Annotated in this window: 103 protein-coding genes and 1 pseudogene (2 of these 104 cut by a window edge); 54 read left to right on the top strand and 50 right to left on the bottom strand. The window is 63.7% G+C overall.

Features of this window, described 5'->3' with window-relative positions; genetic code table 11:
- The 4 genes from KVO92_RS06930 to leuA all read right to left on the bottom strand — a co-directional run.
- On the bottom strand, window positions 1-585 hold the 5' portion of the coding sequence (locus KVO92_RS06930) for an endonuclease (protein WP_217474872.1). The gene continues 147 nt to the left of window position 1, outside the view; only the first 585 of its 732 coding nucleotides appear in the window; it begins with the start codon at window positions 583-585; the stop codon falls past the left edge of the window.
- Window positions 586-690: 105 nt separating this feature from the next.
- On the bottom strand, window positions 691-1,545 hold the full coding sequence (locus KVO92_RS06925) for a carboxylate/amino acid/amine transporter (RefSeq protein WP_217474871.1): 855 nt from the start codon (window positions 1,543-1,545) through the stop codon (window positions 691-693).
- Between the two features lie 92 nt (window positions 1,546-1,637).
- Entirely contained in the window at window positions 1,638-2,696 is a 1,059-nt protein-coding gene (locus tag KVO92_RS06920) for an NAD(P)-dependent alcohol dehydrogenase (protein WP_217474870.1), read from the bottom strand.
- A 213-nt stretch (window positions 2,697-2,909) separates the two neighbouring features.
- Window positions 2,910-4,580: a 2-isopropylmalate synthase gene (gene leuA, locus KVO92_RS06915; RefSeq protein WP_217474869.1), complete on the bottom strand. Its 1,671-nt coding sequence runs from the start codon at window positions 4,578-4,580 to the stop codon at window positions 2,910-2,912.
- Window positions 4,581-4,865: 285 nt separating this feature from the next.
- Between leuA and KVO92_RS06910 the strand changes: the two genes are divergently transcribed.
- Both KVO92_RS06910 and KVO92_RS06905 read left to right on the top strand, forming a co-directional pair.
- Complete coding sequence (locus KVO92_RS06910; RefSeq protein WP_336512609.1) at window positions 4,866-5,267, top strand: DUF2946 domain-containing protein; 402 nt, start codon at window positions 4,866-4,868, stop codon at window positions 5,265-5,267.
- 54 nt (window positions 5,268-5,321) lie between these two features.
- Window positions 5,322-7,442, top strand: a complete 2,121-nt coding sequence (locus KVO92_RS06905) for a TonB-dependent copper receptor (RefSeq protein WP_217474867.1) — start codon at window positions 5,322-5,324, stop codon at window positions 7,440-7,442.
- A gap of 94 nt (window positions 7,443-7,536) precedes the next feature.
- On the opposite strand, the gene KVO92_RS06900 is transcribed toward KVO92_RS06905, so the two are convergent.
- The 4 genes from KVO92_RS06900 to xseA all read right to left on the bottom strand — a co-directional run bounded on the left by KVO92_RS06900 (window position 7,537) and on the right by xseA (window position 11,821).
- Window positions 7,537-8,841, bottom strand: a complete 1,305-nt coding sequence (locus tag KVO92_RS06900; RefSeq protein WP_217474866.1) for a mechanosensitive ion channel family protein — start codon at window positions 8,839-8,841, stop codon at window positions 7,537-7,539.
- A gap of 41 nt (window positions 8,842-8,882) precedes the next feature.
- A complete protein-coding gene (locus KVO92_RS06895) occupies window positions 8,883-9,425 on the bottom strand; it encodes a hydrolase (protein WP_217474865.1) in 543 nt (180 codons plus the stop codon).
- A 21-nt stretch (window positions 9,426-9,446) separates the two neighbouring features.
- The gene (locus KVO92_RS06890; protein WP_217474864.1) at window positions 9,447-10,271 is read right to left on the bottom strand and encodes a M23 family metallopeptidase; all 825 of its coding nucleotides are present in this window, start codon (window positions 10,269-10,271) and stop codon (window positions 9,447-9,449) included.
- A 173-nt stretch (window positions 10,272-10,444) separates the two neighbouring features.
- Window positions 10,445-11,821: an exodeoxyribonuclease VII large subunit gene (gene xseA / locus KVO92_RS06885; protein WP_217474863.1), complete on the bottom strand. Its 1,377-nt coding sequence runs from the start codon at window positions 11,819-11,821 to the stop codon at window positions 10,445-10,447.
- Between the two features lie 126 nt (window positions 11,822-11,947).
- Here xseA and KVO92_RS06880 point away from each other — a divergent pair, with 126 nt between their 5' ends.
- The 3 genes from KVO92_RS06880 (at window position 11,948) to guaA (ending at window position 15,775) form a co-directional block, all read left to right on the top strand.
- Entirely contained in the window at window positions 11,948-12,499 is a 552-nt protein-coding gene (locus KVO92_RS06880; protein WP_217474862.1) for a sugar ABC transporter ATPase, read from the top strand.
- 124 nt (window positions 12,500-12,623) lie between these two features.
- Window positions 12,624-14,093, top strand: coding sequence for an IMP dehydrogenase (guaB, locus tag KVO92_RS06875; protein ID WP_102835932.1), 1,470 nt, complete (start codon window positions 12,624-12,626; stop codon window positions 14,091-14,093).
- A 101-nt stretch (window positions 14,094-14,194) separates the two neighbouring features.
- The gene (guaA, locus tag KVO92_RS06870) at window positions 14,195-15,775 is read left to right on the top strand and encodes a glutamine-hydrolyzing GMP synthase (protein ID WP_217474861.1); all 1,581 of its coding nucleotides are present in this window, start codon (window positions 14,195-14,197) and stop codon (window positions 15,773-15,775) included.
- Window positions 15,776-15,937: 162 nt separating this feature from the next.
- On the opposite strand, the gene KVO92_RS06865 is transcribed toward guaA, so the two are convergent.
- A complete protein-coding gene (locus tag KVO92_RS06865) occupies window positions 15,938-16,771 on the bottom strand; it encodes a DUF1206 domain-containing protein (protein ID WP_217474860.1) in 834 nt (277 codons plus the stop codon).
- 283 nt (window positions 16,772-17,054) lie between these two features.
- Here KVO92_RS06865 and KVO92_RS06860 point away from each other — a divergent pair, with 283 nt between their 5' ends.
- The 4 genes from KVO92_RS06860 (at window position 17,055) to tadA (ending at window position 20,516) form a co-directional block, all read left to right on the top strand.
- Window positions 17,055-17,693: a DUF1326 domain-containing protein gene (locus KVO92_RS06860; protein ID WP_217474859.1), complete on the top strand. Its 639-nt coding sequence runs from the start codon at window positions 17,055-17,057 to the stop codon at window positions 17,691-17,693.
- Window positions 17,674-18,435 (top strand): DUF2182 domain-containing protein, encoded by a 762-nt coding sequence (locus KVO92_RS06855; protein ID WP_217474858.1) that lies wholly within the window; start codon window positions 17,674-17,676, stop codon window positions 18,433-18,435. The genes KVO92_RS06860 and KVO92_RS06855 overlap by 20 nt, the downstream gene beginning before the upstream one ends.
- Window positions 18,436-18,574: 139 nt before the next feature.
- Window positions 18,575-19,945, top strand: a complete 1,371-nt coding sequence (locus tag KVO92_RS06850) for a multicopper oxidase family protein (protein WP_217474857.1) — start codon at window positions 18,575-18,577, stop codon at window positions 19,943-19,945.
- A gap of 55 nt (window positions 19,946-20,000) precedes the next feature.
- On the top strand, window positions 20,001-20,516 hold the full coding sequence (tadA, locus tag KVO92_RS06845; RefSeq protein ID WP_217474856.1) for a tRNA adenosine(34) deaminase TadA: 516 nt from the start codon (window positions 20,001-20,003) through the stop codon (window positions 20,514-20,516).
- Window positions 20,517-20,536: 20 nt separating this feature from the next.
- Here the strand turns inward: tadA and KVO92_RS06840 are convergent, their stop codons facing one another.
- Window positions 20,537-21,643, bottom strand: coding sequence for an ABC transporter ATP-binding protein (locus KVO92_RS06840; RefSeq protein WP_217474855.1), 1,107 nt, complete (start codon window positions 21,641-21,643; stop codon window positions 20,537-20,539).
- Complete coding sequence (argF, locus tag KVO92_RS06835; protein ID WP_217474854.1) at window positions 21,640-22,560, bottom strand: ornithine carbamoyltransferase; 921 nt, start codon at window positions 22,558-22,560, stop codon at window positions 21,640-21,642. The genes KVO92_RS06840 and argF overlap by 4 nt, the downstream gene beginning before the upstream one ends.
- A gap of 271 nt (window positions 22,561-22,831) precedes the next feature.
- On the opposite strand from argF, the gene grxD reads away from it, so the two are divergent.
- Complete coding sequence (grxD, locus tag KVO92_RS06830) at window positions 22,832-23,158, top strand: Grx4 family monothiol glutaredoxin (RefSeq protein WP_021209935.1); 327 nt, start codon at window positions 22,832-22,834, stop codon at window positions 23,156-23,158.
- Between the two features lie 159 nt (window positions 23,159-23,317).
- Here grxD and bfr read toward each other — a convergent pair whose 3' ends face one another.
- Together bfr and KVO92_RS06820 are read right to left on the bottom strand one after the other, a co-directional pair.
- Window positions 23,318-23,788, bottom strand: a complete 471-nt coding sequence (gene bfr / locus KVO92_RS06825; RefSeq protein ID WP_021209934.1) for a bacterioferritin — start codon at window positions 23,786-23,788, stop codon at window positions 23,318-23,320.
- A 195-nt stretch (window positions 23,789-23,983) separates the two neighbouring features.
- Window positions 23,984-24,202, bottom strand: a complete 219-nt coding sequence (locus KVO92_RS06820; RefSeq protein WP_217474853.1) for a bacterioferritin-associated ferredoxin — start codon at window positions 24,200-24,202, stop codon at window positions 23,984-23,986.
- A gap of 215 nt (window positions 24,203-24,417) precedes the next feature.
- Here KVO92_RS06820 and KVO92_RS06815 point away from each other — a divergent pair, with 215 nt between their 5' ends.
- Window positions 24,418-24,960 (top strand): YaeQ family protein, encoded by a 543-nt coding sequence (locus tag KVO92_RS06815; protein ID WP_217474852.1) that lies wholly within the window; start codon window positions 24,418-24,420, stop codon window positions 24,958-24,960.
- 105 nt (window positions 24,961-25,065) lie between these two features.
- Here the strand turns inward: KVO92_RS06815 and KVO92_RS06810 are convergent.
- Window positions 25,066-25,306 (bottom strand): annotated as a pseudogene (locus KVO92_RS06810) (LamB/YcsF family protein); the annotation flags it as partial.
- Between the two features lie 126 nt (window positions 25,307-25,432).
- Entirely contained in the window at window positions 25,433-25,660 is a 228-nt protein-coding gene (locus KVO92_RS06805; RefSeq protein ID WP_217474851.1) for a hypothetical protein, read from the bottom strand.
- On the opposite strand from KVO92_RS06805, the gene recJ reads away from it, so the two are divergent.
- The 7 genes from recJ to KVO92_RS06770 all read left to right on the top strand — a co-directional run bounded on the left by recJ (window position 25,653) and on the right by KVO92_RS06770 (window position 36,798).
- Window positions 25,653-27,368, top strand: a complete 1,716-nt coding sequence (recJ, locus tag KVO92_RS06800) for a single-stranded-DNA-specific exonuclease RecJ (RefSeq protein ID WP_217474850.1) — start codon at window positions 25,653-25,655, stop codon at window positions 27,366-27,368. The genes KVO92_RS06805 and recJ overlap by 8 nt on opposite strands.
- A gap of 301 nt (window positions 27,369-27,669) precedes the next feature.
- Entirely contained in the window at window positions 27,670-29,772 is a 2,103-nt protein-coding gene (locus KVO92_RS06795; RefSeq protein WP_217474849.1) for a molybdopterin oxidoreductase family protein, read from the top strand.
- A 683-nt stretch (window positions 29,773-30,455) separates the two neighbouring features.
- Window positions 30,456-31,565 carry an NADH:flavin oxidoreductase/NADH oxidase gene (locus KVO92_RS06790; RefSeq protein ID WP_217474848.1) on the top strand — a complete coding sequence of 370 codons (1,110 nt, stop codon included), beginning with the start codon at window positions 30,456-30,458 and terminating at the stop codon, window positions 31,563-31,565.
- A 31-nt stretch (window positions 31,566-31,596) separates the two neighbouring features.
- The gene (locus tag KVO92_RS06785) at window positions 31,597-32,358 is read left to right on the top strand and encodes a tellurite resistance TerB family protein (RefSeq protein ID WP_217474847.1); all 762 of its coding nucleotides are present in this window, start codon (window positions 31,597-31,599) and stop codon (window positions 32,356-32,358) included.
- Window positions 32,359-32,503: 145 nt separating this feature from the next.
- Window positions 32,504-33,599, top strand: a protein-coding gene (gene prfB / locus KVO92_RS06780) for a peptide chain release factor 2 (RefSeq protein ID WP_217474846.1) whose coding sequence is annotated in 2 segments (ribosomal slippage) — window positions 32,504-32,575 and window positions 32,577-33,599 — 1,095 coding nt in all. Because the reading frame shifts where the segments join, the coding sequence is not laid out codon by codon here.
- Between the two features lie 181 nt (window positions 33,600-33,780).
- On the top strand, window positions 33,781-35,283 hold the full coding sequence (gene lysS, locus KVO92_RS06775) for a lysine--tRNA ligase (protein ID WP_217474845.1): 1,503 nt from the start codon (window positions 33,781-33,783) through the stop codon (window positions 35,281-35,283).
- Window positions 35,284-35,502: 219 nt separating this feature from the next.
- Entirely contained in the window at window positions 35,503-36,798 is a 1,296-nt protein-coding gene (locus KVO92_RS06770) for a flavohemoglobin expression-modulating QEGLA motif protein (protein ID WP_217474844.1), read from the top strand.
- 57 nt (window positions 36,799-36,855) lie between these two features.
- Here KVO92_RS06770 and KVO92_RS06765 read toward each other — a convergent pair whose 3' ends face one another.
- From KVO92_RS06765 to dctP, 3 genes are all read right to left on the bottom strand, one after another.
- Window positions 36,856-38,166, bottom strand: a complete 1,311-nt coding sequence (locus KVO92_RS06765; RefSeq protein ID WP_217474843.1) for a TRAP transporter large permease — start codon at window positions 38,164-38,166, stop codon at window positions 36,856-36,858.
- The gene (locus tag KVO92_RS06760; RefSeq protein ID WP_217474842.1) at window positions 38,163-38,702 is read right to left on the bottom strand and encodes a TRAP transporter small permease subunit; all 540 of its coding nucleotides are present in this window, start codon (window positions 38,700-38,702) and stop codon (window positions 38,163-38,165) included. The genes KVO92_RS06765 and KVO92_RS06760 overlap by 4 nt, the downstream gene beginning before the upstream one ends.
- Before the next feature lie 70 nt (window positions 38,703-38,772).
- Complete coding sequence (gene dctP, locus KVO92_RS06755; RefSeq protein ID WP_217474841.1) at window positions 38,773-39,807, bottom strand: TRAP transporter substrate-binding protein DctP; 1,035 nt, start codon at window positions 39,805-39,807, stop codon at window positions 38,773-38,775.
- A gap of 412 nt (window positions 39,808-40,219) precedes the next feature.
- Between dctP and KVO92_RS06750 the strand changes: the two genes are divergently transcribed.
- From KVO92_RS06750 to KVO92_RS06715, 8 genes are all read left to right on the top strand, one after another.
- Window positions 40,220-40,735, top strand: coding sequence for a PaaI family thioesterase (locus KVO92_RS06750; protein ID WP_217474840.1), 516 nt, complete (start codon window positions 40,220-40,222; stop codon window positions 40,733-40,735).
- Window positions 40,728-41,939: an acyl-CoA dehydrogenase family protein gene (locus KVO92_RS06745; protein WP_217474839.1), complete on the top strand. Its 1,212-nt coding sequence runs from the start codon at window positions 40,728-40,730 to the stop codon at window positions 41,937-41,939. The genes KVO92_RS06750 and KVO92_RS06745 overlap by 8 nt, the downstream gene beginning before the upstream one ends.
- Before the next feature lie 35 nt (window positions 41,940-41,974).
- Window positions 41,975-42,742 (top strand): SDR family NAD(P)-dependent oxidoreductase, encoded by a 768-nt coding sequence (locus KVO92_RS06740; RefSeq protein WP_217474838.1) that lies wholly within the window; start codon window positions 41,975-41,977, stop codon window positions 42,740-42,742.
- A 10-nt stretch (window positions 42,743-42,752) separates the two neighbouring features.
- The gene (locus KVO92_RS06735) at window positions 42,753-43,823 is read left to right on the top strand and encodes a phosphotransferase (RefSeq protein WP_217474837.1); all 1,071 of its coding nucleotides are present in this window, start codon (window positions 42,753-42,755) and stop codon (window positions 43,821-43,823) included.
- On the top strand, window positions 43,820-44,602 hold the full coding sequence (surE, locus tag KVO92_RS06730; RefSeq protein ID WP_217474836.1) for a 5'/3'-nucleotidase SurE: 783 nt from the start codon (window positions 43,820-43,822) through the stop codon (window positions 44,600-44,602). The genes KVO92_RS06735 and surE overlap by 4 nt, the downstream gene beginning before the upstream one ends.
- Window positions 44,603-44,623: 21 nt before the next feature.
- Window positions 44,624-46,306, top strand: a complete 1,683-nt coding sequence (locus KVO92_RS06725) for a long-chain fatty acid--CoA ligase (protein WP_217474835.1) — start codon at window positions 44,624-44,626, stop codon at window positions 46,304-46,306.
- A 66-nt stretch (window positions 46,307-46,372) separates the two neighbouring features.
- Window positions 46,373-47,119 (top strand): class II aldolase/adducin family protein, encoded by a 747-nt coding sequence (locus KVO92_RS06720; protein ID WP_217474834.1) that lies wholly within the window; start codon window positions 46,373-46,375, stop codon window positions 47,117-47,119.
- Between the two features lie 51 nt (window positions 47,120-47,170).
- A complete protein-coding gene (locus tag KVO92_RS06715) occupies window positions 47,171-48,100 on the top strand; it encodes a 2-hydroxyacid dehydrogenase (RefSeq protein WP_217474833.1) in 930 nt (309 codons plus the stop codon).
- 1,127 nt (window positions 48,101-49,227) lie between these two features.
- On the opposite strand, the gene KVO92_RS06710 is transcribed toward KVO92_RS06715, so the two are convergent.
- Window positions 49,228-50,787 (bottom strand): class I adenylate-forming enzyme family protein, encoded by a 1,560-nt coding sequence (locus KVO92_RS06710; RefSeq protein ID WP_217474832.1) that lies wholly within the window; start codon window positions 50,785-50,787, stop codon window positions 49,228-49,230.
- Window positions 50,788-51,060: 273 nt separating this feature from the next.
- Here KVO92_RS06710 and KVO92_RS06705 point away from each other — a divergent pair, with 273 nt between their 5' ends.
- Window positions 51,061-51,399, top strand: coding sequence for a hypothetical protein (locus KVO92_RS06705; RefSeq protein WP_217474831.1), 339 nt, complete (start codon window positions 51,061-51,063; stop codon window positions 51,397-51,399).
- Between the two features lie 100 nt (window positions 51,400-51,499).
- Here KVO92_RS06705 and KVO92_RS06700 read toward each other — a convergent pair whose 3' ends face one another.
- The 3 genes from KVO92_RS06700 to KVO92_RS06690 form a co-directional block, all read right to left on the bottom strand.
- Window positions 51,500-52,303: an OmpA family protein gene (locus tag KVO92_RS06700; protein ID WP_217474830.1), complete on the bottom strand. Its 804-nt coding sequence runs from the start codon at window positions 52,301-52,303 to the stop codon at window positions 51,500-51,502.
- Window positions 52,304-52,348: 45 nt separating this feature from the next.
- Window positions 52,349-52,744 carry a DUF4398 domain-containing protein gene (locus tag KVO92_RS06695; RefSeq protein ID WP_217474829.1) on the bottom strand — a complete coding sequence of 132 codons (396 nt, stop codon included), beginning with the start codon at window positions 52,742-52,744 and terminating at the stop codon, window positions 52,349-52,351.
- A gap of 253 nt (window positions 52,745-52,997) precedes the next feature.
- The gene (locus KVO92_RS06690; RefSeq protein WP_217474828.1) at window positions 52,998-53,339 is read right to left on the bottom strand and encodes a pilin assembly protein; all 342 of its coding nucleotides are present in this window, start codon (window positions 53,337-53,339) and stop codon (window positions 52,998-53,000) included.
- A gap of 197 nt (window positions 53,340-53,536) precedes the next feature.
- Here KVO92_RS06690 and ppc point away from each other — a divergent pair, with 197 nt between their 5' ends.
- The 13 genes from ppc (at window position 53,537) to KVO92_RS06625 (ending at window position 66,340) form a co-directional block, all read left to right on the top strand.
- Entirely contained in the window at window positions 53,537-56,173 is a 2,637-nt protein-coding gene (gene ppc / locus KVO92_RS06685) for a phosphoenolpyruvate carboxylase (protein WP_217474827.1), read from the top strand.
- Window positions 56,174-56,430: 257 nt separating this feature from the next.
- Window positions 56,431-57,078, top strand: coding sequence for an adenylate kinase (gene adk / locus KVO92_RS06680; RefSeq protein ID WP_217474826.1), 648 nt, complete (start codon window positions 56,431-56,433; stop codon window positions 57,076-57,078).
- 191 nt (window positions 57,079-57,269) lie between these two features.
- Window positions 57,270-58,319 carry a haloacid dehalogenase-like hydrolase gene (locus KVO92_RS06675; RefSeq protein ID WP_217475445.1) on the top strand — a complete coding sequence of 350 codons (1,050 nt, stop codon included), beginning with the start codon at window positions 57,270-57,272 and terminating at the stop codon, window positions 58,317-58,319.
- A 179-nt stretch (window positions 58,320-58,498) separates the two neighbouring features.
- Window positions 58,499-59,176: a tRNA (adenosine(37)-N6)-threonylcarbamoyltransferase complex dimerization subunit type 1 TsaB gene (gene tsaB / locus KVO92_RS06670; RefSeq protein WP_217474825.1), complete on the top strand. Its 678-nt coding sequence runs from the start codon at window positions 58,499-58,501 to the stop codon at window positions 59,174-59,176.
- Between the two features lie 58 nt (window positions 59,177-59,234).
- On the top strand, window positions 59,235-59,597 hold the full coding sequence (locus KVO92_RS06665) for a hypothetical protein (RefSeq protein ID WP_254621303.1): 363 nt from the start codon (window positions 59,235-59,237) through the stop codon (window positions 59,595-59,597).
- 18 nt (window positions 59,598-59,615) lie between these two features.
- On the top strand, window positions 59,616-60,491 hold the full coding sequence (locus KVO92_RS06660) for a DUF72 domain-containing protein (RefSeq protein ID WP_254621302.1): 876 nt from the start codon (window positions 59,616-59,618) through the stop codon (window positions 60,489-60,491).
- Window positions 60,492-60,547: 56 nt separating this feature from the next.
- Window positions 60,548-61,240, top strand: coding sequence for an extensin family protein (locus KVO92_RS06655; RefSeq protein ID WP_217474824.1), 693 nt, complete (start codon window positions 60,548-60,550; stop codon window positions 61,238-61,240).
- A gap of 56 nt (window positions 61,241-61,296) precedes the next feature.
- The gene (locus KVO92_RS06650) at window positions 61,297-62,079 is read left to right on the top strand and encodes a class I SAM-dependent methyltransferase (RefSeq protein WP_217474823.1); all 783 of its coding nucleotides are present in this window, start codon (window positions 61,297-61,299) and stop codon (window positions 62,077-62,079) included.
- Window positions 62,080-62,224: 145 nt separating this feature from the next.
- On the top strand, window positions 62,225-62,644 hold the full coding sequence (locus tag KVO92_RS06645) for an HPF/RaiA family ribosome-associated protein (RefSeq protein ID WP_217474822.1): 420 nt from the start codon (window positions 62,225-62,227) through the stop codon (window positions 62,642-62,644).
- A 294-nt stretch (window positions 62,645-62,938) separates the two neighbouring features.
- On the top strand, window positions 62,939-63,199 hold the full coding sequence (locus tag KVO92_RS06640; RefSeq protein WP_021207567.1) for a hypothetical protein: 261 nt from the start codon (window positions 62,939-62,941) through the stop codon (window positions 63,197-63,199).
- 160 nt (window positions 63,200-63,359) lie between these two features.
- Window positions 63,360-63,608, top strand: coding sequence for a DUF2789 domain-containing protein (locus tag KVO92_RS06635; RefSeq protein ID WP_217474821.1), 249 nt, complete (start codon window positions 63,360-63,362; stop codon window positions 63,606-63,608).
- A gap of 127 nt (window positions 63,609-63,735) precedes the next feature.
- Window positions 63,736-65,322, top strand: coding sequence for a catalase (locus KVO92_RS06630; protein WP_217474820.1), 1,587 nt, complete (start codon window positions 63,736-63,738; stop codon window positions 65,320-65,322).
- A 196-nt stretch (window positions 65,323-65,518) separates the two neighbouring features.
- Entirely contained in the window at window positions 65,519-66,340 is an 822-nt protein-coding gene (locus tag KVO92_RS06625) for an inositol monophosphatase family protein (protein WP_217474819.1), read from the top strand.
- 119 nt (window positions 66,341-66,459) lie between these two features.
- On the opposite strand, the gene KVO92_RS06620 is transcribed toward KVO92_RS06625, so the two are convergent.
- From KVO92_RS06620 to KVO92_RS06605, 4 genes are all read right to left on the bottom strand, one after another.
- Window positions 66,460-66,927: a DUF3597 domain-containing protein gene (locus KVO92_RS06620; RefSeq protein ID WP_217474818.1), complete on the bottom strand. Its 468-nt coding sequence runs from the start codon at window positions 66,925-66,927 to the stop codon at window positions 66,460-66,462.
- Window positions 66,928-67,141: 214 nt separating this feature from the next.
- Window positions 67,142-67,891, bottom strand: coding sequence for a mechanosensitive ion channel family protein (locus KVO92_RS06615; protein WP_336512608.1), 750 nt, complete (start codon window positions 67,889-67,891; stop codon window positions 67,142-67,144).
- Window positions 67,803-69,233, bottom strand: a complete 1,431-nt coding sequence (locus tag KVO92_RS06610) for a mechanosensitive ion channel family protein (RefSeq protein WP_254621301.1) — start codon at window positions 69,231-69,233, stop codon at window positions 67,803-67,805. The genes KVO92_RS06615 and KVO92_RS06610 overlap by 89 nt, the downstream gene beginning before the upstream one ends.
- A 300-nt stretch (window positions 69,234-69,533) precedes the next feature.
- Window positions 69,534-70,268 carry a sulfite exporter TauE/SafE family protein gene (locus KVO92_RS06605; RefSeq protein WP_217474816.1) on the bottom strand — a complete coding sequence of 245 codons (735 nt, stop codon included), beginning with the start codon at window positions 70,266-70,268 and terminating at the stop codon, window positions 69,534-69,536.
- A gap of 227 nt (window positions 70,269-70,495) precedes the next feature.
- Between KVO92_RS06605 and KVO92_RS06600 the strand changes: the two genes are divergently transcribed.
- Complete coding sequence (locus KVO92_RS06600; RefSeq protein ID WP_254621300.1) at window positions 70,496-71,392, top strand: CAP domain-containing protein; 897 nt, start codon at window positions 70,496-70,498, stop codon at window positions 71,390-71,392.
- 10 nt (window positions 71,393-71,402) lie between these two features.
- On the opposite strand, the gene KVO92_RS06595 is transcribed toward KVO92_RS06600, so the two are convergent.
- Window positions 71,403-71,774, bottom strand: a complete 372-nt coding sequence (locus tag KVO92_RS06595; RefSeq protein ID WP_217474815.1) for an STAS/SEC14 domain-containing protein — start codon at window positions 71,772-71,774, stop codon at window positions 71,403-71,405.
- Between the two features lie 294 nt (window positions 71,775-72,068).
- On the opposite strand from KVO92_RS06595, the gene KVO92_RS06590 reads away from it, so the two are divergent.
- Window positions 72,069-73,664, top strand: a complete 1,596-nt coding sequence (locus KVO92_RS06590; protein WP_217474814.1) for a methyl-accepting chemotaxis protein — start codon at window positions 72,069-72,071, stop codon at window positions 73,662-73,664.
- Window positions 73,665-73,763: 99 nt separating this feature from the next.
- Here the strand turns inward: KVO92_RS06590 and KVO92_RS06585 are convergent, their stop codons facing one another.
- The 7 genes from KVO92_RS06585 to KVO92_RS06555 all read right to left on the bottom strand — a co-directional run bounded on the left by KVO92_RS06585 (window position 73,764) and on the right by KVO92_RS06555 (window position 84,467).
- Window positions 73,764-74,045, bottom strand: coding sequence for a peptidylprolyl isomerase (locus tag KVO92_RS06585; protein WP_217474813.1), 282 nt, complete (start codon window positions 74,043-74,045; stop codon window positions 73,764-73,766).
- Window positions 74,046-74,115: 70 nt separating this feature from the next.
- Complete coding sequence (gene glpD / locus KVO92_RS06580) at window positions 74,116-75,666, bottom strand: glycerol-3-phosphate dehydrogenase (RefSeq protein WP_217474812.1); 1,551 nt, start codon at window positions 75,664-75,666, stop codon at window positions 74,116-74,118.
- A 914-nt stretch (window positions 75,667-76,580) separates the two neighbouring features.
- A complete protein-coding gene (locus KVO92_RS06575) occupies window positions 76,581-77,339 on the bottom strand; it encodes a DeoR/GlpR family transcriptional regulator (RefSeq protein WP_217474811.1) in 759 nt (252 codons plus the stop codon).
- A gap of 142 nt (window positions 77,340-77,481) precedes the next feature.
- Window positions 77,482-78,993 (bottom strand): glycerol kinase GlpK, encoded by a 1,512-nt coding sequence (gene glpK, locus KVO92_RS06570; RefSeq protein ID WP_217474810.1) that lies wholly within the window; start codon window positions 78,991-78,993, stop codon window positions 77,482-77,484.
- 123 nt (window positions 78,994-79,116) lie between these two features.
- On the bottom strand, window positions 79,117-79,995 hold the full coding sequence (locus tag KVO92_RS06565; protein WP_217474809.1) for an MIP/aquaporin family protein: 879 nt from the start codon (window positions 79,993-79,995) through the stop codon (window positions 79,117-79,119).
- Window positions 79,996-80,531: 536 nt separating this feature from the next.
- Window positions 80,532-80,957: a DUF1810 domain-containing protein gene (locus KVO92_RS06560; RefSeq protein ID WP_217474808.1), complete on the bottom strand. Its 426-nt coding sequence runs from the start codon at window positions 80,955-80,957 to the stop codon at window positions 80,532-80,534.
- A 1,074-nt stretch (window positions 80,958-82,031) separates the two neighbouring features.
- Window positions 82,032-84,467: a helicase-related protein gene (locus tag KVO92_RS06555; RefSeq protein WP_217474807.1), complete on the bottom strand. Its 2,436-nt coding sequence runs from the start codon at window positions 84,465-84,467 to the stop codon at window positions 82,032-82,034.
- A 173-nt stretch (window positions 84,468-84,640) separates the two neighbouring features.
- Between KVO92_RS06555 and KVO92_RS06550 the strand changes: the two genes are divergently transcribed.
- A complete protein-coding gene (locus tag KVO92_RS06550; RefSeq protein WP_217474806.1) occupies window positions 84,641-85,366 on the top strand; it encodes a DUF72 domain-containing protein in 726 nt (241 codons plus the stop codon).
- 21 nt (window positions 85,367-85,387) lie between these two features.
- Here KVO92_RS06550 and KVO92_RS06545 read toward each other — a convergent pair whose 3' ends face one another.
- Window positions 85,388-85,984: a hypothetical protein gene (locus KVO92_RS06545; protein ID WP_217474805.1), complete on the bottom strand. Its 597-nt coding sequence runs from the start codon at window positions 85,982-85,984 to the stop codon at window positions 85,388-85,390.
- A gap of 184 nt (window positions 85,985-86,168) precedes the next feature.
- Entirely contained in the window at window positions 86,169-87,032 is an 864-nt protein-coding gene (locus tag KVO92_RS06540; protein WP_217474804.1) for an SDR family oxidoreductase, read from the bottom strand.
- Window positions 87,033-87,278: 246 nt separating this feature from the next.
- Here KVO92_RS06540 and KVO92_RS06535 point away from each other — a divergent pair, with 246 nt between their 5' ends.
- Window positions 87,279-87,710: a hypothetical protein gene (locus tag KVO92_RS06535; protein WP_237709844.1), complete on the top strand. Its 432-nt coding sequence runs from the start codon at window positions 87,279-87,281 to the stop codon at window positions 87,708-87,710.
- Window positions 87,711-88,124: 414 nt separating this feature from the next.
- Window positions 88,125-89,312 carry a sugar transporter gene (locus KVO92_RS06530; protein WP_217474803.1) on the top strand — a complete coding sequence of 396 codons (1,188 nt, stop codon included), beginning with the start codon at window positions 88,125-88,127 and terminating at the stop codon, window positions 89,310-89,312.
- Window positions 89,313-89,399: 87 nt separating this feature from the next.
- On the opposite strand, the gene KVO92_RS06525 is transcribed toward KVO92_RS06530, so the two are convergent.
- A complete protein-coding gene (locus KVO92_RS06525; RefSeq protein ID WP_217474802.1) occupies window positions 89,400-90,713 on the bottom strand; it encodes a methyl-accepting chemotaxis protein in 1,314 nt (437 codons plus the stop codon).
- Between the two features lie 83 nt (window positions 90,714-90,796).
- On the bottom strand, window positions 90,797-91,207 hold the full coding sequence (locus tag KVO92_RS06520) for a septal ring lytic transglycosylase RlpA family protein (RefSeq protein ID WP_217474801.1): 411 nt from the start codon (window positions 91,205-91,207) through the stop codon (window positions 90,797-90,799).
- Window positions 91,208-91,487: 280 nt separating this feature from the next.
- Between KVO92_RS06520 and KVO92_RS22625 the strand changes: the two genes are divergently transcribed.
- Together KVO92_RS22625 and KVO92_RS22620 are read left to right on the top strand one after the other, a co-directional pair.
- Window positions 91,488-92,480, top strand: a complete 993-nt coding sequence (locus tag KVO92_RS22625; RefSeq protein ID WP_254621299.1) for a HAMP domain-containing methyl-accepting chemotaxis protein — start codon at window positions 91,488-91,490, stop codon at window positions 92,478-92,480.
- Window positions 92,426-93,181, top strand: coding sequence for a methyl-accepting chemotaxis protein (locus KVO92_RS22620; protein WP_254621298.1), 756 nt, complete (start codon window positions 92,426-92,428; stop codon window positions 93,179-93,181). The genes KVO92_RS22625 and KVO92_RS22620 overlap by 55 nt, the downstream gene beginning before the upstream one ends.
- Window positions 93,182-93,188: 7 nt before the next feature.
- On the opposite strand, the gene KVO92_RS06510 is transcribed toward KVO92_RS22620, so the two are convergent.
- From KVO92_RS06510 to KVO92_RS06475, 8 genes are all read right to left on the bottom strand, one after another.
- A complete protein-coding gene (locus tag KVO92_RS06510; protein ID WP_019340214.1) occupies window positions 93,189-93,965 on the bottom strand; it encodes a transporter substrate-binding domain-containing protein in 777 nt (258 codons plus the stop codon).
- 1,366 nt (window positions 93,966-95,331) lie between these two features.
- Entirely contained in the window at window positions 95,332-97,332 is a 2,001-nt protein-coding gene (locus KVO92_RS06505) for a peptidase U32 family protein (RefSeq protein ID WP_217474800.1), read from the bottom strand.
- 240 nt (window positions 97,333-97,572) lie between these two features.
- The gene (locus KVO92_RS06500; protein WP_217474799.1) at window positions 97,573-97,905 is read right to left on the bottom strand and encodes a DUF3325 domain-containing protein; all 333 of its coding nucleotides are present in this window, start codon (window positions 97,903-97,905) and stop codon (window positions 97,573-97,575) included.
- Window positions 97,902-99,488 (bottom strand): PepSY-associated TM helix domain-containing protein, encoded by a 1,587-nt coding sequence (locus KVO92_RS06495; RefSeq protein WP_217474798.1) that lies wholly within the window; start codon window positions 99,486-99,488, stop codon window positions 97,902-97,904. The genes KVO92_RS06500 and KVO92_RS06495 overlap by 4 nt, the downstream gene beginning before the upstream one ends.
- Window positions 99,485-99,787, bottom strand: a complete 303-nt coding sequence (locus KVO92_RS06490) for an iron transporter (protein WP_217474797.1) — start codon at window positions 99,785-99,787, stop codon at window positions 99,485-99,487. Before KVO92_RS06490 ends, KVO92_RS06495 begins: the two co-directional genes overlap by 4 nt.
- Before the next feature lie 190 nt (window positions 99,788-99,977).
- A complete protein-coding gene (locus KVO92_RS06485) occupies window positions 99,978-101,951 on the bottom strand; it encodes a ligand-gated channel protein (protein WP_217474796.1) in 1,974 nt (657 codons plus the stop codon).
- Window positions 101,952-102,083: 132 nt separating this feature from the next.
- Entirely contained in the window at window positions 102,084-103,415 is a 1,332-nt protein-coding gene (locus KVO92_RS06480) for a HAMP domain-containing sensor histidine kinase (protein ID WP_217474795.1), read from the bottom strand.
- Entirely contained in the window at window positions 103,415-104,116 is a 702-nt protein-coding gene (locus KVO92_RS06475) for a response regulator transcription factor (protein ID WP_254621296.1), read from the bottom strand. The genes KVO92_RS06480 and KVO92_RS06475 overlap by 1 nt, the downstream gene beginning before the upstream one ends.
- 156 nt (window positions 104,117-104,272) lie before the next feature.
- Here KVO92_RS06475 and KVO92_RS06470 point away from each other — a divergent pair, with 156 nt between their 5' ends.
- From KVO92_RS06470 to KVO92_RS06445, 6 genes are all read left to right on the top strand, one after another.
- Complete coding sequence (locus KVO92_RS06470) at window positions 104,273-105,124, top strand: CAP domain-containing protein (protein ID WP_217474793.1); 852 nt, start codon at window positions 104,273-104,275, stop codon at window positions 105,122-105,124.
- Between the two features lie 797 nt (window positions 105,125-105,921).
- Window positions 105,922-106,356 (top strand): transcriptional regulator, encoded by a 435-nt coding sequence (locus KVO92_RS06465; protein WP_217474792.1) that lies wholly within the window; start codon window positions 105,922-105,924, stop codon window positions 106,354-106,356.
- A gap of 159 nt (window positions 106,357-106,515) precedes the next feature.
- On the top strand, window positions 106,516-106,668 hold the full coding sequence (locus KVO92_RS06460; RefSeq protein WP_217474791.1) for a hypothetical protein: 153 nt from the start codon (window positions 106,516-106,518) through the stop codon (window positions 106,666-106,668).
- A 404-nt stretch (window positions 106,669-107,072) separates the two neighbouring features.
- Window positions 107,073-107,675: a DJ-1/PfpI family protein gene (locus KVO92_RS06455; RefSeq protein ID WP_217474790.1), complete on the top strand. Its 603-nt coding sequence runs from the start codon at window positions 107,073-107,075 to the stop codon at window positions 107,673-107,675.
- Window positions 107,676-107,914: 239 nt separating this feature from the next.
- Window positions 107,915-108,373: an Rrf2 family transcriptional regulator gene (locus KVO92_RS06450; RefSeq protein ID WP_217474789.1), complete on the top strand. Its 459-nt coding sequence runs from the start codon at window positions 107,915-107,917 to the stop codon at window positions 108,371-108,373.
- Window positions 108,374-108,469: 96 nt separating this feature from the next.
- Entirely contained in the window at window positions 108,470-109,360 is an 891-nt protein-coding gene (locus KVO92_RS06445; protein ID WP_217474788.1) for an NAD(P)/FAD-dependent oxidoreductase, read from the top strand.
- A 131-nt stretch (window positions 109,361-109,491) separates the two neighbouring features.
- Here the strand turns inward: KVO92_RS06445 and KVO92_RS06440 are convergent, their stop codons facing one another.
- The 4 genes from KVO92_RS06440 to KVO92_RS06425 form a co-directional block, all read right to left on the bottom strand.
- Window positions 109,492-109,839 carry a cupin domain-containing protein gene (locus KVO92_RS06440; protein ID WP_217474787.1) on the bottom strand — a complete coding sequence of 116 codons (348 nt, stop codon included), beginning with the start codon at window positions 109,837-109,839 and terminating at the stop codon, window positions 109,492-109,494.
- A 185-nt stretch (window positions 109,840-110,024) separates the two neighbouring features.
- The gene (locus tag KVO92_RS06435) at window positions 110,025-111,947 is read right to left on the bottom strand and encodes a methyl-accepting chemotaxis protein (protein WP_217474786.1); all 1,923 of its coding nucleotides are present in this window, start codon (window positions 111,945-111,947) and stop codon (window positions 110,025-110,027) included.
- 111 nt (window positions 111,948-112,058) lie between these two features.
- Complete coding sequence (locus KVO92_RS06430; protein WP_254621295.1) at window positions 112,059-113,360, bottom strand: SLC13 family permease; 1,302 nt, start codon at window positions 113,358-113,360, stop codon at window positions 112,059-112,061.
- A 30-nt stretch (window positions 113,361-113,390) separates the two neighbouring features.
- Window positions 113,391-114,224: an amidohydrolase family protein gene (locus KVO92_RS06425; RefSeq protein ID WP_217474785.1), complete on the bottom strand. Its 834-nt coding sequence runs from the start codon at window positions 114,222-114,224 to the stop codon at window positions 113,391-113,393.
- 210 nt (window positions 114,225-114,434) lie between these two features.
- Between KVO92_RS06425 and KVO92_RS06420 the strand changes: the two genes are divergently transcribed.
- A protein-coding gene (locus tag KVO92_RS06420) for a GntR family transcriptional regulator (protein WP_217474784.1) crosses the window boundary here: on the top strand, window positions 114,435-114,480 show its start. The gene runs 692 nt beyond the window's last position; the window shows 46 of its 738 coding nt (coding positions 1-46); its start codon is at window positions 114,435-114,437; the stop codon falls past the right edge of the window.

Raw genomic sequence — 114,480 nt, 5'->3', positions numbered from 1 at the left:
CTGGCGATTCCAGATGTCGTAAAGGCGCTGGTCCTGCTTCGACAGGCGCAGGCCATAGCGTTCGCTCATGTACAGGTAGGTTCGCGCAATGGCGCCCCGGCTGTAGTCGGCCGGCATGGCGGTGCGTTGCTTGAAGTTCACCACGAAGGGGCAGGCTCCGTACTGGGTTGGCTTCTCGCTGAGCATGCCGAACCCGTAGTTGCTGCGGTCACCATTGACCTCGCCGACCACCGGGACGAGGTTGTGCAGGTCGGCCTCGGCCTTGCTGAACACCGGATCGCTCGCGGTGCAGTGCTTGCGCCCGCCTTTTTGCCAGCATTGACGCTGATGGCCAATCACCCAGGCCGGCACGATATGTTCCCATTCCACGCGTGCAGCCCGTTTGGGCTGCTTGCGTGGGACGTAGCCGCAGCTGCTCAGGTCGATCCGGTTGCCCTCGAAGCGGCAGCCGCAGTAGAAGTCGACAGGCCGCTCGGCATAGATCTGCCAGGCTAGCCGCTTCGCTTCGCGGAAGGTGCGTGGGGCATCGGCAAGAACGCCGGAGGTGAACAGCAGAACGAGCAGAAACAGGCTGGCGCGGCGCATGGAGATCTCGACGACGAACTGAGAAACGCATCCATGCGGGGCGCCGAGATCTTACCGATAAGAAGAAGATTAATCACTTGTAAAACAACGGCTTACGCCGTTTTTTCAAGCCGTTCGTCGGCCCAGTCGATTGATCTGCAATGAGGCGAGGATGATCAGCCCGCCGAAGGTCAGGCGCAGCAGATCGGCATAGGTGCCCCAGAACAGCAGATTGAGGATCAGTCCGACCGGCACGGCCATGTTGTTCATCACCGCCAGGGTTCCGGCATCGACCAGCGTGGCGCCCTTGTTCCAGCAGAATTGCCCCAGCGCAGTGGCCAGCACACCCATCCACACCAGTACGCCCCACTGGGTGGGCGTCGATGGTAGCTTCTCCGGATTGCCGAACAGCAACCAGGCCGGCAACACGATGACCAACGCGCCGAGGAAGAAGTAGCCGAAGCGGCGATGGAGCGGGATGTCCGATGGGTAGCGCTGCGCCAGGTGCTTGTAGCCGACCTGGCCGGCGGCGAAGGTGAAGTTGGCCAGCTGCATCAGCAGGAACCCGCCGAGAAAGTCCCCGGTGACCCCGTCATAGCGAATCAGTCCGGCGCCGAACACCGCGACGGCCGCGGCGACCAGCGCCCAGGGGTTGAAGCGCCGATTGAGTGCGTCGTCGATCAGCGTCACGTGCAGTGGCGTCAGCACGGTGAACAGCAGGACCTCGGCCACCGTCAGCACGTTGAAGCTCAGGTAGAGGCAGATATAGGTCACACCGAACTGCAGTGCACCGACCAGCGTGACGCCGCCGATGAAGCCCGGCGCCACGCCACGCCAGCGCGTCAGCGGCAAAAACACGAGGCCGGCCAGGACGACCCGGGTCAGCACGGCGAAATAGCTGTCGACCTGACCGGCGAGATAGGCACCGATCAGGTTGAAGGAATAGGCCCAGAGCAGGGTGACGAAGACCAGATAGCGCATGCCGGCTCCTCAGCAGAAGGCCGGCGACCATAGCCGCTTGATCGCAAAGAGGGAAGGCCTGCCCGCTACGGAGCGCAGGGGCAGGCAGCCGGTCAGGCGGACTTGAGCGAGGCCATGTCGATGACGAAACGGTACTTCACGTCGCTCTTGAGCATGCGTTCGTAGGCGTCGTTGATGGCCTGAATGTCGATCATCTCGATGTCCGACACGATGTTGTGTTCGGCGCAGAAGTCGAGCATTTCCTGGGTCTCGGCGATGCCGCCGATCAGCGATCCGGCGATGCGGCGACGCTTGAAGATCAGGCCGAACACGCTGGGGGAGGGGTGTGGCGATGCGGGTGCGCCGACCAGCGTCATGGTGGCGTCGCGCTTGAGTAGCGCAACGAAGGCGTCGAGGTTATGCGGCGCCGCCACCGTATTGAGGATGAAATCGAAGCTGTTCCCGTGCGCGGCCATCTCATCCCGGTCCTTCGACACCACCACTTCGCTGGCGCCGAGGCGCAGCGCGTCCTCCTTCTTGTCCGGCGAGGTGGTGAACAGGACCACGTGCGCGCCCATGGCGTTGGCGATCTTCACCGCCATGTGGCCAAGACCACCGAGGCCGACCACGCCGACCTTCTGGCCGGGCCCGACCTTCCACTGGCGCAGCGGCGAATAGGTGGTGATGCCGGCGCACAACAGCGGCGCAACGGCGGCCAGGCTGGCCTCGTCGTGGGAGATGCGCAGGACGAAATGCTGGTCCACCACGATGTTGTCCGAGTAGCCGCCGAGGGTGTTCTCGCCACCGCCGAAGGCTGGTCCGTTGTAGGTGCCGGTGAAGCCGTTCTCGCAGTATTGCTCCAGCCCTTCGCCGCAGGAGGGGCAGGTCCGGCAGCTGTCGACCAGGCAGCCGACGCCGGCGATGTCGCCGACCTTGAAGCGGCTGACCGCCTCACCAACGGCTGTCACCCGCCCGACGATCTCGTGGCCGGGGACCGCGGGGTAGAGCGTGTTGTTCCATTCGTTGCGTGCGGTATGCAGGTCGGAGTGGCAGACGCCGCAGTAAAGGATGTCGATCTTGACATCGTTTGGCCCGACATCGCGGCGAGTGAACGAGTAGGGTACGAGCGGTGTGCTCGGATCGTGCGCGGCATAACCGATGGCATTGCTCATGGCGGCTCCTGGATCTGACGGTCTGGAATAGACCCCAATCCTAGTGCCGAAGGTCTGTGAAGCGGTTGCACGATTCTGCTGATGAATGATGCGTTCCTGCTGCAGCTTGGGTGCAGGTTCGGCGACGGATGCGCGGGGTGGAACGGTCACGACCCACTGCGCCGGGGCCGGGACGTAGGAGCGGCGAGCCCTGGCCGGGCTCGCCGCCGCCCTTCAGGCGGCTTTGGTGGTCGCTTCGCGCAGGGCCCGGTTCAGCGCACTGAACAGGGCGCGGATGCTTGCGGTGGTGATGTTTTCATCGATGCCAATGCCGTGCAGGGGACGTTCGCCATCCAGACGCACCTCGATATAGGCGGCCGCGCGGGCGTTGCTGCCGGCGCCGATCGAATGCTCGTGGTAGTCCATGATCTCCAGCTTGACCGGCAAGCCCGCAACCAGCGCCTCCAGCGGGCCCTTGCCGATGCCGCGCCAGCGCATGATCTCACCCTCGCTGGCTACCTCCACATCGACGGCGCTGGTGCCGTTCTCCTCCTGCAAGCGATGGCTCTTCAGCGTGTAGGGGGCGGTAGCCTGCAAGTACTCGCTTTCCAGCAATGCATAGATTTGCTTGGCACTCATTTCCAGGCCGAGGCGATCGGTTTCGCGTTGTACCACCTGGCTGAACTCGATCTGCATGCGCCGTGGCAGGCTGATGCCATATTCCTGCTCGAGCAGATAGGTGATGCCACCCTTGCCGGACTGGCTGTTGACACGAATCACCGCTTCGTAGCTGCGGCCGATGTCGGCCGGGTCGATCGGCAGATAGGGCACTGCCCACACGCCGTTCGGGTCCTGCTGGCTGAAACCCTTGCGGATAGCGTCCTGGTGCGAGCCTGAGAAGGCGGTGTGGACTAGGTCGCCGACATAGGGATGGCGCGGATGCACCGGCAGCTGGTTGCATTCCTCGACCACCTTGCGCACGGCGTCGATATCGGAGAAGTCCAGTTGCGGATCGACACCCTGGGTGTAGAGGTTCAGTGCCACGGTCACCAGGTCGACGTTGCCGGTGCGTTCGCCGTTGCCGAACAGGCAGCCTTCGACGCGATCGGCACCCGCCATCAGGCCCAGCTCGGTGGCGGCGACACCGGTGCCGCGGTCGTTATGGGTGTGCAGGCTGATCAGCACGCTGTCGCGCTTGTTCACATGGCGACCGAAGTACTCGATCTGATCGGCGTAGATGTTCGGCGTCGCCGCTTCGATCGTCGCCGGCAGGTTAAGAATCAGCTTCTGCGCAGGCGTCGGCTGGAACACCTCGATCACGGCGTTGCACACCTCGACGGCAAAGTCGGTCTCGGTCGAGCTGAACACCTCGGGCGAATACTCGAAGCGCCAATCGGTTTCAGGCGCTACCTCGGCCAGACGCTTGATGACCTTCGCCGCGCTCACGGCGATGTTCACCACACCGGCCTTGTCCTGGTTGAAGACGATGCGGCGGAAGCTCGGCGCGGTCGCGTTGTAATAATGGACGATGGCCCGCTTGGCGCCCTTGAGCGATTCGAAGGTACGGGTGATCAGGTCCTCGCGGGCCTGGGTCAGTACCTGGATGGTCACGTCGTCGGGAATATGGCCGCCTTCGATCAGTTCACGGACGAAATCGAAGTCGGTCTGCGACGCCGACGGGAAGCCCACCTCGATCTCCTTGAGGCCGATCTGCACCAGCGTCTTGAAGAAACGCATCTTCTTGCCGGCATCCATCGGCTCGATCAGCGACTGGTTGCCGTCGCGCAGATCGGAGCTCAGCCAGATCGGTGCCTGCGTGATGGTTTTCGATGGCCAGGTCCGATCCGCAATGTCGATCGCCGGAAAAGCGCGATATTTCGTCGAGGGATTCTTGAGCATGGTCATGGTGTTTCTCCGTCGGTGGCGTGGGCGAGAGGGGGCGGCTCTCGCGTACAGCAATCGTTGATGGTGCAAACCTAGTTGGTCTCCGGGATCTATTGCAAGAACAGTTTTAAAATTGGAATAAATCACCAAATATTCAGTTTTGGAGCAATAAATGTTTGGAAGAGGTGGCTGGTTGGGCGTTCGCTTGCCGCCTGGCTTGCGGCCTCATGTCGCATCGATAGGTCGCACGGGCGTGCGATGATCCGGCCGCTCCGCTGGAGCTTGTCTGAAACAGGGAGTGCAGTCGTGACACGCAAAGGGCTTTCGACATCGAGCATCTGGCTTGGCCTGTTCGCCATGCTGATGATTCATGTCGGCCCCTTGTACTCCGCCCTGCAGGCCACCGCTGCGCAGACATCCAACGCCAGTGCGCATGTGCACCTGCATGATGAGCCAGGGCAGGCGGCTTCTACCGCCATGGACCACCACGGTGGCCGCGGGATCGGTGGCCCCGCATGGCTGAGCGCGCTGAAATTCTGCGGTTATTGCGAGCTGCTGACGCTCAATCCGCCGCTGACCCTGTCGTTGCAGCTAGCCTTGCCGCTGCTGCGTCCTGTCCCCGTCCATGCACTGCCTGCCAAGCCTCTGCCCCCGACCCGGCGCAGCAGCAGCGGATATCCGCGCGCCCCACCCGTACTGCCTGGCTGATGCTCCGGGCCGCCTGCACGCGGCCTTACAAGTCAACGCAGATATGGAAAACCTATGTCCAGGCACACTCGTGGTTGCACGGCGCGCTCGCGCCTGTCCTTTACGTTTACTCTTCGTCCTGGCTGCCGTCGCTGGCAGCTGGCCCATGGCGCCTTGCTGGCCGTGCTGGCCGGCACGGCGCTAGCGGCCGAGCCTGCCCATCCGCAGGACCACGCCGCGCATGCCGACGCTGGCGCGGCGTATGAGCTGGCGCCCATGGTCATCACTGGTGTCGCGCAGCAATCGCCGCTCACCGTGGTCACCGATCCTAAGGTTCCGCGCCAGCCGATGCCGGCCAGCGACGGTGCCGATTACCTGAAGACCATCCCCGGCTTCTCGGCGGTGCGTAACGGCGGCGTCAACGGCGATCCGGTGTTTCGCGGCATGTTCGGCTCGCGCCTGAAGTTGCTGTCCAACGGCGGCGAGATGCTTGGCGCGTGCCCGAGCCGCATGGACTCGCCCAGCTCGTACATCAGCCCGGACACCTACGACAAACTAACCGTCATCAAGGGGCCGCAGACGGTGCTCTGGGGCCCCGGCGCGTCGGCTGCCACGGTGCTCTTCGAGCGTGAGCCGGAGCAGTTCAGCGAGCCGGACTACCGCCTCAACGGCAGCGTGCTGACGGCTTCGAACGGTCGCTTCGACCGTAACCTCGATGCAGCTGTCGGCAATGCCCGAGGCTATGCGCGGTTGATGGCCAACAGTTCGCAGGCCGATGACTACGCCGATGGCAACGGCGATACCGTCCCGTCGCGCTATGCCAAGTGGAACAGCGACGTCGCCCTGGGCTGGACGCCCGACGACGACACGCTGCTCGAGCTGACCGTGGGCCGCGGTGACGGTGAAGCGCGTTATGCCGGACGCGGCATGGACGGCAGCCAGTTCAAGCGCGAGAGCGCGGCGCTGCGGTTCGAGCGGTCCAACCTCGGCGAGGTACTGCAGAAGATCGAGGCGCGCGTCTACTACAACTATGCCGACCACGTCATGGACAACTTCAGCCTGCGCACGCCGTCGGGTACCGGCATGATGGCCAACCCCATGGCGGCCAACGTTGACCGGCGCACCCTGGGCGGTCGGCTGGCGGCAACCTGGCAATGGGACGACTACACCCTGGTGTCCGGGGTCGATGCGCAGCGCAACGAGCACCGCAAGCGCAGTTCCCGCTACGACATGATGACCGGCGACTTCACGGCGCATGACCGTTTCGCCTGGGACAAGGACGCGGACTTCCACGATTACGGCGTGTTCGGCGAACTGACCCGTTCGCTGAACGATGACAGTCGCCTCATCGGTGGCGCGCGCCTGGGTCACGCGACCACGCAGGACTACCGCAGCAGCGGCCCCTCGGCGGGTGACAGCCGCAGCGACAACCTGCCAAGCGGCTTCATGCGTTACGAACACGACCTGCAGTCGCTTCCGGCAACCGCTTATGTGGGGCTGGGCCACGCCGAGCGCTTCCCCGACTACTGGGAACTGTTCACAGGCGGTGCCAATGCCTTTGCCAACGTGAAACCGGAAAAGACCACCCAACTCGATGTCGGCCTGCAGTACAGCCAGGGCCCGCTCGAAGCCTGGGCCTCGGCGTATGTGGGGCAGGTGCGGGACTTCATCCTGTTCAGCTACGGGACCAACATGATGGGCATGTCGACCTCCAGCGCCGGCAATGTCGACGCGCGCATCATGGGCGGCGAACTCGGCGCCACCTACCGCCTGAATTCGAACTGGAAAACCGATGCCAGCCTGGCCTATGCCTGGGGCAAGAACAGTTCCGATGGCCAAGCGCTGCCGCAGATGCCGCCGCTGGAAGGGCGCCTGGGGCTGGGTTACGAGCGCGGCGACTGGAGCGCGGCGGGCCTGTGGCGGCTGGTTGCGGCGCAGACCCGGGTGGCCGAAGGGAAGGGCAACGTGGTCAGTCGGGACTTCGATGAGAGTGCAGGTTTCGGGGTGTTCTCGCTCAACGGCGCCTATCGCCTGAACCGTCATCTCAAGCTGAGTACCGGCATCGACAACCTGCTCGACAAGGCCTACAGCGAGCATCTGAACCTTGCCGGCAATGCCGGAATCGGCATGGCGGCGGACGAGCGCATCAACGAGCCGGGCCGCACCTACTGGGCTCGTGTCGACATGAGTTTCTGAGCCGGGGCACAGGCAAACGGAGCAGGCGGCGTGCCTGCTCCGGCTTGCTTGCGCCGCCGCGCCAACGCGTGCTTCGGTGTCCGGTGTGTCGTCGCTATTGCAGGCTGGTGCTGGGCTCCGGGCCGGTTGGCTGCGGTTGCCGCTCCTGCATCGCCGCTTCGCCACGCTGCCCCAGCGAGGCGCGCCAATCGCGCATGTCGCTCCCGCTCGGGTGCTGGAACACACGCAGGCCGAACTCCGGAAGAATCGCCAGCAGGTGGTCGAAGATGTCCGATTGGATCGCTTCGTACTGGATCCAGGCCACCGTGTTGGTGAAGCAATAGATCTCCAGCGGCAGGCCGTCGGCGGTCGGGCTGAGCTGGCGGACCATCAGCGTCATGCCCTGATGAATGCCGCCGTGATTGCGCAGGTAATGTTCGACATAGGCACGAAAGCTGCCGACGTTGGTGATGCGCCGGGTGTTGACCGGCTCCTTGCCGCGTTCTTCGAGCTTGGCATTCCAGGCGTCGATCTCGCGGCGTTTCTCGGTGAGGTACTCGTCCAGCAGGTTGAAGCGATGCAGGTGCTCGCATTCATCGCTGCTGAGAAAGTGCACGCTCTGTTGATCCAGAAACAGGCTGCGCTTGATCCGCCGCCCGCCGCTTTCCTGCATGCCGCGCCAGTTCTTGAACGAGTCGCTGATAAAGCGCTTGGTCGGGATATTGGTGATGGTCTTGTCCCAGTTCTGCACCTTCACCGTATGCAACGCGATGTCGATCACGTCGCCGTCGGCGTTGAGTTGCGGCATCTCGATCCAGTCGCCGACGCGAATGATGTCGTTGGAGGAAATCTGCACGCTGGCCACCAGCGACAGCAGGGTGTCCTGGAAGATCAGCAGCAGCACAGCGGCCATGGCGCCGAGGCCGGACAGCAGAATCAGCGGGGAGCGGTCGATCAGCGTGGCGATGATGAGAATGGTCGCGATTGCGTAGATGGCGATCTTGACGACCTGCAGGTACCCCTTGATCGGGTGCACATGCGCATCGGCCCGGCGCTGGTACATCATGTTGATGATGTCCAGCAGCGCGCCCAGGGCGAGCGCGATGGTCAGCACGATGAACCCGCCGCAGACGTTGCGTACCACCGTGACAGCCGCTTCCGGCAATCCCGGAACGGTGTTCACGCCGATCGACAGAATCAGCGCCGGAACGATGTTGGACAGCCGGCGAATGATGCCGAAATCCTGCAGCTCGGTTTCCCTCGAGCTGCGCACGAGCTGGTAAAGGCCGCGCACCAGGATGCGTTTGACCACCCAGTTGGCGAGCCAGGCCGTGAAGATCAGCGCCGCGCTCGCCACCAGCGTTTGCAGCTCTGGATGCTCGCTGAGCCAGCCCAGCCAGATGCTCAGTTCGTCCTGCATGACAGTGCTCCGTCAGATTCCTGTTGCCGCCTCGGTGCTTGCTAGCGAATGAATTCGCGGCTGATCGAGCGGAACAGATCCGTCCCGGCCTGTTCCATCCACTCGAACGCAACCATTTCCCGCGACACGATGCTGGCGCCGGCCTGCTGCATGCGCGCCAGGCCAAGCGCCTTGTCGCTGGCACGGCGCGAGCCAACGGCTTCTTCGACAACGAATACCTGATTACCGCGAGCCAGCAGATCGAGCACCGTCTGCAGCACGCAGATGTGTGTCTCGATGCCGCTGACGATGAACTGCTTGCGCTCACCACCGGGACGTTTGAACAGCTCGCCGTCACGGGCTGCCGAAAAATGCAGCTTCTCGATGATCGCCTCGTCAGCCATGCCATCGCGCAGTGCGGCGATCGTCGGGCCGAGCCCCTTGCTGTACTGCTCGGTCAAGAGCACCGGCACGCCAATGCGCTGGGCCACTTGGATCAGCCAGGCGCTGTGCTCGGCCAATGACGTATTGGCTTCGATAGCGGGAAACAGCCGTTCCTGAATATCGATGATGAGGAGGGTCGATTCGTTCGCGTCAATCAGCATGTCAGGGTACCGGGAAGTTGATCAGCGCTTGAATGCACCGATGAAGATGGATGGATCGATGCGTGCATCGTTGAGGCTGACGTTCCAGTGCAGGTGGGGGCCGGTGGCTCGGCCTGTCGAGCCGACTCTGCCCAGCACGGCGCCACGGGAAAGCTCGTCGCCGACCTTCACGTCGATCTTCGACAGGTGGCAGAACATGCTGATCAGGCCCTGGCCGTGGTCGACGAACACCGTGTTGCCATTGAAGAAGTAGTTGCCCGTGAGGATCACCTTGCCGGCGGCCGGTGCCTTGACGGGCGTGCCCGCCGGGACGGCGAAGTCCAGGCCCGAGTGGGGATTGCGCTCTTCGCCATTGAAGAAACGGCGCAGGCCGAACGGCGAGGACAGCGGGCCGTTGACCGGCTTGTCGAACAACAGGTTGCTGGGTTGGCGCGGGCTGAACTGCCGGTAGGCCTGTGTCTGTTCGTCCAGTTCGCGCTCGATGCGCTTGAGGTCGGCCGGATTGGGATTCACCTGCCGCTGGTTTTTCAGCGTGATGCGTTGCTCGCGGTAGGTGCGTGGCTCGACACGGAAGCTCTGCGTCTGGCCGTCGACGACCAGCGATTGCTGGCCGGCTTTGACGGTCAGCGGGAGGCCGACGATGGCGATCCAGCGCTGCCCGTCTTCGCGCACCACCAGCACCGGTTTGCCGTCGTATCGCGCGCTGGGTGCGCTGGCGTCATTACCCAGATCGATCACTGCCACGCCACCCGGATACGGTTTGTTCAGCAGGCGGGTGAGGAAACCTTCGGCATGAGCGGGAAGGACCAGTGCCAAGGACAACAGCAGGGCGACGATGCGTAGCATGAGCGATTCCGCTTGAAAGGACGGGCACATCCTCGCGTAAACGCCGGGTGAGGGAAAGGGCCGAAGCCTAACCGGGCCCGGCGCTACGCATCGAAGATGTTCATTGAAGGGACATCCAGCTGGACGGCGTGCCCTGCTGAGATTTCGCGACGGGCCCGTCCTGCGGTGATGCGCTATAGCAGCGGCAGGGTCACCGGTTCGAGGTGGTTGTCTTCGACCCGGACTTCCAGCTCGCCTTCGCCCAGGCGCGCCTTCAATCGTTGGCCGGGTTGGGTCTGGTCGGCGCGACGAATCGCCTGGCCACGCTCGTCGAGCAGGATGCTGTAGCCACGTGACAGCGTGGCCAGCGGGCTGACCACGTTGAGTGTCTGTGCCAGCGCCTGCAACTGGTGCCGTTGGCCTTTCAGCCGATCCTGCATGGCGCGCGGCAGGCGTGTGGACAGATGCTCGAGGCGCTGTCGCAGCAGGTTCAGCTGGCGACCAGGATGCTGTCCGGAAAGCCGGGTCTCGAGGCGGGCGAGACGCTCCTGCCCGGCGCACAGCCGTCGGTCGATGCCACGTAGCAGCCGCTGCTCCAGGTCATCGATGCGCTGAGCCTGCTGTTGCAGCCGTTCGCCGGGGTGGCGCAGGCGACGTTGCAGGCTTTCGAGGCGTGAATTGTCCCGGTGCAGGCGATCGCGAATCCGCAGCAGCAGGCGCTGGCGCAGGCCGTCCAGGCGCTGGCGCATATCGGCGCTGCTGGGCGCGAGCAGTTCGGCAGCGGCGGAGGGGGTCGGGGCGCGCACGTCGGCGACGAAATCGGCGATGGAGACATCGGTCTCGTGCCCGACGGCGCAGACGATCGGCGTCTCGCAGGCGGCGACGGCCCTCGCCACGCGTTCCTCATTGAAACACCAGAGATCTTCCAGCGAGCCGCCGCCACGGGCCAGGATCAGCGCGTCGAAACCGCCGCGGTCGGCCAGCTCCAGCGCGCGGACGATCTGCGCGGTTGCTTCGCGGCCTTGTACGGGCGTCGGCACCAGTGTCAGGGATACCTGCGGTGCGCGTCGGCGGAACACCGAGATGATGTCGCGAATCACCGCGCCGGTCGGCGAGCTGACAATGCCGATGCGGCTGGGGTGAGCGGGCAGGGCGCGCTTGCCTGCGGCGTCGAACAGGCCTTCGGCACTGAGCTTTTCTTTCAGTGCTTCGAACGCCAGGCGCAGCGAGCCGTCGCCGGCCGGCTCGACATTGTCGAGAATCAGCTGGTAGTCGCCACGCCCCTCGAACAAGGAGACCCGTCCACGCACCTTCACTGCCAGTCCGTCGCGCAGCGCCTGGCGCACGCGAAGCGCGTTCTGCCGGAACAGTGCGCAACGGACCTGCGCATGCTTGTCCTTGAGGGTGAAATAGATGTGGCCGGAGGCGGGCTTGGCCAAATTGGATATCTCGCCCTCGACCCAGACTTGGGCGAATACGTCTTCCAGCAACAGCCGCGCACGGTTGTTGAGCTGGCTGACGGTCAGCACTTCGCGGTCGAGGTTCAGGCGTTGGAAGGGATCTGTGAGCATGGTGGCGATGATAAGCCGGCCCAGAGCTGGCGCAAACCGAAACTGCAGGGCGCTTGTCGCACAGGCTTGACCGGGCCGAGTGCAGCGCTAAGCTGCGCGGCCTCCTCACCAACCGTTCGAGCACCCATGAGCCAGAGCAATGCCATCGTCGTGCCGCGTATTTCAACGTTTCCAGGCCATGAAGCCAAGGCGCGAATGATCGTGCGCTGGCTGGCCGAGCGGCGTGTCATCGAAGCGTTGCCAACCACCTGCGGCCGCGGCGTCGGTGGCATGGGCTATGCCATTGCGTCGGGTGCGCGGCAGGTCGTGCAGCATCCTGATCGCCTGCCTTATGGCGATGGGATCAACGGACTGGAAGTGATCACCAAGCGCTGCATCTATACGCCGACACGACACTTCCACGAGGAGGCGGGTTGTCCGGAATGCCGCCGAGAGATCGGCGAAGCCCTGTTCGAAAGCCTGGATGAATGGATGCCCAGGCAGACCGATAATTTCACCTGCCCCGAGTGCGGCTTCGAAGACGACATCAACGGCTTTCTGTTCATACCCGCCTGCGGATTTTCCAACCTGGGTTTCATTTTCAACGGCTGGGGCGACGCCGCTTTTCAACCGGCATTTCTGGAGGAATTCGCTGCGCGCCTGGGGTATGCGGTCGCACTGGTGACGGATCACGCGTGACTGCTCGGTCATGGTATCGATGTCGCGCGAGCGGTTGCGCGTAGACTCGCACATCCGCATTGAGCGCAAGGGGTCCCGTGGGTATAATGCCGCGCTTCCTTTTTCCCGCCTGGGAGCCCCCGCCATGCTGCGTATCAGCCAAGAAGCCCTGACTTTCGACGATGTTCTCCTGATCCCGGGTTATTCCGAGGTCTTGCCAAAGGATGTCAGCCTCAAGACCCGTCTGACCCGCGAAATCGAGCTGAACATTCCACTCGTTTCAGCAGCAATGGACACCGTCACCGAAGCACGCCTGGCCATCGCCATGGCGCAGGAAGGCGGCATCGGCATCATCCACAAGAACATGAACGTCGAGCAGCAGGCCGCTGAAGTGCGCAAGGTCAAGCGCCACGAGACGGCCATCGTTCACGATCCGGCCACCGTGACGCCCGAAACCAAGATCAGCGAGCTGCTGCGCAAGGCGCGTGAACTGGGTTTCTCGGGCTTTCCTGTGGTGTCGGGCAAGGAGCTGGTGGGTATCGTCACCGGGCGCGACCTGCGCTTTACGCCGAACGTCGGTGATTCGGTCGCCGCGATCATGACGCCGAAGGAAAAGCTGATTACCGTTCAGGAAGGCACCGGCCTCGAGGAAATCAAAGCCAAGCTCCACGAGCACCGCATCGAGAAGATGCTGGTGGTCGACGGCAATTTCCACCTGCGTGGCCTGGTCACCTTCCGTGATATCGAAAAAGCCAAGACCTACCCGCTGGCGTCGAAGGACGACCAGGGTCGCCTGCGCGTCGGCGCTGCCGTGGGTACCGGCGCTGATACGGCCGAGCGCGTCGAAGCACTGGCCGCAGCCGGCGTCGACGTGATCGTTGTCGATACCGCTCACGGCCATTCGCGCGGCGTGCTCGATCGCGTGCGCTGGGTGAAGGACAACTTCCCGCAGGTACAGGTCATCGGCGGCAACATCGCCACCGCCGAGGCCGCGCTGGACCTGGTCAAGGCTGGCGCTGATGCCGTGAAAGTCGGTATCGGCCCGGGCTCGATCTGCACCACGCGCATCGTCGCCGGTGTCGGCGTACCGCAGATATCCGCCATCGCCAACGTCTCCGCTGCGCTGGAAGGCACCGGCGTGCCGATGATCGCCGACGGCGGCATTCGCTTCTCCGGTGACCTGTCCAAGGCCATCGTCGCCGGCGCCAACGCCGTAATGATGGGCTCCATGTTCGCCGGCACCGAAGAAGCCCCGGGTGAGATCGAACTGTTCCAGGGCCGCTCCTACAAGGCCTACCGCGGCATGGGCTCGCTGGGTGCCATGTCGCAGGCGCAGGGTTCCTCGGATCGCTACTTCCAGGATTCCTCGGCAGGCGCGGAGAAACTGGTGCCCGAGGGCATCGAAGGGCGTGTGCCGTACAAGGGTTCGCTGGCTGCGATCATCCATCAGCTGATGGGCGGCCTGCGTGCCTCCATGGGCTATACCGGCAGCGCGACCATCGATCACATGCGGACCCATCCGCAGTTCGTGCGCATCACCGGTGCTGGTATGGCCGAGTCCCACGTGCATGACGTGCAGATCACCAAGGAAGCGCCCAACTACCGGGTTGGTTGATATTTCTGTCGCTGGAGGCTGATCGCCAAGCGGCTGGATGAGCATAGGCCTCGTTCGGTCGCTGGCGTTCAGCCTTCAGCCGTTTTTCCCAGGGGAAAAAAATGGCCCATCAAGATATTCACGCTCACCGCATCCTGATCCTGGACTTCGGCTCGCAGTACACCCAGCTGATCGCCCGTCGCGTTCGCGAGATCGGCGTCTACTGCGAACTGCACCCGTTCGACATGAGCGACGAGGACATCCGCGCTTTCGCACCACGCGGCATCATTCTCGCCGGCGGCCCGGAATCGGTGCATGCCGAAGGCAGCCCGCGCGCACCTCAGGCCGTATTCGATCTGGGCGTGCCGCTGTTCGGCATCTGCTACGGCATGCAGACCATGTCCGAGCAGCTCGGCGGCAAGGTGCAGGGCTCGGATGAGCGCGAGTTCGGCTACGCCCGCGTCGATCTGGTTGGCAAGTCCGAGCTGTTCGACGGTATCGAAGACCACATGGACGACGACGGCGTGTTCGGCCTCGACGTCTGGATGAGCCACGGCGACAAGGTTACCGACCTGCCGGAAGGCTTCCATATCCTCGCCAGCACGCCGAGCTGCGCGATCGCCGCGATGGGTGACGATGCTCGCCGCTACTACGGCGTGCAGTTCCACCCGGAAGTGACCCACACCCGTCAGGGCGGGCGCATCCTGTCGCGCTTCCTGCTGGACATCTGCGGCTGCGAAGCGCTGTGGACACCGTCCAACATCGTCGACGACCTGGTCGAGCAGGTACGTACTCAGGTCGGTTCGGCCAACGTGCTGCTGGGCCTGTCCGGCGGCGTCGACTCCTCGGTGGTCGCGGCGCTGCTGCACAAGGCCATCGGTGATCAGCTGACCTGCGTATTCGTCGACAACGGCCTGCTGCGCCTGCACGAAGGCGATCAGGTGATGGCGATGTTCGCCGAGAACATGGGCGTCAAGGTGATTCGCGCGGACGCCGAGGCGCAGTTCCTCGAAAACCTCGCTGGCGAAGCCGATCCGGAAAAGAAGCGCAAGATCATCGGCCGTACCTTCATCGACGTGTTCGATGCCCAGGCTAGCAAGCTGGACAACATTCAGTTCCTCGCCCAAGGCACCATCTACCCGGACGTTATCGAGTCTGCCGGCGCCAAGAGTGGCAAGGCCCATGTGATCAAATCCCACCACAACGTCGGAGGCCTGCCGGAGGAAATGAACCTCAAGCTGGTCGAACCGCTGCGTGAGTTGTTCAAGGACGAGGTCCGCAAGATCGGCCTGGAGCTGGGCCTGCCGTACGACATGGTCTACCGCCACCCATTCCCGGGCCCGGGTCTGGGCGTGCGTATCCTCGGCGAAGTGAAGAAGGAATACGCCGACCTGCTGCGTCGCGCTGACCACATCTTCATTCAGGAACTGCGCAACTTCGACTGGTACCACAAGACCAGCCAGGCGTTCGTGGTGTTCCAGCCGGTCAAGTCGGTGGGTGTCGTCGGCGATGGCCGCCGCTACGCCTGGGTCGTCGCGTTGCGTGCAGTGGAAACCATCGATTTCATGACCGCACGCTGGGCGCACCTGCCGTACGAACTGCTGGAAAAGGTCTCCAACCGCATCATCAACGAGATCGAAGGCATCTCGCGCGTCACCTACGACGTCTCGAGCAAGCCGCCGGCGACGATCGAGTGGGAGTGATCACACGTCCGGTATAGAACCGGCGCCGAGTGGCAAGAAGCACCCCGAAAGCCCGCATGATTGCGGGCTTTCGGCTTTTGGGGTCTGGCAAATTCAACTAGCGTTCTGCATCGCCAAGCACGGTGTTATGGCGCAATGTCGGGCTTTGCTTTGCCGGTCCCCTCAGTGGAAAGCCGCAGGGACATCGATGCGCCGCCAGATCGCTTCGGAGAAGCTGTAGAGGGCGAAGGCGACCAGCCCGAGGCCGACCAGCGACAGCCAGAAGGTGCCGAAGGGAAGCGTCTGCAGCGCGTTCAACGCATCTTCCAAACCGGGTGGATCGGTCGGCTCGTAGCGGGCGCCTCCGGTGAAGAGCATGCCGGCGACCACGAAGAAGGCCACGCCGCGTGCGATCAGGCCCAGTCGGGATATTGGCCGCACCCAGCGCATGACGTGTTCGGAGGCGTTGAAGTATTTCTCGAACTTGGCTTTCCAGCCCTTGATGACGTGCGCGATGCCGACGCCGAGCGGCACCAGGGCGATGAGATAGACCAGATAGTTGGAGTGCTTCCAGCCGAGCAGGCCGGAGAGGAAGTCCTGTCCGCCCGAGCCGCCGCTGCCCCCGGCCTCGCCCAGCGGGCTACCGAGCAGGCCCAGCGTGAACAAGGTGAGCAGGGCGTAGGCGATGGCGCTGCCGACCAAGCCGGCCCGGATCGCGAGCCCCTTGGCGTCGGTGCCGTGTCCTTCGGGGTCGGTGATCGCCTGAGTCAGTCGCCATACGGAATAGGCCACCAGGCCTATCACCATGATCCATAGCAGGGTTTCGCCGAACGGCTGGCTCAACAACTGTTGAATGGCGCCTTTGGTGCCGACCGTTTCACCGCCGCCGATCCCGGCCGTAAAGGCGAAGGCGCCGATGATCAGGTAGACCACGCCTCGCGCGGCATACCCGCTGCGGGCAAGCCAGATCAGGCCCTTGCTGACGTCGTCGTGTGCACGAGCTGCTGTGGTGTGCATGGAGCATCCTCGGTGTATGTAAAGGTGTTCGGTAGACGCCTGATCGAGGGCAAGGGTTCGTGAAACATTCGGGAGGCCGCTGTCCATTCGGCCGGTTCGGAAGGGGAGGCAGGTCGGAACGGCCGAAGATGGCGGCTCCGGTAAGGGTGCCTGCTGGCGGCACTTCCCCTGCTTATTCGGGCCGCGGCGCAGCTGTTCGGGTTAAATGCCGACTCCGTCTAAGACTCGCCGCCGCGCAGCTTAAGCTGAGAGAAGAGCGTTTCCGCTCAGCGAGGAGAGAGTCATGAACACCTATACCGATTGGCGTCTGCGCGGCCCCGGTGTGGACCTGTGCAACTGCAATTTTGGCTGCCCCTGTCAGTTCAACGCTCTGCCAACGGATGGCAAGTGCGAGGCGGCGGTCGGGTTCCATATCGTCGAGGGGCATTTCGGCGAAACCTCACTGGATGATCTCAACGTCGCCTGTACCTTCGCTTGGCCGGGCGCGATCCACGAGGGTAACGGGCAGTGCCAGGCCTTCATCGACGAGCGTGCCAGTGAGCCTCAACGTCAGGCGCTGCTGACCATCCTCAGCGGCCAGGAGCAGGAGCCGACAGCGTTCTTCGCGATTTTTGCCAGTACGGTATCGACCATGCACGAGCCGCAGTTCGTGCCGGTCGAGGTGGTGACGGACCGGGATTCGCTGACCGCGAGCATCCGCGTGCCCGGTCTGATCGACGGCAGGGCTACGCCCATCCTCAATCCGATGGACGGTTCGCTGCATCGGGCGAAAGTCGTCCTGCCGGAGGGCTTCGAGTTTGGTGAGGCCGATTGTGCCAGTGCCGAGTTCACAACCTCGGGAGCCATCGCGCTGAATTATGCCGGTAGCAACGCCATGCTCTACGACCTGCATATGGGGCCAAATGGCATCATTCGCGGCTAGTCGCCTGGACTGCGGGGCGGCAGCCTCCGCCGGGGGCGTGCTCGGGCTCTGCGCGCTGGCCTGGTATTGGTCGGCGCGCGAGGCGTCGCTGATGGCGGCCATGGGCGACATGCAGATGCCGCCGACCGACTGGCTTTCGCCGCAGGGGCTGTTCGTTCTGGGCATGTGGCTGACGATGATGCAGGCGATGATGTTGCCGGCAGCATTGCCGATGATCCTGGTCTATCGACGCTGCCTGTCCCGCGACCCACAGCGCAGAGTCAGGCTCTGGCTGTTTTGCGCCGCCTATGTCCTCGTATGGTCCGGTTTTGCGATCTTGCTCACTGGCGTGCAGATGCTCGGTGAATATGCCGGTGTGCTCGATCCTATGCGCTTGCGGCTTCCGCCCGCGTTAGGCGGTCTGGTGCTGCTGGTGGCTGGCGCCTACCAGCTGAGCAGGGCCAAGGCGGCCTGTCTTCGGCATTGTCAAAACCCGTTGAGCTTCCTGCAGCATCACGCGCTCCCTGGGTTGCTCGGGTCCTGGCAGACCGGCGTGCGACACGCCCTGTATTGCCTGGGCTGCTGCTGGGCGTTGATGCTCGTGCTGCTGGTAGTCGGAGCGATGAGCCTGTGGGCGATGGCGCTGCTCAGCCTGCTGGTACTGGCGGAAAAAGTGCTGCCGCTGGGCAGGTGCTGGTATCGCTTCAGCGGCGCGCTGTTGATCGCGGCGGGGCTGCTGATGCTGCTGTTCGCGCGTGTCTGAGCGTGGCGCAATCGGCCGGCGCCGCTGCTGTTTCCCAAACTGCGGCCATCGGACACGGATTCAGGTGTCGTGACGGTCGCACAATCCCAAGCGTTAATGAGAAACTGTGTCGTCTTCAACGCAAGGGATTCCGGGCATCATGTCGTTTAGCCGTAGACAGATACTCACCGGGCTGGTCGGGTTGGGCGCCATTGGCGCAGGCGTAGGAGGCGTACGCTACTGGCTCGGGCGTCCCGCCAATGCAGCCACTCACGATTACGACCTGATCGCAGCGCCCGCCGATGTCGAGCTGATCCCCGGTACCCGGACGCCTGCCTGGTGTTACGGCGGGCAGGCCCCCGGCCGGGAACTGCGTGCACGACAGGGTGATTGGCTGCGGGTGCGCTTCACCAATCATCTGCCGGAGCCCACGACCATTCACTGGCACGGCATCCGTCTACCGTTGGACATGGACGGCGTCCCCTATGTGTCGCAGTTGCCGGTGCTGCCGGGCGAGTCGTTCGACTACCGTTTCCAGGTGCCTGACGCGGGCAGTTTCTGGTATCACCCGCACACCAGCAGCGCCGAGCAACTGGGCCGCGGTCTGGTCGGCCCGTTGATTGTCGAGGAGCGTGAACCGAGTGGTTTCCGCCATGAGCGAACCCTGAGCCTCAAGAGCTGGCACGTCGACAAGCAGGGTGCCTTCACGGCGTTTAGTGTTCCGCGCGAGGCGGCCCGCGGCGGCACACCGGGCGTGCTTTCCAGCGTCAATGGCGAACACGCGCCGACGCTGGAGCTGCCTGCTGGCCAAGTCGTGCGGCTGCGGATTCTCAATCTGGATAATACCCTGACGTACCGATTGAACCTTCCCGGCGGCGAGGCGCGCATCTATGCGATCGACGGCAATCCCGTGGCGCCTCGACCGCTCGGCAAAAGCTATTGGCTGGGCCCGGGGATGCGCATCGACCTGGCGCTGAAGGTTCCGCCGGCGGGCCAGGCGCTATCGCTGCGCAACGGGCCGTTGCGCCTGGCCAGCTTGCAGTCGGTGAGCACCAACGAGGTGGAGGGAGGCTGGCCTGCGCCGCTGCCGGCCAATCCGATCGCCGAACCGGACCTGGAGCGCGCCGAAACCCTGCGCTTCAACTTCGAATGGGCCGGCACGCTGTCGAGCGATGCGGGGCAGGGCGAAGCGTTTACGTTCTGGCAGGTGAATGGCCAGGCCTGGGACATCAACGACAAGACCTGCGCCGATCGGCCCATCGCTACCCTGAAGAAGAACGGGCATTACATTTTCGAGCTGCGTAACCTCAGTCAGTACCAGCACCCCATCCATCTACACGGCATGACCTTCAAGGTGATCGCATCCAACCGCAAGCGGATCGATCCCTGGTTTACCGATACCTACCTGCTGGGCAAGAACGAAACGGCCAGGATTGCCCTCGTCGCCGATAATCCTGGCGTGTGGATGTTCCACTGCCATGTGATCGATCACATGGAGACCGGACTGATGGCTGCGATCGAGGTGGTATGAGGCAGGCGACGGGACGAACTGTGCGGGTGATGACATGGGCGAGGCGCGTTCCCGTATGAAAAGGCCAATGGTCGTTGACCGTTCTCGTGACGAGGAATTCATGCGTGAGGCGCTGGCGCTGGCCGTCGAAGGCGCCCGGCTGGGCGAAGTGCCGGTGGGGGCGGTGGTGGTGCAGAACGGCGAGATCATCGGTCGCGGTTTCAACTGTCCGATCTCCCAGCACGACCCCAGCGCCCATGCGGAAATGGTGGCAATCCGCGATGCCGCGCTGCGATTGCAGAACTACCGGTTACCCGGCAGCACGCTGTATGTGACGCTGGAACCGTGCAGCATGTGCGCGGGCCTGATCGTGCATTCACGTATCCAGCGGGTGGTCTATGGCGCGACGGAGCCCAAGGCTGGGGTGGCGTTGAGCCGTGGCCAGTTCTTCTCCCAGCCCTTTCTCAATCATCGCGTGCTGGTCGAGGGTGGCGTCATGGCGCCAGCTTGCAGCGAGATACTGAGCGAGTTTTTCCGATCCCGTCGGGACAAGAACGGTGGCGGGGAGCCGCAGGGTCCGGTCGAGAATTAAGCGCTGGCTCGGGTCAGCGGCTAAACGCTGCTATAGCGGCGCACACCCGCTTCCGGCAGCTTTTCATAGGCGGCGACACTGCCCTGGGCAGGAAATACCACCAGGTGGTCGGCGGCGATGGCGATGCCGACGTCCTGTCCGGTTGGGTAATCGGCATGGCTCGGGAAGATGCCTTCGAGCTGATTGCCGGTGGGTAACTGCAAGCGGTACAAGGTTGAAGCACCCAGGAAGGTCTTGCCGACAATGAGCGCCTTGAGCGCACTCTGTGGCGAGTAGACGATGTCATCCGGGCGCAACAAGACATCCACCGAGCTGCCGGCCGGCATCGTGTAGGCGCGGTTGCCGCGAATGACGCCAAGCTCGGTCTGCACCGTTTCAGGGTCGATCAACTGGCCTCGAATGAAATAGCCCTGGCCGATGAAGGATGCCACGAACGGCGTCAGCGGCTCGTGATAGAGGTTGTAGGGTGTGTCCCACTGTTCCAGGCGGCCATCCTTGAACACGCCCACCTGATCGCTGACGGCGAACGCCTCTTCCTGATCGTGTGTGACCAGAATGGCGCTGGTGCCGCGGGCCTTGAGTATCTCCCGAACCTCATGGCTGAGCCGCCGGCGCAGGTCTCCGTCGAGGTTGGAGAACGGCTCGTCGAGCAGCAGGAGCTCAGGCTCAGGCGCGAGCGCTCGGGCAAGGGCGACGCGTTGCTGCTGACCGCCGGACAGTTCGTGCGGATAGCGTTGAGCCAGTGGCGAGAGATGCACCAGATCGAGCATCTCTTGAACGATGCGCCGGTAATGGGGCTGCTTGCGAATACCGAACTCGATGTTTTCCGCCACTGTCAGGTGAGGGAACAGCGCGTAATCCTGGAACACCATGCCAATCCGGCGCTTCTCCGGTGCAAGCGTGAAACCGCGCCGCGAGAGCACGACGTCACCCAGCTGGATTTCGCCTTCATTGACGTGCTCGAAGCCGGCAATGGCGCGTAGCGTGGTGGTCTTGCCACAGCCGGACGGCCCTAGCAGACAGCCGATATCGCCGCGATTGAGGTGCAGGTTGAGGTTCTGCACCACACTCTGGCCGCCATAGCCGCAATCGAGATTGCGCAGATGCAGCAGCGCTTGGTGAGTCATGCGTGGTGGTAGGCGGGCTCGACGAGGAACTCGAGCAATGCCTTCTGGGCATGCAGACGGTTCTCGGCTTGCTGCCAGGCGACCGAGCGCTTGTCGTCGAGCAGGTCTTCGCTGATTTCCTCGCCGCGGTGGGCCGGCAGGCAATGCATGAACAGGACGTCTTCGGCGGCCAGGTCGAGCAGGGCGCGATCGACCTGATAGCGCCGGAAGGTGGCCATCCGCGCCGCCATCTCGTCTTCCTGACCCATCGAGGCCCAGACGTCGGTCGTGACCAGGTGCGCGCCGCTGACCGCCTCGCGTGGGTCGCGTACCACTCGCACCCGGTCGCCGGCCAGCGCGAGCAGGGCGCTGTCGGGCTCGTAGCCTTCGGGGCAGGCGACACGCAGCTGGAAATCGAACTGAATCGCAGCCTCTATATAGGAGTTGCACATGTTGTTGCCATCGCCGATCCAGGCGGCCGTCTTGCCGGCGATCGAGCCGCGCTGTTCATGGAAGGTCTGCATGTCGGCCATGAGCTGGCAGGGGTGAAGGTCATCGGACAAGCCATTGATGACCGGCACCGAGGAATGGGCAGCGAATTCCTTGAGCGTTGCGTGGGCGAAGGTGCGGATCATGACGGCGTCGAGCATGCTCGACATCACGATAGCGGAATCGGCGATCGGCTCACCGCGACCCAGCTGCGTGTCACGTGGCGACAGAAAGATGGCCTGACCGCCGAGCTGAATCATCCCGGCTTCGAACGACAGCCGTGTGCGGGTCGAGGCTTTCTCGAAAATCATGCCCAGTACACGGTTCTTCAGCGGCTCGAACAGAATGCCGCGCTCGCGCAGATCCTTCAGCTCGATGCCGCGACGGACCAGGGCGATTAGCTCCTGGGGCGTGCAATCCATCAGTGAGAGAAAATGCCTTGCGCTCATATCAACACCTTTATTACGGCAATCGAGGTCGGAAGTTTTCGACGGGAAAAGAAGGGCCTGCGACGGGAGTCGCACGGGAGGCGACGAAACGGGAAAGGCGCGATCTTATCCAGAAAGTCTTGGCCGGCGCAAATCCGCCCTCGATGCCGCGCAAGTGCGCTTATTCAGCGGGCTCGCGTCGGTGCCAGGCAAGAAAAGCCTAGCCCTGCGCTCGGCTTTACGGGGGCGTTCCTGTACAATGCGCGTCAACCGTGACTAGCCGAGGTGCCCCATGGATATCATCGAAACCATTAAAGAGCAGATCGAAAAGAACCCGGTCCTGCTGTACATGAAAGGCTCACCCAATGCACCGCAGTGTGGCTTCTCCGCCCGCGCGACCCAGGCGCTGATGGGCTGCGGCGAAAAATTCGCCTACGTCGACATCCTGCAGAATCCCGAGATTCGCGCCAACCTGCCGAAGTACGCCAACTGGCCCACGTTCCCACAGCTGTGGGTAAACGGTGAGTTGGTCGGCGGCAGCGACATCATTCTGGAAATGTTCGAGAAAGGTGAGCTGCAGCCGTTGGTCAAGGAAGCCGCGCAGAAAGCCGGCGCCTGAACGCGATCAGCTGACTGAAACCCGCCTAACGGCGGGTTTTTTATGCCTGGCGCATGGGCCTCATGTCGCTCACTGGCGTTTGGCTAGGCATTCGCGCCTGTTGGGGCCTGGAAACGAAAACGGGAGCCGCTGGCTCCCGTTTGCAAGTCTGACAGACCGTCAATCGTCCATCTGCGATTGCAGGTAATTCTCCATGCCGACCTTGTCGATCAGGCTCAACTGGGTTTCCAGCCAGTCGATGTGTTCTTCTTCGGACTCGAGGATGTCCTCCAGCAATTCGCGACTTCCATAGTCGCCCACGCTCTCGCAATAGGCGATGGCCACCTTGAGGTCCTGCACGCCGCCCTGTTCGAGCTTGAGGTCACAGTCGAGCATCTCACGCGTGTTTTCCCCGATCAGCAGCTTGCCGAGGTCCTGCAGGTTCGGCAGGCCTTCGAGAAAAAGGATGCGCTTGATCAGTTTGTCGGCGTGCTTCATCTCATCGATGGATTCATCGTATTCGTGCTTGCCGAGCTTGCCGAGGCCCCAGTCTTCATACATGCGTGCATGCAAGAAGTACTGGTTGATGGCGACCAGCTCATTGCCGAGAATTTTGTTCAGATGCTGAATGACTAGCTTGTCGCCTTTCATGTCGGTGTCCTGCGTCGAATCAATGCGTTGATTCAAGCAGTCTGGCCATGAACCCCTGGGCTGTCAAACCTAAGTCATTGAATGCAAAAGGGTAAAACTGAATAAGAATACGTCTGTTCCGCGCCTGGATAGCAAGGCTTTGATTTACAGGCAGAAAAAAGCCGGGCATTGCCCGGCTTTGAAAAGCTGTCTGTATCAGGCGGGAACGAAGCTGGCAGGGTGGGCTAGCGAAGCCTGGGCGCTCTGCACATTGCTCAGGGTTTCCCGGACCACTTGCTTGGCAACGCATGCACATTTACCGCACTGGCTGGCGACCCCGGTGGCCTCGCGTACTTCACGATAGCTGCAGCAGCCTTCGTAAATGGCTTCACGGATCTGGCCGTCGGTAACACCTTGGCAAAGACACACGTACATATGGACTACCCGTTGGGTCTGCGATGGTTGAGATGCTAAACAGAATGAGAATGATTGTCAAAGATCGTTCGTCGGGATGCTCGCGGCGACCGTTTAGCCCTCGGGAGGCGACAAGCGAGCTATAGAGCAAGTCCTATAGCCGCCGTCCCTGCCGGATGAATGACTGACGGTGCGATGCGCTAAACTGCGTTCCCTTTTCCGCGCCTGGAGCCGTCATGGCCCTGCAAGCCACGCCTTACAAAGTCGAAATCAATCTCACCGATCTGGATCGCCACGTTTACCAGGATCTGCGCTTTACCGTCGCTCGGCATCCCTCGGAAACCGAGGAGCGGTTGGCCGCGCGGCTCATTGCCTATGTGCTCTGGTACGACGAGCAGTTGGCGTTTGGTCGCGGGCTGTCTGACGTGGACGAGCCTGCGCTCTGGGAAAAAAGCCTGGATGATCGCGTGCTGCACTGGATCGAAGTGGGCCAGCCGGATGCCGAGCGAATCACCTGGTGCTCGCGCCGCGCCGAGCGTTTCAGCCTGGTCGCCTACGGCAACCTGCGTGTCTGGCAGACCAAGGTGCTGGATACCGTGCGCAGCCTGAAGAAGATCAATGTCGTAGCGGTCGGGCAGGAGGCGCTGGAGACCGTCGCTCAGGACCTGCCGCGGGCAATCAGCTGGAGCGTCATGATCAGCGAAGGTGCGCTGTTCATCACCGACGAACGTGGCCAGCACGAAGTGCCCCTGGAATGGCTGATCGGCGAGCGCGGCTGAGGCGCTCGCCAGAAGTCCAGGCCCGCAGATCGGCCTTGATCATGATTGCCAGAACCGCACGAAGGCGTTGAAGGACATCACCAAACCGACCGCTGTGGCCGCCATGGGCAACAGGCCAACGGAGTAACGTCCGAAGCCGGCCAGATCGGGATAGGCCGGATGGGCGCCAATGGATATGTCATGTTGGGCAGCTAGCGTAACGGTACGTCGAATGATGCGGGGCCCGACACACGGAGCCTGCGGGAGGCGTTGGCGCAATCGCTAAACGACATGACCTCGGGTTCCAGCCCATGGCCCAGGCACCGAAGCTCTCGCCGATATCGCAGTCGAGTAGGACACGTTTCATACCGATCCTCGGTACGGCTGGCCCGCTCCACGATCAAATATCGACAACTTATCGTTATTCGCTCTCCTAAGGGTCGTGGACAGCTGTATTGCTGTATGCTTGCCGACCCGAAGTACCCGGGCGGCTTCATGCTTCGCCCCCCTTCAGGTCATGGTCTGCAAGATGGTTACGCCAAATCCCCTCGTCCGTCGCGAATGCTTGGTCGCGTCCTGCGAGAATCTGAATATCGACCCCGAGAAGGTCCACGTCCTCGCCGGAATGCTGCGCCATGTCGCCCTGTACGATCAGGGCGCACGCGCCAGGACGTCGCTTTGAGTGCCCCACGCTGAACCGGATTATCACCAGAATGCGCATTGAACCCCGCCCGTTGCCCGAACAGCTCCCCGACCTGGGCGACCTGCCGCCCCTGCTGACACGTCTGTACGCGGCCCGCGGTGTGCAGTCGGCCAGCGAGCTGGACAAGGGGTTGGCACGCTTGATCCCGTACGGCCAGCTCAAGGGGATCGACGGTGCGGTGGCACTGCTGGTCGAGGCAATCGAAACCCGCCAGCGCATCCTGTTCGTTGGTGACTTCGATGCCGACGGCGCGACGGCGAGCACCGTGGGCGTGCTGGGCCTGCGTCAGCTGGGCGCGGCGCACGTGGATTACCTGGTACCCAATCGCTTCGAGTACGGCTATGGCCTGACGCCTGAAATCGTTGCCGTGGCCCTCGAGCGTCAGCCCGATCTGCTGGTTACCGTGGACAACGGCATCTCCAGCGTTGATGGCGTGGCGGCGGCCAAGGCCGCTGGGCTCAAGGTGCTGGTCACCGACCACCACCTGCCGGGCCCGGAATTGCCCGCCGCGGATGCCATCGTCAATCCGAATCAGCCGGAGTGCGCTTTCCCAAGCAAATGCATCGCCGGTGTCGGGGTGATCTTCTACGTATTGCTGGCCTTGCGCGCCGCGCTGCGTGACAGGGGTTGGTTCAGCCGGCAGGGCTGGGCGGAACCGAACCTGGCCGAGCTGCTCGATCTGGTGGCGCTGGGCAGCGTCGCCGACGTGGTGCCGCTGGACGCCAACAACCGTATCCTCGTGCACCAGGGTCTGGCGCGGATCCGTGCCGGTCGGGCGCGACCGGGCTTGCGGGCGATTCTGGACGTGGCCGGGCGTGATCATCGGCGTATCACCTCGACGGATCTCGGCTTCATTCTCGGCCCGCGGCTGAACGCGGCCGGGCGGCTCGACGACATGGCGCTGGGCATCGAGTGCCTGCTGTGCGAAGACGAAGCGTTGGCGCGGGATATGGCCATGCAGCTCGATCAGCTGAATCAGGACCGCAAGGGCATCGAGCAGGGCATGCAGCGCGAGGCGCTGGCCCAGCTCAAGGATCTGCCGATCGAAGACATGCCGTTCGGCCTCTGCCTGTTCGAGCCGGACTGGCACCAGGGCGTGATCGGCATTCTCGCGTCGCGTCTCAAGGAGCGTTACCACCGGCCGACGATTGCCTTTGCCGATGCAGGAGACGGCCTGTTGAAAGGCTCGGCGCGTTCGGTGCCGGGCTTCCACATCCGAGATGCGCTGGACGCCGTGGCAGCGCGCCATCCCGGTTTGATCAGCAAGTTCGGTGGCCATGCGATGGCGGCGGGGTTGTCGTTGCCGCAGGAGAATTTCGGCGCCTTTGCGGCGGCGTTCGATGCCGAAGTTCGGCGCCAGCTGTGCGAGGACGACCTGACCGGGCGGTTGCTCACCGACGGCCAGCTGAGCATCGAGGAGTTCCATCTCGAGCTGGCCAAGGCGCTGCGCAACGCCGGTCCCTGGGGTCAGCATTTCCCCGAGCCGGTGTTCCATGGCGTGTTCCAGTTGGTGCAGCAGCGCCTGGTGGGCGAGCGGCACCTGAAGCTGGTGCTCAAGAGCGAATGTGGCTCGCTGACGCTCGATGGCATTGCCTTCAATATCGATCGCGACCTCTGGCCCAATCCCACCGTGCGCTGGGCCGATCTGGCCTACAAGCTGGACGTCAACGAGTACCGCGGTCGTGAAAGCGTGCAGCTGCTGGTCGCGCATATCGCCGCACGCTGAGCGAATCGGCCGGCTGTTTTCAGTATTGGTCGACCGTCGGTGAGCCGCTGGTGCGCCGGTCTTGATCGCGAGCGCCTTATCCCGCGCTGTAAGAGCGGTCGCTCGTTAGACCTCGATGTCCAGTCCGTGCCTGTCGACCCGGCGTCGGCAGAGTCGCTCTTTGACGCCTGGCCCCTACGGGCTTTTCGGGCAAGATCGGTGATCTGAATCGAGCCCTATTTGCCTCGTCGTGCATGATTGGCGCGCGCTCGGTGCTGGCCTAGAGTGAGGCGATTAGAAGAACAATCCTCCGGAGCCTGCGATGAGCGAAACGACCCGGCATCACCGTGCCTGCCACCTGTGCGAGGCCATCTGTGGCCTGACCATCGAAACCCGCGATGAGCAGATCGTTTCCATCAAGGGAGATCCGGAGGACAGCTTCAGCCGTGGCCACATCTGCCCCAAAGCGGTCGCGCTACAGGATATCCAGAACGACCCGGATCGCCTGCGTCACCCGATGCGCCGTGTCGGCAGCGAGTGGCAGGCCATCGAGTGGGACGAAGCCTTTGCGCTGGTCGCCGAGCGCCTGGCGCAGATCCGCGAGCGCCACGGTAACAACGCGGTGGCGGTCTACCAGGGCAACCCCAGCGTGCATAACTACGGGTTGATGACCCACAGCAACTACTTTCTCGGTCAGCTGAAAACCCGCAACCGCTTCTCCGCCACCTCGGTCGATCAGCTGCCGCATCACCTGACCAGCCTGATGATGTACGGCCATGGCCTGCTGATTCCGATCCCGGACATCGACCACACCGACTTCATGCTGATTCTCGGCGGCAATCCGCTGGCCTCCAACGGCAGCATCATGACCGTGCCCGATGTTGAAAAGCGCTTGAAGGCGCTGCAGGCGCGTGGCGGCAAGCTGGTGGTGGTCGATCCGCGGCGCAGCGAGACGGCCGCGATGGCAGACCAGCATCTGTTCGTTCGTCCTGGTGAGGATGCGGCGTTGCTCTTCGGCCTACTTCATACGCTGTTCGCCGAAGGGCTGACCCGCACCAGTCACCTGCCAGTGGACGGGCTGGATGAGCTGCGCGCGGCGGTGGCGCCGTTCACGGCCGAGGCCATGAGCCTGCGCTGCGGTGTGCCGGCCGAGCAGATCCGGCAGCTCGCACGCGATTTCGCGGCGGCGGACAAGGCAGTCTGTTACGGGCGCATGGGTGTGTCGACCCAGGCCTTCGGTACGCTGTGCCAGTGGCTGGTGCAATCGATCAATCTGGTCACCGGCAATCTGGACCGCGTCGGCGGTGCGCTCTGTACCGAGCCTGCGGTGGACCTGGTGGCGAATACTTCCGGTGGGCACTTCAACCGCTGGCAAAGCCGGGTCTCAGGCTTGCCGGAATACGGCGGGGAGCTGCCGGTGTCGGCGCTGGCCGAGGAGATGCTCACCGAAGGGGAGGGGCAGATTCGCGCGCTGGTGACGGTCGCCGGCAACCCCGTGCTGTCCACACCCAACGGCCGGCAGCTGGAGCAGGCGCTGGACGGGCTGGAGTTTATGCTCAGCGTCGATTTCTATATCAACGAAACCACTCGCTATGCCGACCTGATCCTGCCGCCCACGGCACCGCTGGAGCATGATCATTACGACACCACCTTCAATCTGTTCGCTGTACGCAACGTCACCCGCTTCAATAAAGCGGTGTTGACCAAGCCGGCCGGTGCGCTGCACGACTGGGAAATCTTCGTCGGTCTGGCCCGCGCGTTCGCGGCACGCACCGGCGCCGAGCTCAAGCCTACGATCGCCCCCGAGCAGATGATCGATCTTGGTCTGCGTGCTGGGCCCTATGGAGACAAGAGCGAGCGGGCGCTGAGTCTCGCCAGACTGCGCGATTATCCGCATGGGCTCGATCTCGGCGCCCTCAAGGCGAACCTGACTGGGCGCCTGAAGACCGCCAACCAGCGCGTGCAGGCCGCGCCGGCACTGTTTCTCGGCGACGTGCAGCGCTTCGCGTCGATGCCGGTGGCATCCGGAACGGACCAGCAGCTGCTTTTGATTGGCCGCCGGCACGTGCGTAGCAACAATTCCTGGATGCACAACTATCATCGGCTGGTGAAGGGCAAGCCGCGACACCAGCTGTTGATGAACCCGGCGGACCTGAATCGACTGCACCTGCAGGACGGGCAGCGTGTGCGGGTGCGTTCGCGGGTCGGCATGATTGAAGTGGAGATCGCCGTCAGCGACGAGATGATGCCAGGCGTGGTCAGCCTGCCCCACGGCTGGGGCCACGGTCGCCCTGGGGTTCAACTGGACATCGCCAGTCGTCAGCCGGGCGCGAGCGCCAATGACCTGACCGACGAGCGCCAGCTCGATGCGTTGTCCGGCAATGCGGCGCTCAACGGTGTGCCGGTGTGGGTTGAGGCGGCTTAGAGCGATCGGCAGTCTGGCGGGCGGCTGATGGCCGTGCTGGCCTCGCTCGTATACGCCTGAGTTTTCTGCCGTACCCATCGCGGTCAAGACCGCTCCCACGAATGCCGGGCATTTAAGCGGGGACCATACCCGAGGCGGAAAGCCTGGCGCTGCAAGCGCATGGGGACCGTACCGCTGTCCTGTGGGAGCGGTCTTGACCGCGAAAAAGGCAAGCAAGGAGCTGAATGCCTGCAGCTCACCAACATGGCCGCGACTAACTGCCCTGGCTCTGTTCTCGCATTCCTGAGCGTCCTGCGGTCCCCATCGCGGTCAAGACCGCTCCCACGAAAGCTGGGCATTTCACCTCCGTTCACGCCCGAGCCGGAAAGCCAGGCTCTGCAGGCGCATCGGTATCGCCCCTGTCCTGTGGGAGCGGTCTTGACCGCGAAGGAGCAAGCTAGCAGCCGAATGCCTGCAGCTCTCCACCATGGCTGCTACGGACCTCCTTGGCCTTGCTTCCACACGCCTGAGGCCGCTGCCGGCCCTTCGCGGTCAAGACCGCTCCCACCGAAGCTGTGTGTAAGTCACATGCGCTGCAACGCTTCCACCGCTGTCATGGCAAGTCCGGTGCGCCGGACAAAGCGGTCGAAACAGTCTGTACTGATGGATGTCCAAAACACGCATCCCACGCAGCCGAGGTTTCCATGACACAGCTCTTCCAGCCGCTTACCCTGCGCCAGCTGACTTTGCCCAACCGCATCGTCGTTTCACCGATGTGCCAATACTCGGCGAAAGCGGGAATGGCCAACGACTGGCATCTGGTGCATCTGGGCAGCCGCGCGGTAGGGGGAGCAGGGCTGGTCATTATCGAGGCCACCGCAGTAACGGCCGGTGGCCGGATTTCCCCAGAGGATCTCGGCATCTGGACCGATGAGCATGTCGAGCCACTGCGGCGTATCACCCGCTTCATCGAAGCGCAGGGCTCGGTGGCCGGCATCCAGCTGGCGCATGCCGGGCGCAAGGCCAGTACCTGGCAACCCTGGCTGGGGCGGCACGGGAGCGTGCCTATCGCAGCCGGTGGTTGGACGCCGGTGGGGCCGTCGGCGATCGCCTTCGATCCGGAGCACGCAGTACCCACCGCGTTGGACGAAACCGGGATCAGCGAGGTCATCCAGGCCTTCGTCCACGCCGCAGAGCGAGCGCTGGCGGCTGGCTTCAAGGTTGCCGAGGTGCACGCCGCGCATGGCTACCTGCTCCACCAGTTCCTCTCGCCGCTCTCCAATCAGCGGCAAGATGCCTATGGTGGGTCGTTCGAAAATCGTATTCGCTTGCTGCTGGATGTGACCGAAGCGGTGCGGGCCGTCTGGCCGGAGGAGTTGCCCCTGTTTGTCCGTTTGTCGGCGACCGACTGGGTCGAGGACGGCTGGAATGCCGAAGAGACCGTCGAGCTGGCGCGGCGGCTGAAGGCGCTCGGCGTCGATCTGATCGACGTGTCCTCCGGCGGTACGGCCGCCAACGCGGAGATCCCCGTCGGCCCAGGCTATCAGACGCAATTCGCCGAGCAGGTCCGGCGCGAGGCCGGCATCGCCACCGGCACGGTCGGCATGATCACCGAGGCGGTCCAGGCCGAACACATCCTGCGTACCGGGCAGGCAGACCTGATCCTGCTGGCGCGCGAACTGCTACGCGACCCGTACTGGCCGTTGCACGCGGCCGAAGATCTGGGCGACACCTCGGTGCCCTGGCCGGCGCAATACGTGCGTGCTGCGCACCGGAACACACCGATCCGGCAGCTGCCCGAGTCGCTCGACTGAATTCGCTCCGTCCTTCAAGGCAGGTAATTTCATGAAAACCACCGGTTTGCTCGATCAACTGCTCAAGTCTGGGCAGGACCTTCTACAGAAGCAGCAGGACTCCGTTGCGCGCCCCGGCGCTGCGAAGAGCGGCGGCTCGCTCGGCGACATGCTTTCAGGGGCGGGTGGGCCGCTGGGCAGCATCCTGGGCGGCAGTGGTGGTGCGGGGCGCGGGGCCTTGGCAACCGGTGCGCTAGGCATGTTGCTGGGCAGCCGCGGTGGTCGCCGCCTGGGTGGCAAGGCGGTCACCTATGGCGGTCTGGCCGCCCTCGGCATGCTCGCCTACAAGGCCTACGGCAATTGGCAGGCACAACAGGCGCAGCAGCAAGGCGGCACCGCGCAGGCGACGGCGGCACAAGCCGAGCCCAATACGGTCGATCGGCTGCCACCGGATCAGGCCGAGGAGCATAGCCGCGGCATTCTCAAAGCGCTGGTCGCAGCGGCCAAGGCCGACGGTCACGTTGATGACCAGGAGCGCAAGATGATCGAAGCCGAGCTGGCGCAGCTCACCGATGATCCGGACGTGCGGCGCTGGCTCGAGGCAGAGCTGAACAAGCCGCTGGATCCGGTGGATGTCGCGGCGGCGGCCACGACACCTGAAATGGCCTCTGAAATGTATCTGGCCAGCGTGCTGATGGTGGATGAGGAGCAGTTCATGGAGCGTGCCTACCTCGATGAACTGGCACGGCAGCTGAAGCTGGATGCGCAACTGAAGGCCGAGCTGGAAAACCAGGTGCGCGGCGTTTCCGCCTGACGACCCCGCGACGGCCGGTCAGCACCCTCGTTTACCGCCTGGTTCGAAATGCTTCGCCACCGGCGGTCCCGGGCGGGCTGTCAGCGGCGGGGGGCTGCGCTATAATCGCCGGTTTTCGCACCGTCCGATTGAGAGCTGCCTACCTATGGAAATCAACCCGATCCTCAACAGCATCAAGGACCTGTCCGACCGCACCCAGTCAATTCGGGGGTATCTTTGACTACGATCAGAAGCATGATCGTCTCGTCGAAGTAAACCGCGAACTCGAAGACCCGAACGTCTGGAACAAGCCCGAGTACGCCCAGAACCTGGGCCGTGAGCGCGCCACCCTGGCGCAGATCGTCGAAACCATCGATGACCTCGAGGGAGGCCTGGCCGATTCCCGCGACCTGCTCGACATGGCTGTCGAAGAAGACGACCAGAGCGCCGTGGACGACATCGTCGCCGAGCTCGACCGCCTGCGCGGCATCCTCGAAGGGCTGGAATTCCGCCGCATGTTCAGCGGCGAGATGGACCCCAACAACGCCTACCTCGATATCCAGGCCGGTTCCGGTGGCACTGAGGCTCAGGACTGGGCCAACATCCTGCTGCGCATGTACCTGCGTTGGGCCGACAAGCGCGGTTTCAGCGCCGAGATCGTCGAGCTGTCCGAGGGCGAAGTCGCCGGCATCAAAGGTGCCACCGTACATATCAAGGGCGAGTACGCCTTCGGCTGGTTGCGCACCGAGATCGGCGTGCACCGCCTGGTGCGCAAAAGCCCGTTCGACTCAGGCGCGCGCCGCCACACCTCATTCTCGGCCGTGTTCGTCTCGCCCGAGATCGACGACCGGGTCGAGATCGAGATCAATCCGGCCGACCTGCGCATCGACACCTACCGCTCCTCCGGTGCCGGTGGTCAGCACGTCAACACCACCGACTCGGCGGTACGTATCACCCACGTACCGACCAACACCGTGGTCGCCTGCCAGAACGAGCGTTCCCAGCACGCCAACAAGGACACCGCCATGAAAATGCTGCGGGCCCGGTTGTACGAGCAGGAAATGCAGAAGCGCAACGCGGCCTCCCAGGCGCTGGAAGACACCAAATCCGATATCGGATGGGGTCATCAGATTCGCTCCTATGTGCTCGACGACTCGCGCATCAAGGATCTGCGTACCGGCGTGGAACGTAGCGATTGTCAGAAAGTGCTCGACGGCGACCTCGACGGGTACCTCGAAGCCAGTCTGAAACAGGGGCTTTAAGCCGCTGTGTTTGCTAGTGGAGGTGGGCTGAAGCGCAACGTCGCCAAGCTCACCCTGCATCAGCTTTGCATACCAAGTAGGGTGGGCTTCAGCCGACCAAGACGGGGCAGTACCTGCTGCGGAAAGCTTTCCGGCACGGTCTTCCCAGGATTCATCCAATCGATCCAGGCATTTTGAAACCATGAGCGAACAACCGCTGAACCAGCACGCTATCCAAGAGGAAGAAAACAGCCTGATCCTTCAGCGCAAGGAAAAACTGGCCGCCGAGCGCGCCAAGGGCAACGTTTTCCCCAATGACTTCCGTCGCGACAGCTACTGCAACGACCTGCAGCTGAAATACGCGGACAAGACCAAGGAAGAGCTGGCAGAAGCGGCCATCCCGGTGAAGGTTGCCGGGCGCATCATGCTCAACCGCGGCGCCTTCATGGTCCTGCAGGACATGACCGGACGCATCCAGGTCTACGTCAACCGCAAGACACTGCCGGCCGAGACGCTGGAAGCCATCAAGCATTGGGACCTGGGCGACATCATCGCCGCCGAAGGCACCCTGGCACGCTCGGGCAAGGGCGACCTGTACGTCGAGATGACCGCTGTGCGCCTGCTGACCAAGTCGCTGCGCCCGCTGCCGGACAAGCACCATGGTCTGACCGACACCGAACAGCGCTACCGGCAGCGCTATGTCGACCTGATCGTCAACGAAGAAACCCGCCACACGTTCCGCGTGCGCTCCCAGGTCATTGGGCACATTCGCAAATTCCTCAACGAGCGCGACTTCCTCGAAGTCGAAACGCCGATGCTGCAGACCATTCCCGGCGGTGCCGCGGCCAAGCCGTTCGAAACCCACCACAATGCGCTGGATCTGCCGATGTTCCTGCGCATCGCGCCGGAGCTTTACCTCAAGCGTCTGGTGGTCGGTGGCTTCGAGCGCGTCTTCGAGATCAACCGCAACTTCCGTAACGAAGGCGTCTCGACCCGGCATAACCCCGAGTTCACCATGCTCGAGTTCTACCAGGCCTACGCTGACTACGAAGACAACATGGACCTGACCGAGGAGCTGTTCCGCGAGCTGGCGCAGCTGGTGCTCGGCAGCACCGACGTGCCCTACGGCGACAAGGTGTTCCATTTCGGCGAACCCTTCGCGCGGCTGTCGGTGTTCGACTCCATCTTGAAGTTCAACCCGGACATCAGTGCCGATGATCTCAACGACATCGACAAGGCGCGTGCGATCGCCAAGAAAGCCGGCGCCAAGGTGCTGGGCTTCGAAGGCCTGGGCAAGCTGCAGGTGATGATTTTCGAGGAACTGGTCGAGCACAAGCTGGAGCAGCCGACCTTCATCACCCGTTATCCGTTCGAGGTTTCGCCGCTGGCGCGCCGCAGCAACGACGACCCCAGCGTCACCGACCGCTTTGAACTGTTCATCGGTGGGCGCGAGATTGCCAACGCCTATTCCGAGTTGAACGACGCCGAAGACCAGGCCGAGCGCTTCCATGCGCAGGTGCGTGACAAGGACGCTGGCGATGACGAAGCCATGCATTTCGATGCCGACTTCGTCCGCGCACTGGAATACGGCATGCCGCCGACCGCCGGCGAGGGCATCGGCATCGACCGCCTGGTGATGCTGCTGACCAACTCGCCGTCGATCCGCGACGTGATCCTGTTCCCGCACATGCGTCCCGAAGCGTAATAGCAACGAGCGCCGCTCGGCTTAGCCGGGCGGCCAGTCAGTCGCCGTACGACCCTCAAGCGTACGGCTCTTCTCGAACCTGTCTGGATGGGTTCAGTTCGACCGAAGGCTGCCGACACCATTGCATGCCCGAGGCGTCCGTCTGCGAACCGGACACGGACCATGACGGTCCGCTGATGTATAAGCTCAAGGCTACGGATCATCACTGACGAGGTTTGGATGAACTCCCGTAACAACCTGGACGAATACCAACTCACGGTGCGCGGCTTGTCCGACCGCATCGTCGAGGCGCAAACCCCGGTGCGGGTGCTCGATGCGGTGAAGTGGGACGACAACGTTCGCCAAGCCTTCTTCGCCAGCGGCGGACGTGAGTTGCCGAAGGTCGATCGCGCCTACTACGAAGGCCGTCCGCTGTCCTTCGATTCCAGCGCGAAGAAGGAAGAGTTCCAGAACATCGAGCGTGATATCACGCGTCAGTTGGGGCAGTTCAATCCGGTTGGGCAGATCATGCGGCGTATGTGCAAGGAATACCGCATGGTGATTCGCATGCTCGAAGCGCGCGGCACCGCCGACTTTGGCCTGATTTCCCAGGAGCTCTACGGCGCGGCGTCCGATGCCTTCCATGCAGGTGATCCGACGCTCGCTGATCTCGGGCTGATGTTGTCCGATTACCTCAACAACATCGCCGACCGCGGCGACCTGAAGGACGAGGCCAAAACCCTCAACGCACCGCAGGCGGTGGACATGCTGCAGCGCCGGCTGGATCTGGTGTTCGGTGAAGGCGAGGGCGTGATTCGTGTCTTCGAGTCCGATGGCATCCTTGCGGACGCCGCGGCCGGCGCCGACTACATCAAGATCCGCAGCGACGCGATGTTCAACGAACGCGACGTGCGCGCGCTGGAAGTCCATGAAGGGCTGGTGCACGTCGGCACCACACTCAACGGCCAGAACCAGCCGATCTGTACCTTCCTGGCCAAGGGCCCGCCATCCTCGACCGTGACCCAGGAAGGCCTGGCGATCCTCATGGAGGTGATCGCCTTCGCCTCCTACCCGACGCGCTTGCGCAAGCTCACCAACCGCACCCGGGCCATCCACATGGCCGAAGAGGGCGCGGACTTCCTCGAGGTATTCGCCTTCTTCCGTGACGAGGGCTATGGCGAGGACGAGTGCTACAGCAACGCCAGCCGGGTCTTCCGCGGCTCGCTGCCCGGCGGGTTGCCCTTCACCAAGGACCTGTCCTACCTGAAGGGCTTCATCATGGTCTACAACTACATCCAGCTGGCCGTACGCAAGGGCAAGCTGGAACAGATTCCGCTGCTGTTCTGCGGCAAGACCACGCTGGAGGACATGCGTACCCTGCGCCAGCTGGTCGAGGAGGGCATGGTCGTTCCGCCCAAGTACCTGCCGCAACAATTCCAGGACCTCAACGCGCTGTCGGCCTGGATGTGCTTCTCGAACTTCCTCAACCACCTGAGCCTGGATCGGATCGAGGCCGACTACGCCAACATCATCTGATGGCAGCGATAAAAAAGCCGGAGCAGGTGCTCCGGCTTTTTTGTGGCCGTGCGGCAGTCAGAACAGCGTGCGCGGCAGGTAGGTGGCGATCTCGGGGAACACCATGATGATGCCCATGCCGATGATGTTGACGATCACGAAGGGGATCACCGACCAGTAGATGTCCTTCATGGTGATGCCGGGCGGGACGATGCCTTTCAGATAGAACAGGTTGAACCCGAACGGTGGCGTCATGTAGCCGATCTCCATGTTGATCACGAACAGCACGCCGAACCAGATCGGGTCGAAACCGAGCGAGGCGATGATCGGCAGGAACACCGGCAGCGTGATAAGCATGATGCCGACCGGATCGAGCAACATGCCCATGACGAACACGATGGCCATCATGAAGATGACGATGGCCCAGCGCCCGCCGGGCAGGTCCATCATCAGCCCTTCGATCAGCGACTGCGCGCCCATGCCCTGGTAGGCCGAGCTGAACGCGTGAGCGGCGAACAGGATCCAGGCGATCATGCCGGTCAGCTTGAAGGTGCGGATGGCCGCTTCCTGCAGGATTGGCCAGTTCAGCTTGCGGTACACCGCAGCGGAGATCAGCGCGCCGAACACTCCCATGGCGGCGGCCTCGGTGGGTGTGGTCAGGCCGCCGATGATCGAGCCGAGCACCATCACCACGATGCCGATGGGTAGCAGCACGGCACGTACTGCTCGCAGCTTTTCACCCCAGGTGCCGCGCTCTTCCTTCGGCAGTGCGGGCGCAAGATGGGGTTGCAGATACGAGCGGACCAACACGTAGGTGACCGTCAGCGCCACCAGCAGCAGGCCGGGCAGGACGCCGGCGGCAAACATCTTGCCGACCGACTGGCCACTGATCATGGCGTAGAGAATCATCATGATGCTCGGCGGGATCAGGATGCCCCAGCCGCCACCGGTATTGATGCAACCAAGCACCATGCGTTTGTCGTAGCCGCGCTCGAGCATGGCCGGCAACGCGATGGTGCCCATCGCCACCACCGCGGCACCGCTGATGCCGACCATGGCACCGAATACCGCACAGATGCCCAGCGTGCCGATCGCCAGCCCGCCGCGCATGCCCCCGCACCACAGATGCATCATGCGATAGAGGTCGCGCGCGACTCCTGTGCGTTCCAGCAACATCGCCATGAACACGAACAGGGGGATGGCCACCAGGGTGAAGCTTTCCATGGTGCCCCACATCTGCGAGGCGACCATGTAGAAGGCATCGACGCCCCAGGTGAAATAGAGAAACAGCACCGAGACACCGCCCAGCACGAAGGCCAGCGGCAGTCCAAGTACGAGAAAGAAGACCAGCGTCAGAAAGAACAGCAGCGTGGTGACTTCGATGCTCATCGGGCATCCTCCGCGTGCTTGGCGTCGTGGGCGGGCTCGCGACCCAGCGCAATGAGGATGTCCTGTAGCAGCTTGGCGATGCCCTGCAGCAGCAGTAACAGCGTGCCGAGCGGAATCATCGCCTTGATCGGCCAGATCGGCGGGTTCCAGGCGGAATAGGAGGTTTCCATCCCTTGAACCGACTCCCAGGCCATCGAACTGCCGAAGTACAGCAGCGCAGCCGTGAACAGGAAAAACATGCTCGAGGTGAAGATGTCCACCCATGCCCGCGTGCGTGCGCTGAAAGTCGAATACAGCAGGTCGACATTGACGTGGTCGCGATGCGCCATGACGTAGCCACCCGACAGCACCACGTAGGCACCGAACAGCATCTGGCCGAGTTCGTTGGTCCAGGAGGTTGGGCTCGAAAACAGGTAGCGCATGAAGACTTCGAGCAGTAGCAGCACGAAGATCAGGAAAATCAGGTAGGCGACCCAGCGACCGATGAATTCGTTGAGCCGGGTGATGCCATTGATGTAGGCATGAATCGCACGCATGACGAGCCCCACGAGCAAGGGTTGAGCGGATCAGCTGCTCGGCGCGGTCGGCCGCGCCGAGCAAGCGGGGTCAGAGGTAACCCAGTTCGCCAAGGAAGGACTTGAGCTTCTTCAGGGCCTCGGCGGCCTTGTCGCTGCGCTGACCTTCTTCTTCCCAGGTCTTCTGCGCGACCTCGCGCAGGCGCTTCTGCACGTCGTCCGGCAGCGTATTGACCTGCACGCCTTGTTCGGCCATGACCTTACGCAGCGTGACCTGCTCCTGGTAGAGGTATTCGTTGGTGCGATACCAGAACTGCTCGTCGAGGACCTGCTTTACGATTTCCTGGTCGCGCTCGGAGAGTTTCTCCAGTGCCTTCTGGTTGATGATGAACACATCGGTGCCGGCAATATTCAGCGCGGGCCTGACGTGGTACTTGGCCACTTCATAGAAGCTCATGCTCGCCGCGCCTTGTACCGCGCCCCAGTGCGCGCCGTCGACCACGCCGGTGTCGAGGGCCGGATAGAGCTCGCCACCCGGGAGGTAAGTAGTCGAGGCGCCGGCCTCATCGAGGAATTTCTGCAGCGCGCCGGACGAGCGGATCTTCAGCTTGGTGAAGTCTTCCCAGCTGTTGATCGGTTTCTTCACCACCATCTCGGTGGGGTAGACCTTGTCTGTCGACCAGTACACGCCGTATTGCGCGGCTTCGTCGCGGAGCATGTCCTCGAAGCCCATGTGCTTGTGGAAGTAGGACGCTTCCCAGACGTTCTGGAAGGCGAAAGGTAGACCCGAGGCGACGCCCGCCAGGGTCATCTTGTCCTGTGCATAGCCGGGGGAAATCGTGCCCATCTGGATGATGCCGCGGCTGACCGCGTTGAAGGTCTCCTGCGGTTTGAACAGGGCGCCGGACTCGAACAGTTGCAGCTCGAGGCGACCTTCGGTGCGCTGTTCGATCTGGTTTTTCAGACGCACCAGACTGTCTTTATAGGAGCTGCTGGCGCTCGGCCAGTGCGATTGCACGCGCCATTTGGTGACGTCGGCGGCGGTCGCCATCTGGGGGAGTGCTGCCGCTATCGCCAAGGCAACGAGGCCGGCCGGTGCGAGCAGCTTCTTGAACATGAATCTCATATCGCGTCCCTCTTCTTGTAATTGTCTGGCGGAAGCCTGCGCTGCATGGCTTATGTTTCGCAGAGCAAAACTGTTTTCTGCAAAGCCGTCTGAAAACTACCATAGCGGACGCTATTTTCAACCGCTAGCAGAAGGCTACTGCGTCGTCATGCTTGTTTCACGGTATGTCGAATGCCACGACAGGCCTTACATTCGGCCTGCCGCCATTGATCTTAGACGGTCCCGTTTGTGGGGCGTCATAATTCTGCCTGATGGAACTTAATTTCGAATTGACGCATCGTTGTGGCCATGCCAGCTTCAAAAAAGACTCAGTACAAGAACAATCGAGAGGACAGGCTATGCGTCTTCATGCTGGAAACGCCATGAGCGGAGCGCGCGCCCCGGCGGCCATCGCAGGCCCGAGGGCTGTGAGATGACCGACCCGCATCAGCCGTTGCCCGCAGACGACAGTCGGCCCCGGCAGTTGCCGATCAGCGGCGGCAAGGACCTGCCGGGCTTTCATCAGGTGCTCGGTTACCGTCAGGTCAGCTGGAGCGAAGACGAAGCGGTGATCGAACTGGACGTGCAGGCCTGTCACCTGAACATGGCCGGCGTGCTGCATGGCGGGGTGATCACCGCATTGCTCGATGTGGTGCTGGCCGAGGCGGGGACCTATTGCCCGTATCCCGGGCGCGTTCGCAAGGCCATCACCCTGGTGCTCAACACCACCTTTACCGGCCAATGCTCGGGTGGCGTGATTCGCGCCATCGGTCGACGACGTGCCGGTGGCAGCCGAATATTCAACAGCTCCGGAGAGATACGCGACAGCGAGGATCGCCTGCTGGCTATCGGCGAAGCGACCTTCCGCCTGCGTTCCGGCAGCGAGCATCCTCAGGGTGTCCCGATGGATTTTCCGATGCAGAACGACAAGGAAAACGGCGATGTATGAACTGACCGGTAAAGCGCTGGAGCTCCAGCAACAGCTGACGGCGTTCATGGATGAGCACATCTACCCCAACGAGCCCCTTTTTCACCAGCAGATTGCCGAGGCCAGCAATCGCTGGGCGCCGCCGCCCATTCTCGAGACCCTCAAGAGCAAGGCGCGAGCGCAGGGGCTTTGGAACCTGTTCCTGCCGCAAAGCGAGCACGGCGCCGGGCTGACCAACTTCGAATACGCCCATCTCTGCGAAATCATGGGCCGATCCCATGTCGCCGCCGAGGTCTTCAACTGTTCGGCGCCGGATACCGGCAACATGGAGGTGCTGGCGCGCTATGGCACGCCGGAGCAGCAAGAACAATGGCTCAAGCCGCTGCTCGACGGTGAGATTCGCTCCTGCTTTTCCATGACCGAACCCGAGGTCGCGTCCTCGGATGCGACCAACATCGCCTGCGAGATCCGCCGCGAAGGCGACGAGTACGTCATCAACGGGCAGAAGTGGTGGTCCTCAGGCGCGATGACCACCACCTGCAAGATCGCCATCGTGATGGGCAAGACGGACCCGGGCGCCGAGCGGCATCGGCAGCAGTCGATGATCCTCGTGCCGCTGGATACGCCCGGCGTGAACATCGTCCGTGCGCTCAACGTCTTCGGCTACGACCACGCACCCCATGGCCATGCCGAGATTCATTACGACAACGTCCGTGTGCCGGCCGGCAACATGCTGCTCGGCGAAGGCCGCGGCTTCGAGATCGCCCAGGGGCGGCTCGGCCCGGGCCGCATTCACCATTGCATGCGCACCATCGGCGTGGCCGAGCGTGCCTTGCAAGCCATGTGCGAGCGGGTGCATTCGCGCGTCGCGTTTGGCAAGCCGCTGGCGGACTTCGATTCGATCCGCAAGGACATTGCCCGTTCGCGTATCGAAATCGAACAGACGCGCCTGCTGACGCTTAAAGCGGCGCACATGATGGACACCGTCGGCAACAAGGTGGCGCGCCAGGAGATCGCGATGATCAAGGCGGCCGCGCCGAGCATGGCGCTGCGCGTGCTCGATCGCGCCATTCAGGTGCATGGCGCCAAGGGCGTCAGCCAGGACAGTTTCCTGGCCGCGGCTTGGGCACACCAGCGCACGCTGCGACTGGCCGACGGCCCGGACGAGGTGCACCTGGACAGCATCGCCAAACTGGAACTGAAGAACTACGCCAGCACACGCTGAGCGTCCCACCAAAACAACAAGAAGGATGCCGTCCGATGAGCAATCCATTATTCGACCTGACCGGCAAGGTCGCGCTGATCACCGGTTCGACCCGTGGCATCGGCCGCGCCATCGCCGAGGAAATGGCCCGTTGCGGCGCGCGCGTGGTGATCTCGAGCCGCAAGGCCGATGCCTGCGAAACGGTGGCCGCCGAGCTGAAAGCCGCAGGCTTCGAGGCCATCGCCGTGCCCTGTCACGTGGGCCGCAAAGAAGACCTGCAGCGCCTGGTCGATACCACCCTGCAGACCTGGGGACGCATCGACGTGCTGGTCTGCAACGCCGCCACCAATCCGGTCTACGGGCCGACCAGCGAGCTGACCGACGACGCCTGGGACAAGATCATGGACACCAACGTCAAGGGCACCTTCTGGCTGTCGAACATGGTGCTGCCGCAGATGGCCGAGCGTGGTGAGGGCGCCGTGATCATGCTGTCCAGCATTGCCGGCTTGCGTGGCAATACGGTGATCGGCACCTATGGCGTATCCAAGGCGGCGGAAGCGGCGTTGGCGCGCAATCTCGCGGCGGAATGGGGGCCCAAGGGCATCCGCGTCAATGCCATCGCGCCGGGGCTGGTGCGTACCGATTTCGCCAAGGCGCTGCTCGATGACCCCGAGCGGGTCCGCCGCGCCGCGGAAAAGACCCCGCTGCGCCGGATTGGCGAACCGGTGGACATTGCCGGGCTGGCGGTGTTTCTCGCCGCACCCGCCAGTGCCTATATCACCGGACAGGTGATCGTCGCCGACGGTGGTGAAACCGCATGCTGAGGGCACAGCGATGAGCGAACCCGAGCTGATCGACGTGCTGCCGGCGCATCGATTCGATGAGGCGGCGCTGGCTCGCTACCTGCACCAGCACCTGCCGCGGATGGGCGACGACCTGCTGATTCGCCAGTTCCAGGGCGGTCAGTCGAACCCCACCTACCTGTTGGAAAGTGCCGGGCGCCGTTACGTCTTGCGCAAAAAGCCGCCGGGCAAGGTATTGCCGTCCGCGCATATGGTCGAGCGCGAATACCGGGTGATCCGCGCGCTGGCCGAGCACACCGCTGTTCCGGTGCCGCCGGTGCATCTGCTGTGCGAAGACGAAGGCATCATCGGGACCGCCTTTTATGTGATGGATCATGTCGAAGGACGGATATTCAGTCATCCGGCCCTGGAGGAACTGCCCGCGGCCGAACGCCAGCCGATCCATCTGGCGGCCATCGATACCCTGGCCGGGCTGCATCAGGTCGACGTCGAGGCCGTGGGCCTCGGTGACTTCGGCAAGGCTCAAGGCTATTTCGCTCGCCAGGTGAAGCGCTGGTCCGGCCAATACCAGGCCTCGCGTACCGGCGACATGCCCGACATGGACCAGCTGATGCAATGGCTGCCGGAGCAGGTGCCGCAGCGCGACGAATGCGCCATCGCCCATGGCGACTATCGCCTCGGCAATCTGATCTTCGCACCGGGCGAGGCGAGGGTCGCGGCGATTCTCGACTGGGAGCTGTCCACCCTCGGCCATCCGTTGGCCGATCTGGCCTACTTCTGCCTGCCGTACCACTTGCCGGCCGGCGTCGAGGGCCTGCGCGGCCTGGTTGGTAGCGATCTGCCAAGCCAGGGGATACCGTCCGAGCAAACGGTACTGGCGCGGTACTGCCAGCAGAGCGGCCGCGAGGGCATCGATGACTGGCATGTCTTCGTGGCCTTTTCGCTGTTCCGGCTCGCCGCGATTCTGCAGGGCGTCTATGCGCGGGCCTTGCAGGGCAATGCCAGCAACGCCGATGCGCTGCAGGTCGGCCAGCGCGCCGGCCTGCTCGCCGAGGCCGGCTGGCGCATCGCGCAACGCGGTGGCCGGGGAGAATCGATATGAGTGCGCCCTTGCTGCGCCGCGTCCTGCTGACCAACGACGACGGCATCGCCGCACCCGGACTGGCCCTGCTCGAACGGATCGCCGCGCGACTGGCCGAAGAGGTCTGGGTGGTCGCGCCGGAACACGACCAGAGCGGCACGGGGCAGGGCATCTCGGTGCATGCGCCCTTGCGCGTCTATCGCCATGGCGAGCGGCGCTTCGCGGTGTCCGGCACGCCGTCGGACTGCGTGATGTTCGCCATGGCTGAATGGCTGCAGGCCTCACCACCGGACCTGGTGCTGTCGGGCATCAACAGCGGGGCGAACATCGGCGACTCGGTGCCGTACTCGGGCACGCTGGGGGCGGTGCTCAGTGCCGATCTGCTGGGGCTGCCGGCGATGGGCCTCAGCCAGGCCTTTCACGACCGCAGCCGGATCGACTGGTCCTCGGTCGAAACCCATGGCGAGGCCCTGATTCGGGCGCTCTGGGCACGTCGCGATAACGACGCCTGCTGCTGGAATCTGAATTTCCCCGCGTGCGCCGCCGAAGCGGTCAGCCATGTGCGCATGACCCGGCAATCGCGCGGCTCGATCACCCAGCCGCGCCTGCAGGCTGGCCATGACGGCCGCGGGCTGCCGTACTGGTGGCTTGGTTTCGAGCATTCCTCGGCGCACCTGGTCGATCCGGAGCTCGATGTCTGCGCGCTGCGCGAAAAACGCATTGCCATCACCCCCCTGCGCGACACGCGCGGCTGGTTGGCGTGGGGCGAAGAACGGGCCATGGCCGAACTGGCCCCTTAACCGCAATTCAGGAGTTGAGTCATGTTCACTCGTCATCACGCCGTCTGGCCCGAGGATTTGCCCAAGCACCTGACGGTGCCGGAAACCAGCCTGTTCGCCAACCTGGAAATGTCTGCCCGGCGCTTCCCGAACAAGACGGCCATCGTCTATTACGACACCCTGATCACCTACCGCGAGCTGCTGCACGAGGTCGAGGCCATGGCCGGCTACCTGCAGCACCTGGGTGTGGCCAAGGGTGACCGGGTACTGCTTTACATGCAGAACTCGCCGCAATTCACCATTGCCTATTACGCGATTCTGCGCGCCGACGCGGTGGTGGTGCCGGTCAACCCGATGAACCACAGCGCCGAGCTCGAGCACTACCTGCACGACACCGGCGCGGCCGTATGCCTCTGCGGCCAGGAGCTGACCGGTTTTATCGCCCCCCTGGTCGGTACGGCGCAGCTGCGCCACGTCATCGTCGCGACCTACTCCGATTACGTGCGCCAGCCCACCGACCTGGCGCTGCCGGCCGAGGTCCAGGCGCCCGTCGCCACACCGACTTTCGCTGGTGGCATCGCCTGGCGCGCGGCAATCGCGGCCGGCCACGCGCCCGGTCCGCACACGGCGGGCCCGGACGACCTTTGCGTCTTTCCGTACAGCTCCGGCACCACCGGCGCACCCAAGGGCTGCGTGCATACCCATCGCTCGGCCATGGCCACCATCATTCACCGCGTGGTCTGGACCAACAGCACCAGCGAGTCGGTGATCCTCGCCACGCTGCCTTACTTTCACGTCACTGGCATGCAGGGCGCCATGAGCGGGCCGATCTACAACGGCGGCACTGCCGTGATCATGACCCGCTGGGACCGCAAGGTCGCCGCCCAGCTGATCGAGCGACACCAGGTCACCGGCTGGGTCAACATCGCCACCATGGCGATCGATTTCCTCTCCGATCCGGAGCTGGAACGCTACGACCTCTCGAGTCTTGTCAGCGTCGGCGGCGGCGGTGCGGCCATGCCCAAGGCGGTGGAGGAGAAGCTGCATCGGCTCACCGGCCTGCGCTACATCGAGGGCTATGGACTGTCGGAGACCATCGCCGCGACCCATATCAATCCGGTGCCGCGGCCCAAGGCGCAGTGCCTCGGGATTCCGGTGTTCGATGTGGACAGCCGCGTCATCGATCTGACTACCGGGCAGGAGCTCGGCCCCAATGAGGTCGGGGAGATCATCAGCCGCGGGCCGCAACTGTTCCAGGGCTACTGGAACCGCCCGGAAGAAACCGAGCGCGCGTTCATCGAGCTGGACGGCCACCGATTTTTCCGCACAGGCGACATGGGCTACTACGATGAAGAGGGTTATTTCTTCCTGGTCGACCGCGTCAAACGAATGATCAACGCGTCCGGCTTCAAGGTCTGGCCGTCGGAAGTGGAAAGCTTGATGTACCGCCACCCGGCGATCCAGGAATGCTGCGTGATCTCCTGTCCCGATCCCAAGCGCGGCGAGACGGTCAAGGCCTGCGTCGTGCTGCGAGACGGCCAGGCCGGGCAAGTCAGCGAGCAGGACATCATCGACTGGTGCAAGGCCGAGATGGCAGCCTACAAGGCGCCGGTCTACGTCGAGTTCGTCGCCTCGTTGCCGCGTTCATCCACCGGCAAGCTGATGTGGCGGGCGCTGCAGGAAGAAGAAAACCGCAAACACGCCGCCAGGGCTGAACAGGCCTGACGGGCGCAAAGCAAGTTGCAAGGCCCGCGCCGGCTGGGCGCCTTCGAAACCAACGGAGCAGATGCAATGCAAGATTCAACCGCTACGAACCGGGAAGCCGAATGGCAGGTGCGCAAGGATCTGGCGGCGGCCTATCGGCTGGTCGCGCATTTCGGCTGGGATGACTTGGTGTTCACCCATCTCTCGGCCCGCGTGCCAGGGCCTGAGCACCATTTTCTGATCAACCCGTATGGCCTGCTGTTCCAGGAAATCACCGCCTCGTCGCTGGTGAAGGTCGACCAGGAGGGCCAGATCGTCCACAGCGGCAGCCTGCATCGCGTGAACCCGGCCGGTTTCACCATTCACAGTGCCGTGCATATGGGGCGGGAGGACGCCGGCGCGGTGATGCACCTGCACGCGCCGGATGGCGTGGCGGTGTCGGCGCACCGTGACGGGCTGCTGCCGCTGAGCCAGACGGCGATGCTCTGCCTCGATCACCTCAGCTATCACGAGTACGAAGGCGTGGCGCTGGACCTCTCCGAACGCGAGCGGCTGATCCGCGACCTGGGCGACAAGCGCATGATGATCCTGCGCAATCACGGCATCCTGACGGCCGGTGGCACGGTCGCCGAAGCCTTCACCTACCTGTATTTCCTGATGAAGGCGTGCGAGATCCAGGTCCGCGCCCAGGCGTGCGGTCCGACGCATATGCCGCCGGCCGCCGCCATCGAGACGACGCGTCAGCAATCGGCTGAGCTGGGCAGCGCTGCCAAACTGACCTGGCCCGCGTTGTTGCGCCAGCTGGAAGCCAACGGTCACGTCTATGCGATATAGCGCTACGCTAGCGCGATCCGCTTACCTGCCAGGGAATATTGCCCAGTGCCCATGAAGATTCTTTTCGTCGCCGCCGACCCCAAGCCCGAGCGCTGGACCGACTTGATCCAGCAGCATTTGCCGGACGCCGAGATCCAGGTCTGGAAGCCGGACAACCCCAGTTGGGGGGCCGACTACGCCATCGTCTGGCACCCGCCAGCGGCGCTGTTCGACAAGGAGCCGCAGCTCAAGGCGCTGTTCAACCTCGGCGCCGGGGTGGATGCGCTGGTACGGATACCGAACTTGCCACGCGATCTTCCGATTGTTCGCCTGGAAGACGCCGGTATGGCGGTGCAGATGGCTGAGTATGTCGCCTATCACGTCATCGGTATCAGCCGCGACATGGACTACTACCGGGACCAGCAGGCCGCGGGCCAGTGGAAGCTGCGCCGACCCATCGAGCGCAGTGAATGGCCGGTCGGCGTGCTTGGGTTGGGGCAGATCGGCCAGCGCGTCGCCCGCACATTCGCTGCGCTGGATTATCCGGTCTGTGGCTGGGCGCGCTCCGAACATGCCATCGACGGCGTACGCAGCTTTGCCGGCGAGGCTGGGCTCGACGGGTTTCTCGGACAGACACGGGTATTGATCAACACCCTGCCGTTGACCAACAGCACGCGCGATCTGATCGACTATCCGCTGCTGTCGCGACTAAGGCCCGACGCGGTGGTGATCAACGTCGGCCGCGGCGAGCATCTGGTCGACGAAGATCTCTGCCGGGCCATTGACGAGGGCAAGGTCGCCCGCGCGGTGCTCGACGTGTTCCGTGAGGAGCCGCTGCCTTCCGAGCATCCGTTCTGGCGGATGCCGCAGGTCACCATCACGCCCCACGTCTCGGCCCGGACCCTGCGCGAAGCGACCATCGCCCAGATCGCGGAAAAGATCCTGTCGCTGGAGCAGGGCCAATCCATCAGTGGTGTCGTCGATATCGGGCGCGGGTATTGATCGGCGGGAAGACCTGACAAGCTTCGCCCCGAGGTCGGGGCTCCCACAGTCAACGGCCAAGCGCCAAGCAGCCAGGCAGCTAGGCAGCAGAAGCCCCCGGCCTTTGTGGGAGCCGAGCCCTTGCGGCGATTGCAGGGCCGCAGGCCTGCCCGGATGCCGAGGCATCGGGTTAAGGACGTGTCCCGGCGTTGAATGAAATCAAAAGCCAAACGCTTCGCCCCGGGGGCGGGGCTCCCACAGTCAACGGCCAAGCGCCAAGCGCCAAGCAGCCAAGCAGCCAGGCAGCTAGGCAGCAGAAGCACCCGGCCTTTGTGGGAGCCGCGCCCCCGCGGCGAATGCAGGCCGCAGGCCTGCCCGGATGCCGAGGCATCGGGTTAACGACGTGTCCCGGCGTTGAATGAAATTAAAAGCCAACAGCTTCGCCCCGGGGGCGGGGCTCCCACAGTCAGCAGCCAAGCGCCAAGCGCCAAGCGCCAAGCGCCAAGCAGCCAAGCAGCCAGGCAGCTGGGCAGCTAGGCAGCCAGGCAGCTAGGCAGCAGAAGCACCCGGCCTTTGTGGGAGCCGCGCCCCCGCGGCGAATGCAGGCCGCAGGCCTGCCCGGATGCCGAGGCATCGGGTTAACGACGTGTCCCGGCGTTGAATGAAATTAAAAGCCAACAGCTTCGCCCCGGGGGCGGGGCTCCCACAGTCAGCAGCCAAGCGCCAAGCGCCAAGCGCCAAGCAGCCAGGCAGCCAAGCAGCTAGGCAGCCAAGCAGCCAAGCAGCCAAGCAGCTAGGCAGCAGAAGCACCCGGCCTTTGTGGGAGCCGAGCCCTTGCGGCGATTGCAGGGCCGCAGGCCTGCCCGGATGCCGAGGCATCGGGTTAACGACGTGTCCCGGCGTTGAATGAAATCAAAAGCCAAACGCTTCGCCCCGGGGGCGGGGCTCCCACAGTCAGCAGCCAAGCGCCAAGCAGCCAGGCAGCTAGGCAGCAGAAGCCCCCGGCCTTTGTGGGAGCCGCGCCCTCGCGGCGAATGCAGGCCGCAGGCCTGCCCGGATGCCGAGGCATCGGGGCAAGAACGTGTCCCGGCGTTGAATGAAATTAAAAGCCAAACGCTTCACCCCGCGCTCGGGGCTCCCACATCTGTTCAGTCCGCCGCGCCGTATTCGACCAGATACCGATCCCGCAGCTCGCGCTTAAGCACCTTGCCGATGGCGCTGCGCGGCAGTTCGTCAGTCAGCGCCAGGCGTGCCAGGCGCTGGGTCTTGCCGACGCGGCCGTTGAACCAGTCCAACAGTGTTTCGGGTGCTACCGCCTGGTCGTTGGCGAGCACCACGAAGGCCACCGGCGTTTCGCCCCAGCGGGTGGACGGCACGCCCACGACGGCCACGTCGGCGACGGCCGCGTGCTGGCGCAGGATGGCCTCGAGATCGCTCGGATAGAGGTTGAAACCGCCGGAGATGATCATGTCCTTCTTGCGGTCCAGCAGGGTGAGAAAGCCTTGCTCATCGAAGCGACCGACGTCGCCGGTGCGGATGAAGCGCTTGCCGCTGGGGTCGAACCATTCGGCTTCGGCGGTCTTCTCCGGTTTGTTCAGGTAGCCGGTCATCATGGCCGGTGAGTGTCCGACGATCTCGCCGATTTCCCCTCTGGGCAGTTCGTTGCCCTCGTCGTCGATGACGCGAATATCGTGGCCCTCGGCGGGTTTGCCGACGGTATGCAGTTTGTCGGGGTGCTCGTGGGCGGCCAGGATGCAGGTTCCGCCGCCTTCGGTCATGCCATAGGTGTCGACCAGGCCGCCCGGCCAGCGTGCCAGCACCTCGGCTTTGAGCGCCGCGTTGAACGGCGCGCTGGTGCAGAACTTGTAGCGGAAGTGGCTGAGGTCGTACCGGTCGAAGTCGTCGCGCGCCATGATCCGCTGGTACTGCACCGGCACCAGCATGGTATGGGTGACGCGATGTTGCTGGGCCAGCCTCAGGTATTGGCCGGCGTCGAACTTGCCCATCAGCACCACGGTGCTGCCCAAGGCCAAGGTCGGCAGGAAGGCCACCAACGTGGTGTTGGAGTACAGCGGCGTGGAAATCAGCGTGGTGGCATCGTCATAACCGTAGGCCGCGCTGCGGCGCACGTGGGCCCAGCGCATGGCGTGCGATTGCACGATGCCCTTGGGTTCTCCCGTGGTGCCCGAGGAATAGATGATGTTGAACGGCCAGTCCGGCTGGATCGTCACCGGTGCCGCCGCTGTGTCGCCGAGCCACGCCGATGACGCGTCGGCGTCGGCCTGATCCAGGTTCAGCAGCGGGCAGGGCAACCGTGCAATAACCGGTGCCAGATGCTCGGCTGCCGAGGCATCGACGAACAGCACCCCAGGCGAGGCATCGGCCAGCATGGTCAGCAGGCTTTCGGCGCTGGCGGAGGGCGCCAGCGGGGCTACGGCGATGCCGGCGCGCAGTGCGCCGAGGAACACCACGGCGTACTCGATGGAATTGTAGGCGCAGATCGCGACGCTGCTCCCCGGCGCGATGCCGTCGCGCTGCAGGGCTGCGGCGGCACGGTTCATCAACCCGTCCAGCTGAGCGAAACTCAGGCGGCGCTCGTCCTGGATCAAGGCGGGGTGGTCCGGGCGGCGCTGTGCCCAGTGCGCGATAAGCTCGGGCACCGTGGCAAAAGGCTGGTCGAGGCGAATGGTATCGGTGGGATTGTCCATGGCTGACTCGTCCTGACGTGTGAAGTATGGCGATGCCGTGCGGCGCACCGCACCGAAACAACCATCAGCGTTAAACGCCTGTGGGTGAAGCGTTATTCGCGTCGGCGATGCCGGATGATCAATGCCAGGCAGTCCGGATGGCACGCCGCCAGCGACGTCCGGTTTTCCGGCAGTTGGGTCGGCGCTGCCGGCAATTGCGGCGCAGCGGCGCGCCCTTCGCCCGCGGGGCTTGTTTTTGCGACAATGCCGCCTCTTTGATCAGGCGAGTCCGTCATGTCCGAACGCAATCCCATCCCGCTGATACTGACCGCCATCGGCAGCGTCATCGGCACCGTCGCGGTGCTGTCCTACTACGGCTACATGCATGTCGCCAAGCCGGAAGACGCGCTGTTGTTGGCCGATTACACCATGCTCAAGACGATTCCCGGCGAGGATTACCGTGTATCGCTGACCCCGGCCCCGCAGGTCGCCCAGTGCATCGATGGCGTGCTGGTGCTGTTCGACACCGAGCAGAAGGGGTTAACCGGCGTACTGGTCGACAGCCACAAGCGGGCCATTCGCTGCGTGGACCCATCCGCACCGGCTGCTGCGCAACCGCCGGCCAAGCCCTGAGGCTGCGGCTGCGCCTAGGCCGCTTCGGCTGCGATAAAAAAAGCCCGCCATGATCAGGCCAGATCATGGCGGGCTTTTTCGGTACGGCTGACGGTTGCCGCTATTCCATCGACGAGCGCGGCGCCACGCGCTGGTTGTCGTTGGAGATGGTCACCTCGACGCGCCGATTCATGGCGCGGCTGGCTGGCGTGTCATTGCTCGCCACCGGGTATTCCTCGCCGTAGCCGACCGTCTGGATACGCTGTGGATCGACTCCGGCACGGGTCAGGGCACGCATGACCGATTGAGCTCGGCGCTCGGACAGCTGCTGATTGTAAGACGCCGAACCGGTGCTATCGGTGTAGCCCTCGACCACCACCTTGCGCTCCGGGTTGTCGTTGAGGAACTCAGCAAGTTTTTGTACACCGCGCATTCCGGACGGCTTCAGCTCAGCCTTGTTGAGATCGAAGAGCACGTCGCCGAAGGTGACCAGCGTACCGCGCTCGGTCTGCTTGGCTTGCAGGTCTTGCTGTAGCTTGCGGATCTCTTCCTGTTGACGCTTGAGCTGCTGTTCGCGGGACTCGAGCCGGGCCTCTGCGCGCTTGGCCGACGCCTTTTCGATATTCTGCTCGGCAGTGCGCAGTGCGATGGTCTGCTCGGCGAGCTCGATACGGCGCTTGGCCAGATACGCCAGCTGATCGACCTTTTCTTCATCCGCGTCGTTCAGGTAGGCCTGGTTCGCCTTCTCCAGCATCTTGCCGGCGTCTTCGGTTTCCAGTGCCGCTAGCTGATTGGACCGGGGATCGGCCTGCAGTTGCGAATATTGTCCGCGTGCCTGCTCGAGATTCTGGTTGGGTTGCGAGGAGCAGGCGGCCAGCCCGATAGTCATGGCCAGCACGGTAGGGAGCGTCAGTAACTTATTCATAACCAATCATCCTGTGTTGAAAGCGTCGAGAATGGAACGGGGTGATTACTGGAGGCCGCGCATGCTTTCTTCGCGCAGCTCCTGGATCCCCTTGTTGGCGTCCTCTACGGCCTTCTGCGCCTTGGCAGCCTGAGCCTTGCGCTCGGCGACGCGTGCGTCCCACTCGGCTTGTTCGGCCAGCTTGCGCGCCTCGTCATAGTTTTCCTTCTGCATGGCCAGCTCGGCCTGCTTCCATTTTTCCCGTGCGTTGCGCATTTCGACCGCTGCATATTCGGTCGCGCCCGCGCTTACCGCGCTACGCACAGCCGACTCGGTAACGGCGAACTGCTCGTTCGGTGGATTGCCGGCACAACCCACCAGCAGCAGACCTCCCAGCGCAACGGCCGTCAGCTTCGGTAACTGAAATCGCGATAGTGGGCGCTCGATGGTGTTCGTTTTCATAGCCAGTCTCCAGTGGAAGATCGGGAACAGTGCCCGCAAAGCCGTGTGCCTAGCCCTTGATGGGGAGCTGACAATCAGAACGGGCATGTTTTTGTGAGGGCATCGGGCCGCAATCGTTCCAGCAAAAAGACAAACGAAACGTCTGGAGGGGGCCTGCTAGAGCTGTCGGACAAGGCGTGGAGGCCCATCCTGGCGGGGCCTCGCGGGGTGGGTACGACCGCGCTGGGGCGCGGCGCAGTCGTACTGGGCAGGCTCAGGATTGTGTCGTTTGCTCGGCCAGCAGACGCTCGAGGTGCTTGCGCGAGAGCGCGAGGAAACGCGGCGTCGGGCCGATGTCCTCATAGATCGGATCGCCTTGCTCATCGGTGGCGATCACCTTGGTGCCCTTCTGGTAGGGGAGGCTGGTCTCGATGCCCTCCAGCGCGGCGCCAACCAGTTCCCCCAGCAGTTCCTCGGTGCTGCGTTTGGGGTACATCTCCGCCAGCGCGGCCAGCCGTGCGGCGCTTTCGACGTCCAGCGGAATGGTGTATCGCGTGGCGCTCATGCGCCCGGTGGCGCTGCTTTCCCATTCACGGACCAGTTCTGAAATCTTCATCGAGCTCCTTCCTTAGCCCGCCGTAGCGGGCGGTAATGGCGAGTATGCGAGCGACCGTCGAACAGACTTGCCGCGCTATGTCTTGTCTTCAACGAACGCGCTGGGCACTCTGTTTGGAGGGTTCTTACAGCGTAGCCGTTCAGCATCGGTTGCATATCCATTGCGAGCCCTTGGTGGCGCGTCCGGGAGGCAGGAACATGGCGAAGATCGACGCGCGACTGCGCGAAAACGTACATCTGCTCGGTGAGCTGCTGGGTAACACTATCCGCGAGCAACACGGTGAAGCCTTCCTCGACAAGATCGAGCGCATCCGCAAGGGCGCCAAGGGTGCTCGTCGTGGCTCGGCCGATGGTGCCAGGTTGCTCCAGGAAACCCTCGATGGACTGGCCGACGACGAACTGCTGCCGATGACCCGCGCCTTCAACCAATTCCTCAATCTGGCCAACATTGCCGAGCAGTACCACCAGATCCGCCGGCGTCGACCCGGCGAGCCGGCACCGTCCGAAACTGGCGTGTTGGGCGGCTTGCTCGAACGCCTCAAGGGCGAGGGCTTTGGCCAGGAGTTTCTCGCCCGGCAGGTGGGGCGGCTGGACATCGAGCTGGTGCTGACGGCGCATCCCACCGAGGTCTCGCGGCGCACCTTGATCCAGAAATACGACGCCATCGCCGCGCAGCTGGCGGCGCGAGACCATACCGACCTCGGCGCGGCGGAGCTGGCCCGGATCGAGCTGCAGCTACAGCGGTTGATCGCCGAGGCCTGGCACACCGAGGAAATTCGACGCAACCGACCGACCCCGGTGGAGGAAGCCAAGTGGGGCTTCGCGGTGATCGAGAACTCGCTCTGGCAGGCCCTGCCGAATGTGCTGCGCCAGGCGGACCAGGCGCTCCGTCTCGGGACGGGACTGCACCTGCCGCTGGAGGCAGCGCCCATTCGCTTCGCCTCGTGGATGGGCGGCGATCGCGACGGCAACCCCAACGTCACGGCGAAGGTGACCCGCGAGGTGCTGTTGCTGGCGCGCTGGATGGCGGCCGATCTGTTCCTGCGCGATGTCGAAGGGCTGATCACCGCCTTGTCGATGCAGACCGCCAGCGACGAACTGCTACGCCACTCAGGCGAGTCGGCCGAACCCTACCGGGCGCTGCTCAAGGGATTGCGCGAGCGGCTCCAGGCGACACGGGACTGGGCCAGCGCCGCGGTCGAGCGCGATCAGCCGGCGCCGCCGGCGGTGCTGCACGATAACCGCGAGCTGCGCGAGCCGCTGGAGCTGTGCTACCACTCGCTGCATGCCTGTGGCATGGGCGTCATTGCCGATGGCGCTTTGCTCGACACCTTGCGCCGGGTCGCCGCATTCGGGCTGTTCCTGTTGCGCCTCGACATTCGGCAGGATTCGGCCCGGCACGTCGCGGCGATGGAGGAAATCACCGACTACCTCGGCGTGGGGCATTACGAACAGTGGGATGAACAGCGGCGCCTCGAATTTCTCCAGCGCGAGCTAAGCAACCGCCGTCCTCTGCTGCCGGCACATTTCCAGCCGTCGGCCGATACCGCCGAGGTGTTGGCGACCTGTCGGGTGGTGGCGCAGGCGCCGGAGGCGTCGCTCGGTTCCTATGTCATCTCCATGGCCAGGGGCGCGTCCGATGTGCTGGCGGTGCAGCTGTTGCTGAAGGAGGCCGGCTTGCAACGGTCGATGCGTGTCGTGCCGCTGTTCGAGACGCTGGACGATTTGAACAACGCCGGGCCGACCATCGACCGGCTGCTGGGGCTGCCCGGTTATCGCCAGCGCCTGCATGGCCCCCAGGAAGTGATGATCGGTTATTCGGATTCGGCCAAGGACGCTGGCACCACCGCGGCGGCCTGGGCCCAATACCGGGCACAGGAAAGTCTCGTCGAGGTCTGTCGCGCGCACCAGGTCGAGTTGTTGCTGTTCCATGGCCGTGGCGGCACGGTAGGACGAGGCGGCGGCCCTGCACACGCGGCGATCCTGTCGCAACCGCCGGGCTCGGTGGCGGGGCGCTTCCGGACCACCGAACAGGGCGAAATGATTCGCTTCAAGTTCGGCCTGCCAGACATCGCCGAACAGAATCTCAGTTTGTACCTGGCCGCGGTGCTGGAGGCGACCTTGCTGCCCCCGCCGATGCCCGAGCCGCAGTGGCGCGAAACCATGGAGCGGTTGGCCGAGGAGGGCGTCAAGGCTTACCGCAGCGTGGTGCGCGACGATCCGCAGTTCGTCGAGTACTTCCGCCAGGCCACGCCTGAAGGCGAACTCGGCCGCTTGCCGCTGGGCAGCCGGCCGGCTAAACGCCGCGCCGGTGGCATCGAAAGCCTGCGTGCCATCCCGTGGATCTTCGCCTGGACCCAGACTCGCCTGATGTTGCCCGCCTGGCTGGGCTGGGAACAGGCGCTGCAGGCGTCCCTGGCGAGGGGCGAGGCCGATCGATTGAAGGAGATGCGAGAACGCTGGCCATTTTTCACCACGCGCATTGACATGCTCGAGATGGTATTGGCCAAGGCCGATGCGGATATCGCCAAGCGCTACGATGAGCGCCTGGTGAGCGCGGACCTGCAGCCGTTGGGGTGTGATTTACGTGACCGATTGTCGCAGGCGGTCGAGGCCGTGCTCGGCCTGACCGGTCAGTCCGAGCTGCTGGCGCACAGCCCGGACACCCTCGAGGCGTTCAGTCTGCGTAACACCTACCTCGATCCCTTGCACCTGATGCAGACCGAGCTGCTGGCTCGCTCGCGGCAGCAGTCGCACCCAGCCGAAAGCCCTCTGGAGCAAGCCCTGCTGGTCAGCGTGGCGGGTATCGCGGCCGGATTGCGCAACACCGGCTGAGCGTACGCAACGGCGGTCTGGATGCGCCGAGAACACGTCATTCCCGCTGAAGGGCGACGTTTTCCCGGCTTCAGGCAGGGTGCAGTCTGGCCGCGACATGGGCCAGGTGGGCAGCTTGTCTGCTTTCTGTGCGCTGTGTATCGTGGTCAACCTTTTGTCGCATGGCGGCAAACCAGATTTTTTGATTCGCCAGAGGTGAGGGGGTGCAGACCAACGATCCTGGCGGCATCCCTTTGCAAAACTTGAGGACTCACTCCATGCGCGTAATTCTGCTGGGAGCGCCCGGTGCCGGGAAAGGTACACAGGCTCGCTTCATCACCGAGAAGTTCGCCATTCCGCAAATCTCCACGGGCGACATGTTGCGAGCTGCGGTCAAGGCGGGCTCGCCGCTGGGCCTGCAGGTCAAGGACGTCATGGACAGTGGCGGCCTGGTCTCTGATGAAATCATCATCGCGCTGATCCAGGAGCGCCTGCAGCAGCCCGATTGCGCTAACGGTTTTCTCTTCGATGGCTTCCCGCGCACCATTCCCCAGGCCGAGGCCCTGCGTGACGCTGGCGTTCACCTGGACCACGTGCTGGAAATCGCGGTAGACGACGAGGAGATCGTTGGTCGCCTGTCTGGCCGTCGCGTACATCCGGCCTCTGGCCGCGTTTACCACACCGAGCACAACCCACCGAAGGTCGCCGGTGTCGACGACCTGACCGGTGAAGAGCTGATTCAGCGCAAGGACGATCTGGAAGAAACCGTCCGCCATCGCCTGAGCGTCTACCACTCGCAGACCAAGCCGCTGGTGGCTTTCTACCGGAACCTCGAAACGACCGAAGGCACGCCCAAGTGCAGCCGCGTCGAAGGTGTCGGCTCGGTGGAAGAGATCACCGCCAAGGTGATGGCTGCACTCAGCTAAACGTTACTGCGCTGACAAACAACGGCCCGCTTTGCGGGCCGTTGTCGTTTCAGGGCGGGGCGGGTCGGAATAGATAATCAAGGGTCGTTCTCGGAGCAGCTTGCTTTCTCAGGTGCGCTAGCGTCAGTCCTCTGGTCTATACCAGTGGCTGATTCCTAAATAAGAAAAACGCAGGAGAGCGTATGAGAACGATGCAGACGTGGGTCGTCGGGCTGGCCATGAGTGTCGCGGCCCTGGGTGCAAGCGCCGCTACCGAGCTTCGGCACTGGCCCAGCGAGGCGGCGACGCAGATCGACAACATGATCGCTGCGAACGCCAACAAAGGCGCCTATGCGGTGTTCGACATGGACAACACCAGTTATCAGTTCGATATCGAAGAGGCCTTGCTGCCCTACCTGGAAATGAAGGGCGTGCTCACCCGCGAGACGATGGACCCGTCGCTCAAACTCATTCCGTTCAAGGACAGCGACGGATTCAAGGAAAGCCTCAACAGCTATTACTACCGCCTGTGCGAGATCGACGACCTGGTTTGCTATCCCTGGGTCGCGCAGATCTTTTCCGGCCTCACGCTGCGCGAGCTGAAGGGCTATGTCGATGAGGTCATGGCCTATGACAAGCCCGTGCCGATCAGCTATTACGACGGCGACAAGGTAGTGCAAGGCAGCGTCACGCCGCCGAAGCTCTTTACCGGCATGCAGGAGTTGTACAACCGTCTGCAGGAAAACGGCATCGAGGTCTATGTGATGACCGCCGCCAGCGAAGAGATCGTGCGCATGATCGCCAGCGATCCCAAGTACGGCTACAACGTCAAACCCGAGAACGTCATAGGCGTCAACATGCTGCTCAAGGATCCCAAGAGCGGTGAGCTCACCAGCTCGCGCCTGCAGATCAAAGCGGGCCGCTACGATCCGGCTGCCAACCTCGACCTGCAGGTGACGCCGTTTCTGATGAACCCCATGACCTGGTACGAAGGCAAGCTGGCGACGATTCACGGCTGGATCGACCAGTGGAAGATGCCGGTGCTGGTGGCAGGCGACACGCCGCTGTCCGATGGCTACATGCTGTTCAACGCCACCGACATGGACAAGGGCGGGCTGCGCATCTGGGTCGATCGCAAAGCCAAGTACACCCAGCAGATCAAGGAGTGGCAGGCCAGCGCGGCCAAACGCCAGGCTGAGCTGGGCCAGGCGGTAACTGCTGACAAAAACTGGATCGTGGTCAAACCCGACCAGATTCATTGATCGATCGCCTAGCGCTGCGGCGCTGGACCGCTCCGGGAAGCGGCCCCGCACCGGCCGCTTCCCGGTTGCTGGTACTGGCCCTGTTGCTGGCGACCCATCGCCGGACGGGTCGCAGCGCTGGCAAAAAACGACCTAAACCGTTTTAATGCCCGCCCACTCGGCAACCTGCATAACTCACCATGACCACTCTGTTGGCGCTGGATACTGCGACCGAAGCCTGCTCCGTTGCATTGCTGCATGAGGGCAAGGTCATCAGCCACTACGAAGTGATTCCCCGACTGCATGCGCAACGGCTGTTGCCGATGATCCAGACGATACTGGCCGAGGCGGGCATCGCCCTGTCGGCGGTCGATGCGCTGGCTTTCGGCCGCGGGCCGGGTGCCTTCACTGGCGTGCGTATCGCAGTCGGTGTGGTGCAGGGGCTGGCGTTCGCGTTGCAGCGTCCGGTGTTGCCCGTCTCGACGCTCGCCACCATCGCCCAGCGCGCGCACCGCGAACGCGGCGTCGAGCAGGTAGCCGCCGCCATCGATGCGCGGATGGACGAGGTTTACTGGGGCTGCTATTGCCTGCATCAGGGTGAAATGCAGCTGGCCGGCCTCGAAGCGGTGCTGCCACCGGAGCAGGTGAGTCTGCCGCGCGGGGAGGCGGGCCAATGGTTCGGCGCCGGGACCGGTTGGGGCTACGGTGCGAGGCTCGCGGTACAGCCTGCCGGGACCGATGCAGGCCTGCTGCCGCATGCCGAGGACTTGCTGACCCTGGCTGGCTTCGCCTGGCAACGCGGGGAAGCGGTGGACGCCGATCAGGCCCAGCCGATCTACTTGCGTGACAATGTCGCAACGCCCAAGCAAGCCCGGTGACAGGCGGCATTGCTAATTGGCGAGCGCCTCGCTAGAGTCGCTGCACTTCGACAGGTGAATGATGCGTCTAAACGGTCTCGCCCCTTCTGCCTACCCCATCGAACGCGCGCCCCAGCGGGGCAGCGCGCCGGTACCCTATCGCGAGAGCGAACGGGCGGCAGAGCAGGCGCGCGAGACGATCGTCACCCCGGCCAGCCAGACCGAATTCACCTACGAGCACCTCTCCCGGCCCACGCGCAGCGAATCTGCCGATGACGCGTCGGTGATCTCCGGCGATTTCATGCCGGCACGTTTCGAAGCCATGATGGAACGGCCACTGACCAGCCGCGCATCGCAGGCGCTGCAGAGTTATGGCAGCACGGCCAGCTTCACCGCCGACCTAGACGCCCACGAAGTACTCGGACTGGACCTCTATGCCTGAGGCATCCTGACCCGCGTTTTGACTCTTCCCTATTTTCTCGGTTGCCCCTCCTGGAACGACGCTAGCTGGCGTGGATCGCTGTACCCGCCGGGTTTGCCGGCCAGCGAGTTCCTGGCGCGTTATTGCTCGGTTTTCAACAGCGTTGAGGGCAACACCACACTCTATGCCTGGCCATCGGCGCAGAAGGTCGAGCGCTGGGCGACACTGATGCCCGAAGGCTTTCGCTTCTGCGCCAAGCTGCCGCGAGAGATCAGCCAGGCGCCGGACCTACGTGAAACAACGGATCTGATCCTGTCGTTCCGTTCGCTACTCGCCCCGTTGGGGCAGCGGGTCAGCCCGTTCTGGTTGCAGCTGCCCGCGACCTTCGGGCCGGCTCGCCTCGGTGAGCTGGTGCAGCTGATCGAGACACTGAACAGACCCTTGGCGGTAGAGGTGCGCCACCCCGCGTTTTTCGCCAAGAGCGAGGAGGAGCGAGCGCTGAACCGCTTGCTGTTCGAGCGGGGCGTCGAGCGCATCTGCATGGATACCCGCGCGCTGTTCAGCTGCCGGACGAGCGATCCCGCCGTGTCGCACGCACAAAGCAAGAAGCCGCGACTGCCGGTGCGTCCGGCGGCGTTCAGCGAATCTCCGCAGCTGCGTTTCGTCGGGCATCCCGAGCTGGAGGCCAACGATCGCTTCCTTGCGCCGTGGCTGGACAAGGTGGCGGGCTGGATCGAGGCGGGCAAGCGTCCGCATGTCTATCTGCATACGCCTGACAACCGGCTGGCGCCGGACCTGGCCATGCGCTTTCACCAGCAGCTCGGCGATCGGTTGCCTGGCCTGCCACCGTTGGCCGTGGCGCCGATGCAGAGTGAGTCGCAGCTGTCGCTGTTGGGTGGCGAACGTTGCGTGTGATGGCCCGCTAGCCGGCATCGCTGCAACCTTGGCGTACCGGTGTTGCCAAAATCGGCATGACTTTCGGCCGTTTCTTCCTGTTGCTGCTGCTCGTATCGGGCGGGTTCGTCTACGCGGTATGGCGTGGACACGTCGACATTCCGCCGAAGTGGAACCCCTGGGCGCCGCTGGATATTCGTGAGCCGCCGAACCTGCTGACATCGTTCAAGCTGCGCCGTTTGCAGGCGGACCCTGGGCTGTGCGAGCAGGCGCTGGCCAGCTCGGATCTGCAATACGTGGCCGTGCCGGACAGCACGCCGCAGCCTGGCTGTCCGGTCGAAAACGCCGTGCGCGTGACCGGCTCCGCGGTGCGCTTCAACGGCGCGTTTCTGGCGACCTGTCCACTGGCCGCGGCCTACGCCTTGTTCGAACGACACGGCCTGCAGCCGGCCGCGCAGCAGGTGTTCGGTCAGCCCGTGGTGCGTGTCGATCACTTTGGCAGCTTCGCCTGCCGCAACATTGCCCGCAGCAACCGGCGCAGTCAGCACGCGTCGGCCAATGCGCTGGATCTGGCCGGGTTCTGGCTGCAGGACGGCACGCGGATCACGGTGGCCCGGGACTGGAAGGGCGACGGCGACAAGGCGCGCTTTCTTCGTGAGGTCAAGGCGGCTGCCTGCGATGCGTTCAAGATCACCCTGAGCCCCGAGTACAATGCGGCCCACCATGACCATTTCCATGTCGATATGGGTGGCTTCGGCATGTGTCGCTGAGGCAGGCCGGCGCCGCCTCTGGCAGAATGCGGCGTTTTCCCACCACCGAGCTCCGTATGACTGCCTCATCCCCGTTAGTTCGTGTCGAAGCCCTTGCGCCTCAGTTCGTCGAGCAGGCTGGCGCTTGGGCGGCGCGACTCGGCTTGCCTTCGCAGGCGGATGAGGCGGAGTTCGCCCTGCAACTGGGTGAAAACGGTCTTCAACTGCAGGTGCTCGGCCCCCAGGCGCCGGGGCCGGTACGGGTAGATTTCGTCGAGGGCGGCGCGGCGCATCGGCGCCAGTTCGGCGGCGGCAGCGGGCAGATGATCGCCAAGGCAGTCGGTATCCAGCCCGGCATCCGCCCACGCGTGCTGGACGCCACGGCAGGGCTCGGGCGCGACGCCTTCGTCCTGGCCACGCTGGGTTGTGACCTGGTATTGTTCGAGCGTCAGCCGCTGATTGCCGCGTTGTTGGAAGACGGCTTGGCACGGGGGCGTCTGGACGCCGACGTGCGGCCTATCGTCGAACGCATGCACCTGCAGCAGGGCAACGCCATTGAGCTGATGGCGGGCTGGCAAGGCGAGCCGCCACAGGTGATCTACCTCGATCCGATGTTTCCACACCGGGAAAAGAGCGCTCTGGTGAAAAAGGAAATGCGCTTGTTTCGGCCCTTCGTTGGCGACGACCTGGATGCCGGCGCCTTGCTCGAGCAGGCCCTGACGCTGGCCAGCCACCGCGTGGTGGTGAAGCGGCCGCGTAAAGCACCGACCATAGACGGCCCCAAGCCGGGTTACTGCCTAGAAGGCAAGTCCAGCCGCTACGACATCTACCCGAAGAAGAAGCTGTCCGCCGAGGCGTGAATGCTGGCGTAAAGCCTCGGGCAGATCGGCTCGTGCGCTTTGATGCATCGTTGCGCTTGCTTAATCTAGCCAACAGTGGCATTCCTAGACCAGGCCGTTTGAGGTCTGAACGGTGGTTACCTAGATCGCGTAGAAGGAAGAGCATATGCAGATCCAAGTACATAGCGATAACCACATCGAAGGAAGCGCCCGTCTCGTAGACTGGGTCAGCGCCAATGTCGCCGACAAGCTCGATCGGTTCGACGACGAAGTCACCCGCGTCGTGGTGCATCTGAACGACGAGAACGGCATCAAGGCTGGTGCCCACGACAAACGCTGCCAGATCGAGGCGCGCCCCAAGGGGCAGCAGCCCGTCTCCGTTACGCACAAGGCGGCATCCCTTGAATTGGCCGTGGATGGGGCCATCGACAAGCTCAACAACGCCCTCAAGCATCAATTCGGCAAGCTGCGCAGCAAACGCGCAACCGCCCCGACCCCGGTCGAAGGCGAGACGCTCGAAGTCGAAGGCAGAGATGCCCTGCTAGAGGAAGATTTCCTCGCTGACGAACAACTGCGCGCCTTCTGAACCTTCTACCAAAGGGCCTGCCTAGCAGGCCCTTTGCATTCCCAGCCCTCCCTGCCGACACCGCCTCGCCGGGCCATTGCCCGCACCAGCCTGCTTCGATTCGCCATTGCGCTGGCCGACCACCGGACCTTTCGGCCGCTGATGGATGTGCTATACCCCATTGGAGGTACTACGCGAGGCGCGCCACTGTAGGGCGTACCTGGCTTGTAGCGGACACTGAAGAAAAGGGGGGCAACTAGCCACATGGGTGCGCGTCGAAGCCGCCCACGGCTGTCAGCAGAGAGAGGTGACACCATGACCATGATGCAATGTGAATACCGCGATCACGTCATTACGGCCGAAGTAATGGAGCATCCCGGCACACCGACGCCCTGGGCTGGCGGCTGCCGTATCAGCAATCCACAAGGGCAGGTCACTCGGCGGATGGCGCTTCCGGTCGGGCACGCCTTCATGGCGGAACTCGAGCAGGCGCAGCGGGCCTCCATTGCCCACGGCAAATGGCTCGTCGATCAATGCCTCGACCAGGGTCGGCAACTGTTCGACAAGGCCGCCTGAATCCCCTTTGGCGGGCCTCGCCCTGGCGCGGCCCGCTTGTTTGTTTCTGGCTGAGCGTGGCCAGAGGCGTTTCGTTGAACTGATGGTCGTCCCGCACCCTCTACTGAAGGCAACGCCCATACCCGATGGGCGCCAATCGACGTGGACGAGGAGCCGTTCGATGGAACTTCCAAACAAAGACATGAGCACATTGTTCGAGCAGCTGGGCCTTCCGTCGGATCCGGCCAGCATCGACGATTTCATCGCCAGTCACGCGCCGCTGCCGAACCATATGAAGCTTGTCGAAGCGCCCTTCTGGAGCGATGCCCAACGCGCCTTCCTAAATGACGAGTGGCTGGAGGACGCCGAGTGGGCGCCGATCGTCGACGAGCTCAATGTCCGCCTGCACGAAGAGCAGAACCAGCCCTGATGAGCCACTGGCCTATCGACCGATAGTGGCTGAGAGCAGGCTATCGGTCCGATAGCGTCATGGTGCAGAACCCCTGCCGGTCGATGGCGCCTAAAGAACTCCCGCCCCGATAGTTCCAGGAGCCCTCATGACTGAAGAGCGAAGCACACTCACGACCCGGCAGGGTCACCCTGTCAGCGACAACCAGAGCCTGCGCAGCGTGGGCGAGCGTGGCCCGGCGACACTCGAGAATTATCAGTTCATCGAAAAAATCAGCCACTTCGACCGCGAGCGTATCCCTGAACGGGTTGTCCATGCCCGCGGTACGGCCGCCCATGGCTGGTTCGAGGCCTATGGCAGGATCGGTGACGAGCCGGCCGGCAAGTACACCCGTGCCAAAGTGCTCACCAACGCTGGCGTGCGTACCCCGGTGTTCCTGCGCTTCTCGACGGTGATCGGCGGTAAGGAGTCGCCCGAAACAGCGCGCGATCCCCGCGGCTTCGCGATCAAGTTCTATACCGAAGACGGTAACTGGGACCTAGTGGGCAACAACCTCAAGGTGTTTTTCATCCGCGATGCGATCAAGTTTCCCGACATGATCCACGCCTTCAAGCCGGACCCGATTTCCAACCGCCAGGAAGCCTGGCGCTTCTACGATTTCGTCCAGCACCACCCCGAAGCGTTGCACATGGTCACCTGGGTCAAGAGCCCCTGGGGCATCCCGGCGGACTACCGGCACATGCAGGGTTCCAGCGTGAATACGTACAAGCTGGTCAACGACAAGGGAGAGGCGGTGCTGTGCAAGTTCTCCTTCGAGCCCAAGCTCGGCGTGAAGAACCTGACCGCCGAGCAAGCCGCCGAGATCCAGGCGAGGGACGTGGGCCACGCTACCCGCGACCTCTACGATGCCATCGAGCGCGGCGAGCATCCGGAGTGGGAAATGGCCGTGCAGATCATGTCCGACGATCCGCACGACGAACTCGACTTCGACCCGTTGGACGACACCAAACGTTGGCCCGAAGACCGCTTTCCGCTGTTACCGGTGGGCAGGTTGGTGCTCGACCGCAACCCGTCGAATGTCTTTGCCGAAACCGAGCAGGCAGCCTTCGGGACCGGCGTGCTGGTCGATGGAATCGACTTCTCCGATGACAAGATGCTGCAAGGCCGAACGCTGTCCTATTCCGACACGCAGCGCTACCGCGTGGGTGCCAACTACCTGCAATTGCCGATCAACGCCCCGAAGAAGCCGGCGGCGACCAACCAGCGCGACGGCGCCATGGCGCATTTCGTCGACGGCGCGGGCGAAAATCCCCATGTCAATTACGAGCCCAGCTCCTTGGGTGGCCTGAAAGAGGCACCCAAGCCTGCCCACGACTACCACCCGTTCGTCGAAGGGCACCTTGGGCGTTACCAGACCACCAGGGCGCAGGCCGATTATCGCCAGGCCGGCGAGCGCTACCGCAGCTTCGAGGATTGGGAGCGTGAGGATCTGATCGCCAACATCACCGCAGACCTGAAGGATTGCCCCGAGCACATCTGCTTGCGGATGATCTGGCATTTCTGGCACTGCGATCCCGATTATGGCCAGCGACTGGCGGATGGCGTGGGTGTCGATATCGAGAAAGCCAAGGCGTTGCCGCCACTCGAGGGCCGCGCCGCGCCGGGCGAAAACCTGGTGGGCCCGACCTACAGCAGTGGCCGACAGGAAGGCCGCGACAAGCACGACGAGGCGTGATGCACGAGGTTCGCCGCCATACCTGGCGGCGAACCGCTGTCGCGGTGGTTTAGCGAGCAAATAGCTGCCGCTGAACCCTCGACAATCGCCCTCGCCATTCCTCGTTTGGCTGCCGCATGGCGTAGGCCTGAGGCCATCAAATCTCTAGAATCCGCATCTTTGCGCGCCGGGCGCGCCCCGCCAGAGAAGGACCGACATGACTTCGGAATCCACCGCTTCCCACATCGATATCGACGCACGTTACGCCAGCGCCAAAGCCCTTGCGCTCGAGGCAGCGGAGATGGGCATGGCGTTCTACCGCCGGCGCGAAGCGCTGACGGTCGAGCACAAGGGCGACGACTTGCAGGACGTGGTCAGCATCGCCGACAAGCAGATCGAAGCCTTTATCCGTGAACGATTGAGCCAGCGCTTCCCTGAAGACGGCTTTCTCGGCGAGGAGAGCGGCTCGGCCGATCTCGGCGCGCGTTGCGTCTGGGTCATCGACCCGATCGATGGCACCGCCTGCTTCGTCAACGGACTGCACAACTGGTGCGTCTCCATCGGTCTGCTGATCGACGGCGAACCGCATCTGGGCGCCATCGCCGACCCGAACCACAACGAGCTGTTCCATGGCTGTCTGGGCAAGGGCGCCTTCGTCAACGACACGCGCTTGAGCGTCAGCTCCGCGACACATGTGGGGCAGGGCGTGACCGCGACCGGCACCTTCCACCCGCGTGGCAAGGAGCATTTCATTCCGTTCATGGAGAAGCTGCTGGCCGAAGGCGGGATGTTCTTCCGGAATGGCTCCGGCGCCTTGATGACCGCCTACGTGGCCGCCGGACGGCTACTCGGTTACTACGAGACCGAGCTGAAAAGTTGGGATTGCATGGCTGGGCTGGTGCTGGTCAAGGAGGCGGGTGGCCGGGTCAATGATTTCTTCCGTAACGATGGCCTGCTCAAGGGCAACCCCTACCTTGTCGCCTGTCCAGGCGTGTATCCGCAGCTGGCGGAGATGATCGGGCCCTCGCTGGACGCCTGAGCAACCGGCTGACCGCGGCGCCCGACTCGGGTGCTGCTTCATCCCAAGGTATCGAGAAGCGCTGCGGCTGACGAACCGGGACGACCCTGTCGTCCGGGCTCGCCAGGGCGACGCTACGCTCAGGTCCGCAGTTCGGGTGGTACGGTGCCGCCGTGTTCGGCGAGCTTGTGCATGACGGTGCGGTGCAGCCAGATATTCATCTGGGCCGAGTCGGCCAGCTTGTCCTGTGGGCACCCCAGTTCGGTGGCCAGCTCCTTGCGCGACTCCAGGCTGCTGTCGAGGCCCAGCAGCTTGAGCAGATCGACGATGGAGGTCCGCCAGTTCAGCTTTTCGGGATGATTGGCGGCCATGGCGTCCAGCTTGGCCGGGACATCGACGGCGGCGGTCGGCGATCCGCCGGCTTCGAGGCTTGGCGCCGCGCCAGGCGGCGTGGTCGTCGCATTGTGCGCAGCGGTCGGACGCTCCGAGTCGACGACGGTGTCCCGCGCATGCGCGTTCGGCGTATTGCTCGGGTCGACCGGCTTGTGCGCTTCGTTGCTGACGCCACCCAGGCCCAGCTTGTCTTTGATCTTGTCGAACAGACTCATTTTGCGATCCTCGGTTGATGTGGTCCTGATTGGACCCTCGCGGCGCTCGGCTCATTCCCTCCCGCAGGTCGGAACCAGGGGCGCCAGGACGACCGGCTGTCCGGTTGCGCCTGGGATCTCGTGGATGGCGAGCGGCTGCTGGAACAGGGCTGGTCTGGCGCTATCGGGCTCAACGGTCCCGCTGCCGCCTGAGGTCGGGTCCGCGGCTCGACGGTCAGCCCTTCGCCGTGTGCAGTACCACGTTCTGTTTGGCCTGGTCGGGCAGGGTGACGCCGGCGGCACGCAACGCCGCGACCAATGCCTTGCGGACCTCCGAGGTGGTGAAGACGAAATCCGAGCGCCTCGAATCGCACCAGAACTCCACATCGAACACCGGCTCGCTCGAGCCCAGCTCGCGCAGAGTGACCGACGCGGGCGGCGTCTCCAGGACGCCCGGGGTGTGCTGTGCAGCCCGGCACATGATCCGGGTGACCGCCTCGATATCCACCTCGTAGCCGAGCGTACAGACGACCTTGCCGCGGCGTATGGGCGCGGCGGTGTTGTTGGTGACGCGGGAGGTGAAGGTTTCGGCGTTCGGTACCAACACGCGCCGGCCGTCGTAGGTGCGAATCTGGGTGGCGCGCAGCTCGATGCGCTCCACGCTGCCTTCTGTCTCGCCGATGATGATCTGGTCGCCCAGTTCGAAAGGGCGCAAGGTCAGGATCAGCAAGCCGCTGACGAAGTTGGACAGGATGTCCTTCAGCGCGAACCCCAGCGCGAGACTGGTCAGACCCAGGCCCGTGGCAAGGGTGCCGGGCTCCACCCCGAAGGCGCTCGCCGCGACGATCAGGCCGAGTAGCCAGACGGTGTAGTAGCTGACCTGGCGAACCAGATTCTCAACGGTCCGGTCGTCGCCCAGACGGTTGAAGAGGGCCCGTACCAGTGCCCGCACGCCAACCGCCAGCCCCCAGAACAGCAGGAGCACCAGCAGGGCGGCGAGTACCCTGGGAATGACTTGCGTCGCAGATTCGAGCAGGCGGGCAAAGGCGGTTTCGATGCCGGCCTGAATCGACGTGAGGAAGCGTGCCCGCTCTGAGTCGCGGCGGTCGGCGGCTGTCGCCAGGGCGCGATCGACCGATGCCGCCCATTGCCGGGCCAAGGCATCGACCGTAACGCCGTTGGCTTCGGCATCCATCGGCGTAACTTCCAGCAACGTGCGCCCGGCAACGCTGATCTGGCGGCTCTCGCCGCCTTCGCCCACGTTCTCGATGCGCGAGCGGGTGATGCATGATCCGGGTGACCGCCTCGATATCCACCTCGTAGCCGAGCGTACAGACGACCTTGCCGCGGCGTATGGGCGCGGCGGTGTTGTTGGTGACGCGGGAGGTGAAGGTTTCGGCGTTCGGTACCAACACGCGCCGGCCGTCGTAGGTGCGAATCTGGGTGGCGCGCAGCTCGATGCGCTCCACGCTGCCTTCTGTCTCGCCGATGATGATCTGGTCGCCCAGTTCGAAAGGGCGCAAGGTCAGGATCAGCAAGCCGCTGACGAAGTTGGACAGGATGTCCTTCAGCGCGAACCCCAGCGCGAGACTGGTCAGACCCAGGCCCGTGGCAAGGGTGCCGGGCTCCACCCCGAAGGCGCTCGCCGCGACGATCAGGCCGAGTAGCCAGACGGTGTAGTAGCTGACCTGGCGAACCAGATTCTCAACGGTCCGGTCGTCGCCCAGACGGTTGAAGAGGGCCCGTACCAGTGCCCGCACGCCAACCGCCAGCCCCCAGAACAGCAGGAGCACCAGCAGGGCGGCGAGTACCCTGGGAATGACTTGCGTCGCAGATTCGAGCAGGCGGGCAAAGGCGGTTTCGATGCCGGCCTGAATCGACGTGAGGAAGCGTGCCCGCTCTGAGTCGCGGCGGTCGGCGGCTGTCGCCAGGGCGCGATCGACCGATGCCGCCCATTGCCGGGCCAAGGCATCGACCGTAACGCCGTTGGCTTCGGCATCCATCGGCGTAACTTCCAGCAACGTGCGCCCGGCAACGCTGATCTGGCGGCTCTCGCCGCCTTCGCCCACGTTCTCGATGCGCGAGCGGGTGATGCCCTGGGGCGTTTCCAGCACGGCCGCCAGCTGGCGTTCGATCTGCCGCGCCCGGGGCCTGGCCTCCAGATCGGCAGTGGCACCGATGCGAAACAGCGCGCGACCATCGAGGCGCACCGTGGCGACACTCTCCTGTGCCAGCAAGGGCGTCGCCGCCAGTGCCTGGCAGGCGATCATCAGCAGCGTCAGCCAAAAGGCACGCAAACGTGGAGAATCGATCAGCGGTTCAGGCATGGATGGCTGCAGTCCACAAGCGAGTTGCCCGGCGGGGAAACAGACAGGCCGCCTGAAGACGGCGGCCTGTCGATGAAGCGTGTTCCTGAGCCGATGCTTGCGCGATCGGCCGGCGGAGTCCGTCCCTAGAACACCAGCATGAACAAACCGATCACCACCAACAGGCCGATCAGAAAAATGATGCCGATTGTGCTGCCCAAAAACTTCAGCATGGGGATGACTCCTTTTGCAGTGGGTACATCATTTCCGACTGGGGAGGCCTCTGATCGTTCAGAGATGCGGCCGAGCGGTGCCGATGCGTCAGAGGTGCTTGTAGATCAGTTGCAGCCCGGCGACCAGCATGCCGACGCGGGCGATACGGTAGAACCAGGCGTGATCGACGCGTTTGTGCAGCCAGAGTCCAGCCCAGACGCCGAAGGGTACGATGGGCGCCAGGCTCAGGCTGAGCAGCAGGTTTTCCCGATTGAACTGGCCCAGCGCCGCGTAGGGGATCAGCTTGATGGCATTGGTCATCAGGAAGAACAGGTTGATGGTCGCGACATAGCGCAGTTTGTCGAGCTGCTGCGGCAGCAGGTGCATCATGATCGGAGGCCCGCCGGCGTGGGCCACGAAGCTGGTGAATCCTGCGATCGAGGAAAGCATGACGCCGCGCCCGCGCTGCAGAGGCCGCGGTTTGTCGTTGCGGTTGAACAGCCCGAGCAGTACGAATCCCACCGCAATGGCGCCCATCAGCAGCCCGATCAGGCGCTCATCGAGCATGCCGAAGCTCAGCGTGCCCAGCGCGATGCCAATCAGTGCGCCTGGCATCATGACCTTCAGGTTCGCCTTGTCCCAGTGACCGATATACGCCCTGAGGCCTACGACATCGGCCAGGCAAAGGATCGGCAGCATGACCGCCGCTGCCTGCTTGGGCGAGATGGCCAGCGCCAGCAAGGGCACGGCAATGCCGCCGAGGGCGCCACCGAAGCCGCCTTTGGACAGTCCGGTGAGAAAGATCGCGGGCAGCGCGAACAGCAGGAATTCAGACAGCGTCATGGAGGCGGCACTTATGCGGAAGCGTTACAGGAGGACAAGAACAGCGCCAGATGATCGCATGTTCCCAGTCGAGCGGACGGTGAGCCTTGCGCAGGCCACCGAAACAGCGCCTTGAACGACCCAGGACGCCGCCGGGGATAGGTCATTGCCAATCGTGGTCAGCATGAAGACGCACCGGTGCATGCGTCGGTTCGCGTTGTCATCAAATACGCCATCGGGAGTGCCGCATGCCAATTCGCCATCTCGCTTTGCCCGCCATCCTCGGCGGTCGCTCGCTGGGGCAGGCCCTGATCGGTTCGCTGTTGCTTGCCGCCGGCTCCGTCAGTCAGGCGGCAGACGCGGGCGAAACCGAGCGTCTGGTGAGCTTGATCAACGATTTCCGCACCTCCGGCGAGGGCTGCAATGGCGAGAAGATCGAACCGCTCGGCCCACTCGCCCCGGTTGCAGCGCTGGCGGCGATCCCCGCCGGCTCCGGGGCGCGGATGCAGCAAGCACTGCGCGAATCCAACTACCGGGCGGCCAACTTGCAGGCCATGGCCGTGAGCGGACCGACCGATGCGGCTACCGTGATGCGGCTGTTCAAGCAGCGCTACTGCAGTGCGTTGCTGAGCAAGAAATTCGCCGAGCTGGGTGTGTCGCGCGACGGCAGCACCTGGCAGGTGGTGCTGGCCAAGCCATTGCTGAGTGATGACCTGGGCGATTGGCGAGAGGCGGGCAAGGCCATTCTCGAGCAGGTCAACCAGGCCAGGCGCGAGCCACGTCGCTGCGGCAAGCAATCGTTCGATGCCGCTCCACCGGTAAGCTGGAATTCAAAACTGGGCGATACGGCGCTCGCTCACAGCCGGGACATGGCGCAAAAGGATTATTTCAGCCACCAGGGGCGCGACGGAAGCCAGGTCAGTGATCGCGCGCAACGCCAGGGCTATCGCTGGCAACGCATTGGCGAAAACATCGCCGCCGGCCAGGGATCGGCCGAGCAGGCGGTGTCAGGTTGGCTCGCCAGTCCGGGGCACTGCCGGAACATCATGAATCCGGATTTCACCGAAATGGGCGCCGCCTACGCGACGAATCCCCAGAGCGCGGCCACCGTCTATTGGACCCAGGTGTTCGGCCGGCCGCGCTGAGAGGCTGGGATCAGGGCATTCCCTCCAGCCAGTTGTGCGCCTCGGTGGCCTGATGTTGGTCGAATGCCTTGACCGTCAGGCCGGGAATCAGCGCGCCTTCGATCTCGCTGGCTTTCCTCATCCATTCCTTGGCGCAAACCACTGCGCAGCGGTCAAAGCGGCGTATGAAGCGGAACATCTGCGGGATGCGTGACAGCTCGACGCCAACCGCACCGAGGGTGGGCATGTCGAAATCGCCCACCCGAAAGAGCATCTGGCCATGGACGATGCCTTCGGACTTTCGCATCAGCTCGTCGAGGGCGAAGCGCATCTCGATGCTATCGAGCTTGCCGGAGAAATCCACGTCGATACGTTTATCGCCTATGCGGGTTACATGGAACATTGCTCGCTCCTTCGTTGGATAACGGAACGCAATCGTTATGTTCACCATAGCCCCTCCACAGCGCGTATTCGAGCAAACGCTCGGGCAACGCCCGCGGCGCGCTGCGGCAACCTACGCGGTTGCCGGGAAAATGGCCGGGAAGGGCGCACGCAGGCCCTCTGTTTCAGGGGTTCCGGCGTGATGATGGACGGTATTAAAGATAGCTGATTCGCGGCCGAGAATAGAGCAACCACGCCACCACCGCCGGGGAGACCCGCCGGTCGTTGCGCCCGCTTGGACCATCGGACGATTTGCATGACCAGCACCCTGGCAAACGCTATCCAACGCCTGCTGCGCGGCATTGGCCTGCGCACCATCAACCTGCAGTTCTTCTTTTCCTACAGCCTGATTTTCCTCTGTGCGGCATTGACGGCAGGTGCGCTGTTCATGTCGGTCAAGGACGCCAATCAGATCGACATGGCCGGCGCGCAGCGCATGCTCAGCCAGAAAATGATCAAGGAAGCGCTGCTCGCCGCTCAGGGCGTGGGCAATCCGGCCGATGTCGACAAGACCATCGAGCGCTTCGAGCAATCGCATCGTCTGCTGCTGCAAGGTGACCGGGCCAAGGGCATCGCGCCGGTCGAACTGGACAGTGCCAAGGCGCCGCTGCAGCGCGTCGACCAGATCTGGCAGCACTATCGGCCCGCGGTGAAAGCCCTGGCGGCCGGCCAGCAGGCCGATCTGAAGGCGGTCGCGGCCGACGCCAACGACCTGCTTGCCGCTTCCAACGAAGTGGTCTCGTTGATTTCCGCCGAGGCCAACCGCAGCGCGTCGCAGCAACTCTGGGTCGCCTTGGGCTCGACGCTGACCGTGCTGTTGCTGGTGGTGTTCGGCCGTATCGCCGGCATGAACTGGCTGATGCTGCAGATCGACGAACTGCGCGGTCGGCTGGAGAAGGTCAGCCAGGGCGATTTCTCCGCGCCGCTACAGGTGCGCCACGCTGATGACGAGATTGGCATGATCACCATCGCCTACAACCGCTTGCTCGATCAGGTCGGCGAAATGATCCGCGGCGTGCGCCAGGCGGCCGATGAGGCTGATGGCCAGTGCAAGCGCATGGCGAGCCTGGCCGGCGAGAGCGCTCGCAACGTCGAAGGTCAGCAGGCCGAGATCGACCAGGTGGCTACCGCGATGAACGAGATGCTCGCAACCTCCCAGGAAGTGGCCCGCAGCACCGTGGAGGCGGCCAACGCCGCCGACATAGCCGAGCAGGAAACCAACACGGGAAGCGCTGTCATGAACGCGTCGGTGGGTGCTATCCGTACCCTCAGCGGGCATGTCGATGGTCTGTCGCAGGTTATGCAGCAGCTGGTGCAGGACAGCCACGAAATCGGCAAGGTACTCAACGTGATCAGCGGCATCGCCGAGCAGACCAATCTGTTGGCGCTCAACGCCGCGATCGAAGCCGCCCGCGCTGGTGAGCAGGGCCGTGGCTTCGCGGTAGTCGCCGACGAAGTCCGTAGCCTGGCCAGCCGGACGCAGAGTTCGGCCAAGGAAGTCAGCCTGTTGGTCGAGCGCCTGCAAAGTCAGGCCTCGCGCGCCGGCGAAGCCATGGACGCCTCGCGGCAAAGCAGCGACACGACGTTGAGTCAGATCGAGGCGGCTCAACATGCGTTGGGGCAGATCGTCGCGGCGGTGCAGACGATCCGCGGCATGACCAACCAGATAGCCACTGCGGCCGAGGAGCAATCGCAGGTTGCCGAGGACATGAATCAGTCGCTGACGCGCATCGCCCGGGTCGCCGACCAAGCGGCCAGCGCCACGCACGATACCGCCAGTTCCGGACAGACGATTATGCAACGTATGGATGGGTTGAAGTCGCTTACTGGCCGGTTCCGACTGGGCGCGTGATGCGCAAACACGGATGCTGGCTATTGAGGTGTCCACAGACCTGAGCGGCGGGCTGCGAGACGGGTGAAGGCCCCCGCGCGGATGGCGGGGGCGAAGGGATCAGTCCTGGCGGCTGGTCACTTCCAGCAGGTGGTAGCCGAACTGGGTTTTCACCGGCCCTTGTACCTGGTTCAGCGGGGCGCTGAAGACCACGGTGTCGAATTCCTTGACCATCTGACCGGGGCCGAACGAGCCCAGATCGCCGCCCTGGCGGCTGGACGGGCAGGTGGAATTTTCCTTGGCGACCTGGGCGAAGTCGGCACCGCCTTCGATAGCGGCTTTCAGCTCGTTACACTTTTCTTCAGTGGGTACGAGAATGTGGCGGGCAGTGGCTCGGGCCATGGGGTATCACTCCGTCTTGAGAAGTCGCTGAGCCTACCCTAATCGGTGGCGATTCGAAACGCTGCGGCCGTCAGGCCGCATGTACGTCTGTCGTGTTGCTCTTCGCCGGCTGCGCCTGCAGGTACTGCTGCAGCTGGCTCACCTCGTCCGGGGTGAATGCCAGGCCGAGCTTGGTACGCCGCCAGAGGATGTCTTCGGCATTGCTCGCCCACTCCTGATGACGCAGGTAGTCCACCTCGCGCGCATAGAGGTCCTTCCCCAGGCGCTCTCCGAGCCCGGCAACCGAGCGAACGTCACCAAGCAGCTGCCAGACGCGACGGCCATAGAGGGTGGCCCAGCGGCGGGCCAGCGAACGCTCGAGACCGTCGACGCTGCTCAGCAGCTCTTCGCTCAACGACTGCGCCGTGGTCATGCCTTCTCCGCCGGGTAGCGGCGCGCTTGCCGTCCAGCTGTGGCCCATCTGCGGAAAGAACGGCTTGAGCTGCTCCATCGCCGACTCGGCCAGCTTGCGGTAGGTGGTCAGCTTGCCGCCGAACACCGACAGCAACGGCGCCTGCTTTTCTTCCGCCGCCAGCGACAGGGTGTAGTCGCGGGTGACGGCCGAGGGATTGTCCGATTCGTCGTCACACAATGGGCGCACACCGGCGAAGGTGTGGATGATGTCTGTCGGCTCGAGTTGCTTGCGAAAGTGCGCATTGGCAACGCCCAGCAGGTAGGTGATTTCTTCTTCGCTGATGCCGACCTTCGCCGGGTCGCCACGGTACTCACGATCGGTGGTGCCGATCATGGTGTAGCGCTCCAGGTAGGGAATGGCGAAGACGATGCGGCGGTCCTCGTTCTGCATGATGAACGCCTGCTCACCTTCGTACAGTCTGGGCACGATGATGTGGCTGCCCTGGATCAGGCGGATGCCGTAGGGCGAGCGCTGCTGCAGGTTTTCGCCAATGAACTTCGCGACCCAGGGGCCCGCCGCGTTGACCAGCGCCTTGGCGCGCAGGGAAAAGCGCGTCCCGTCCTGACGCTGCAGTTCCACGTGCCAGATACCACCGGCGCGCTTGGCGCTCAGGCACTGCGTACGCGTGTGGATATGCGCACCGTTCTCCCGAGCAGCCATGGCGTTGAGCACGACCAGGCGGGCATCGTCGACCCAGCAATCGGAATATTCGAAGCCGCGCTTGATGGCCGGCTTCAATGGGCTGTCGTCGCCGAAGCGCAAGCTGCGCGACGCCGGCAGCTTTTCTCGCTTGCCGAGGTTGTCGTAAAGAAACAGCCCGGCGCGGATCATCCAGGCGGGGCGCAGGTGCGGTCGGTGCGGCAACACGAAACGCATCGGCTTGACGATGTGCGGCGCCTTGGCCAAGAGCACTTCGCGCTCGGCCAGTGCCTCGCGTACCAGGCGAAATTCGTAATGTTCGAGGTAGCGCAGCCCGCCGTGGATCAGCTTGCTGCTGGCCGAGGAGGTGTGGCTGGCCAGGTCATCGCGCTCGCACAGGAACACGGACAGACCACGTCCGGCGGCATCCGCAGCGATACCTACACCATTGATGCCGCCGCCGATAACGGCGAGGTCGTACAGCTCGGAGACGCTCTCAGTCACGAAATTCTCCTCAAGAACGAACATTTATTTTCGAATGTGAACATCCTAGCTCATAAAAGAACTTTCCTCCACAGGCTATGTTCATTTTTTATATCAAAAGAAAATAATCGAAAGGATATGAGCTATCTATTGGTGCTGAGGCTTGAGCGGTTGCGGCAAGGCAGGGTAGGTTGAAATAGCCGCAGGCGTATTCCGACATAAGAAAGGCCGGCGCGGTTGCGCTGTTGGTTGGGGCATGCTCGAGTCGAGGCTGCTGACGGAAGCGCCTGCGGCGATTCCATCCTACAAAGGCCCCCTACGGGTGTTCGGCCGGGTAGGTTGAAATAGCCGCAGGCGTATTCCGACAAGGCAAAGGCTGGCGCGGTTGCGGTATTGGTTGGGGGCATGCTCGAGTCGAGGCAGCTGACGGAAGCGCCTGCGGCGATTCCATCCTACAAAAGCCCCGTATGGGTGTTCGGCCGGGTAGGTTGGAGTAGCCGCAGGCGTATTCCGACAGGCAAAGGCTGGCGCGGTTGCGGTGTTGGTTGGGGGCATGCTCGAGTCGAGGCAGCTGACGGAAGCGCCCGCGGCGATTCCATCCTACAAAGGCCCCCTACGGGTGTTCGGCCGGGTAGGTTGGAATAGCCGCAGGCGTATTCCGACAAGGCAAAGGCTGGCGCGGTTGCGGTGTTGGTTGGGGGCATGCTCGAGTCGAGGCAGCTGACGGAAGCGCCCGCGGCGATTCCATCCTACAAAAGCCCGTATGGGTGTTCGGCCGGGTAGGTTGGAGTAGCCGCAGGCGTATTCCGACAAGGCAAAGGCTGGCGCGGTTGAGGTGTTGGTTGGGGGCATGCTCGAGTCGAGGCAGCTGACGGAAGCGCCTGCGGCGATTCCATCGTACAAGGGCCGCCGCACGGATGTGGGGCACGCGCGGCGGCCCGTTTGGGCCGGTGACGTAATCAGTCTGTGACTTCCAACTTCACGTTGTGCCGCGCCAGCAACTCCATAAAGGTCTCCGGCGGCTGCGCTTCGGTAAAGAGCATATCGATCTGCTCGAGCGAGCCGAGGCGGGTCATCGCGTTGCGGCCGAACTTGCTCGAATCCGCCGCGAGGAAGACCTGGCGCGCATTGTGGATGATGGCTTGCGATACCCTGACTTCCTGATAGTCGAAGTCCAGGAGCGTGCCGTCTTCGTCTATGCCACTGATGCCGATCAGCGCGTAATCGACCTTGAATTGACTGATGAAATCGGCCGTCGCCTGGCCGACCACGCCGCCGTCACTGCGCACGTTGCCGCCGGCGATCAGGACATCGAAATCTTCCTTGGGACTGAGAATGCTCGCCACGTGCAGGTTGTTGGTGATCACCTTGAGGTCACGATGGCTGAGCAGCGCGTGGGCGATGGCTTCAGTGGTGGTGCCGATGTTGATGAACAGCGACGCCTGATCGGGAATGTGCGCGGCCATGGCGTCGGCGATGCGGCGTTTCTCGTCACGCATCTGGCGGGCGCGTTGGGTGTAGGCGGTGTTCTGCACGCTGGAGTCATGGGCGGCGCCGCCGTGGTAGCGGCGCAACAGACCCGCTTCACCGAGCTGATTGATATCACGGCGGATGGTCTGGGGCGTCACCGCAAACTGTTGTGCCAGCTCTTCGATGCTGACGTAGCCGCGCTCGCGCACCAGTTCGAGAATGCTCTGCTGTCGTGGGGCCAGACTCATGGAGGCTTCCTTCTTATCGATATGCCGCGAAGGATGCCGCAGTCTGGGCTTTGATTAAAGAATTGTTCGTTTGCGAATAGGCGCGCCCGGCGCGGTTGGGAGCCGGGCCGGGCGCGATGTGTAGCTCGCTTGGATGTCCGGGCTACGCTTCTTCCCAGTCGCGGGTGCGACCCACCGCTTTCTTCCAGCCCTTGTAGAGTGCCTCACGCTTTGCATCATCGCAGGCGGGCTCGAACACCCGTTCGATGGTCGCTTTGCTGCGCAACTCGTCCAGGCTGCTCCAGAAGCCGGTCGCCAGGCCTGCCAGGTAGGCGGCGCCCAAGGCGGTGGTTTCCTTCATCTGCGGGCGCTCGACGTGGGTACCGAGCAAGTCGGCCTGGAATTGCATGAGGAAGTTGTTCGCCACCGCGCCGCCATCCACGCGCAACGAGCGCAGGCGTTCACCAGCGTCCTGCTGCATCGCGTCGAGTACGTCGCGGGTCTGGTAGGCGATGGATTCCAGCGCGGCGCGGATGATGTGGTCGACCTTCACCCCCCGAGTCAGACCGAACAGGGCGCCACGGGCGCGCGGGTCCCAGTAAGGTGCGCCGAGGCCGGTGAAGGCGGGGACGAGGTAGACGCCATTGCTGTCCTGAACTTTGGTGGCGAAATACTCGGAATCCAGCGAATCGTTGATCACCTTCAGCTCGTCGCGTAGCCACTGCACGGTGGAGCCGCCGTTGAAGATGGCGCCTTCGAGCGCGTAGTTCACTTCGCCCTTGGGGCCGCAGGCGATGGTGGTGAGCAGCCCGTGCTCGGACTGCACGGCCTTGGTCCCGGTGTTCATCAACAGGAAACAGCCGGTGCCATAGGTATTTTTCGCCTGGCCCGGCTCGACGCACATCTGCCCGAACAGCGCGGCCTGCTGGTCGCCGGCGATCCCGGCGATGGGAATGCCGGTGCTCTGACCGGAGCCGAGGTAGGCGTGGCCATAGACCTCGGATGAGGAACGGACCTCCGGCAGCATCTCGCGCGGGATATCCAGCGTTTCCAGCATCACCGGGTCCCAGTCCAGCTTGTGGATGTCATAGAGCATGGTGCGCGAGGCGTTGGTGTAGTCGGTGACGTGGGCCTTGCCCTGGGTCATCTTCCAGATCAGCCAGCAGTCGACGGTGCCGAACAGCAGCTCGCCGCGGCGGGCGCGCTCACGACTGCCCTCGACGTGATCGAGGATCCACTTGATCTTGGTGCCTGAGAAGTAAGGGTCGATCACCAGGCCGGTGGTCTTGCGGATGTGGTCTTCCATCCCGTCACGCTTGAGCTGATCGCAGATCGGCGTGCTCTGGCGGCTCTGCCAGACAATGGCGTTGTAGATCGGCCGGCCTGTGTTCTTGTCCCAGACGATGGTGGTTTCGCGCTGGTTGGTGATACCGATCGCCGCCACCTGCTCATTGGTGATGCCGGCTTGGGCCAGGGCCTCGACGAACACGCCGCTCTGGGTGGCCCAGATTTCCATGGGGTCGTGCTCGACCCAGCTTGGCTGCGGGTAGATCTGCGCGAATTCGCGCTGGGCGATGGTCACCACGTTGGCGTTGCGGTCCAGCACGATGGCTCGGGAACTGGTGGTGCCCTGGTCGAGGGCGACGATGAATTGCTTATTGTTCTGGGTGCTCATGGTGTCAATTCCTAAACGGGCCGTTGAGAGCGTAGGCGAGGCGGGCAGCACAAGGCAAAGTTGGACGCAGAGCGGCTTTCAAACCGATGCATGCGTACCCCGCGTGCTGGCGTCATCGCTTGTTCAACGTGCTTCGTGGGCGGTTACATCCTGTTGGGTAAAGCGGCTGGTTTCGGACTTGCTCTCTGGGGCTGCACAGGCACCGCCGCCCAGGCTGGGCAGATGGCGGCAGATCAACGCCTTGTAGCCGGCAGCGCCAATGCAGGCGCCCAGCACCGGTGCGATCAGCGGGACCAGTACATATGGAATGTCCCGTCCGCCAGTGAATGCGACGTCACCCCAGCCGGCCAGGTAGGTCATCAGTTTCGGTCCGAAATCGCGCGCCGGGTTCATCGCGAAGCCGGTCAGAGGTCCCATCGCGCCGCCGATCACGGCAATCAGCAGGCCAATCAGCAAGGGCGCCAGCGGGCCGCGGGGCAGGCCGTTACCGTCATCGGTCAAGGCCATGATCATCCCCAGCAGGATCGCGGTGATCACCACTTCCACCACGAATGCCTGAGCAACCGATAAGGAGGCGTGTGGATAGGTGGAAAATACCGAGGCCAGCTCAAGACTGGCGACGCTGCCGCGGGTCATGTGCTGCGCTTGTTCGAAATCGAAAAACAGACTGCTGTAAAGACCGTAAACCAACGCAGCCGCGCAGAACGCGCCAGCGGTCTGGGCGAGGATGTAGGCGGGCACCTTGTGGCGCTCGAAGGTGCCAAACAGCCAGAGCGCGATCGACACGGCTGGGTTCAGGTGAGCGCCGGACACGCCCGCGGCGAGGTAGACCCCCATGCTGACCCCTACGCCCCAGATTATGCTTATTTCCCAAAGACCTAGCTCAGCGCCGCCGAGCTTCATCGCGGCTACGCAACCGGTGCCGAAAAAGATCAGCAACGCGGTGCCGAGGAATTCGGCAATGCATTGGCCCCGTAGCGTCGGGGTGGGCGGATTACTCATGCGCAGAACCTCTTCTGAAACTGTTGTTGTTATATTCCGAATACTGCGATGGTTCGGAAATGTTCGGAAGCGAAAACTTAAGGTCAAAAGCAAGCGCTGTCAAAGTAAAATTTTGAACATTATGACGGGAAGCTGACGAAAAGCCGCCTGTCCGCGTGCGTGCGGCGGTTTTTTGGCTGGCAACGCGATCGGTGTGCCTAGGCTGCGAGCGGTGCGTCGGTGTCGGGCACGGGCTGGTTGAGGTGGGCACGACCGGGCTGACTGTGCTGAGTGAGCGAGCAGCTGGTTGAGATGGCGGTCTATCGAGACGCGGCGTAGCCGATCAATGGCGCTTGGTTTGCGCGGCGCCGAGCGCTTCGGCGGGATGGTTTCGAGGGGGCTGAGGCCGGCTCAGGATCCGGGCGAAGCCTGCTCGGCCGGCCCGTTGCTTTCAGTGCACCCATCGAGCGGTGTGCGTACCGCTCTCCGCTCGTGTCGGCCGAGCTGAAGCGCCCTGTCGAAACCCGCGCGATCGACAGGCCAGGGGCCGCGCCGGCTTAACGCCGCAGACGCGACAGCGTCGCCGGATCGGGTTCAGCCGCGTAAAAAGCATCCAGCACCGCCTGGAACAGGGTGCGCTCGGGTGCGACGCTGGCAAACAGGGTCATGCTCGATCGCAGCTTCATATCGTCAGGCGAGCCGAGAATCTGTCGCGCCGGACGTTCCGCGTGGTCGAGCAACGCTTCGGCACAGGCTTCCAGGCGCGGTCCGAGCAGCGGATGCTGCAGGTAGGCGGCCGCTTCATCAGCGTCACTGATGGCGTAGCGCCGTGCCATGTCGCTGTGGCCGAGGCCCGCAATCTGCGGAAAGATGAACCACATCCAGTGGCTCTGTTTGCGGCCGGCTTGCAGTTCCGCCAGTGCGCGTTCGTAAACGGATCGCTGTGCATCGACGAATCGCTGCAGATTGTGCGGATCGCTCATGGCCTGCTCCATCAATGGCTGTCGAACATCTAGAGGCCCTGCGCAGGCGGTCGATCCATCGCAGTCTGTCCGATTCGCCGAATGGTTGCGGTCGATACGCCGGTGTCGTTCATAGGCGCATGGTCGCAGGCAGAGCCTGCTCCTACACACAGCGAGGTGTTTCGTGGAGCACGACCCTGTAGGAGCGGGCTCTGCTCGCGACCGGAGGGTGCGGATCTATGCGCCGGTGTCGGTCTGGGCGCTTGATCGCAGGCAGAGCTTGCTCCGACACACAGCGAGGTGTTTCGTAGAGCACGGACCTGTAGGAGCGGGCTCTGCCCGCGACCGGAGGGTGCGGATCTATGCGCCGGTGTTGGTCTGGGCGCTTGATCGCAGGCAGAACCTGCTCCGACACGAAGCGGGGTGTTTCGTGGAGCACGACCCTGTAGGAGCGGGCTCTGCCCGCGACCGGAGGGTGCGGTCTATGCGCCGGTGTCGGTCTGGGCCACGCGGTCGCAGGCAGAGCCTGCTTCTACACAAAGCGGGGCGCTTCGTGGAGCACAGTCCTGTAGGAGCGGGCTCTGCCCGCGACCACCTGGGTGCGGAGCTATGCGCCGGTGTTGGTCTGGGCGCTGGGTCGCAGGCAGAGCCTGCTCCTACACACAGCGAGGTGTTTCGTGGAGTACGACCCTGTAGGAGCGGGCTCTGCCCGCGACCGGAGGGTGCGGAGCTATGCGCCGGTGTCGGTCTGGGCGCTGGGTCGCAGGCAGAGCCTGCTCCTACACAAAGCGAGGTGTTTCGTGGAGCACGACCCTGTAGGACCGGGCTCTGCCCGCGACGGGTGGGTGCGGATCTATGCGTCGGTGTCGGTCATGGGCGCTTGGTCGCAGGCAGAGCCTGCTCCTACACAAAGCGGGGTGTTTCGTGGAGCACGGACCTGTAGGAGCGGGCTCTGCCCGCGACCGGAGGGTGCGAATCTTTGCGCCGGTCTTGGTCAGGGCCACGCGGTCGCAGGCAGAGCCGGCTCCTACATGCGCGATTGTGGGGGCGGTCCCGTTGTGTGTGGTGGCCGCGGCGGGGGCTGCGGCAGGCACGTTACCGCTTGGCGTTGAAGCAGCCCTGGCACAGTCTGAACTGGCGGCCGGCGATGGGCATGGCCCTGCCGCATTTCTGGCATTGACGGTTGCCGCCCGAGAGCTTGCGCCGATCCGAACTGCGCGGCTTGCGCTGGCGTGACAGCTCGCGGGTGATGGCGCCGTTGAGTAGGCTGCGGTGCTCTTCGGCCTGTTCCAGCGCCGGGAAATGGGCCGGCAGCGTGCGCGCCAGGTGCAAGTAGGTTTCGATGACGTGCAGCGAACTCTCCAGGGTGGCGAGGTCGGCATCGATGATCAGCCGCGGCAGGGGGATCTCCTTGTCCTGCGCGACCTTTTTCAACCATTGCTGGGCGTGGTGGCTGGCTGGGCTGTCGAGGCCGCCGCGGATCGGCGTGCAGGCGAAGATCCAGCGCAACGGCAGGTCGATGGTCGGATCGTCGATCAGCTTGATCCACTCGGCCAGTTCGTCGGGCAGGATCGAAATGAATTCGTCGCCGTAGTTGATGTTGCGGTTGAAGGTCAGCCAGGCCCGCAGCAGGCTCGGCTCGTTCATCAGCTCGGAGATCGCCTGCAGGTGCTCGATGGACGGCCGCACCTGGAATTGCGACAGGTCAACCGGCAGATCCGCGCTGTAGAACAAGCGCTTGATCGACTGCAGCGTCTGGCCGTCGAGCGCCGTGATCAGGCCGCTGTCGTGATGGCCGAAGCGCCCGGCGCGGCCGCCGATCTGCTTGACCTCCTGCACCTTGAGCTGGCGATTCTGGATGCCGTCGTACTTCTCGTCGGTGTAGAAGCACAGGGTATGCGCTGGCAGGTTGAGACCCATGCCCACGGCGTCGGTAGCAACCATGAGCTCGGCCTCACCCTCGCGGAAGCGACGTGCCTGCTCGCGGCGGACTTCCGGCGATAACGCGCCGTAGACCACCGAGACGCTCTTGCCGGTCATCTCCAGCATCGCCTTGAGTTCCAGCACCGTCTTGCGGCTGAAGGCGACCAGCATCGAGCCGGCGTCCAGCTGCTTGAGCGTGGTTGCGCGGCGCGCCACATCCACCGGCGACAGTCGTTTGGTGCGCGTGATCACCAACTGGTCTTCGCAGAGGTCACACAGGGTTTTCAGCGACGGCTGGATCAGCTCCGGGCCGGTCATGATCAGGTCCTGGGTATAGGCACTGACCAGCGCATCGACCCAGGCCCAGCCGCGTTGCGAGTCGGCCATCATCTGCACTTCGTCGATCACCACCACGTCCCAGGACTCGTGCCGAAAGCGCGCGAATTCCTCGACGGTGCAGCAATAGTGGGTGGCGCCTTCGCGGATGATCTCTTCCTCGCCGGTGACCAGCGAGCAGGGCACGCCCAGGGACTCGATGCGCTCCTGGTTCTCCAGCGCCATCAGCCGCAGCGGCGAGAGGTAGATGGCGTGGGTCACGCCGGTCATGGCCTGGATCGCCTGGTAGGTCTTGCCGCTGTTGGTCGGGCCGAGCAGGGCGGTCCAGGTGCGGGTGATGCGCCTGGCCGCGTAGAGCTTGTGGTAATGGACGAAGCGCGGGTTGTTTTCCAGCAGCACGGCGAAGGCCATCTTCTCCCGATTGTCCTCGCGGGCGAAGCGGATGGTCCGGCGCAGCTTTTTGGGCTCCATCATGAACACTTCGGTCAGACGCTTCTCACCGAGCAGCTGCAGGTCGAAATCCTGGGCTTCCTCGATCATCATCTCGAACTTGGCGTTCATGGCCTGGCGGTCTTCATCCTTGAGTGCGGCGACTTCCTGATCGCTGAGCACATGGCCCTGGCCGCCCGGGATGCGCCGCTGCATGTCCAGCGCCAATTCGCCGTGGCGCAGTTCGACCACATAACGCAGCTCGTGCTTGACCTCGTTGACGATATCGACGGCGCGCGCGGCGAAGTCGTCGAGGCGTGCAAGCCGCACGGGCAGGCGCTCCAGGCACTGCGCTTTCTGTTCATCGCTTAAGCTTGCGAACGGCTTTTCCAGCACGTGCAGGCGATCCCGGACCAGCGTCTGCACCGCGGCGCAGACGTTGCGCTCAAACTCATCGGGCGAGCGGCTGTCATCGATGCGCAGTGCGAATTCCGGCTCGAGCAGGTTCTGCACCGGGCCGCAATCCAGCGTTTTTTCGATGCCGAAGACATCCACCGTGCAACTGAAGTCGTTCACGTCCCGGTTCAGCAGCCGGCCAATCAATCGGGTCGAGTCGGCGTTTTCAAGGTTCGCCTCGACGGTTGCCTCATCGAGCCCGAGCCAGAACAGGCGCGCCGCGCGGCCGATCTCCGGCGGCTGATGGCCAAGGTAGGTGCTGAACCATTTTTCCTGGTGATTCTTCTTGGGCGCGAAGTCGGGATAGCGCTCGGTGGTCCAGTCGAGGAATCGCTGAAGTCGTTCGAGCTTGTGGGACTGGCGGTGCTTGGCTTCGGCCTTGCGCATGATCGACGCCTCTCTGATCAGGTGTGCTGCGAGTTTGGACAATCGGGCCGCGCAATACGAGCGGCACGCAGAGATGCCATGCGTCGGGCACAGGCGAGCGCGCGGCGCGAGGCCGAGGATCATATACCTGGATGCCAGGGTCCATCTGTACAGAAAGGTCGATGGGGGCGGGTATGAAGCGCGGTAGCTCGGTGTTAATGGGGACGGCGGGGTGGAGTCTTCCGCGCGATCAATGGCCGGCGTTTCCGTCGGTTGGGACGCATCTGCAACGTTATGCGGCGCGCTTGCCCGCGGTTGAAATCAACACATCCTTCTACCGCCCGCATCGCCCCACCACCTACGCCCGGTGGGCGGAAAGCGTGCCGGATGCGTTTCGCTTTTGCGTGAAGGTGCCGAAAGAGATCACCCACGAGCGGCGATTGATCGACTGCGAAGGGTTGCTCGATCGCTTTCTGCACGAATGCGGCCATCTCGGTGACAAGCTCGGGTGCCTGCTGGTGCAGCTGCCGCCGTCGCTGGCCTACGATCCGGCCAGCGCCGCTGGCTTCATCGAGGCGTTGCGCACGCGCTATACGGGCGCGGTCGCCATCGAACCCCGGCACCCGAGCTGGCTGGCGGCCGAGCCGCTGTTGCAGCAGGCGCGCATCGCCCGGGTCGCGGCCGACCCCGCTCCTTTTTCCGAGGCGGCTCAGCCGGGCGGTTGGGCCGGGCTTCGCTATTTTCGCTTGCACGGCTCTCCGCGAATCTACTACTCCTCCTACGCCGACGAGTGGCTGGATCGGCTCGCCGAGCGCCTGGCGGGCGAGTCGGCGCAGACGCCCGTCTGGTGCATCTTCGACAACACGGCCAGCGGTGCGGCGACGGCCAATACCCTGGCGATGCAGCATCGCTTGGGTTGAGGGCGGCAGGCGGAGGCGACGTCAGCGCGGGATGATGCGCACCCGTCCGGCCGTGTTGTCGCGCCGTCCGGCCTTGTCGTTGGCGGCACGACCGGGGATCGTTCCCTCGTCGGCGCCGCGGTCGGGAGATGCCGAGCCGTCGAGCTTGCGGGCGTCTTCACTGATCGAGGTGGCGTCGGGGTAGCCGGTGGTCAGGGTTTCGGTACTGGCCGTCACTGGCGTCGCATCGTCGTCGCCCCAGCTGGCGCTGCGTTCGTCGATATCGATGGCGCCGTTTCGCTCCATCAACTGCTCGACCAGCGACACCTGGCTGTCATCGTCGAGCGTGACCGTTACCACGGTGGAACCGCGGCGGGCGGCTTCGGGGTAACGGCCGGCGTGCTGGCTGGCGTCGTCGCCGAACACCTTGCTGAAGAAACTGCCGATTTTTTCCGCCACGGTGGCGTCAGGGTCTGGCTCCTCGCCGACCACCTCCACACGGCTGCTGTCGACCGCCTGCGGATTGAGAGAAGCGGAAAGCTGAATGGCATCACTGCTCACGCCCTGGCTGAGCAGTTCACGTTTGACCTGCTCGGCTTCGGCGTAGCGGTCGAAGGCCGCGATGAGAATCTGGGGCATGACGTCACCTCTCGATGCGCAGGCGGGCTGCGGTTGATATAGAGGGCGGCGCCCCGGCCGCTGCAGCCGGGCACGCCGTCCTGGAGGGTTGGGCGAAGGCGGTGGGTGAATGGTTCCCGCCGGTCGCGTTACCTGATGCGTCGACGCTCTGGGCGCACGGATCGCGCGGGCCCAGCGCCATGCGTTAACCGTTCACCACCTTGCCGCCGTTGATGTGGATGGTCTGGCCGCTGACGTAGGACGAGTCCTTGCAGGCGAGGTAAACGTAGGCCGGACCCAGCTCGGACGGCTGGCCGCATCGGCCCATGGGCATCTGGCTGCCGAAGTCCTCGAGCATCTGCGGATCGTGCTTGCCCAGGGTCGCCGGTTGCAGCGGGGTCCAGATCGGTCCGGGGGCGATCTGATTGACGCGGATATCGCGCTCGATCAGCTGTTGCGACAGGGCGCGGGTAAAGCCGTCGATGGCGCCCTTGGTCGCGGTGTAGTCGACCAGCATGGGGTGGCCGATGAATGAGTTGATCGAGGTGGTGTTGATGATCGAGGCACCGGCTTTCAGGTGGGGCAGGGCGGCACGGGTCAGGTAGAAGTAGCCGTGGATGTTGGTGGCGAAGGTCTTTTCCCACTGTTCATCGGTGATGTCTTCCAGCCGGGTCTGGACTTCCTGGCGCCCGGCGTTGTTGATTAGCACGTCCAGGCGGCCGAATGCTTCCAGCGTCTTGGCCACCGCGTCATTGCAGAAACCGCTGTCGCGGATGTCGCCGGCCAGCGACAGGCAGCGCCGGCCCTCGGCTTCGATCAACTGCTTGGCGTCTTCTGCATCCTCGTGCTCGTCGAAATAGAGGATCGCCACGTCGGCGCCCTCGCGCGCGAAGTGCAGCGCTGCTGCGCGGCCGATGCCGCTGTCGCCGCCGCTGACCAGCGCCACCATGCCGGCCAGCTTGCCGCTGCCCTTGTAATCGTCGCGAATGAATTCGGCCGGCGGGTCCATTTCGCGTTCCAGGCCGGGTAGGCGGTCTTGCTTCTGCGCATGAATCTTCGGGTAGGTCATAAGCACTCCGGTCAGCAATGGGTCGTGTAGATACGGCTGACAGGGGACGGGAAAGTTTCGGGCGGGTGCCGAGTGGCGTCTTGCGTCTGACCGGCGATCGGGAACCGCGCGGCGCCGGCTGGTAGCGCTTGGCCATCAGGCCTGCGTGGCCTATAGTGCCGCGCGCCAAGGATGGCCGCCGGACCCCAGCGTAGGGCCGGTCGGGTCGTCCACGCCTACCACCTGCAAGGGATTGAAAAGATGAACATGAAGCGACTCCTGGCACTGCCGCTAACCGCCGCGCTGCTGTCCGCCTGTACCGCCACGACGTCTCTGCGCTCGAGCGACCCGAGCCTGGCGGTGAAAATCAACGATGACGCACCGCTGGTGCTGAAGAACCCGGTCAGCAAGACCTACAAAGCCACCAGCTTCGGCCAGTACCGCTTCCGCGCCACACAAGAAGGCATGGAACCGATGTACGGCCTGGTGCCGCTCAAGTTCAACAAGGGCTACCTGATCGCCGACATCCTGTTCTTCGCGCCGGCGGCCTTCTACAACCTGCGCGAGGTCTATCCCTACTACGAGTTCGACGTGGCGCAAGGCGTCGTGCGCTACAAGAAGAACGAAAGCGATCAGTGGACCAGCTACACGCCCACGGCTGCCGAAGCCGCGCGAGCGCAGGCGTATTTCGGCCAGTAAAACGCTTGGCGCGAGCGTCGTTGCGGGCTGTCATCGCGGTCTTGGTCCGCACGGCCGCGTCCCCTCGCCCCGCTGAGAAAGGGCGAGGGTGATCCAGGCGAACCCGGTCATCGCTAACGTTTACCCTCCGTGCCGGCTGCCAGTCGGCATCATCGCGTCCGCCGCTCGTCGCGGACCGCTTTCCTGGCCTGACATCGGCACGGTGCGGGCGTAGAATCCGCGCCGCTCCGGCTTCCCGTTTCGAATTCCCGATTGCTTCCTGCCAGCCCGCGCTTACCCGAGCCGCGGGCTGCATGCGTTGTGGTCAAGCAGGGCCGGTCACTCTTTTCTTTTTATCCGCTCAGTCGCCACGCTGTGGTGCGCCGCGTGGCGCGCTGCACATGCCGACTGGATCGCACGCCAGACATCGCTTACATGAACGAATCGAACACCCACGCCGGGCGTTGGCTCAGTGTCGTCGCACTGGCCTTGGCCGCTTTCATCTTCAACACCACCGAATTCGTCCCGGTCGCCTTGCTCAGCGATATCGGCCGCTCGTTCGACATGCCGCCATCGCAGGTCGGGCTGATGCTGACCATTTACGCCTGGGTCGTGGCGCTGATGTCGCTGCCGATGATGCTGCTGACCCGCAACATCGAGCGTCGCACCTTGCTGATCGTCGTCTTCGTGGTGTTCATCGGCAGCCACCTGGTGTCGAGTGTGGCCTCGAGCTTCGGCATGCTGATGGTCAGCCGCATCGGTATCGCGCTGGCGCATGCGGTGTTCTGGTCGATCACCGCGTCGCTGGCCGTGCGCGTCGCTCCGCCGGGCAAGCAAGCGCAGGCCCTGGGCCTGCTGGCGACCGGCAGTGCGCTGGCCATGGTGCTGGGCATCCCGTTGGGGCGGGTCGTGGGTGAGCTGCTGGACTGGCGTACCACCTTCCTGTCGATTGCCGGGGTCGCGGCGTTGGTGGTGCTCTGCCTGGCGCGCACGCTGCCGCTGCTGCCGAGCCAGAATTCCGGCTCGCTGCGCAGCCTGCCGCTGCTGTTCAGGCGACCTGCGCTCGTCGCCGCCTATGTGCTGACGGCGCTGGTGATCACCGCGCATTTCACCGCTTACACCTACATCGAGCCGTTTGCACAGACCATCGCTCACCTGAGCGGCGACATGACCACCGCGCTGCTGTTGCTGTTCGGCGGTGCGGGCATCCTCGGGTCGGTGCTCTTCAGCCGCTACAGCAACCGCTATCCGAAGGGCTTCGCTACCGCCGCCATCGCGGTCATGGCGACCTGCCTGCTGTTGCTAGCGCCGGCCGCGCGTGACAGCTCGCTGCTGGGCACCCTGGTGGTGATCTGGGGGATCGCCGGGATGTGCTTCGGTCTCGCGGTGCAAGCCAAAGTGCTCAATCTGGCGTCCGATGCGACCGACGTGGCGATGGCGATGTTCTCGGGCATCTACAACGTCGGCATCGGCGGCGGTGCGCTGCTGGGCAGCCTGGTCACGCAGCAACTGGGTCTCGGTCACGTCGGGATCGTCGGCGGCCTGCTGGCGGTGAGCGGCGTCGTGCTGTGCGGCTTCGCCACCTATCGGTTTGCCAAGCCGGTGGGCAGCGCCGCGCTCTGACGGAGCGCGGCAGGACTTCAGGCTAGGATTGCTCCCTCGTCAGGATAGCTGGTCCGCCTGGCGGCGATCATCAGCCTTGCCGCTGGGTTACTTGAGTTCGTTGGCGAAGCGCCCGACCGCGTCGACTACCTGCTTGGCACCATCCTGAATCTCGACGATCACCGCGCCGGCCTGGTTGGCCAATGACAGGCCCTGGGCGGCCTGTTCGCGGCTGGCTGCCATCTCGCGAACGGCGTCGTCGACCAGCGCCTGGTTTTTCTGTACCACGCTGACGATTTCTTCCGTGGCCGCACTGGTGCGGCCGGCGAGCTGGCGCACCTCGTCGGCCACCACCGCGAAGCCGCGGCCCTGTTCGCCGGCGCGCGCCGCTTCGATCGCAGCGTTGAGCGCCAGCAGGTTGGTCTGCGCGGCAATGCCGCCGATGGTCTGGACGATGGAGCTGATCAGCTGGGACTGCTGGCCCAACGCCTCGATCCCGTGGGTTGCCGATTCCACCTCCTCGGCGATGCGCTGCATGGTGGTGACGGTATCCCTGACCACGATGGCGCCACGCTCGGCGCTGGTGTCGGTCTGCCGCGATACGTCATAGGCGATGCTGGCGGCTTCGCGCACCTCGGTTTCTCGGGCGACCTGATCGGTCACGACGCTGGCGAACTTGACCACTCTGCAGAGCTTGCCTTCGGTGTCGTGAACCGGGTTGTAGCTGGCTTCCAACCAGACTTCCCGGCCCATGCTGTCGATGCGTTTGAAGCGATCGGCCACGAATTCACCGCGGTTGAGGGTTTCCCAGAACTGCTTGTACTGCGGGGAGGACGCTTCCTCGGGCGAGCAGAACATGCGGTGATGCTTGCCGACGATCTGCTTGAGCGAATAGCCCATGCCTTGCAGGAACTGCTCGTTGGCGGTGACCACCGTGCCGTCAAGGTTGAACTGGATGACCGCCGTGGAGCGAAGCAGCGCGGTGATGAAGGCTTCGTTTTCCTTCGCCTGTTGCAATTCGCGGGTTACCTCCCGGGCGAAGCCGCGGATATCCAGCAGGCCGCCGGCGGTGTCACGGATCGGATACCAGTCGACATGCAGCCACGCCAGGCTGCCGTCGGCACGCAGGTAGCGGTAGTCGTCGCCGATCGGGGAAAGCCGGGCCACCGCGGCACGGAAGTCGCGGAAACACGGCAGACCGGTGACATAGGCCGGCACGATTTCAGCCATCGGTCGGCCCACCAGTTGGTCGACCCGATAGCCGAGCGCATCGGCGAACTTCCGATTGACGTCCACCATTCGAAACTCGCGGTCCAGCGTGACCGACAGCAGCGTTTCTGCCATGCGGTCGTGCAGCTGGCGCAGCAGAGCCAGCTCGGCGGCTTGTTCCACGAGTTGTTTTTTGAGTTGTCCGTTGAACATGCAAGCACCGGGAAGTGGGGAGGAGATGCGACTCTATCGGCACACCGCCGCCATACTTGACGCCCGCCAGCGCCGATCGAAGCTCAATCGAGCTTTTCGATGCGCACCGGAATGACACCCACACGCGGATTGGCGATGGCCTCGAACGCGGCCCTGGACAGATCGACGATACGGTTGCGCACGAACGGACCGCGATCATTGACGCGGACCACCACGCTTTTGCCATTGCGGGTGTTGGTCACCCTGATCCGCGTACCGAACGGCAAGGTGCGATGCGCCGCGGTCAATGCATGCTGGTCGAAGCGTTCGCCGCTGGCGGTCAGCTTGTTGTGGTGCTGGCTGCCGTAATACGACGCCTTGCCCGAACCGATCGGCTGGCCGGCGCCAGCAGGCGTCGTCTGGTCCGGCTTTGGCTGTTGCGGAGCCGTGGTGCAGCCGGCCATGGCCAGGCAGAAGAGCGCGGCGGTTATCCATCGGGTCTGCCAGGTGCGCATGTCGATCCTTAAAGTTGTACAGGGGGCGCTCGTGATTATTGCCAAGCGGCTGCGCGCGCGAAAGAAGGCGAGTCGTGCCCTCTCAGCGACCGACGCCGGCAGCTCATGACTATAGCGCTGCGCCTGGATCGCGCGGGACGCTATCGGCGCGATCGACACAATCTACGGGTCATTGCGCCTGGAAAGGACCCTGCTGCGTCGCGTCTTCATATGCGCCGCATTTCCTAGTTCTTTGGTCTGAGATTGAGCAGTTTTCGATCACCGGATCTTGTACAGGCAAATGGCCAGTGAAACACTTTGTCGCAGTTTCGGCGCAGCCCTGTTCCGATGCCTCCCTCCATGGTGCCCCATGTTCCGCTCTCTGAATGTTTCAACCCGAGCTGCCGTCAGCTTCTCGGCGATCACGTTGTTGCTGTTGTTCGTTGGTTGCTTTTCGCTGGTGCAGGTCCAGGCGTTGCGCGAAACGGAGCAGGTCATCGAAACGAACTGGCTCGTTGGCGTCCGCGATTCTGGCCGGCTTCGAGCCGAAGTTCAGGATTTGCGATTGATGGTGGCGCGGTCGTTGATCCCATCGGCCGATGGCACGGTCACCCGTGCGGCGCCCGAAGTCAAACAGCGCCGGGCGAACGTCATGGCGCAAATCGACGCCTATCTGGCCTCGCCCGTGATCGACAAGCATGAACGCCAGCTGGCGCGCACTGTACAAACGACGGTCGAAGGCTACAGCCAGTCGCTGGATCGGCTGCTCGCCTCGATCGACGCCGGGGATACCCAGGGTGCTGTCGCGCTGTTCAATGGCGGGATGCGCGAGCAAGCGGTGGCCATCAACGAGGCGCTGCAGGCCTTGACGGCGTACAACGACGACGGCGCCAAGCAGTCCGGTGCATCGGCCGGTGCCGTATACCAGAGCAGCTTATGGGTGCTGTCCGGCGCGATGGGCTTCGCGGTGCTCGCCACGCTGGGGTTGGCGATCGTCTTTACGCGCAGCATCACCACGCCGCTCGGGCAGGCCGTACGGGTCGCTGAAGGCATCGCCGCGGCAGACCTGAGCCAGCCGATCCGGGTAGAAGGCTCCGACGAACCGGCCCGCCTGCTGTCGGCGCTGGCCACCATGCAGGCCACCTTGCGCGACACGCTCAGGCACATCGGTGACTCCTCGACCCAGCTGGCGACAGCGACCGAGGAAATGACCAGCGTCGCCCATGAGGGCACCGCGGTTTGCAGCGGCAGAACGAACAGGTCGAACTGGCTGCCACGGCGGTCAACGAGATGACCGCGGCCATCGAGGAGGTCGCCAGCAACGCCGCCTCGACGTCCGACAGCGTACGGGACTCCACGGAGGCGGCCGAAGCCGGGCGCCGGCGCGTCAACGAAACCGTCAGCGCTATCAACAACCTCTCGGCGCGCATCAGCGATACCGGTGAGCACGTTCAAGGACTTGCCGGCCAGGCCCGAGACATCAGCAAGGTACTCGACGTAATTCGTACCATTGCCGAGCAGACCAACCTGCTTGCCTTGAACGCGGCGATCGAGGCCGCGCGTGCCGGGGATCAGGGCCGTGGCTTCGCCGTGGTGGCCGATGAGGTCAGGGCGCTCGCTCACCGCACCGGTCAGTCGACCCATGAGATCGAACTGATGATCACCGCGATCCAGAGCGGCACGCAAAGCGCCGTCGAAGCCACCGTGCTGAGCACGAACGAGGCGCGCAAGACGCTGGACGTCGCCCGCGAAGCCGGAACCATGCTCGATACCATCGCGGCGTCGGTGGTGACGATCAACGAGCGCACCGTGATGATCGCGACAGCAGCCGAACAACAGGCACAGGTTGCCCGCGAAGTGGACCGCAGCCTGATGACCATCCGCGATTTGTCGATCCAGTCGGCGACCGGTGCCCACCAGACCGCCGCAGCCAGTGAGGAACTGGCGCGGCTGGCGACCGACCTCAATCAGCTGGCCCTGCGTTTCAAGACCTGACGAAGGCCTAGCGCTCGGGCTTGGCCAGCCAGGTGTCGGCGATGCGCTGGTATTCGCCGGTGGCCTTGGTCAGGTGCAGCCACTGATCGACATAGGCCTTGAACGCCACGTCGCCGCGCGGCAGCAGGAAGGCCTTTTCGCTGTACTGCAGCGGTTTGTCGGGGTTCACCGCGCACAGCGTCGGGTAGTTGCGCTGCTGGTACTGCGCCTCGGACGAGTCGGTGATCATCACGTCGGCCTTGTTGTCGGCCACCGACTTGAAGATCACCGTGTTGTCGTGGAACAGCTCCAGCTGCGCCTTGGGCAGTTCGCGATGGACGAACGCCTCGTTGGTGCCTCCCGGCGGTTCGATCAGACGGACCGACGGCTGGTTGAGCTGTTCGATGGTCTGGTACTTGTCGACCTCATCGCAGCGGACGAAGGGGATCTTGCCGTCAACCGCAATCGGATCGCTGAAGAACGCCTTCTTCTGCCGTTCGAGCGAGATCGACACGCCGCCCACCGCCATGTCGCACTGCTCGAGAAAATCCGGCATCAGCGTCTTCCAGGTGGTCGGCACCCACTCGACTTTCACGCCCAGACTCTTGGCCAGCGATTCGGCCAGGGCGATATCGATCCCCTCGTACTGCTTGTCATCGCGCAGGAAGGTGTAGGGCTTGTAGTCGCCGGTGGTGCAGACCTTCAGGGTGCCGCGCTGCTGGACGTCATCGAGCAGCGAAGGGGCGGGCGCGGCGACACTCGCGCCGCTGGCCAGCAAGATGCCGGCCGCAATCAGAGATCTCATTGAGTTTTCCTTGCAAGGCGGACGCAGCGGCCCGGTTATTGTTCTGGCCCGCACGACGATGCGGACAGCTGGAACGTACCGGACACAGGCGGTTCGTCACAAGGCCAATGGCTCGCGCGTTCGCGTTTTCCAAGTATTCGCCGCGGGTCGCGGCTCCCACAGAGGTGCGTTGTGCAGCGGCGGCCGTTGTAGGAGCCCCGACCTCGGGGCGAAGCGGGATCGGTCAGGCCATGGGTATCGGGCACAAAACGGGGCTTTGACGGTGTCGCAGAGGCCGTATTCGCCGCGGGTCGTGGCTCCCACAGAGGTGCGTTGTGCAGCGCGGCCGTTGTGGGAGCCCCGCCCTCGGGGCGAAGCGGGATCGGTCAGGCCGTGGGTATCGGGCACAAAACGGGGCGTTGACGGTGTCGCAGAGGCCGTATTCGCCGCGGGTCGCGGCTCCCACAGAGGTGCGTTGTGCAGCGGCGGCCGTTGTAGGAGCCCCGACCTCGGGGCGAAGCGGGATCGCTCAGGCCGTGGGTATCGGGCACAAAACGGGGCTTTGACGGTGTCGCAGAGGCCGTATTCGCCGCGGGTCGCGGCTCCCACAGAGGTGCGTTGTGCAGCGGCGGCCGTTGTAGGAGCCCCGACCTCGGGGCGAAGCGGGATCGGTCAGGCCGTGGGTATCGGGCACAAAACGGGGCTTTGACGGTGCTGCAGCGGGCGCTTTCGCCGCGGGTCGCGGCTCCCACAGAGGTGCGTCGTGCAGCGGCGGCCGTTGTAGGAGCCCCGACCTCGGGGCGAAGCGGGATCGCTCAGGCCGTGGGTATCGGGCACAAAACGGGGCTTTGACGGTGTCGCAGAGGCCGTATTCGCCGCGGGTCGCGGCTCCCACAGAGGTGCGTTGTGCAGCGGCGGCCGTTGTAGGAGCCCCGACCTCGGGGCGAAGCGGGATCGGTCAGGCCGTGGGTATCGGGCACAAAACGGCGCGTTGACGGTGCCGCAGAGGCCATATTCGCCGCGGGTCGCGGCTCCCCCAGAGGTGCGTCGTGCAGCAGCGGCCGTTGTAGGAGCCCCGACCTCGGGGCGAAGCGGGATCGGTCAGGCCGTGGGTATCGGGTACAAATGGGGCGTTGACGGTGCCGCAGAGGCCGTATTCGCCGCGGGTCGCGGCTCCCCCAGAGGTGCGTCGTGCAGCAGCGGCCGTTGTAGGAGCCCCGACCTCGGGGCGAAGCGGGATCGGTCAGGCCGTGGGTATCGGGTACAAACGGGGCGCTGACGGTGCTGCAGCGGGCTCTTTCGCCGCGGGTCGCGGCTCCCCCAGAGGTGCGTTGTGCAGCGGCGGCCGTTGTAGGAGCCCCGACCTCGGGGCGAAGCGGAAAGGGCGTTAGCCCTGGGGCGAGCGGCGGATGGTCTTCATCAGGTCAGCCGGCGTGATGTGGCCGACCACGCTGCTGGCGCTGCCCGGTTGTGGCAGGTTGAGGATATTGCCCTTGATCTTGCCGATCACGTGCATCTCGCACGGTTTGCAGTCGAATTTCAGGGTCAGGACTTCGTCGCCATGCACCAGCTGCATCGGCGCGACCTTGGTGCGCACGCCGGTGACGCCCTTGGCCTGTTTCGGGCACAGGTTGAAAGAGAAGCGCAGGCAGTGCTTGGTGATCATCACCGGCACTTCGCCGGTTTCCTCGTGGGCCTCGTAGGCCGCGTCGATCAGCTGTACGCCGTAGCGGTGATAGAAGGCCCGGGCTTTCTCGTTGTAGACGTTGTAGAGGAACGACAGGTGCGCTTCCGGATAGACCGGTGGCGGCACGCTGACGGCCTTGCGGCTGCCCAGTGGGCGAATCGCTTCGCGGGCTTCGGTCAGCGCCTCGATGGCTTCGCGGCGCAAGGCCTTGAGCTGGGAGTTGGGGATAAAGAAGGCCTGCGGTGCATCCACCTCCACTTCTTCGGCGTGGTAGAGGGTCGTGCCCAGCTGGCTCAACAGGTCGGCGATCTGGCCGGGCACCTGTTCCGGCTTCTTCGCTTCACCGAAGGGGCCAGCCAGCGAAACCGTGGCGTAGGCGCCTTCTTCGCTGGTGACATGTAGCTCGAGCTCATCGGCGCGCAGTTTGGCCAGCCAGCGCACGCCGACGCGGCGCTCGGCAGAGGTCTTGAGCAGCGCTTGCTGCCAATTGTGATCAAGGTTGCGGTTCAGCGGATGGTTCGGGCGTAGCTGGCGGATCGCCGCAGGCATTTCATTGGGCTCGACGCGGTACTGCCACAGCGGTTGGCCGTCTTCTTCGAACTGACTCAGCTGCTCGACCACGCTGGCGCGGAAACCCACCACTTCGCGTTTGACCAGCACGTTCAGGCCGTCACCGTTGGACAGCGGTTCGCGGGTCTGCACGGTCAGGTCATGCTTGCCGACCTTGAGCACTTCGCCCACGGCGAGACCGGTGAAGGTCGGCGAATCGAAGGCGCCGATGTCGATCTTGCGGTCGGTGACGAAGTAGTCCGTGCTGCCACGGTGGAAGGTCTTGTCCGGGTCCGGTACGAAGAAATGATCGGTGCGGCCGCTGGAGGCGCGGGCCAGATCGGGGCGGCCCTCGAGGATGTCGTCCAGGCGCTGGCGATAGTAAGCGGTGATGTTCTTCACGTAGCTCACATCCTTGTAGCGGCCTTCGATCTTGAATGAACGCACGCCGGCATCGACCAGCGCGCGCAGGTTGGCGCTCTGGTTGTTGTCCTTCATGGACAAGAGGTGTTTTTCGAACGCGACCACCTGGCCCTTGTCGTCCTTCAAGGTGTAGGGCAGGCGGCAGGCCTGCGAGCAGTCGCCGCGGTTGGCGCTGCGGCCGGTCTGCGCGTGAGAGATGTTGCATTGCCCGGAAAAGGCCACGCACAGCGCGCCGTGGATGAAGAACTCGATGGCCGAATCGACCTCGTCGGCGATGGCGCGGATTTCCTGCAGATTCAGCTCGCGCGCCAGCACCAGCTGGGAAAAGCCGGCCTGCGACAGAAACTTCGCTCGCTCCAGCGTGCGGATATCGGTCTGGGTGCTGGCATGGATTTCGATCGGCGGCAGGTCCATTTCCATCACGCCCATGTCTTGCACGATCAGCGCATCGACACCGATCTCATACAGCTGCCAGATCAAGGTGCGGGCGGCTTCCAGCTCGTCGTCATGCAGGATGGTGTTGAGGGTCACGAACACCCGCGCATGGAACAGGTGGGCGAATGTCACCAGCTCGGCGATGTCTGCCACGCTGTTCTCGGCGTTGTGCCGGGCACCGAAACTCGGCCCGCCGATGTACACCGCGTCGGCGCCATGCAGGATGGCCTCGCGAGCGATGGTGGTGTCCCGAGCGGGGGAGAGCAGTTCGAGATGGTGCTTGGGCAAGGACATGGGCGCGGACCGGGTGCAGATCGAAAGGCGCGCATTGTAAAGGCTTACGCAGCTTTTGGGACTGGCCGCTGGGCGTGTTGGATCGAGCGCGTCGAACCCGCGACCCGACCGAGCCGAAGCCGCCAGGCGCGAACAAGGTGAAGCGCCCGGTCGCTACGGCTTCCAACCCGCGCCGGGCCGACGCAGCCGGGTGGTGGTTCTCAGCCCTGGTCCGCGCGGCGTAGTGGCCGGCCTGTACCCTCAGGATAAGGTTGCTGCCCAGACGACGGCCCCGAGCAGGGGCAACCCGGCCGCCAGCCGCGGGGCATAGGGGATCAGCAGCAGGAGGGCGAAGCCGGCGAGCGAGATCAACCCGAACCAGCCGACCAGCGCCATGCCACCCGGCCAGACGTGACTGGCGGCGTAGCCCGCAAACCCCAGCAATAGCACACCTAGCGGCATGCAGAGCGGGCGCAGACGAACCGGTACACGCGGGTGGGCCAGCTGCTTCCAGTGGCGCTCCTTGGCGAGACAGATGCCGAGCATGCCGGCATAGGCCAGCAGCAGGCTGGCGAGCAGAGCCGAACCATTCATGACGAACCCTCCGCCGCCTGGCGATTGAGCGGAACGGGCGGCGCCTTCCTGGCGCTGGCGAGCGTCGGGATCTTCCAGGCGGCCCAGCCGATCAGCAGGCCGATCAGCGACACGCTGGCAAGTAACGCCAGGCGCGTGCCGTCGAATGCGGGATGGATGATGGCCAGGTCCAACAGCGGCAATCCAAGCGCCAAACCCGCTGTGACCATCAGCTGTTCGCGCCAGGCCTGCAGGGGCTGGCGGAGCCGAGCATGCACGCCGCTCAGGGCCCAGATACCGAAAAACAGCCGCAGCTCCCACGCCTGCCGGTCCGCCAGCTCCGCCGGCAGCAGACGATTGGCCCACAACAGCGCAATGCAGGCCAGCGAGAGGCCGGCCACCACCGCCACATTGGTACTCTCCACCAGGCGCAGAAAGGCTTGGCTGATCTTGGTCTGCCTGCGTTGCTTGACGACGTAAAGCACCAGTCCGCTCGCAATCATCGCGCAGCTGACCAAGCCGCAGATGAAGTACAGCCAGCGCATCGGGTAGCCACCGAACTGAGCGAAGTGCAGGCCCGCCATCACCCGTTGCGTCAGCTGGCTGATGCGAGACGGGTCCGGCGCCTGGATCAGCTCGCCGGTGACACCGTTGAAGGTCATGCCTTCGCCCTTGGTCAGCTCGATGCGATTGCCCAGCACGGGACGCGCCGTGACCTGGGCATCGGCGCGGCCCGGGTTACTCACGGTCAGCGCGGCGATCATGCCGTCGCCGTAATGCGCTTCGGCGCGGCTGACGATCTCCCCGAGTGCCAGGAGGGGCGCCGCCGGTGCCAGGCGTGCGGTGTCGTCACGCCTGGTCTGCTCGTTGCCCATGCCTCGCGGCTCGCTTCGCGCCTGCTCGGCCGCGCGCGCGGGCTGCGCTTCGCGGAAATACGCCTGGGCATCACCGTCGTACAGGGCATCTATTGCAGCCGGCATGTAGATCAGGAAAAAGATCACCAGACCGGTATAGGTGATCATCAGGTGGAAGGGCAGCAGCAGCACGGCGCTGGCGTTATGGCCGTCTAGCCAGGAGCGTTGCCCCTTGGCGGGACGGAACGTGAAGAACTCCTTGAAGATTTTCTTGTGAATGATGATCCCGCTGATCAGCGCCACCAGCATGGCCATGGCTGCGAACCCGACCACCCAGACGCCGAGCAGTCGTGGCATATGCAGGGTGTAGTGGAAATGGAAGAAGAAGTTGCCGCCGATGGTTTCCCGCGCTTGCACGGGCTCGCCGGTCAGCGGATCCAGTGGCGTGCCACCGCCGCCACGGCGTCGCTCGCCGACGGATACGGCGAGGGCCGGCGAGCGCTCGGTCGGCAGGCTGATGTTCCAGTTCGACTCATCGCCGTGGTGGGTCATCAACCAGCGCTGGGCAACGTCAGCGGCAGCTGTCGCTGACTGCGCCCGGTCGGTCAGCTCCGGTTGCATCCACCAGTCGATCTCCTGGTCGAATACCGCCAGGGTGCCAGTGAGAAAGATGGCGAACAGCACCCACCCAAGCAGCAATCCGCACCAGGTATGCAGCCAGGCCATCGATTGCGTCAGACTGCGTTTCATCTCAGGGCCTCCAGCAGTTGTGGCCAAAACCCGACGCCAGCCAACGGAATGGCCAGGCTCACGCCGACCAGCACACGGCGTGCCGAGGCGGCGGAGAAGGCCCATAGAATGAAGACCAGATAGACCACGAACGCCGGCAGCGAGGCGGCGGTCAGCGCGTCAACACGGTCCAGCGGCAGCAGCCGCGCGATGGCGGCGGTCGCGGCATAGGTGAAGGCATAGCCACCCAGAACCGCGAGGGCGGTACGCGCGGCGATGTCGCGCCAGTTACCGCCGGTTTGAGATGTGGAACGGGTCACGACGAGCTCCGATACCGAACAGTCCATACGAAAAGGTCCCAGCCGTGGCTGCGCAACGGCTGGGTACAGATGCTGGGGTGAGCCTGAGTAGATGCGCCCCGGTACGGCCCAGGGCCGAGCCCTGGTTGGCAACGCAAGTCCATGTCAGGCAGCGAGGCGCACCGGGTGACGGGGCGCCTCGTCCATCGCGCTAGAAGGCGACACTCATCCCGACCGTATAACGACGTCCGTCGAGCACCGTCTCGTAGTTGTCGTAGTCGATTTGCTGGTTGAAGACGTTGTAAACGCCGGCCAGCAGCTTGAGGTTGCGGTTCACGTCATAGGTGCCGCCGAGATCGACCAGCGTGTACGCAGGGGTGCTATCGGCCATGCTGGTGCGCGACAGGTACTCGGATGTTTCGCTGCGGTAATTGAGCCGAGCCCAGGTGCCGAGACGGTCGCTGGTTTGCCAGTCCAGCGTGGTGTTGAACATGTGCTTGGGCATCTGATTCAGCGGTTCGCCGCGGAAATCGCCACTGCGCTGCTCCGATTCGGTATAGGTGTAGTTGGCCGCCAGCGACAGGGTCGCGGTGATGTCCCAGTCGAAGGTCGCCTCGACGCCGCGCATGCGCGCTTCATCGACATTGATTCGATCGCTGATGAAGCGGTAGGCCTCGCCGTTGACCACGCATTGGCCCGAGGCGTTACCCGTGGTGTCCGTGCAGCGGCGAAGCTCGGTGATCTTGTCCTTGAAGTCGGTGTTGAACAGGGTCACGCCGGCAGACAGTCCATTCTGGCTATCCCACAGCACCCCGATTTCCTGGCTGAGTGTTTCCTCTGGCTTGAGTGAGGAATTACCGACGATCACGGCCGGGTCGCCTCGGCCGCCGCCGGTGATCTGCCCCCAGTTGTCCACCGCGGCGCGGATGTCAGGCGAGCGATAGCCGCTGGATATGCCGCCTTTCACCGTCCATTGTTCCGCCGCTTGCCAAACCCCGTACACGCGCGGGGACCAATGGGTGCCGTAGTTTTCATCGCGGTCCATGCGCAAGCCGGTAGTCAGGGCGAAGCGATCGGTCAGGCTCCACTCATCTTCGGCGAACAGCGCCCAGGACCAGCGTGTCAGACGGGTCAGGTCTTCGGCGCCGGCCAGCTGGTTGCCCTTGTCGGAGAGGTCCTCGTAGCGGTATTGGCCGCCGAGCGTGGCGATGTGATCGCCCAGGAACAGCGAGCTCTGCGTATTGAAGACGCTGTTCTCCAGCTCCATTTCGCGACCCGGGTTCTCGATGCGCTCCTGCTGCAGGTAGGTTTCCGACTGACCGGAAGCCCAACGGCCTGTGTGGCTGATGGCGTAGTGCGTACGGTCGTAGTCCGACAGCGAGTCGCTGTTGCCCGTGCCTGAGCGACCCAGGCTGGCGTTGCGTTCCTGCTCGGTTTTGCCTGCTTCCAGCACGATGTCGTTGGCCGCATTGGGCGTGAACGACAATTTGACCGTACCGCTTTCGGTCTTCTGCTCGTTGAAGCCGCGGGGAATATCGTCTTCGTCTCGACGAGACGTCTGTCCGTAGACCTGCAGGCCCAGCAGGCCATCGACCAGAGGTCCGGAGAGATAGCCGTTGAGGCTATGGTAATCGCCGGAGTCGGAGCGGTCCTGGAAGGTTTTCTCGGTGCGAACGCCGCCATGCCAGGTGTCGGCCACCTTGCGGGTAATAATGTTGATCACCCCGCCCATGGCATCGGAGCCATACAGGGACGACATCGGACCACGCACGACCTCGATGCGCTCGATGGCTTCCAGCGGAGGCGTCCAGCCTTGCTCGATGCCGGGGCCGTCGCTGTTGGGGCGCGTCGCCCGCGACTCCATGCGCTTGCCGTCGATGAGAATCAGCGTGTATTTGGAGGCCATGCCGCGAATGCTGATATCGCTGGAACTGGCGCCGCCGGTGATGACCACACCGGGAATATCCCGTAGCGCATCCGTGACGTCGCGGTAGGATTTCTTCTCCAGCTGATCTCGTGTCACCACCGAGATGGAGGCAGGCGCCTCCTTGATCTGCTGCTGGAAGCCCGACGCGGTGACCACGACGTTCGACAGTTCGACCGCCTCTTCGGCGCTGGCCGGCGTGCTCATCCAGGTGGCTACAGCGATTGCGCAAGCCAGACGATGCCGATTGAAAACCACCATTTACTGCCACCTCCCTGAGAAGCCTGCCGAGTCTGCGGCCGGAGACTCGCCACGTATCGGCGAGCACACTGAGCGCCGCTATGTGGCCGCAATGCTAAGCATTCTCATTTGAGAGTAAAGCGCATTTACAATCTATACACTTCGCAGACGGATGGTCATGCGCAGGCCGGTTTCGCCGTTTTCCGCCCAGAGGGTGCCGCCCTGCATCTGCACCATGCCACGCGCGATCGCCAGGCCCAGGCCGAAACCGTCGCCGCCGGGGCGGGCCGCGCAAAGACGCGCGAAGGGCAGGAAGATCACCGACAATCGGTCCGGCGGCACACCCGGCCCCTGGTCCTCGATGCGCAGTTGCCAGTGGTCCCCGTCACGGTCGGCGGTCAGGCACACCGTTCCTTGGGCGGGGGAGTAGCGGATGGCATTGCGCAGAATGTTTTCCATGGCCTGTGCCAGTGCGTTGAGGTTGCCCAGGACCTGGCAATCTTCCGGTACCTGCGCGCGGATGCGTTCGCGGGACCAGCCGGCTTCGAAGCACGCGTTCTCGCTGATCACGTCCCACAGCGCCGCGACATTGACCGGCTCGCATTCGAAGCGAGGCTGCTCGCTGTCCAGCCAGGCGAACTCTAGCGTGCTGTCGACCAGCTGCTGCATACGGGTGATCTCGCGGTCGGTTCGGCTGCGCAACTCCTCGGTATCGAGCTCGCTTTCGCAGGCCACGCGCAAGCGGCTGAGCGGGGTGCGCAGTTCATGGGATAGGTCGCGCAGCAGCTGCTGTTGCTGACTGATCGAATCGCGCAGGCGCTGGGTCAGGTATTCCAGCGAGCGGCCCAGCTCGCCGAGTTCATCGTGGCGCCGGGCGATGGCGGGCGGCAGCAGCGAGTCGAGACGGTTGCCCCGCAGTGCGTTGGCCTGTCGCCGCAAGCTGTCCAATGGCGAGACCAGCAGGCGATAGAGCAACCAGCAGAACAGGATGGACAGCAGCACCGGCGGCAGATACACCGCGCCGGCCCTGAGCAGCGCATAGTGGCGCCACGGACGGAAGCGTTCCGGTAGCCGCATGATCAGCTGCGCGCCGCTGTCGGCGATCGGCACGGAAATCAGCGGCAGGCCTTCGTAGCGGCGGCTCATTGGCCACTCGTAGTGCCGCACGAAGGTGAGCCCCTGCCGCTCCGCGGCGGTCAGGGTTTGGCCGCCGAGGGGTTGCAGCTGTTCGTCCACCACGACCAGCCAGCCCGGTTCGCGCTGGCGCATGGCGGCCAGCCAGCGAGCCAGCGCTTGCGGTCCGGCTTGCAACGCGGCCTGGGCCTCGTCGGCATAGCGGGCGAGCGTGTCGTGAGCCTCCGGCGACAGATAAGCGCTGGACCGGTCGATATGGTGGCCGACGTAGCCGCCGGCCCAGATCATGGCCAGGCAGAAGCCCGCGACCAGCACCACCAGGCGCCAGAACAGCGAATGACGATTGGGCATCAGTCGGCCTGCAGATCCAGCACGTACCCCTTGCCCCATACCGATTCCAGGCGCAGCGCCGCCACCTGCTCGCGCACGAGCTTGCGGCGTATGTTGCTGACATGCATGTCCAGGCTGCGATCATGCTGCGAATAACCGCGGCGCAGCGCCTGCTGGTAGAGAAACGGCTTGCTCAGTACTTCCCCGGCAGCGTCGTGCAGCACCTTCATCAACCGGTATTCGGTGGCCGTCAGGCCGACCCAGCGCTCCTCGTAGCGCAGATCACAGCGCTGATCGTCGAAGCGTACCGAGTCGTTTACGACCGCTGGCGCGGCACTGCGCTCATAGGCCACCCGGCGCAGGATGGCGGCGATGCGCACCTGCAGTTCTTCGATGCTGAAGGGCTTGGGCAGGTAGTCATCGGCACCACTGTCGAAGCCCTGGATGCGGTGCGCCTCGTTGCCCAGCGCGGACATCATCAGCACCGGGGTGCGGCGCTGCTGTCGCAGCCGGGTCAGCAGTTCCATGCCGCTGAGTTCCGGCAGCATCACATCCAGCAGAATCAGGTCGTAGGTCGACGCTCGCGCCAGTGCCAGGCCGGTCGAACCGTCACCGGCGAGCGTCACGTCGAACCCACGGTTCTCCAGAGAGTTTTTCAGGTGCGGCCCCAGAATGGGGTCGTCTTCGATAGCCAGAAGCCGTTGAGCTGCGCAAGTTGCCAATGGAAGGCTCCGGTGCAAATAAGAACTATTATAAGTTGGAGTCATCGCCAGGCGGCAAGTAGGCCGCGATAGGTAGCGTTTTGCCGCACGGACTCGACTTACGGGGTATGGCAGGTGCATCTTCAGCATCTGCCCACCTGTTGCTGGAGAGATGCTGTGCGCCTGCTTTCGTCTTCTTTGTGTCTGATCGCACTGCTCGTTGGCGGCCGCCTTGCTGCCGCTGCCGATGTGGGCGGGGAGGCGCAGCTGATCGATTCGATCAATGCCTATCGCAGCGAGGTGCAGCGCTGCGGCGACCGTGCGAGCGAGGAGCTGACACCGCTCTCGCCCGATTCACGTCTGCGATTGCCGGTGACCGGTGCCGGGGATCTGCAGGATTCATTGGCGCGCGCCGGTTATCCGATGGCCAATGTGCAAGCCATCAGCCTGTCCGGCCCGCGTGACGCGCAAGCAGCCATGCAGGCGTTGCGGGAAAGCTTCTGCCGTGTGCTGCTCGATCCGCAGTATGCCGATGTGGCTGTCAGCCGTGAGGGTCGCGACTGGCGCATCGTCGTGGCGCGGTCGCTGCTCGGTGGGCATCTGAGGGACTGGCAGACGGAAGGGCAGAAGCTGCTCGATGAGGTCAATCGCGTGCGCGGACAGGCACGCCAGTGCGCTGGCAAGTCGTTTGCCGCGGCACCGCCGCTGAGGTGGAACGCGACGCTCGCCACCGTCGCCGAAGCCCATAGCCGCGCCATGGCCAACGGCAATTTCTTCAGCCCCCTCGATCGCGATGGCCGCACGCCGGGCGACAGGGCCGAACTTGCAGGCTATACCGGTACACCGGTCGGTCAGAACATTGCCGCCGCGCTGGACCGGCCACGCGGCGTCGTCGAAGGCTGGTTGGCCAGCCCGGGGCATTGCGCCAATTTGATGAACCCGCAGTTCAGCGAGCTGGGCGCCGCCTATGCGGTGGACCCGCAGAGCGATGCGGGAATCTACTGGGTGGGCATGTTTGGCGATCGATGAACAGGCGGGCCGAGACGCTGCGCTATCGCCCCCTGGGCATCCGCTCAGGCGCAATTAGGGTTCGGCGTTGAGCTGCGCATTTGTTCTTGGCATTAGCGAAAGTTGCGTAAGTCCGCGAGTGCTTTGACGACATTCTGGTCAGCAGCGCGGAGTAGCCGTATCGCTCCGTGAAGCGAAACCCAGCACTCGTCCCGCCAGCTCAATACCCGTAGGGGCTGCTCACCGACAACGGCCTTTCGCACGTGGGGCTGCGAGCGTTGATTGCTGAAGCGCGGCAGCAACCAGTGACTGATCCAACAGCCAAGGCGCTTGGCTGCCGACGACTCGCTGTGAAACACCAAACAGTAGGTGTTGTGTATATCGATCCAGATCGTTGGGCCAGGCTGGTTGCCGAAAAAGAAACCCTCGACCCGGCAATGTGAATGCAGAGCGCCGAGTTCGTCGGCGTATCCGAGCAAACGTGCCAGCGCGGTACCGTCCAGCAGCACAAGGCCGTCTGGTCGATGCGCTACGCAAAGGTCGTGACCCTCGAAATTCAGGTAATGAAGGGTAGGCATTCCTTGTCCTCGTGCTGCCCGAACCGCATTGGCGTCAGGCTTCTCCAGTCGTTTCCTTTCTGCTCCGCATTCGATGCGCCGGTCTATCGTGCACGGCCTCAGGATACGAAGCGCATTGCCTGTGATCGAACGACTTGCCGCCGTCCTTCACAGCATTCTTGGGAAATGAAATCATGAATTCAGTTTTAAGCACAACAGCATGTTCAGTTGTGTGTGGGGCTGGAATTTAACGTCCACTCCATGAACGAGAAGATGGAATTTGCCGAACGCCTGCGCACTGCGATGCTTGCCGCGGGATACCCTGATCGCCCTGCTGTTCTGGAGCGCGAGTTCAATTCGCGATACTGGGGACGGTCGGTGACCTTTCAGGCTGTTTCACGTTGGCTCGGCGGAAAATCCATCCCCTCGCAGGACAAGCTTCAGGTTATCGCGCAGTGGTTGAAAGTCGAGCCCCAGGCCCTGCGATTTGGTGACAGGGCGGTGACTGCGATCCGTGAGCAGCGGGCGCAGTGGGAAGACCCTGCTTTCTATGACGACCGAGAGGCCATCGACGCCTTCCTGGCACTGCCAACCGAGCAGCGTAAGGTCGTACGCGACGTGATCAAGGCTTTCGCCAAGACAGGCGAAGCAGCCGGCAGGCCTCCGGCTCGGACAGTCACGAAGCGATCTCCTTGAGCCAACCGCGCTTGCGGTCCGCCATGGGTGCACAAGCGGTAAGTCCGTGCCAAGTACGACCCGACGCGCACTAGCTCGCCGACGGCGAACGATGAAGCGGCTCATGCATCAAAAGAGGGAAGTCGTTCTGGTCTTTTCGCCGCGAAGAGGAGCGCTGACATGACCGATCCGAAAGACCCACTCAAGGATGGCCTGACACCTGCGGATTACGATGAGTACGGCGATGCGCCCGAGCCGGGTGATTCGGCCGAGCCGGACGCGGGCGGTGATCCCGGTAATGAACCGAATCCAGGAGAAAGCCCGCTGGGGTAGTTTCGCGGTAGCAGCCCAGGCGTATTTCACGGTAAAGGACAGGCGGCTCGCTGGACAATCCCGCGCTCACGCCCTACAAAGGCGCGCGTTGCGTTTGGGGCGGTTTGCTCCTGGAGCGCGCCCTATTCAGCGAGAGGCAGTGAAACCGTGAGAAAAAAGAAACCCGTAGATCCCGTTCGCCAAGCTGAAAAGAACCGTGCGCACCGGATTGGCTGGATGATCGCGCTGGCCGGGATCGTGGTGGGGTTCGTGCTAGTGCTGGCCAAACAGTCCTGAACGGCCAGACCCGCCGATCGAGGCTGTATCGTTGTGGGCCTGTACCGGTATCGCGACGGGCAACTGTGCCTGCTCGCCGATCCGCGTCGCGCTGAGAATGAGCCGAACACTCAGCGCCGAGCCTCGCCATGCATATCGCCATTCTGACCTTCGACGGCTTCAACGAACTGGATTCGCTCATTGCCCTGGGCATTCTGAATCGTGTCAGGCAGCCGGGATGGCGCGTCTCCCTGGCGTCACCGAGTGAAACGGTGACGTCGATGAATGGGGTGCGGCTGCATCGCCAAGCTGCTCTGGATGAGATCGAGTCATTCGATGCGGTGCTGGTCGGCAGTGGCATCAAGACCCGCGAGATTGCCGAGGATACGGCCGTGATGCAGGTGCTGGCCCGGCTCGATACCGAGCGGCAGCTGATTGGTGCCCAGTGCTCCGGCACATTGATCCTGGCGAAGCTGGGTTTACTCAACGGCGTGCCCGGCTGCACCGACCTCACCACCAAGCCTTGGATACAGGAAGCCGGCATCGAGGTGCTCGAGCAACCCTTCTTCGCCCGCGGCAATCTGGCGACAGCCGGTGGCTGCCTGGCTTCCGTCTACCTCGCGGCATGGACTCTGGCGCGACTGGTAGGGCCCGATGCTGCAGCCGAGGCGTTGCATTACGTCGCACCCGTAGGGGAAAAGTCGGATTACGTAGAGCGGGCGTTGAGTAACATCCAACCTTATCTGCCATAGGCTTTGTACGAAAAGTGCGTGCGCTCGGTGATGCTGCGTTGAAATCGCTCTGGTACGCCAGCCCGGTCAGAATGCTCATTTACACTGCGTAAACTGCGCTTCTTCGAGCGTTTTCGCCTTGCCTGACCTTCGCTCGACGACTTTTCGTACAGAGCCTGGCGTCGACCACCTACTGCGTGGCCTTCGCAGCGGTTGCGAGGTATGGTGCGAGCCGACCTTGCCACCGATCGAAGCCCGCCATGAGAACCGATAGCCGCCTTTCCCGCATGCTTCACGTCCTGCTGCACATGGCGCGTGACGAGCGCCCGGTCACCTCCGAGCAGATCGCGCAGATGCTCGGGACCAACGCGGCGGTCGTCCGGCGCACCATGACGGGCCTGAGGCAAGCCGGCTATGTGCGCGCCGATAAGGGCTACAACGGTGGCTGGAGCCTTTCGGTCGATCTGCAGCAGGTCACGCTGCTGGACATCTATCATGCCGTCGGCGGTCCGCGCATCTTTGCCATCGGCGCGGACCGCGACAACCCTGATTGCCTGGTCGAGCGGGTGGTCAACTCGGCGCTCGAAGACGCCTTGCAACAGGCTGAAACCCTGCTGCTGCAACGGCTGGGTTCGCTGACCCTGGCCAACCTGTCGAACGAATTCAACACGCTGTACAGCACCTGCCAGGCGATGCCCGCCACGCATAAGCCCCACTGATCACCTCGTCTGAAGCATCACTGAAAGACAGTTTCTTTTCGTTCGATTATTAGTGTAACTTTAAAAGATACATAAATAATCGAAGAGGCGAGCGCTATGTTCTACGACGTGATCATTATCGGTGGGAGCTATGCGGGATTATCGGCAGGGCTACCCTTGGCACGGGCCCGCCGGCGGGTGCTGGTGATCGATGCGGGCCTGCGGCGCAACCGTTTCGCTGCGACATCCCATGGTTTTCTGACCCAGGATGGCGCCTCCCCGGATGACATTGCCGCCGAAGGCCGTGCCCAACTGATGGACTATGAAACCGTCGACTGGCTGTATGCCGAGGCACTGCGGGCCGAGCGCGACGGCGAGGGCTTCTGCGTCACCGATGGCCGCGGGAATCAGCATCGAGCACGCCTGTTGATTCTGGCCAACGGCGTCGTCGATGAGCTCCCCGCGCTTCCGGGGCTGGCCGAGCGGTGGGGCAAACAGGTTTTCCATTGTCCGTATTGCCACGGCTACGAACTCAACCAGGGGCGGATCGGCGTACTGGCGACCTCTGCGCTGTCGATGCATCAGGCGCTGATGCTGCCGGATTGGGGCCGCACGACGTTGCTGCTCAACGATGTGTTCGAGCCCTCCGCTGAGGAACTGGCCCAGCTCGACGCGCGAGGTGTTGCGCTGGAGCGCACCCAGGTCCTCCGCCTGAAAGAGGGGGAACCGATGAACGTGGAGTTGGCCGATGGCCGCCAGTTGTCATTCGATGGCCTCTTCCTCGCGCCGCGTATGCGCGTCTCGGCACTGGTCGGGCAACTGGGTTGTGCCATGGAAGAGGGCCCGCTCGGTCCTTTCATCAAGACCGACTTCACCAAGGCCACGTCAGTCCCTGGTGTATTTGCCTGCGGCGACGCGGCACGAGCAGCGGGGTCGGTGCCCTTGGCGGTAGGCGATGGCGCTATGGCGGGTGCCGGTGCGCATCGGGCGCTGATGTTCGGGCTCTGAGGGGGGACACTGCCGGGGTAGCGCTGTGGACGTTCGGCAGAAGCGCGAGTCGCTTTCAGCAGGCCAGCGGGGTAAGAGCAGGAGCCGGAGGCGTTCCCACGCCAGGCATGGGAACGCTTGTCTGGTGCCGATCAGGCGAAGACGAAGTACTTGCGGACGGTCTCGACGACTTCCCAGGTGCCCTTCATGCCAGGCTCGACCACGAAGATATCGCCGGCCTTGAGGTGGATGGGCTCCATGCCGTCCGGCGTGATGATGCAGTAGCCTTCCTGAAAATGGCAGTACTCCCATTTGACGTACTCGACGCGCCATTTGCCGGGCGTGCAGATCCAGGTCCCCATGATCTTGCTGCCGTCATCCGAGGTGTAGGCATTGAGGTTGACGGTGTGCGGCTCTCCTTCGATTCGCTCCCATTTGCAGGCATCGACGACAGGCATGGGCTGGGTATCGCGCAATACGGTGATCGGTGGGTTGGCCATGGGCGCTCCTGGTGAGACGGAAAAGGTCGCCCACCATAGAGCGGCGTTACGTGGGTCAATTGTCTGGGGTCGACACCTGGATGCTCATCTGCGCTATGCGGGGCCGCTAACCTCGCAGGGCGCAGTGAGTATCCAAGGCTTCGATTGGCTGCATTGATTCGCTCTGGTGAGCGACAGGCGTCGCCTTATACGCGGAAGCGGCTGACCATCGCCTGCAACTCATTGCCAAGGCGAGCCAGTTCGACACTCGATGCTGCGGTCTCGTCACTGGCCGTAGCGGTCTGCTCGGAAATGTCGCGCACATTGATCACGCTGCGACTGATCTCGTCGGCGACGGCGCCTTGCTCCTCGGCAGCGGCGGCGATCTGCTGGTTCATTGCCTGGATGTTCGAGACCTTGGCGGTGATGTCGTTGAGCGCCAGTCCGGCCTTGCGCGTGAGCTCGACGCTGCTTTCGGTCAGGTTGTGGCTGTTCTGCATCGCGACGGCCACCTGTTGCGTGCCCTGTTGCAGACCGGCCACCAACTGCTCGATTTCTTCGGTCGATTTCTGCGTGCGTTGAGCCAGGCCGCGAACCTCGTCGGCCACCACCGCGAAGCCACGTCCCGCCTCACCGGCACGGGCGGCCTCGATCGCCGCATTGAGCGCGAGCAGGTTGGTTTGCTCGGCCACCGTCTTGATCACGTCCATGACGCTGCCGATTCGGTTGCTTTCCGACTCCAGCTTGGCCATGGCTTCGGTGGAGCGCAGCATTTCCTGGGACAAGCGTTCGATCTGGGCGACCGCCTCGGCCACCACCGCGTCGCCCGAACGTGCTTCGCGATCCGCGTCACTGGCCGCTTGCGACGCTTCCTCGGCATTGCGCGCGACTTCCTGCACCGTGGCGGACATTTCGTGCATCGCCGTTGCGACCTGATCGGTCTCGATCTTCTGACCGTTCATGCCGACGCTGGTCTGCTCGGTGATAGCCGACAGCTGTTCGGCGGCACTGGCCATCTGGGTAACGCTGTCGCGGATACCGCTGATGAGCTCACGCAAGGTCGCCGCCATGCCCATTACGCCCTGCTGCAGCGCGCCCATTTCATCCTTGCGCTCGATGCGGCGTTGGTCGGTCAAATCGCCTGCGGCGATATTCCGGACGACCGCAAGCGTCTCTGCCAGAGGCTGGGTGATTTGCCGGATGATCAGCCAGGCAGCCAGCAGACCGATGAGCAGCGCGAGCGCCGCAACCGTGACTTGAGTCGTCCGAGCCTGGGTGGTCTCCTGATCCAGGCTGGCGCTCTGGAACTGGGTCAGGAGCATGCTGAGCCGGTTGATCTCGTCCGTCTGGCTCGCCATTTCCTGGCGTGCCGTGGCGATCGCTTCGGTTTGAGCGACGACCGCTTTGAGGGCGACGAGATATCCGTCGAGCGCCTGCTCGGTAATGGCCACCTGCGCGGAAAAGCGCTCGCCGAGCACGGCTTTGAGCTGCGCAGCCGATTGTCGGGCCTGGGCAATTTGCTGCTCGACCTTGGCGGCGACCGCTTGGGTGGGTGTCGTGTTGTAGCCACGCATCTGGTAGCGCACCAGCTGCCAGTCCATGCGCAGCTCGGAGATCGCCTTTAGCCCCGCGTAGCGGTTTTCGGCGTCGGCCGGCATCCGCTCCACCGTCTTGCCCATGGCGTCGATGGGCTCACTGGCGAGCGCGGCGTACTTGCCCATGTCCGCTCGGGCGGCATTGCCGGCTGCATAGGCGTCGCGCATCTTCTTCAGCGAGGCGCGATAGCCTTGGATCTGCTCGCCTTGTTGGCGCAGGTGCGCCACATTCTCGGGGCCGGAGAAGTTTGGCGAGATCGCTTCGAGCCGCGCTGCAAATCGGTCCAGCGCGTCGTTCACGGCCTCGGCCGACTTCTCCTCGCCGTTGTCCAGCATGTATTGCAGGCGCGCGATTCTCAGTTCGCCCAGCGATTCATTCAACGAGGCGATCTGCCCCATCAAGGCGCCGCGGTGCGTCACGCTGCCCAGGCTGAGCCAGCCATAGACGGCCAACGCAGCGGTGAGCAGAAGCACCGAGCCGAAGCCGATCGCCAGCTTCCGGGTCATGCTGATATCGGCGAACCAGTTCTTCATTAATGTTTCCTCCTGTCCATAAGTGGGTTCCGGTGCCGATCCTCTTGGCGTTGCCCCGTGCGAAAAGGGCAGGGTGTGGCCCGGCGCCAGGCGCCGGACTATCGCGCGGGGTCAGTAGACGAAGGTCAGCAGTGCGTTGAAGATCAGCGCCGCGACAAAGCCCAGGGGCGCGGCGCGGAACAGCAGCTGCGGGAACAGCGAGGTGCGGCTCTGTTCCGTGGGGCAGGAGCCCAGGATCAGGCTGCCACCGGAAGAGAACGGCGAGATCGAGGTGGCTTGCGCACCGACGACGATGGCGATGAACAGGATCATCGGGTCGAGTCCCAGTGCCGAAGCAATCGGCGGCACCATCGGGAACAGCGCCGGCGTGACGACGCCGAGCGTGCTGGAGAACAGCGACATGAACGCCGCGACGATGCCGAAAACGATTGGCACCATGATCGGCGGGATGCTGGTGCCCATCCAGGATGCCAACAGGTCGATGGTGCCGGCCTTGATGGCGACCGAAATCAGCATGCCCACGCCGCAGATCATGATCAGCGTGGCCCAGGGCACCGACGCCATGGCCTTGCGCTCGTCGCCCAGCTTCAGCAGCAGGGCGACGACCGAAAACAGGCTGGCGATCAGGCCGATATCCATCTTCGAATTGATGAAGCTGACGGTTGCGTTGTCGGGCAGGACGATATGCGCGATCGGCGCCGCCAGCACGATGGCCATCATGGTCAATGTCAGCCACAGGGTCATCTTCTGCTCGCGGTTCAGCGGTGTCGGCTCGGTCGCCACATAGGTCGATGCCTTCATCGCCTTGCCATGTCCGGTCAGGAACACCAGCACCGAGATCACCAGCAGCGGGATCACCAGCGTACTGGCGAAGATGCCTGCGGCATTGATGAAGGCATCGTTCTCCGGAATGCCGGCATTGACCATCAAGCCGCGGAAGATGATGCCGCTCTGGCTGGAGACGAAGTTGGCCCCGCTCAAGGCGCCGTAGTTCACCGCCATCCCGCCGGCGATCAGGCTCATGCCAGTGCGCTCGCACAGCAGCAGGGTGATCGGCGCCATGAACGCCAGCACCGTGTAGTAACCGGCGCCCATTGCCGAGATGACGGTGGCGGTGAAGAAGACGGCGAACGGCAAGAGCTGCGGCACCGATCGGCAGTGATAGATCAGGTGCTCGGCCAGCTTCTCCAGCGTGCCGTTGACCGTGGCGAAGCTGTAGAACAGGCAGACCGAGAAGATGATGAAGAAGATCTTCAACGGCCACATGCCGATGACCTCGGACGGGCTGAGGCCCATACCGAAACAGCCGATCAGGTAGGCGAAGGCGATGGCGAACAGACCAATATTGATCTTGGTCTTGTAGCCGAGGGCGACGGCGACAACGATTGCCGCGACGACGAGCAGGCTCATCATGATGAAGGTCCTATTGTTGTTATGGATCGTTTAGCGGGAAACGTCGAAGCCGAACAGCTTCGCCGGGTTATTCATCAGCACTTGGGCACGCTCGCGCGCATCCGGCAGCAGTGCCTCGATGAAGGCGAGCTGTCGGTCATAGTCGGTCTGATCTTCGAACTGGGTATTGGGCCAGTCGCTACCCCAGAGGAATCGCTCGATGCCGCCGCTGGCCTCGCGTACCTGCGCCAAGACTTGCGAGGCATGGGCGAGACTCGACCGGCTGCGGTAGGGCGCCGACAGCTTGAGCCATACGCGCGGGTCTGCCAGCACGTCGAGGAAGGCTCTGTGGTTGGGCTTCTCGGCATCGATGCCACCGGTTGGCAGGCCGAAATGGTCGATGACCAGCTGAACGCCACTTTCCAGGATCGACGGCACGATCAGCGCCAGATCCTCGATGCCACGCTGGATTTCGACCTGCCAGCCGCGCACCGCCAGCCGCTTGAACAGGGCCTGCCAGACAGGGCCTCGGTAGTCGGTCAAGGGCTTGCCGATGAGATTCAGGCGAACGCCCACCACACCGGCCTCGGCCAGCTCGTCCAGTTGCGTCTCGCTGATATCCGCATCGACCACCGCGACGCCGCGCAGGCGCTGCGGATACCGACGGAGCGCATCGAGCATGAACCGGTTGTCGGTTCCCAGAAAGCTCGGCTGGATCAATACCCCGTGCGACAGCCCGTTGCGATCGAGATGGTCCAGGAACTGCTCCACCTGGGCGTCGTAGTGCGGGCTGTAACGGCGATCCGCCGCCATCGGCAGGTCCTGACGGAAGATGTGGGCGTGCGTGTCGACGCCGGTGAGGGTGAGCGGTTTAAGGCCGGTCATAAGCTAAACCCTGGTCGATTGTTGTTGTGACGCACGTCCTTGCGTTCGCTGAGATCAGGTCGCGAAACACAAGCTGACGCTTGCGGTCATATCTTCGTGCTGACATATAGTCATATATATGAATAGATGACCATATATGCAGCGGTGGATATCTGTCAATCGGCGGGGCGGTGGTAAAGTGATTACGCCCAGAACAGGATCGATGAAACGATGAATGCCTCGACACTCGGATACGACGAGCGCTTGCCGCTCTATC

The organism is Stutzerimonas stutzeri (assembly GCF_019090095.1).
GTDB classification, from domain to species: domain Bacteria; phylum Pseudomonadota; class Gammaproteobacteria; order Pseudomonadales; family Pseudomonadaceae; genus Stutzerimonas; species Stutzerimonas stutzeri_AN.
The sequence above is the reverse complement of the archived record's forward strand: the minus strand, read 5'-3'. Positions and strand labels throughout refer to the sequence as shown.

Coding starts and splice junctions, on each gene's coding strand:
- KVO92_RS06665 (WP_254621303.1), top strand. CDS start 59,235: ATGATGCGTCTAAACGGTCTCGCCCCTTCTGCCTACCCCATCGAACGC.
- KVO92_RS06675 (WP_217475445.1), top strand. CDS start 57,270: ATGCAGACGTGGGTCGTCGGGCTGGCCATGAGTGTCGCGGCCCTGGGT.
- KVO92_RS06640 (WP_021207567.1), top strand. CDS start 62,939: ATGACCATGATGCAATGTGAATACCGCGATCACGTCATTACGGCCGAA.
- KVO92_RS06595 (WP_217474815.1), bottom strand. CDS start 71,774: ATGTTCCATGTAACCCGCATAGGCGATAAACGTATCGACGTGGATTTC.
- KVO92_RS06425 (WP_217474785.1), bottom strand. CDS start 114,224: ATGACCGGCCTTAAACCGCTCACCCTCACCGGCGTCGACACGCACGCC.
- KVO92_RS06620 (WP_217474818.1), bottom strand. CDS start 66,927: ATGAGTCTGTTCGACAAGATCAAAGACAAGCTGGGCCTGGGTGGCGTC.
- KVO92_RS06485 (WP_217474796.1), bottom strand. CDS start 101,951: ATGGTGGTTTTCAATCGGCATCGTCTGGCTTGCGCAATCGCTGTAGCC.
- KVO92_RS06625 (WP_217474819.1), top strand. CDS start 65,519: ATGACTTCGGAATCCACCGCTTCCCACATCGATATCGACGCACGTTAC.
- leuA (WP_217474869.1), bottom strand. CDS start 4,580: ATGACCATGCTCAAGAATCCCTCGACGAAATATCGCGCTTTTCCGGCG.
- KVO92_RS06495 (WP_217474798.1), bottom strand. CDS start 99,488: ATGAAACGCAGTCTGACGCAATCGATGGCCTGGCTGCATACCTGGTGC.
- KVO92_RS06460 (WP_217474791.1), top strand. CDS start 106,516: ATGACCGATCCGAAAGACCCACTCAAGGATGGCCTGACACCTGCGGAT.
- KVO92_RS06550 (WP_217474806.1), top strand. CDS start 84,641: ATGAAGCGCGGTAGCTCGGTGTTAATGGGGACGGCGGGGTGGAGTCTT.
- argF (WP_217474854.1), bottom strand. CDS start 22,560: ATGAGCGCAAGGCATTTTCTCTCACTGATGGATTGCACGCCCCAGGAG.
- KVO92_RS06795 (WP_217474849.1), top strand. CDS start 27,670: ATGAGCGAAACGACCCGGCATCACCGTGCCTGCCACCTGTGCGAGGCC.
- KVO92_RS06555 (WP_217474807.1), bottom strand. CDS start 84,467: ATGCGCAAGGCCGAAGCCAAGCACCGCCAGTCCCACAAGCTCGAACGA.
- guaA (WP_217474861.1), top strand. CDS start 14,195: ATGGCCCATCAAGATATTCACGCTCACCGCATCCTGATCCTGGACTTC.
- KVO92_RS06725 (WP_217474835.1), top strand. CDS start 44,624: ATGTTCACTCGTCATCACGCCGTCTGGCCCGAGGATTTGCCCAAGCAC.
- KVO92_RS06575 (WP_217474811.1), bottom strand. CDS start 77,339: ATGAGTCTGGCCCCACGACAGCAGAGCATTCTCGAACTGGTGCGCGAG.
- KVO92_RS06900 (WP_217474866.1), bottom strand. CDS start 8,841: ATGCAGGACGAACTGAGCATCTGGCTGGGCTGGCTCAGCGAGCATCCA.
- KVO92_RS06540 (WP_217474804.1), bottom strand. CDS start 87,032: ATGACCTACCCGAAGATTCATGCGCAGAAGCAAGACCGCCTACCCGGC.
- KVO92_RS06920 (WP_217474870.1), bottom strand. CDS start 2,696: ATGAGCAATGCCATCGGTTATGCCGCGCACGATCCGAGCACACCGCTC.
- KVO92_RS06735 (WP_217474837.1), top strand. CDS start 42,753: ATGAGCGAACCCGAGCTGATCGACGTGCTGCCGGCGCATCGATTCGAT.
- KVO92_RS06585 (WP_217474813.1), bottom strand. CDS start 74,045: ATGGCCCGAGCCACTGCCCGCCACATTCTCGTACCCACTGAAGAAAAG.
- KVO92_RS06765 (WP_217474843.1), bottom strand. CDS start 38,166: ATGAGCATCGAAGTCACCACGCTGCTGTTCTTTCTGACGCTGGTCTTC.
- KVO92_RS06720 (WP_217474834.1), top strand. CDS start 46,373: ATGCAAGATTCAACCGCTACGAACCGGGAAGCCGAATGGCAGGTGCGC.
- glpK (WP_217474810.1), bottom strand. CDS start 78,993: ATGAGCACCCAGAACAATAAGCAATTCATCGTCGCCCTCGACCAGGGC.
- KVO92_RS22625 (WP_254621299.1), top strand. CDS start 91,488: ATGGCCAGTGAAACACTTTGTCGCAGTTTCGGCGCAGCCCTGTTCCGA.
- KVO92_RS06450 (WP_217474789.1), top strand. CDS start 107,915: ATGAGAACCGATAGCCGCCTTTCCCGCATGCTTCACGTCCTGCTGCAC.
- KVO92_RS06435 (WP_217474786.1), bottom strand. CDS start 111,947: ATGAAGAACTGGTTCGCCGATATCAGCATGACCCGGAAGCTGGCGATC.
- KVO92_RS06440 (WP_217474787.1), bottom strand. CDS start 109,839: ATGGCCAACCCACCGATCACCGTATTGCGCGATACCCAGCCCATGCCT.
- tadA (WP_217474856.1), top strand. CDS start 20,001: ATGAAAAGGCCAATGGTCGTTGACCGTTCTCGTGACGAGGAATTCATG.
- KVO92_RS06430 (WP_254621295.1), bottom strand. CDS start 113,360: ATGATGAGCCTGCTCGTCGTCGCGGCAATCGTTGTCGCCGTCGCCCTC.
- KVO92_RS06530 (WP_217474803.1), top strand. CDS start 88,125: ATGAACGAATCGAACACCCACGCCGGGCGTTGGCTCAGTGTCGTCGCA.
- KVO92_RS06925 (WP_217474871.1), bottom strand. CDS start 1,545: ATGCGCTATCTGGTCTTCGTCACCCTGCTCTGGGCCTATTCCTTCAAC.
- KVO92_RS06645 (WP_217474822.1), top strand. CDS start 62,225: ATGCAGATCCAAGTACATAGCGATAACCACATCGAAGGAAGCGCCCGT.
- KVO92_RS06590 (WP_217474814.1), top strand. CDS start 72,069: ATGACCAGCACCCTGGCAAACGCTATCCAACGCCTGCTGCGCGGCATT.
- lysS (WP_217474845.1), top strand. CDS start 33,781: ATGAGCGAACAACCGCTGAACCAGCACGCTATCCAAGAGGAAGAAAAC.
- KVO92_RS06700 (WP_217474830.1), bottom strand. CDS start 52,303: ATGAATAAGTTACTGACGCTCCCTACCGTGCTGGCCATGACTATCGGG.
- KVO92_RS06535 (WP_237709844.1), top strand. CDS start 87,279: ATGAAGCGACTCCTGGCACTGCCGCTAACCGCCGCGCTGCTGTCCGCC.
- KVO92_RS06770 (WP_217474844.1), top strand. CDS start 35,503: ATGAACTCCCGTAACAACCTGGACGAATACCAACTCACGGTGCGCGGC.
- KVO92_RS06785 (WP_217474847.1), top strand. CDS start 31,597: ATGAAAACCACCGGTTTGCTCGATCAACTGCTCAAGTCTGGGCAGGAC.
- ppc (WP_217474827.1), top strand. CDS start 53,537: ATGGCGAAGATCGACGCGCGACTGCGCGAAAACGTACATCTGCTCGGT.
- KVO92_RS06455 (WP_217474790.1), top strand. CDS start 107,073: ATGCATATCGCCATTCTGACCTTCGACGGCTTCAACGAACTGGATTCG.
- KVO92_RS06820 (WP_217474853.1), bottom strand. CDS start 24,202: ATGTACGTGTGTCTTTGCCAAGGTGTTACCGACGGCCAGATCCGTGAA.
- KVO92_RS06690 (WP_217474828.1), bottom strand. CDS start 53,339: ATGAAGATTTCAGAACTGGTCCGTGAATGGGAAAGCAGCGCCACCGGG.
- tsaB (WP_217474825.1), top strand. CDS start 58,499: ATGACCACTCTGTTGGCGCTGGATACTGCGACCGAAGCCTGCTCCGTT.
- KVO92_RS06520 (WP_217474801.1), bottom strand. CDS start 91,207: ATGCGCACCTGGCAGACCCGATGGATAACCGCCGCGCTCTTCTGCCTG.
- KVO92_RS06740 (WP_217474838.1), top strand. CDS start 41,975: ATGAGCAATCCATTATTCGACCTGACCGGCAAGGTCGCGCTGATCACC.
- KVO92_RS06610 (WP_254621301.1), bottom strand. CDS start 69,233: ATGCCTGAACCGCTGATCGATTCTCCACGTTTGCGTGCCTTTTGGCTG.
- adk (WP_217474826.1), top strand. CDS start 56,431: ATGCGCGTAATTCTGCTGGGAGCGCCCGGTGCCGGGAAAGGTACACAG.
- KVO92_RS06510 (WP_019340214.1), bottom strand. CDS start 93,965: ATGAGATCTCTGATTGCGGCCGGCATCTTGCTGGCCAGCGGCGCGAGT.
- KVO92_RS06695 (WP_217474829.1), bottom strand. CDS start 52,744: ATGAAAACGAACACCATCGAGCGCCCACTATCGCGATTTCAGTTACCG.
- KVO92_RS06500 (WP_217474799.1), bottom strand. CDS start 97,905: ATGAATGGTTCGGCTCTGCTCGCCAGCCTGCTGCTGGCCTATGCCGGC.
- KVO92_RS06650 (WP_217474823.1), top strand. CDS start 61,297: ATGACTGCCTCATCCCCGTTAGTTCGTGTCGAAGCCCTTGCGCCTCAG.
- KVO92_RS06895 (WP_217474865.1), bottom strand. CDS start 9,425: ATGCTGATTGACGCGAACGAATCGACCCTCCTCATCATCGATATTCAG.
- KVO92_RS06905 (WP_217474867.1), top strand. CDS start 5,322: ATGTCCAGGCACACTCGTGGTTGCACGGCGCGCTCGCGCCTGTCCTTT.
- KVO92_RS06560 (WP_217474808.1), bottom strand. CDS start 80,957: ATGAGCGATCCGCACAATCTGCAGCGATTCGTCGATGCACAGCGATCC.
- KVO92_RS06790 (WP_217474848.1), top strand. CDS start 30,456: ATGACACAGCTCTTCCAGCCGCTTACCCTGCGCCAGCTGACTTTGCCC.
- KVO92_RS06565 (WP_217474809.1), bottom strand. CDS start 79,995: ATGAGTAATCCGCCCACCCCGACGCTACGGGGCCAATGCATTGCCGAA.
- KVO92_RS06750 (WP_217474840.1), top strand. CDS start 40,220: ATGACCGACCCGCATCAGCCGTTGCCCGCAGACGACAGTCGGCCCCGG.
- KVO92_RS06630 (WP_217474820.1), top strand. CDS start 63,736: ATGACTGAAGAGCGAAGCACACTCACGACCCGGCAGGGTCACCCTGTC.
- surE (WP_217474836.1), top strand. CDS start 43,820: ATGAGTGCGCCCTTGCTGCGCCGCGTCCTGCTGACCAACGACGACGGC.
- KVO92_RS06710 (WP_217474832.1), bottom strand. CDS start 50,787: ATGGACAATCCCACCGATACCATTCGCCTCGACCAGCCTTTTGCCACG.
- guaB (WP_102835932.1), top strand. CDS start 12,624: ATGCTGCGTATCAGCCAAGAAGCCCTGACTTTCGACGATGTTCTCCTG.
- xseA (WP_217474863.1), bottom strand. CDS start 11,821: ATGCTCACAGATCCCTTCCAACGCCTGAACCTCGACCGCGAAGTGCTG.
- KVO92_RS06850 (WP_217474857.1), top strand. CDS start 18,575: ATGTCGTTTAGCCGTAGACAGATACTCACCGGGCTGGTCGGGTTGGGC.
- KVO92_RS06890 (WP_217474864.1), bottom strand. CDS start 10,271: ATGCTACGCATCGTCGCCCTGCTGTTGTCCTTGGCACTGGTCCTTCCC.
- glpD (WP_217474812.1), bottom strand. CDS start 75,666: ATGTTCGTTCTTGAGGAGAATTTCGTGACTGAGAGCGTCTCCGAGCTG.
- KVO92_RS06865 (WP_217474860.1), bottom strand. CDS start 16,771: ATGCACACCACAGCAGCTCGTGCACACGACGACGTCAGCAAGGGCCTG.
- dctP (WP_217474841.1), bottom strand. CDS start 39,807: ATGAGATTCATGTTCAAGAAGCTGCTCGCACCGGCCGGCCTCGTTGCC.
- recJ (WP_217474850.1), top strand. CDS start 25,653: ATGCGCATTGAACCCCGCCCGTTGCCCGAACAGCTCCCCGACCTGGGC.
- KVO92_RS06465 (WP_217474792.1), top strand. CDS start 105,922: ATGAACGAGAAGATGGAATTTGCCGAACGCCTGCGCACTGCGATGCTT.
- KVO92_RS06760 (WP_217474842.1), bottom strand. CDS start 38,702: ATGCGTGCGATTCATGCCTACATCAATGGCATCACCCGGCTCAACGAA.
- KVO92_RS06525 (WP_217474802.1), bottom strand. CDS start 90,713: ATGTTCAACGGACAACTCAAAAAACAACTCGTGGAACAAGCCGCCGAG.
- KVO92_RS06655 (WP_217474824.1), top strand. CDS start 60,548: ATGACTTTCGGCCGTTTCTTCCTGTTGCTGCTGCTCGTATCGGGCGGG.
- KVO92_RS06715 (WP_217474833.1), top strand. CDS start 47,171: ATGAAGATTCTTTTCGTCGCCGCCGACCCCAAGCCCGAGCGCTGGACC.
- KVO92_RS06815 (WP_217474852.1), top strand. CDS start 24,418: ATGGCCCTGCAAGCCACGCCTTACAAAGTCGAAATCAATCTCACCGAT.
- KVO92_RS06480 (WP_217474795.1), bottom strand. CDS start 103,415: ATGCCCAATCGTCATTCGCTGTTCTGGCGCCTGGTGGTGCTGGTCGCG.
- KVO92_RS06855 (WP_217474858.1), top strand. CDS start 17,674: ATGGCATCATTCGCGGCTAGTCGCCTGGACTGCGGGGCGGCAGCCTCC.
- KVO92_RS06635 (WP_217474821.1), top strand. CDS start 63,360: ATGGAACTTCCAAACAAAGACATGAGCACATTGTTCGAGCAGCTGGGC.
- KVO92_RS06705 (WP_217474831.1), top strand. CDS start 51,061: ATGTCCGAACGCAATCCCATCCCGCTGATACTGACCGCCATCGGCAGC.
- KVO92_RS06745 (WP_217474839.1), top strand. CDS start 40,728: ATGTATGAACTGACCGGTAAAGCGCTGGAGCTCCAGCAACAGCTGACG.
- grxD (WP_021209935.1), top strand. CDS start 22,832: ATGGATATCATCGAAACCATTAAAGAGCAGATCGAAAAGAACCCGGTC.
- KVO92_RS06505 (WP_217474800.1), bottom strand. CDS start 97,332: ATGTCCTTGCCCAAGCACCATCTCGAACTGCTCTCCCCCGCTCGGGAC.
- KVO92_RS06880 (WP_217474862.1), top strand. CDS start 11,948: ATGAGCCAGAGCAATGCCATCGTCGTGCCGCGTATTTCAACGTTTCCA.
- KVO92_RS06860 (WP_217474859.1), top strand. CDS start 17,055: ATGAACACCTATACCGATTGGCGTCTGCGCGGCCCCGGTGTGGACCTG.
- KVO92_RS06805 (WP_217474851.1), bottom strand. CDS start 25,660: ATGCGCATTCTGGTGATAATCCGGTTCAGCGTGGGGCACTCAAAGCGA.
- bfr (WP_021209934.1), bottom strand. CDS start 23,788: ATGAAAGGCGACAAGCTAGTCATTCAGCATCTGAACAAAATTCTCGGC.
- KVO92_RS06840 (WP_217474855.1), bottom strand. CDS start 21,643: ATGACTCACCAAGCGCTGCTGCATCTGCGCAATCTCGATTGCGGCTAT.
- KVO92_RS06545 (WP_217474805.1), bottom strand. CDS start 85,984: ATGCCCCAGATTCTCATCGCGGCCTTCGACCGCTACGCCGAAGCCGAG.
- KVO92_RS06445 (WP_217474788.1), top strand. CDS start 108,470: ATGTTCTACGACGTGATCATTATCGGTGGGAGCTATGCGGGATTATCG.
- KVO92_RS06605 (WP_217474816.1), bottom strand. CDS start 70,268: ATGACGCTGTCTGAATTCCTGCTGTTCGCGCTGCCCGCGATCTTTCTC.
- KVO92_RS06600 (WP_254621300.1), top strand. CDS start 70,496: ATGCCAATTCGCCATCTCGCTTTGCCCGCCATCCTCGGCGGTCGCTCG.